This is a genomic window from Streptomyces sp. NPDC037273, from assembly GCF_055603625.1.
Map to the genome: position 1 here is coordinate 951631 of NZ_JBVJVO010000001.1, position 110824 is coordinate 1062454.

109 protein-coding genes, 5 pseudogenes and 1 riboswitch (1 of these 115 cut by a window edge) are annotated in these 110824 nt (G+C 70.8%); of the genes and pseudogenes, 68 read left to right on the top strand and 46 right to left on the bottom strand.

The genetic code is table 11. From position 1 onward, the window contains the following. Window positions 1-182: 182 nt before the first annotated feature. The gene (locus ACZ7G1_RS04220; protein ID WP_470875391.1) at window positions 183-518 is read left to right on the top strand and encodes an ArsR/SmtB family transcription factor; all 336 of its coding nucleotides are present in this window, start codon (window positions 183-185) and stop codon (window positions 516-518) included. Between the two features lie 197 nt (window positions 519-715). Then, the gene (locus ACZ7G1_RS04225) at window positions 716-1045 is read left to right on the top strand and encodes an ArsR/SmtB family transcription factor (protein ID WP_470875389.1); all 330 of its coding nucleotides are present in this window, start codon (window positions 716-718) and stop codon (window positions 1043-1045) included. Window positions 1046-1219: 174 nt separating this feature from the next. Here the strand turns inward: ACZ7G1_RS04225 and trxB are convergent, their stop codons facing one another. After that, the gene (gene trxB / locus ACZ7G1_RS04230) at window positions 1220-2206 is read right to left on the bottom strand and encodes a thioredoxin-disulfide reductase (protein ID WP_470875388.1); all 987 of its coding nucleotides are present in this window, start codon (window positions 2204-2206) and stop codon (window positions 1220-1222) included. A gap of 5 nt (window positions 2207-2211) precedes the next feature. Then, window positions 2212-2640 (bottom strand): arsenate reductase ArsC, encoded by a 429-nt coding sequence (locus ACZ7G1_RS04235; RefSeq protein WP_470875387.1) that lies wholly within the window; start codon window positions 2638-2640, stop codon window positions 2212-2214. Between the two features lie 74 nt (window positions 2641-2714). On the opposite strand from ACZ7G1_RS04235, the gene ACZ7G1_RS04240 reads away from it, so the two are divergent. From ACZ7G1_RS04240 to ACZ7G1_RS04290, 11 genes are all read left to right on the top strand, one after another. After that, on the top strand, window positions 2715-3023 hold the full coding sequence (locus tag ACZ7G1_RS04240; protein ID WP_033212497.1) for an ArsR/SmtB family transcription factor: 309 nt from the start codon (window positions 2715-2717) through the stop codon (window positions 3021-3023). Then, window positions 3020-4105, top strand: a complete 1086-nt coding sequence (gene arsB, locus ACZ7G1_RS04245; protein ID WP_470875385.1) for an ACR3 family arsenite efflux transporter — start codon at window positions 3020-3022, stop codon at window positions 4103-4105. The genes ACZ7G1_RS04240 and arsB overlap by 4 nt, the downstream gene beginning before the upstream one ends. Window positions 4106-4185: 80 nt before the next feature. Beyond that, the gene (locus tag ACZ7G1_RS04250) at window positions 4186-5244 is read left to right on the top strand and encodes an ArsO family NAD(P)H-dependent flavin-containing monooxygenase (protein WP_470875383.1); all 1059 of its coding nucleotides are present in this window, start codon (window positions 4186-4188) and stop codon (window positions 5242-5244) included. A gap of 122 nt (window positions 5245-5366) precedes the next feature. Continuing rightward, window positions 5367-5711, top strand: coding sequence for an ArsR/SmtB family transcription factor (locus ACZ7G1_RS04255; RefSeq protein WP_470875381.1), 345 nt, complete (start codon window positions 5367-5369; stop codon window positions 5709-5711). 54 nt (window positions 5712-5765) lie between these two features. Next, a complete protein-coding gene (locus tag ACZ7G1_RS04260) occupies window positions 5766-6074 on the top strand; it encodes an ArsR/SmtB family transcription factor (protein WP_470875379.1) in 309 nt (102 codons plus the stop codon). A 284-nt stretch (window positions 6075-6358) separates the two neighbouring features. Continuing rightward, on the top strand, window positions 6359-7621 hold the full coding sequence (locus tag ACZ7G1_RS04265; RefSeq protein WP_470875377.1) for an ATP-grasp domain-containing protein: 1263 nt from the start codon (window positions 6359-6361) through the stop codon (window positions 7619-7621). Window positions 7622-7662: 41 nt separating this feature from the next. Continuing rightward, complete coding sequence (gene mtnA / locus ACZ7G1_RS04270; protein WP_470875423.1) at window positions 7663-8682, top strand: S-methyl-5-thioribose-1-phosphate isomerase; 1020 nt, start codon at window positions 7663-7665, stop codon at window positions 8680-8682. Then, window positions 8679-9341 carry a methylthioribulose 1-phosphate dehydratase gene (gene mtnB, locus ACZ7G1_RS04275; protein ID WP_470875375.1) on the top strand — a complete coding sequence of 221 codons (663 nt, stop codon included), beginning with the start codon at window positions 8679-8681 and terminating at the stop codon, window positions 9339-9341. The genes mtnA and mtnB overlap by 4 nt, the downstream gene beginning before the upstream one ends. A gap of 29 nt (window positions 9342-9370) precedes the next feature. Then, window positions 9371-9946 carry a 1,2-dihydroxy-3-keto-5-methylthiopentene dioxygenase gene (locus ACZ7G1_RS04280; protein WP_470875374.1) on the top strand — a complete coding sequence of 192 codons (576 nt, stop codon included), beginning with the start codon at window positions 9371-9373 and terminating at the stop codon, window positions 9944-9946. Continuing rightward, on the top strand, window positions 9946-10728 hold the full coding sequence (mtnC, locus tag ACZ7G1_RS04285) for an acireductone synthase (protein WP_470875372.1): 783 nt from the start codon (window positions 9946-9948) through the stop codon (window positions 10726-10728). The genes ACZ7G1_RS04280 and mtnC overlap by 1 nt, the downstream gene beginning before the upstream one ends. Further along, entirely contained in the window at window positions 10721-11542 is an 822-nt protein-coding gene (locus ACZ7G1_RS04290) for an S-methyl-5'-thioadenosine phosphorylase (RefSeq protein ID WP_470875370.1), read from the top strand. Before mtnC ends, ACZ7G1_RS04290 begins: the two co-directional genes overlap by 8 nt. A gap of 86 nt (window positions 11543-11628) precedes the next feature. Here the strand turns inward: ACZ7G1_RS04290 and ACZ7G1_RS04295 are convergent, their stop codons facing one another. Both ACZ7G1_RS04295 and ACZ7G1_RS04300 read right to left on the bottom strand, forming a co-directional pair. Further along, window positions 11629-12138, bottom strand: a complete 510-nt coding sequence (locus ACZ7G1_RS04295; RefSeq protein ID WP_470875368.1) for a GNAT family N-acetyltransferase — start codon at window positions 12136-12138, stop codon at window positions 11629-11631. A gap of 249 nt (window positions 12139-12387) precedes the next feature. After that, window positions 12388-13515: a permease gene (locus tag ACZ7G1_RS04300; protein ID WP_470875366.1), complete on the bottom strand. Its 1128-nt coding sequence runs from the start codon at window positions 13513-13515 to the stop codon at window positions 12388-12390. A 211-nt stretch (window positions 13516-13726) separates the two neighbouring features. Between ACZ7G1_RS04300 and ACZ7G1_RS04305 the strand changes: the two genes are divergently transcribed. Continuing rightward, window positions 13727-14056: an ArsR/SmtB family transcription factor gene (locus ACZ7G1_RS04305; RefSeq protein WP_470875364.1), complete on the top strand. Its 330-nt coding sequence runs from the start codon at window positions 13727-13729 to the stop codon at window positions 14054-14056. A gap of 11 nt (window positions 14057-14067) precedes the next feature. Beyond that, window positions 14068-14475, top strand: coding sequence for an ArsR/SmtB family transcription factor (locus ACZ7G1_RS04310; RefSeq protein WP_470875362.1), 408 nt, complete (start codon window positions 14068-14070; stop codon window positions 14473-14475). Between the two features lie 90 nt (window positions 14476-14565). Here ACZ7G1_RS04310 and ACZ7G1_RS04315 read toward each other — a convergent pair whose 3' ends face one another. Together ACZ7G1_RS04315 and ACZ7G1_RS04320 are read right to left on the bottom strand one after the other, a co-directional pair. Continuing rightward, a complete protein-coding gene (locus ACZ7G1_RS04315) occupies window positions 14566-15078 on the bottom strand; it encodes a GNAT family N-acetyltransferase (RefSeq protein WP_470875360.1) in 513 nt (170 codons plus the stop codon). A gap of 49 nt (window positions 15079-15127) precedes the next feature. Then, window positions 15128-15490, bottom strand: a complete 363-nt coding sequence (locus ACZ7G1_RS04320; RefSeq protein ID WP_470875358.1) for an ArsR/SmtB family transcription factor — start codon at window positions 15488-15490, stop codon at window positions 15128-15130. A 165-nt stretch (window positions 15491-15655) separates the two neighbouring features. On the opposite strand from ACZ7G1_RS04320, the gene ACZ7G1_RS04325 reads away from it, so the two are divergent. From ACZ7G1_RS04325 to ACZ7G1_RS04335, 3 genes are all read left to right on the top strand, one after another. Continuing rightward, entirely contained in the window at window positions 15656-17020 is a 1365-nt protein-coding gene (locus tag ACZ7G1_RS04325) for an NAD(P)-binding domain-containing protein (protein ID WP_470875356.1), read from the top strand. Between the two features lie 78 nt (window positions 17021-17098). Beyond that, window positions 17099-17566 (top strand): ArsI/CadI family heavy metal resistance metalloenzyme, encoded by a 468-nt coding sequence (locus tag ACZ7G1_RS04330; protein ID WP_470875354.1) that lies wholly within the window; start codon window positions 17099-17101, stop codon window positions 17564-17566. Window positions 17567-17573: 7 nt separating this feature from the next. Then, entirely contained in the window at window positions 17574-18779 is a 1206-nt protein-coding gene (locus tag ACZ7G1_RS04335; protein WP_470875352.1) for an MFS transporter, read from the top strand. A 107-nt stretch (window positions 18780-18886) separates the two neighbouring features. On the opposite strand, the gene ACZ7G1_RS04340 is transcribed toward ACZ7G1_RS04335, so the two are convergent. Beyond that, the gene (locus tag ACZ7G1_RS04340; RefSeq protein WP_470875350.1) at window positions 18887-19483 is read right to left on the bottom strand and encodes a TetR/AcrR family transcriptional regulator; all 597 of its coding nucleotides are present in this window, start codon (window positions 19481-19483) and stop codon (window positions 18887-18889) included. Window positions 19484-19724: 241 nt separating this feature from the next. Between ACZ7G1_RS04340 and ACZ7G1_RS04345 the strand changes: the two genes are divergently transcribed. From ACZ7G1_RS04345 to ACZ7G1_RS04355, 3 genes are all read left to right on the top strand, one after another. Next, a complete protein-coding gene (locus ACZ7G1_RS04345) occupies window positions 19725-21176 on the top strand; it encodes an APC family permease (protein ID WP_470875348.1) in 1452 nt (483 codons plus the stop codon). A 6-nt stretch (window positions 21177-21182) separates the two neighbouring features. Then, complete coding sequence (locus ACZ7G1_RS04350) at window positions 21183-22064, top strand: carbon-nitrogen hydrolase family protein (protein WP_470875347.1); 882 nt, start codon at window positions 21183-21185, stop codon at window positions 22062-22064. A gap of 177 nt (window positions 22065-22241) precedes the next feature. Next, complete coding sequence (locus ACZ7G1_RS04355) at window positions 22242-23705, top strand: hypothetical protein (protein WP_470875346.1); 1464 nt, start codon at window positions 22242-22244, stop codon at window positions 23703-23705. Window positions 23706-23851: 146 nt separating this feature from the next. Here ACZ7G1_RS04355 and ACZ7G1_RS04360 read toward each other — a convergent pair whose 3' ends face one another. Beyond that, complete coding sequence (locus tag ACZ7G1_RS04360; protein WP_470875345.1) at window positions 23852-24979, bottom strand: NADH:flavin oxidoreductase; 1128 nt, start codon at window positions 24977-24979, stop codon at window positions 23852-23854. A 118-nt stretch (window positions 24980-25097) separates the two neighbouring features. Here ACZ7G1_RS04360 and ACZ7G1_RS04365 point away from each other — a divergent pair, with 118 nt between their 5' ends. Continuing rightward, window positions 25098-25532 (top strand): MarR family winged helix-turn-helix transcriptional regulator, encoded by a 435-nt coding sequence (locus tag ACZ7G1_RS04365; RefSeq protein WP_470875344.1) that lies wholly within the window; start codon window positions 25098-25100, stop codon window positions 25530-25532. 38 nt (window positions 25533-25570) lie between these two features. Here the strand turns inward: ACZ7G1_RS04365 and ACZ7G1_RS04370 are convergent. After that, a pseudogene (locus tag ACZ7G1_RS04370) lies at window positions 25571-26574 on the bottom strand (zinc-dependent alcohol dehydrogenase). 85 nt (window positions 26575-26659) lie between these two features. On the opposite strand from ACZ7G1_RS04370, the gene ACZ7G1_RS04375 reads away from it, so the two are divergent. Both ACZ7G1_RS04375 and ACZ7G1_RS04380 read left to right on the top strand, forming a co-directional pair. Beyond that, on the top strand, window positions 26660-27100 hold the full coding sequence (locus ACZ7G1_RS04375) for an LmrA/YxaF family transcription factor (protein ID WP_470875343.1): 441 nt from the start codon (window positions 26660-26662) through the stop codon (window positions 27098-27100). Between the two features lie 183 nt (window positions 27101-27283). Further along, window positions 27284-27679 (top strand): hypothetical protein, encoded by a 396-nt coding sequence (locus ACZ7G1_RS04380; protein WP_470875342.1) that lies wholly within the window; start codon window positions 27284-27286, stop codon window positions 27677-27679. A gap of 10 nt (window positions 27680-27689) precedes the next feature. Here ACZ7G1_RS04380 and ACZ7G1_RS04385 read toward each other — a convergent pair whose 3' ends face one another. Both ACZ7G1_RS04385 and ACZ7G1_RS04390 read right to left on the bottom strand, forming a co-directional pair. Then, the gene (locus ACZ7G1_RS04385) at window positions 27690-28517 is read right to left on the bottom strand and encodes an IS5 family transposase (protein ID WP_470875340.1); all 828 of its coding nucleotides are present in this window, start codon (window positions 28515-28517) and stop codon (window positions 27690-27692) included. 114 nt (window positions 28518-28631) lie between these two features. Continuing rightward, window positions 28632-29009 (bottom strand): nuclear transport factor 2 family protein, encoded by a 378-nt coding sequence (locus tag ACZ7G1_RS04390; protein WP_024757633.1) that lies wholly within the window; start codon window positions 29007-29009, stop codon window positions 28632-28634. Window positions 29010-29506: 497 nt separating this feature from the next. Here ACZ7G1_RS04390 and ACZ7G1_RS04395 point away from each other — a divergent pair, with 497 nt between their 5' ends. Next, window positions 29507-30889: a DUF2716 domain-containing protein gene (locus ACZ7G1_RS04395; protein WP_470875339.1), complete on the top strand. Its 1383-nt coding sequence runs from the start codon at window positions 29507-29509 to the stop codon at window positions 30887-30889. A 71-nt stretch (window positions 30890-30960) separates the two neighbouring features. Here the strand turns inward: ACZ7G1_RS04395 and ACZ7G1_RS04400 are convergent, their stop codons facing one another. Together ACZ7G1_RS04400 and ACZ7G1_RS04405 are read right to left on the bottom strand one after the other, a co-directional pair. After that, a complete protein-coding gene (locus ACZ7G1_RS04400) occupies window positions 30961-34473 on the bottom strand; it encodes an NACHT domain-containing protein (protein WP_470875338.1) in 3513 nt (1170 codons plus the stop codon). A gap of 170 nt (window positions 34474-34643) precedes the next feature. After that, on the bottom strand, window positions 34644-35762 hold the full coding sequence (locus ACZ7G1_RS04405) for an NADAR family protein (RefSeq protein ID WP_470875337.1): 1119 nt from the start codon (window positions 35760-35762) through the stop codon (window positions 34644-34646). Between ACZ7G1_RS04405 and ACZ7G1_RS04410 the strand changes: the two are divergent. The 5 genes and pseudogenes from ACZ7G1_RS04410 to ACZ7G1_RS04430 form a co-directional block, all read left to right on the top strand. Next, a pseudogene (locus ACZ7G1_RS04410) lies at window positions 35750-36049 on the top strand (hypothetical protein); the annotation flags it as partial. The gene ACZ7G1_RS04405 and the pseudogene ACZ7G1_RS04410 sit on opposite strands and share 13 nt — an antisense overlap. A 297-nt stretch (window positions 36050-36346) precedes the next feature. Beyond that, a complete protein-coding gene (locus ACZ7G1_RS04415; protein ID WP_470875336.1) occupies window positions 36347-39223 on the top strand; it encodes a LamG-like jellyroll fold domain-containing protein in 2877 nt (958 codons plus the stop codon). 240 nt (window positions 39224-39463) lie between these two features. Further along, window positions 39464-46603, top strand: coding sequence for an RHS repeat-associated core domain-containing protein (locus ACZ7G1_RS04420; RefSeq protein ID WP_470875335.1), 7140 nt, complete (start codon window positions 39464-39466; stop codon window positions 46601-46603). A gap of 95 nt (window positions 46604-46698) precedes the next feature. Continuing rightward, entirely contained in the window at window positions 46699-47556 is an 858-nt protein-coding gene (locus tag ACZ7G1_RS04425; RefSeq protein ID WP_470875334.1) for a hypothetical protein, read from the top strand. A 190-nt stretch (window positions 47557-47746) separates the two neighbouring features. Next, window positions 47747-47998, top strand: a complete 252-nt coding sequence (locus tag ACZ7G1_RS04430) for a hypothetical protein (RefSeq protein ID WP_470875333.1) — start codon at window positions 47747-47749, stop codon at window positions 47996-47998. Window positions 47999-48063: 65 nt separating this feature from the next. On the opposite strand, the gene ACZ7G1_RS04435 is transcribed toward ACZ7G1_RS04430, so the two are convergent. Continuing rightward, window positions 48064-48834 (bottom strand): transposase, encoded by a 771-nt coding sequence (locus ACZ7G1_RS04435; protein ID WP_470875332.1) that lies wholly within the window; start codon window positions 48832-48834, stop codon window positions 48064-48066. 94 nt (window positions 48835-48928) lie between these two features. Here ACZ7G1_RS04435 and ACZ7G1_RS04440 point away from each other — a divergent pair, with 94 nt between their 5' ends. After that, window positions 48929-49480, top strand: coding sequence for a hypothetical protein (locus ACZ7G1_RS04440; RefSeq protein WP_470875331.1), 552 nt, complete (start codon window positions 48929-48931; stop codon window positions 49478-49480). 299 nt (window positions 49481-49779) lie between these two features. On the opposite strand, the gene ACZ7G1_RS04445 is transcribed toward ACZ7G1_RS04440, so the two are convergent. Continuing rightward, window positions 49780-50073: a putative quinol monooxygenase gene (locus ACZ7G1_RS04445; protein ID WP_470875330.1), complete on the bottom strand. Its 294-nt coding sequence runs from the start codon at window positions 50071-50073 to the stop codon at window positions 49780-49782. A gap of 338 nt (window positions 50074-50411) precedes the next feature. Between ACZ7G1_RS04445 and ACZ7G1_RS04450 the strand changes: the two genes are divergently transcribed. Beyond that, window positions 50412-50912 carry an RICIN domain-containing protein gene (locus tag ACZ7G1_RS04450; protein ID WP_470875329.1) on the top strand — a complete coding sequence of 167 codons (501 nt, stop codon included), beginning with the start codon at window positions 50412-50414 and terminating at the stop codon, window positions 50910-50912. A gap of 331 nt (window positions 50913-51243) precedes the next feature. Next, entirely contained in the window at window positions 51244-51561 is a 318-nt protein-coding gene (locus ACZ7G1_RS04455; RefSeq protein ID WP_470875328.1) for a hypothetical protein, read from the top strand. Between the two features lie 70 nt (window positions 51562-51631). Here ACZ7G1_RS04455 and ACZ7G1_RS04460 read toward each other — a convergent pair whose 3' ends face one another. The 3 genes from ACZ7G1_RS04460 to ACZ7G1_RS04470 form a co-directional block, all read right to left on the bottom strand. Next, on the bottom strand, window positions 51632-52072 hold the full coding sequence (locus ACZ7G1_RS04460; protein ID WP_470875327.1) for a DUF6086 family protein: 441 nt from the start codon (window positions 52070-52072) through the stop codon (window positions 51632-51634). Between the two features lie 81 nt (window positions 52073-52153). After that, the gene (locus ACZ7G1_RS04465) at window positions 52154-52789 is read right to left on the bottom strand and encodes a hypothetical protein (protein ID WP_470875326.1); all 636 of its coding nucleotides are present in this window, start codon (window positions 52787-52789) and stop codon (window positions 52154-52156) included. A 95-nt stretch (window positions 52790-52884) separates the two neighbouring features. Beyond that, window positions 52885-53370: an Lrp/AsnC family transcriptional regulator gene (locus ACZ7G1_RS04470; RefSeq protein WP_470875325.1), complete on the bottom strand. Its 486-nt coding sequence runs from the start codon at window positions 53368-53370 to the stop codon at window positions 52885-52887. 131 nt (window positions 53371-53501) lie between these two features. Between ACZ7G1_RS04470 and ACZ7G1_RS04475 the strand changes: the two genes are divergently transcribed. The 3 genes from ACZ7G1_RS04475 (at window position 53502) to ACZ7G1_RS04485 (ending at window position 55535) form a co-directional block, all read left to right on the top strand. Next, the gene (locus ACZ7G1_RS04475; protein ID WP_470875324.1) at window positions 53502-54461 is read left to right on the top strand and encodes an SMP-30/gluconolactonase/LRE family protein; all 960 of its coding nucleotides are present in this window, start codon (window positions 53502-53504) and stop codon (window positions 54459-54461) included. Window positions 54462-54594: 133 nt separating this feature from the next. After that, window positions 54595-55152 carry a hypothetical protein gene (locus ACZ7G1_RS04480; protein ID WP_470875323.1) on the top strand — a complete coding sequence of 186 codons (558 nt, stop codon included), beginning with the start codon at window positions 54595-54597 and terminating at the stop codon, window positions 55150-55152. Between the two features lie 86 nt (window positions 55153-55238). Continuing rightward, complete coding sequence (locus tag ACZ7G1_RS04485; protein WP_470875322.1) at window positions 55239-55535, top strand: hypothetical protein; 297 nt, start codon at window positions 55239-55241, stop codon at window positions 55533-55535. Window positions 55536-55537: 2 nt separating this feature from the next. On the opposite strand, the gene ACZ7G1_RS04490 is transcribed toward ACZ7G1_RS04485, so the two are convergent. Next, window positions 55538-55669 carry a hypothetical protein gene (locus ACZ7G1_RS04490; protein WP_470875321.1) on the bottom strand — a complete coding sequence of 44 codons (132 nt, stop codon included), beginning with the start codon at window positions 55667-55669 and terminating at the stop codon, window positions 55538-55540. Between the two features lie 69 nt (window positions 55670-55738). Here ACZ7G1_RS04490 and ACZ7G1_RS04495 point away from each other — a divergent pair, with 69 nt between their 5' ends. Then, the gene (locus tag ACZ7G1_RS04495; protein ID WP_470875319.1) at window positions 55739-55975 is read left to right on the top strand and encodes a hypothetical protein; all 237 of its coding nucleotides are present in this window, start codon (window positions 55739-55741) and stop codon (window positions 55973-55975) included. An 81-nt stretch (window positions 55976-56056) separates the two neighbouring features. Here the strand turns inward: ACZ7G1_RS04495 and ACZ7G1_RS04500 are convergent. The 7 genes and pseudogenes from ACZ7G1_RS04500 to ACZ7G1_RS04530 form a co-directional block, all read right to left on the bottom strand. After that, a pseudogene (locus tag ACZ7G1_RS04500) lies at window positions 56057-56226 on the bottom strand (IS110 family transposase); the annotation flags it as partial. A 25-nt stretch (window positions 56227-56251) separates the two neighbouring features. Further along, a complete protein-coding gene (locus ACZ7G1_RS04505) occupies window positions 56252-56626 on the bottom strand; it encodes a VOC family protein (protein WP_470875317.1) in 375 nt (124 codons plus the stop codon). 156 nt (window positions 56627-56782) lie between these two features. Then, a complete protein-coding gene (locus ACZ7G1_RS04510) occupies window positions 56783-57427 on the bottom strand; it encodes an L-threonylcarbamoyladenylate synthase (RefSeq protein ID WP_470875315.1) in 645 nt (214 codons plus the stop codon). A gap of 91 nt (window positions 57428-57518) precedes the next feature. Then, window positions 57519-58139, bottom strand: coding sequence for a carbonic anhydrase (locus ACZ7G1_RS04515; RefSeq protein WP_470875314.1), 621 nt, complete (start codon window positions 58137-58139; stop codon window positions 57519-57521). Window positions 58140-58350: 211 nt separating this feature from the next. Further along, complete coding sequence (locus tag ACZ7G1_RS04520; RefSeq protein ID WP_470875312.1) at window positions 58351-58779, bottom strand: protein-tyrosine phosphatase family protein; 429 nt, start codon at window positions 58777-58779, stop codon at window positions 58351-58353. 69 nt (window positions 58780-58848) lie between these two features. Continuing rightward, window positions 58849-60660, bottom strand: coding sequence for an alpha/beta fold hydrolase (locus ACZ7G1_RS04525; protein WP_470875310.1), 1812 nt, complete (start codon window positions 60658-60660; stop codon window positions 58849-58851). Further along, window positions 60657-61259, bottom strand: coding sequence for a TetR/AcrR family transcriptional regulator (locus ACZ7G1_RS04530; RefSeq protein WP_470875308.1), 603 nt, complete (start codon window positions 61257-61259; stop codon window positions 60657-60659). The genes ACZ7G1_RS04525 and ACZ7G1_RS04530 overlap by 4 nt, the downstream gene beginning before the upstream one ends. A 241-nt stretch (window positions 61260-61500) precedes the next feature. Here ACZ7G1_RS04530 and ACZ7G1_RS04535 point away from each other — a divergent pair, with 241 nt between their 5' ends. Next, window positions 61501-62070, top strand: a complete 570-nt coding sequence (locus ACZ7G1_RS04535) for a cysteine hydrolase family protein (protein WP_470875306.1) — start codon at window positions 61501-61503, stop codon at window positions 62068-62070. A 135-nt stretch (window positions 62071-62205) separates the two neighbouring features. Here ACZ7G1_RS04535 and ACZ7G1_RS04540 read toward each other — a convergent pair. The 3 genes and pseudogenes from ACZ7G1_RS04540 to ACZ7G1_RS04550 all read right to left on the bottom strand — a co-directional run. After that, window positions 62206-62899 (bottom strand): annotated as a pseudogene (locus ACZ7G1_RS04540) (thiamine pyrophosphate-dependent enzyme); the annotation flags it as partial. 28 nt (window positions 62900-62927) lie between these two features. Then, entirely contained in the window at window positions 62928-64112 is a 1185-nt protein-coding gene (locus ACZ7G1_RS04545) for an alcohol dehydrogenase catalytic domain-containing protein (protein WP_470875304.1), read from the bottom strand. Between the two features lie 86 nt (window positions 64113-64198). After that, window positions 64199-64546 (bottom strand): MarR family transcriptional regulator, encoded by a 348-nt coding sequence (locus tag ACZ7G1_RS04550; RefSeq protein ID WP_470875302.1) that lies wholly within the window; start codon window positions 64544-64546, stop codon window positions 64199-64201. A 229-nt stretch (window positions 64547-64775) separates the two neighbouring features. On the opposite strand from ACZ7G1_RS04550, the gene ACZ7G1_RS04555 reads away from it, so the two are divergent. The 3 genes from ACZ7G1_RS04555 to ACZ7G1_RS04565 all read left to right on the top strand — a co-directional run bounded on the left by ACZ7G1_RS04555 (window position 64776) and on the right by ACZ7G1_RS04565 (window position 66185). After that, a complete protein-coding gene (locus ACZ7G1_RS04555; RefSeq protein ID WP_470875300.1) occupies window positions 64776-65093 on the top strand; it encodes a hypothetical protein in 318 nt (105 codons plus the stop codon). A gap of 166 nt (window positions 65094-65259) precedes the next feature. After that, window positions 65260-65625: an STAS domain-containing protein gene (locus ACZ7G1_RS04560; protein ID WP_470875298.1), complete on the top strand. Its 366-nt coding sequence runs from the start codon at window positions 65260-65262 to the stop codon at window positions 65623-65625. A 5-nt stretch (window positions 65626-65630) separates the two neighbouring features. Continuing rightward, the gene (locus ACZ7G1_RS04565) at window positions 65631-66185 is read left to right on the top strand and encodes a DUF6328 family protein (RefSeq protein ID WP_470875297.1); all 555 of its coding nucleotides are present in this window, start codon (window positions 65631-65633) and stop codon (window positions 66183-66185) included. Between the two features lie 300 nt (window positions 66186-66485). Here ACZ7G1_RS04565 and ACZ7G1_RS04570 read toward each other — a convergent pair. From ACZ7G1_RS04570 to ACZ7G1_RS04585, 4 genes and pseudogenes are all read right to left on the bottom strand, one after another. Further along, window positions 66486-68642: pseudogene (locus tag ACZ7G1_RS04570) on the bottom strand (molybdopterin oxidoreductase family protein); the annotation flags it as partial. Between the two features lie 247 nt (window positions 68643-68889). Beyond that, window positions 68890-69363, bottom strand: a complete 474-nt coding sequence (locus ACZ7G1_RS04575) for a hemerythrin domain-containing protein (RefSeq protein ID WP_470875295.1) — start codon at window positions 69361-69363, stop codon at window positions 68890-68892. A gap of 80 nt (window positions 69364-69443) precedes the next feature. Beyond that, entirely contained in the window at window positions 69444-70100 is a 657-nt protein-coding gene (locus ACZ7G1_RS04580) for a hypothetical protein (protein ID WP_470875293.1), read from the bottom strand. 14 nt (window positions 70101-70114) lie between these two features. Then, a complete protein-coding gene (locus tag ACZ7G1_RS04585) occupies window positions 70115-70675 on the bottom strand; it encodes a hypothetical protein (RefSeq protein ID WP_470875291.1) in 561 nt (186 codons plus the stop codon). Window positions 70676-71048: 373 nt separating this feature from the next. Here ACZ7G1_RS04585 and ACZ7G1_RS04590 point away from each other — a divergent pair, with 373 nt between their 5' ends. From ACZ7G1_RS04590 to ACZ7G1_RS04605, 4 genes are read left to right on the top strand one after another with little or no spacing between them, the layout of a single operon-like run. After that, the gene (locus ACZ7G1_RS04590) at window positions 71049-71711 is read left to right on the top strand and encodes a DUF998 domain-containing protein (protein WP_470875289.1); all 663 of its coding nucleotides are present in this window, start codon (window positions 71049-71051) and stop codon (window positions 71709-71711) included. A 7-nt stretch (window positions 71712-71718) separates the two neighbouring features. After that, window positions 71719-72906 (top strand): sensor histidine kinase, encoded by a 1188-nt coding sequence (locus ACZ7G1_RS04595; protein WP_470875287.1) that lies wholly within the window; start codon window positions 71719-71721, stop codon window positions 72904-72906. Further along, entirely contained in the window at window positions 72903-73568 is a 666-nt protein-coding gene (locus tag ACZ7G1_RS04600) for a response regulator transcription factor (RefSeq protein WP_470875285.1), read from the top strand. Before ACZ7G1_RS04595 ends, ACZ7G1_RS04600 begins: the two co-directional genes overlap by 4 nt. 40 nt (window positions 73569-73608) lie before the next feature. Next, on the top strand, window positions 73609-74025 hold the full coding sequence (locus ACZ7G1_RS04605; protein ID WP_470875283.1) for a GNAT family N-acetyltransferase: 417 nt from the start codon (window positions 73609-73611) through the stop codon (window positions 74023-74025). 20 nt (window positions 74026-74045) lie between these two features. Here the strand turns inward: ACZ7G1_RS04605 and ACZ7G1_RS04610 are convergent, their stop codons facing one another. Then, the gene (locus tag ACZ7G1_RS04610; RefSeq protein ID WP_470875281.1) at window positions 74046-74660 is read right to left on the bottom strand and encodes a CGNR zinc finger domain-containing protein; all 615 of its coding nucleotides are present in this window, start codon (window positions 74658-74660) and stop codon (window positions 74046-74048) included. A 102-nt stretch (window positions 74661-74762) separates the two neighbouring features. Between ACZ7G1_RS04610 and ACZ7G1_RS04615 the strand changes: the two genes are divergently transcribed. Next, the gene (locus ACZ7G1_RS04615) at window positions 74763-75611 is read left to right on the top strand and encodes an SDR family NAD(P)-dependent oxidoreductase (protein WP_470875279.1); all 849 of its coding nucleotides are present in this window, start codon (window positions 74763-74765) and stop codon (window positions 75609-75611) included. Window positions 75612-75920: 309 nt separating this feature from the next. On the opposite strand, the gene ACZ7G1_RS04620 is transcribed toward ACZ7G1_RS04615, so the two are convergent. After that, the gene (locus tag ACZ7G1_RS04620) at window positions 75921-76643 is read right to left on the bottom strand and encodes an IclR family transcriptional regulator (RefSeq protein ID WP_470875277.1); all 723 of its coding nucleotides are present in this window, start codon (window positions 76641-76643) and stop codon (window positions 75921-75923) included. Between the two features lie 189 nt (window positions 76644-76832). Then, window positions 76833-76975, bottom strand: a riboswitch (SAM riboswitch). A gap of 271 nt (window positions 76976-77246) precedes the next feature. Between ACZ7G1_RS04620 and ACZ7G1_RS04625 the strand changes: the two genes are divergently transcribed. Beyond that, complete coding sequence (locus ACZ7G1_RS04625; protein ID WP_470875275.1) at window positions 77247-77681, top strand: PaaI family thioesterase; 435 nt, start codon at window positions 77247-77249, stop codon at window positions 77679-77681. Window positions 77682-77712: 31 nt separating this feature from the next. On the opposite strand, the gene ACZ7G1_RS04630 is transcribed toward ACZ7G1_RS04625, so the two are convergent. Then, the gene (locus ACZ7G1_RS04630) at window positions 77713-78747 is read right to left on the bottom strand and encodes a LacI family DNA-binding transcriptional regulator (protein WP_470875273.1); all 1035 of its coding nucleotides are present in this window, start codon (window positions 78745-78747) and stop codon (window positions 77713-77715) included. A 236-nt stretch (window positions 78748-78983) separates the two neighbouring features. Here ACZ7G1_RS04630 and ACZ7G1_RS04635 point away from each other — a divergent pair, with 236 nt between their 5' ends. Then, window positions 78984-81428, top strand: a complete 2445-nt coding sequence (locus ACZ7G1_RS04635) for an RICIN domain-containing protein (protein ID WP_470875421.1) — start codon at window positions 78984-78986, stop codon at window positions 81426-81428. 121 nt (window positions 81429-81549) lie between these two features. Here the strand turns inward: ACZ7G1_RS04635 and ACZ7G1_RS04640 are convergent, their stop codons facing one another. Both ACZ7G1_RS04640 and ACZ7G1_RS04645 read right to left on the bottom strand, forming a co-directional pair. Further along, window positions 81550-81954 (bottom strand): hypothetical protein, encoded by a 405-nt coding sequence (locus ACZ7G1_RS04640; RefSeq protein ID WP_470875271.1) that lies wholly within the window; start codon window positions 81952-81954, stop codon window positions 81550-81552. A gap of 172 nt (window positions 81955-82126) precedes the next feature. Then, window positions 82127-83020 carry a squalene/phytoene synthase family protein gene (locus ACZ7G1_RS04645; protein ID WP_470875269.1) on the bottom strand — a complete coding sequence of 298 codons (894 nt, stop codon included), beginning with the start codon at window positions 83018-83020 and terminating at the stop codon, window positions 82127-82129. Between the two features lie 280 nt (window positions 83021-83300). On the opposite strand from ACZ7G1_RS04645, the gene ACZ7G1_RS04650 reads away from it, so the two are divergent. Next, window positions 83301-84047 carry a hypothetical protein gene (locus ACZ7G1_RS04650; RefSeq protein ID WP_470875267.1) on the top strand — a complete coding sequence of 249 codons (747 nt, stop codon included), beginning with the start codon at window positions 83301-83303 and terminating at the stop codon, window positions 84045-84047. A gap of 77 nt (window positions 84048-84124) precedes the next feature. On the opposite strand, the gene ACZ7G1_RS04655 is transcribed toward ACZ7G1_RS04650, so the two are convergent. Both ACZ7G1_RS04655 and ACZ7G1_RS04660 read right to left on the bottom strand, forming a co-directional pair. Then, a complete protein-coding gene (locus tag ACZ7G1_RS04655) occupies window positions 84125-84904 on the bottom strand; it encodes a DUF4232 domain-containing protein (protein ID WP_470875265.1) in 780 nt (259 codons plus the stop codon). Window positions 84905-85220: 316 nt separating this feature from the next. Next, on the bottom strand, window positions 85221-86048 hold the full coding sequence (locus ACZ7G1_RS04660; RefSeq protein WP_470875263.1) for an alpha/beta fold hydrolase: 828 nt from the start codon (window positions 86046-86048) through the stop codon (window positions 85221-85223). Between the two features lie 170 nt (window positions 86049-86218). Between ACZ7G1_RS04660 and ACZ7G1_RS04665 the strand changes: the two genes are divergently transcribed. The 4 genes from ACZ7G1_RS04665 (at window position 86219) to ACZ7G1_RS04680 (ending at window position 88828) form a co-directional block, all read left to right on the top strand. Beyond that, window positions 86219-86893, top strand: coding sequence for a TetR/AcrR family transcriptional regulator (locus ACZ7G1_RS04665; RefSeq protein ID WP_470875261.1), 675 nt, complete (start codon window positions 86219-86221; stop codon window positions 86891-86893). Next, window positions 86877-87494 carry a hypothetical protein gene (locus tag ACZ7G1_RS04670; RefSeq protein WP_470875259.1) on the top strand — a complete coding sequence of 206 codons (618 nt, stop codon included), beginning with the start codon at window positions 86877-86879 and terminating at the stop codon, window positions 87492-87494. Before ACZ7G1_RS04665 ends, ACZ7G1_RS04670 begins: the two co-directional genes overlap by 17 nt. Further along, the gene (locus ACZ7G1_RS04675) at window positions 87487-88089 is read left to right on the top strand and encodes a GNAT family N-acetyltransferase (protein ID WP_470875257.1); all 603 of its coding nucleotides are present in this window, start codon (window positions 87487-87489) and stop codon (window positions 88087-88089) included. Before ACZ7G1_RS04670 ends, ACZ7G1_RS04675 begins: the two co-directional genes overlap by 8 nt. 181 nt (window positions 88090-88270) lie before the next feature. Then, complete coding sequence (locus tag ACZ7G1_RS04680; RefSeq protein ID WP_470875255.1) at window positions 88271-88828, top strand: hypothetical protein; 558 nt, start codon at window positions 88271-88273, stop codon at window positions 88826-88828. Window positions 88829-89000: 172 nt separating this feature from the next. On the opposite strand, the gene ACZ7G1_RS04685 is transcribed toward ACZ7G1_RS04680, so the two are convergent. Continuing rightward, a complete protein-coding gene (locus tag ACZ7G1_RS04685) occupies window positions 89001-90158 on the bottom strand; it encodes a DUF3103 family protein (RefSeq protein WP_470875253.1) in 1158 nt (385 codons plus the stop codon). A 254-nt stretch (window positions 90159-90412) separates the two neighbouring features. Next, window positions 90413-91600, bottom strand: coding sequence for a serine hydrolase domain-containing protein (locus ACZ7G1_RS04690; RefSeq protein ID WP_470875251.1), 1188 nt, complete (start codon window positions 91598-91600; stop codon window positions 90413-90415). 344 nt (window positions 91601-91944) lie between these two features. Here ACZ7G1_RS04690 and ACZ7G1_RS04695 point away from each other — a divergent pair, with 344 nt between their 5' ends. Continuing rightward, entirely contained in the window at window positions 91945-92232 is a 288-nt protein-coding gene (locus tag ACZ7G1_RS04695; RefSeq protein ID WP_470875249.1) for a hypothetical protein, read from the top strand. Between the two features lie 66 nt (window positions 92233-92298). Here the strand turns inward: ACZ7G1_RS04695 and ACZ7G1_RS04700 are convergent, their stop codons facing one another. After that, on the bottom strand, window positions 92299-92976 hold the full coding sequence (locus ACZ7G1_RS04700) for a leucine-rich repeat domain-containing protein (RefSeq protein WP_470875247.1): 678 nt from the start codon (window positions 92974-92976) through the stop codon (window positions 92299-92301). Between the two features lie 280 nt (window positions 92977-93256). On the opposite strand from ACZ7G1_RS04700, the gene ACZ7G1_RS04705 reads away from it, so the two are divergent. Continuing rightward, window positions 93257-93691 carry a hypothetical protein gene (locus ACZ7G1_RS04705; RefSeq protein ID WP_470875245.1) on the top strand — a complete coding sequence of 145 codons (435 nt, stop codon included), beginning with the start codon at window positions 93257-93259 and terminating at the stop codon, window positions 93689-93691. A 36-nt stretch (window positions 93692-93727) separates the two neighbouring features. Here the strand turns inward: ACZ7G1_RS04705 and ACZ7G1_RS04710 are convergent, their stop codons facing one another. Beyond that, entirely contained in the window at window positions 93728-94633 is a 906-nt protein-coding gene (locus ACZ7G1_RS04710) for a S41 family peptidase (RefSeq protein WP_470875243.1), read from the bottom strand. A gap of 56 nt (window positions 94634-94689) precedes the next feature. Here ACZ7G1_RS04710 and ACZ7G1_RS04715 point away from each other — a divergent pair, with 56 nt between their 5' ends. From ACZ7G1_RS04715 to ACZ7G1_RS04735, 5 genes are all read left to right on the top strand, one after another. Further along, window positions 94690-95232 carry an ArsR/SmtB family transcription factor gene (locus tag ACZ7G1_RS04715; RefSeq protein ID WP_470875241.1) on the top strand — a complete coding sequence of 181 codons (543 nt, stop codon included), beginning with the start codon at window positions 94690-94692 and terminating at the stop codon, window positions 95230-95232. 224 nt (window positions 95233-95456) lie between these two features. After that, window positions 95457-95933 carry an SRPBCC family protein gene (locus tag ACZ7G1_RS04720; RefSeq protein WP_470875239.1) on the top strand — a complete coding sequence of 159 codons (477 nt, stop codon included), beginning with the start codon at window positions 95457-95459 and terminating at the stop codon, window positions 95931-95933. 117 nt (window positions 95934-96050) lie between these two features. Continuing rightward, window positions 96051-96473 carry a hypothetical protein gene (locus ACZ7G1_RS04725; RefSeq protein WP_470875238.1) on the top strand — a complete coding sequence of 141 codons (423 nt, stop codon included), beginning with the start codon at window positions 96051-96053 and terminating at the stop codon, window positions 96471-96473. A gap of 94 nt (window positions 96474-96567) precedes the next feature. Beyond that, a complete protein-coding gene (locus ACZ7G1_RS04730; RefSeq protein WP_470875237.1) occupies window positions 96568-97869 on the top strand; it encodes an SLC13 family permease in 1302 nt (433 codons plus the stop codon). A gap of 4 nt (window positions 97870-97873) precedes the next feature. Beyond that, entirely contained in the window at window positions 97874-98368 is a 495-nt protein-coding gene (locus tag ACZ7G1_RS04735; RefSeq protein WP_470875235.1) for a universal stress protein, read from the top strand. Window positions 98369-98492: 124 nt separating this feature from the next. Here ACZ7G1_RS04735 and ACZ7G1_RS04740 read toward each other — a convergent pair whose 3' ends face one another. Continuing rightward, window positions 98493-99773, bottom strand: a complete 1281-nt coding sequence (locus ACZ7G1_RS04740) for a glycoside hydrolase family 6 protein (protein ID WP_470875234.1) — start codon at window positions 99771-99773, stop codon at window positions 98493-98495. A gap of 156 nt (window positions 99774-99929) precedes the next feature. Beyond that, a complete protein-coding gene (locus ACZ7G1_RS04745; protein ID WP_470875232.1) occupies window positions 99930-100895 on the bottom strand; it encodes a glycoside hydrolase family 6 protein in 966 nt (321 codons plus the stop codon). Window positions 100896-101243: 348 nt separating this feature from the next. On the opposite strand from ACZ7G1_RS04745, the gene ACZ7G1_RS04750 reads away from it, so the two are divergent. The 8 genes from ACZ7G1_RS04750 to ACZ7G1_RS04785 form a co-directional block, all read left to right on the top strand. Continuing rightward, window positions 101244-102257 carry a LacI family DNA-binding transcriptional regulator gene (locus ACZ7G1_RS04750; protein WP_470875230.1) on the top strand — a complete coding sequence of 338 codons (1014 nt, stop codon included), beginning with the start codon at window positions 101244-101246 and terminating at the stop codon, window positions 102255-102257. Window positions 102258-102639: 382 nt separating this feature from the next. Continuing rightward, window positions 102640-103950, top strand: a complete 1311-nt coding sequence (locus ACZ7G1_RS04755; RefSeq protein ID WP_470875228.1) for an ABC transporter substrate-binding protein — start codon at window positions 102640-102642, stop codon at window positions 103948-103950. 135 nt (window positions 103951-104085) lie between these two features. Beyond that, on the top strand, window positions 104086-105090 hold the full coding sequence (locus tag ACZ7G1_RS04760) for a carbohydrate ABC transporter permease (RefSeq protein ID WP_470875226.1): 1005 nt from the start codon (window positions 104086-104088) through the stop codon (window positions 105088-105090). A 13-nt stretch (window positions 105091-105103) separates the two neighbouring features. Then, window positions 105104-106015, top strand: a complete 912-nt coding sequence (locus ACZ7G1_RS04765) for a carbohydrate ABC transporter permease (protein WP_470875225.1) — start codon at window positions 105104-105106, stop codon at window positions 106013-106015. Between the two features lie 50 nt (window positions 106016-106065). Further along, a complete protein-coding gene (locus tag ACZ7G1_RS04770) occupies window positions 106066-107511 on the top strand; it encodes a GH1 family beta-glucosidase (RefSeq protein ID WP_470875223.1) in 1446 nt (481 codons plus the stop codon). 407 nt (window positions 107512-107918) lie between these two features. Further along, window positions 107919-108920: an ABC transporter substrate-binding protein gene (locus ACZ7G1_RS04775; RefSeq protein WP_470875221.1), complete on the top strand. Its 1002-nt coding sequence runs from the start codon at window positions 107919-107921 to the stop codon at window positions 108918-108920. 67 nt (window positions 108921-108987) lie between these two features. Next, window positions 108988-110550, top strand: coding sequence for a sugar ABC transporter ATP-binding protein (locus ACZ7G1_RS04780; RefSeq protein WP_470875219.1), 1563 nt, complete (start codon window positions 108988-108990; stop codon window positions 110548-110550). Further along, window positions 110547-110824: the 5' portion of an ABC transporter permease gene (locus ACZ7G1_RS04785; protein ID WP_470875218.1), read on the top strand. Its footprint extends 838 nt past the window's final position; 278 of the gene's 1116 nt are visible here — the first part of the coding sequence; its start codon is at window positions 110547-110549; its stop codon lies beyond the right edge, outside the window. The genes ACZ7G1_RS04780 and ACZ7G1_RS04785 overlap by 4 nt, the downstream gene beginning before the upstream one ends.

Below are 110824 nucleotides of genomic sequence, written 5' to 3' on the forward strand. Positions count from 1 at the left end.
CCGGCCAAGCCCCTCCCGCCTCCCCCCCCCCCCCCCCCCCCCCCCCCCCCCCCCCCCCCCCCCCCCCCCCCCCCCCCCCCCCCCCCCCGGCCCGTACCGCCTTACGAGGACGGGTGCCGGTCCCTCCGTCCGTCACCGGCCGGCGCGGCGGCGGTCCTCCCCGTGGTCCGCAAAGGATGCCCATGTCCGAGACCTCGCTCGACCGGGAGACCGTCGAGGAGTACGCCCGTTGGTTCCGGGCCCTGGCCGACCCCACGCGCATCCGCATCATGCGCTTCCTGAGCGGGCGCGCGGACCCGGTGCCGGTCGGCGAGATCGTCGCCCACCTCCGGCTCAACCAGTCGACCGTCTCCCACCACCTGAAGATCCTCCACACCGCCCGCTTCCTGACCAGGCGCCGGGCCGGTGCCAGCATCCGCTACGCGGTCAACCCCCGCTGCGTCTCCGAGTTCCCCAGCGCCGCCGACGTCCTCCTCGGCGCCCCGATCCGCCCCTGTCACGAGCCGGCGGCCGACTGACGCCCCCTCACCCGTCCATCGAGAATCGTTGATTGGCGATGGACTGCGGTGTGACAGCCGGGCGGCCCCGAGGGGTGCCGGTGGGGGAGAGGGCCCCCCGAGGTGCCCGTTCGGCGCCCGGAGCGGCGTGAACCCGAGCCGGGGGATAGGCAACGGCCTTGCTGAATGGCTCCGCCATCGAATATCATCGATGGATCATGAGCGGTACGATGAATGCCCAGCTGATCGACCGAGAAGCCGCCGAGTCCTATGCGACCTGGTTCAAGGCCCTCTCGGATCCCACGCGTGTGCAGATCCTGAACCTTCTGGCGCTGGCCTCCGAACCGATGAGTGTCGGAGAGATCGTGGACCGGATGAACATCGGGCAGTCCACGGTGTCCCACCACCTGAAGCTGCTCGCGGACGTCCGGTTCGTCCTTCGCGAACGCCAGGGCACCTCGATGCTGTACACGATCAACGTCGCCTGCGTGGCCTGCTTCCCGAGCGCCGCGGACGCGGTCATGGGACGCCCCGCCGCTTCCGCGTAAGGCGCGAAAGACCTGTCGAGATCGATCCGCCCCTTCCGTGGTGGATCGATCTTCGTGTGTCGTGCGTGAGGTGATCCCGCACGCGAGCCAGCTCCTGCCCGTCGGGTCCGCCAACCTGATGGGCAGGAGCTGGTGTTCATGAGAGGGGCGGCGGCGCGGCCCCCGGGTGCGGCCTCAGGCCGTGACGCTCGCGGCGGCCTTGCTCCGGTCCGTGAGGGCGGCGAGGTACCGCTCGGCGTCCAGTGCAGCCTGGCAGCCGGAGCCCGCGGCCGTGATGGCCTGGCGGTAGGTGTGGTCGACGACGTCGCCGGCGGCGAAGACGCCGGGGAGGTTCGTACGGGTGGAGGGTGACTCCACGGTGATGTAGCCCTCGTCGTCGAGGTCGATCTGGCCGGTGAAGAGTTCGGTGCGCGGGTCGTGGCCGATGGCGATGAACAGGCCGGTGGCGTCGAGGTCGCGGGTCTCGCCGGTGAGGGTGTCGCGCAGGACGACGCCGGCGAGCATGCCGTTCTCCGCCTTGATCTCGGCGATCTCGCTGTCGAAGGCGAAGGAGATCTTGTCGTCGGCGAACGCGCGGTTCTGCATGGCCTTGGAGGCGCGCAGGGTCGAGCGGCGGTGGACGACGGTGACGGAGCGGGCGAAGCGGGTGAGGAAGGTGGCTTCCTCCATGGCCGTGTCGCCGCCGCCGACCACGACGATGTCGCGGAAGAAGAAGCCGTCGCAGGTCGCGCACCAGGAGACGCCCCGGCCGGAGAGCTCGTCCTCGTTCGGGAGTCCGAGCTTGCGGTAGCCGGAGCCCGTGGCGATGATCACGGCCTTCGCGCGGTGGACCGTGCCCTCGCTGTCGGTGACTTCCTTGATCTCGCCGGTGAGGTCGACGGAGACGATGTCGTCGTCGATCATCTCGGCGCCGAAGCGTTCGGCCTGGGCCCGCATGTCGGCCATGAGGTCGGGGCCGTCGATGCCGGTGGGGAAGCCGGGGAAGTTCTCGACCTCGGTCGTGGTGGTCAGGGAGCCGCCGACGAAGATCGAGCTGCCGAAGAGCAGCGGCTTGAGCTGGGCGCGGGCGGTGTAGAGCGCGGCGGTGTATCCGGCGGGGCCGGAGCCTATGACGATGACCTCGCGGAGGTCGCCCTCGGTCGCCTCGTTCGAGTCGGTCAAGGGAGTCACGCCTCCTGCTTCTCGGCGATCTCGTCGATCTCGACGATGAGGCCCTCGACGAGGAGCTTGATCTCGTCGCGGATCGGACGGACGGCCTCGACGCCCTGGCCGGCCGGGTCCTCCAGGGCCCAGTCCAGGTACGTCTTGCCGGGGAAGACCGGGCAGGCGTCGCCGCAGCCCATGGTGATGATGTAGTCCGAGGCCTGCGCGGCCTCGACCGTCAGGACCTTCGGCTTCTGGTCGGAGATGTCGATGCCCAGCTCGGCCATGGCCGCGACGGCGGAGGGGTTGACCTGGTCGCCCGGCACGGAGCCCGCGGAGCGGACCTCGACGCGGTCGCCGGCCAGGTGGCGCAGGAATCCCGCGGCCATCTGGGAGCGGCCCGCGTTGTGGATGCAGACGAAGAGTACGGAGGCGAGCGGAGCAGTGGGCATCGGCAGGTCTTCCTTGAGGCCAAGAGGTCAGCTCTGGCTGGTATCAGCAGCTGGTGATGTGACAGTATCAGTCCATGATGACGTCAGTCGATACTGAACTGATCCGGGTTCTGGCGGATCCGCTCAGGTTCCAGATCGTGACCCTGCTGGCCCGCGAGACCCTCTGCACCACCCACCTCGTCCAGGAGACGGGTGCCAAGCAGACCAACCTCTCCAACCACCTGAGAGTGCTGCGCGAGGCCGGTGTCGTGGAGACCGAGCCGTGCGGGCGGTTCACGTACTACCGCCTGAAGCCGGACGTGATCGCCCAGCTCGCGGGCCAGTTCGCCGACCTGGCCGAATCGGCTCGTACCGCAGCCGAGAACAAGAGGACCTGTCCGTGACGCACACCCAAGCGCCCGGAATCGCCGAGGAGACCCCGGTCGTCGCGAAGCTGTCGACACTCGACCGCTTTCTCGCCGTCTGGATTCTCCTGGCCATGGGCCTGGGGCTGGGTCTGGGGCGGCTGATCCCGGGCCTGAACGACGCTCTCGCGAAGGTCGAGATCGGCGGCATCTCGCTGCCGATCGCCGTCGGCCTGCTGATCATGATGTACCCGGTCCTCGCGAAGGTCCGCTACGACAAGCTCGACGCCGTCACCGGCGACCGCAAGCTCATGGTGTCGTCGCTGGTCATCAACTGGGTCCTCGGGCCCGCGGTGATGTTCGCCCTGGCCTGGATCTTCCTGCCGGACCTGCCCGAGTACCGCACCGGTCTGATCGTCGTCGGCCTGGCCCGCTGCATCGCCATGGTCGTCATCTGGAACGACCTCGCCTGCGGCGACCGCGAGGCCGCCGCCGTCCTGGTGGCGCTGAACTCCGTCTTCCAGGTGATCGCGTTCGGCCTGCTCGGCTGGTTCTACCTCGACATCCTCCCCGGCTGGCTCGGCCTGGGCGAGGGCGAGACCCTCGACATCTCGATGGGGAAGATCGCGCTCAACGTCGTCATCTTCCTCGGCGTCCCCCTGCTCGCCGGTTTCCTCACCCGCCGCATCGGCGAGAACAAGATGGGCCGCGAGTCCTACGAGCGGAAGTTCCTGCCGAAGATCGGCCCCTGGGCCCTCTACGGCCTGCTCTTCACGATCGTCATCCCATTCGCCCTCCAGGGCAGGACCATCACCTCGCAGCCGCTGGACGTCGCCCGGATCGCGCTGCCGCTCCTCGTCTACTTCGCGGTCATGTGGTTCGGCACGTTCGCGCTCGGCAAGGCCATCGGCCTGCACTACGACCGCACCGCCACCCTCGCCTTCACCGCCGCCGGCAACAACTTCGAACTCGCCATCGCGGTCGCCATCGCCACCTTCGGCGTCACCAGCGGGCAGGCCCTCTCCGGCGTCGTCGGACCCCTCATCGAGGTCCCGGTCCTGGTCGCGCTCGTGTACGTGTCGCTGGCCTGGCGCAGGAAGTTCGCCCCCGCACAGCGGTAGCCCGCCCACCACATCCACGGTGCCTCGCCCCTTACGATCCGACCGGGCGAGGCACCGTCGTACGAAGGGAAGCCGGAGAGATGACCGACTCACTCGACGTGGTCGTGATCGGCGGCGGCCAGGCCGGACTGGCCGCCGCCTACCACCTGCGCCGCGTCGGCGGCCTCGACTTCGCCGTCCTGGACGCCCAGCCCACCCCGGGCGGAGCCTGGCAGCACACCTGGGACTCGCTGCGCCTGTTCTCCCCGGCCGCCTACTCCTCCCTGCCCGGCCGCCTCATGCCGCCCCAGGAGGGGGAGACGTACCCCGACGCCGCCCACGTCGTCGACTACCTCACCGACTACGAGCAGCGGTACGGCTTCCCCGTCCACCGCCCCGTCCGCGTGCGGGCGGTCCACGGCGACGGCCGGCACCTCCGGGTCGAGTCCGACTCCGGGACCTGGCGCGCCCGTGCGGTCGTCAGCGCCACCGGCACGTGGTCACGGCCGTTCGTCCCCGCCGTGCCAGGCCGCGACACGTTCCGGGGGCGCCAACTCCACACGGTGGAGTACGCGGGTCCCGGGGCGTTCGCCGGGCTCCGGGTCATCGTGGTCGGAGGCGGCAACTCCGGAGCGCAGATCGCCGCCGATCTCGCGTACGAGAGCGAGCTGACCTGGGTCACCCAGCGGCCCGCACGGTTCCTCGCGGACGACGTCGACGGGCGCGTGCTCTTCGACCACGCCACCGCCCGCCGCCGAGCCCTGGACGAAGGACGCGACGACACCGGGGGAGTGGCCTCCCTCGGCGACATCGTCGCCGTCCCGCCCGTGCGCGAGGCGCGGGACGCCGGACTTCTCAAGGCGCAGCCGATGTTCGCGCGCCTGACGGGCACGGGCGTCGCATGGGCCGACGGAACGAGGGCGGACGCGGACGTGATCATCTGGTGCACCGGCTTCCGCCCCGCTCTCGCCCACCTGGCCCCGCTCGGACTCCGCGGGACGCGCGGACACATCGCCACCCGGGGGACGGAAGCCGTGGGGGAGCCGCGGCTCCACCTGCTCGGGTACGGCGACTGGACCGGCCCCGCTTCGGCCACCCTCATCGGCGTCGGCCGCCCCGCCCGCGAGGCCGCCCGCGCCATCGCCGCCCTCCTGCGCTGAGCCGACGCGGTGAACAGATGGTGAATGCTGACGGAAATCGGCATCCGGATTCGCCGCGCGATCTTGTCGGCTCGTATGGTGTCCGGATGTCAATCCCGCTGGTAGGTATACCGATTGAGGACGTGAGCAAGGACAGCTGTGCGCCCTGCTCTCCGGGCACGTTGATCGACCGCGACGAAGTCGAGACGCTGACGGCCCAGTTGAAGGCGATGGCCGACCAGACCCGGCTCCAGATCATCCACCTTATCGACCAGTCGCCGGCCGGAGAGCTCTGCGTCTGCGACCTGACCGAGTCACTGGACCTCGCGCAGCCCACGGTGAGCCGCCATCTGAAGATCCTCGCCACCGCCGGGCTCCTGCAGCGCGAACAGCGCGGGACCTGGGCCTGGTTCTCCATCCGCTGGGACGCTCTGCAACAGCTCAGGGGGCGGGCCTTCCCGCAGGCGAGGGAGAGCTCCCCCTGCTGACGGCCGCGCCTCGGCGCGTCGGCGCCGGTCGCACGGGTGTGTCACCATCGGGCCATGCTGACGTCGGTGAACGCGGAACTGCTCAAGGCCCTGGCGGACCCGCTGCGGCTTCGCATCGTGTGCCTGCTCGCCCGTGAGTCACTGTGTACCAGTCATCTCGTCGACGAGACGGGCGCGCGGCAGACGAATCTTTCGAACCACCTCAGGGTCCTCCGGGAAGCGGGCGTCGTGGAGACCGATCCCTGCGGGCGCTTCACCTACTACCGGCTGCGTACCGACGTGCTGACCGACCTGGTGACGTTCCTCGGCGACCTGACGGACGGCGTGCGGGAGACCCCTCCGGCGCGGCGGCCCTGCGGCTGAGGACCGGGCGCCGCTCCCTCCCCCTCGCGGCCTCCCGGTGCCCTGCGGGGTATCGATGATTGCCGATTGACCTGGGATGCGGGCTGGACGGGTGTGCCGCCAGGCCTGGTGGAGAAGGCGGTCAAAGGGTGATCACGCCTTCATTCATCGATCTATTGACATACATCGCTCAAAGCTGGCAGGGTTCCGGCCGTTGGCACACAGCGCATTGCCGACCCGGGCTCTGACCCCGCCCCGTCGGCCGGCCCCCGCCCCGACCACACGTCGACACGAAGGTTCCCACCATGGCCGCCACGCCCCACCCGCACACGTCCACCACCGAGGCGCCGCTCCTGCTCCTCATAGGCAGCGGGGACCGTCGCTACCGGGAGTACATCGTGGCGGCCGTCTCCGGCCACTTCCGGCTGTGGCTCCTCGACGCGTACGAGCCGAGCTGGCAGCTTCCGTACGTGGAGGGGACCTCGCTCCTCGACACCAAGAACCTCGACGAGCTCCTCGCCGAGGCGCGGAAGGTCGCCCAACAGCTGCCCGTCGCCGGGGTCTTCACCTACGACGAGTCGCTCGTCCACGTCGCCGCCCGGCTCGCCGAAGCCCTCGGCCTGCCCGGCAGCGCCCCCGACGCGGTCCTCGCCTGCCGCGACAAGGCGACCACCCGGGCACGGCTCGCGGCCGCGGACGTACCGCAGCCGGCCTGCACGCCGGTCGCCACCGCGGTCGAGGCCCGCGCGGCGGCCGACAAGACCGGCTACCCCGTGGTGATCAAGGCCCGTGGGCTCGCCGGAAGCCTCGGTGTCGTCCGCGCCGACGACGGCGACGCCGTCGAAGCGGCCTTCGAGGCGGCCAGCTCCGCCAACTGGCCGGGAGTGCCCCGCTATGAGGCCGACGTCCTGGTCGAGGAGTACCTGACCGGTCCCGAGATCAGCATCGACGCGGTCGTCGTCGACGGCTCCTGCACCCCGCTGATCGTGGCGCGCAAGCAGGTCGGCATGGAGCCGTACTTCGAGGAGACGGGCCACACCGTCGACGCCGACGACCCCCTGCTGCGGGACCCGGAGCTCCTGGACCAACTGCACCGCATCCACCAGACCCTCGGCTTCGCGCACGGCGCCACGCACACCGAGTTCAAGCTCACCCCCAAGGGCCCCCGGCTCGTCGAGATCAACGCCCGCCTCGGCGGTGACTTCATCCCCCTCATCGGCATGCTCGCCACCGGCACCGACCCCGCCGTCGCCGCCGCGCAGGTGGCCGCCGGACTCACCCCGGACACCGCGCCGAAGGCGTCGCGTACCGCGGCCATCAGGTTCCTCTACCCGGAGCGCGACTGCGAGGCCGTCGAGGTGACCGTGCGCACCGACCTCTTCGGGCCCACCGTGCACAGCGCGGTCGCGACCGCCGGCGCCGGCACCCGGCTCGCCCTCCCGCCCAGGGCGTACATGAACCGGTACGGCTACGTCATCGCCGTCGGCGAGGACCGTGACCAGGTGACCGCCGACGCGGACGCCGCGCCCACGCTCGTCGAACTGCGCTCCCGTCCCCTGTCCGACTGACTCCTCTCCCACCCAGACCGAAGGAACAGCCGAACGTGAGCATGCCCTCCGACCAGCCGTCGCTGCGCTGGGACGGCGAAGCGATCGTCACGCTCGACCAGCGCGCGCTGCCCCACGAACGCCGGATCCTGCGCCTGACCACCGTGGACGACGTCATCACCGCGATCACGACCCTCGCGGTACGGGGCGCCCCCTCCATCGGACTCGCGGGCGCCCTGGGCGTCGTGCTCTCCGCGTACGCCCACCGCGCGCCCGGCGCCGACGAAGCCGCCCGGGAGGCCGTGCACGCCGACGCGCGGCGCATTGCCGCCGCCCGGCCCACCGCGGTCAACCTGGCGTGGGCCGTCGACAGGGTCCTCGCGAAACTCGACGACGGCCCGGACGCGGTACTCGCCGAGGCCACCGAGATGATCGACGAGGACCGATCGGTCAACCGGCAGATGGTCGACCACGCGGTCCGCGCCGTCCTGGACCGCTGCCCGCAGCCGTCCCTGCGGATCCTGACCCACTGCAACACCGGCCGGCTCGCGACCGCGGCCGTCGGAACCGCCCTCGGCACGATCCTCGCCCTCGCGGACGCCGGGAAGGTCACCGAAGTCCTCGTCGACGAGACCCGCCCGCTGCTGCAAGGCGCCCGCCTCACGGCCTGGGAGCTCGCCGAAGCCGGCGTGCCGCACCGGGTGTGCGTCGACAGCGCGGCCGCCGCGGCCATGGGCCAGGGCCTCGTCGACTGCGTGCTGGTCGGAGCCGACCGCATCACCGCACGCGGAGACGTCGCCAACAAGATCGGCACCTACTCCCTGGCGATAGCCGCCGCCCACCACGGCATTCCCTTCATCGTGGTCGCCCCCGAGTCCTCCTGGGACAGGTCGCTCGCCGACGGGCGGGACATCGTCATCGAGGAACGCGACGCCGACGAGGTGACCTCCTACGGGGGGATCCGTACCACTCCGGACGGCACGCGCGCGTACAACCCGGCCTTCGACGTCACCCCCGCCGCCCTGATCTCCGCCATCGTCTCCGAGCACGGCGTCCACTCCGCATCCGAGGTGACCGCATGAGCTACGCGCCGTCCACCGCCGTCGGCAAGCAGTCCGCCCAGCAACTCGCCGACCTCACCCGCACCCTGTACGAACGCGGATGGATGCCGGGCACCTCCGGCAACGTGTCCCTGCGCCTGCCCGACGACCCCGACCGGGCGCTGATCACCGCGAGCGGCCGCGACAAGGGCGAACTCACCGCCCGGGACGTCGTGGAGGTCGACGCCCGCACCGGCCGGGCGACCCTCCCCGGTCAGGCCCGGCCCTCGGCCGAGACCTCCATCCACGCGGCGGTCTACCGCGTCACCGGAGCCCGCGCCGTCATCCACGTGCACTCCCCGTACGCCACCGTGATCGCCCACCGGGCCGACGCACGGGAATCGGTGGCCCGGCTGCGGCTGGAACGCTTCGAGCTGCTCAAGGGCCTGGGCCTCAAGGACCCGTCGGCCACCGACCTGCCGGTCTTCCCCAACTGGCCCGAAGTGGAGCGGATCTCCGACGAAGTCGCCGCCCACCTCACGGCACACGGGGACGGCCCGCCGGGACTCCTCCTGGCCGATCACGGCATCACCACCTGGGGCGACTCGCTCAACGAGGCCAGGAACAGGCTCGAATGCCTGGAGTCCGTCTGCCAGCTCCTCGTGCTCGCCCACTCCGAACTGCGCGTCTCCCGTACCTGAAGGCCCCGGACCCGACGACAGGACCCACCATGACATTGCTGCAGATCATGCCGGACGACGCCCCGGACACCGTCCTGCTCCGCACGCGGGACGAGGCCGCCATCGCACAGGCCCTGCGGGAGAAGTCGGTCTCCTTCACCCGCTGGCCGCTGTACGGACAGGTGACGCCGCAGACGCCGTCCGAGGAACTGCTCGGCGCCTACCGCCGCGAGATCGACGAACTCTGCGCGGAGCGGGACTTCCGGCACGTCGACGTCGCCCGGCTCCACCCCGAGGAGGGAGCCGCGTGGCAGGAACGCGCGGCCAAGGCCCGGTCCACCTTCCTCGACGAGCACCGGCACGCCGAGGACGAGGTCCGGTTCTTCGTCCAGGGCACCGGCTGCTTCTACCTCCACCTCGACGACCGCGTGTACGCCGTGGTCTGCGAGGCCGGCGACCTGCTGTCCGTACCGGCCGGCACTCGCCACTGGTTCGACATGGGACCCGTACCCGACTTCTGCGCCGTCCGGTTCTTCGAGAAGGAGGACGGCTGGGTCGGTGACTTCACCGAGGAGCCCATCGCCGCCGGCTTCCCCCGTCTCGACGCACTCCTGCGGGAAGACTGATGCCGCACAGCCGACCCGGCGGCGCACCCGCGAACGAGCCGCGCGCCGTCGTCCTCGACATCGAAGGAACGACCGGCTCCCTCAGCCACGTACGCGACGTCCTCTTCCCCTACGTCCGCGCCCGCCTCGCCCCCTGGCTCGCCGAGCACCGCGGCACCGAACCCTGGCGGAACGTCCTCGACGCGGTGGCCGCCCACACCGGGACGGACCACGACGAGGCCAGTGCCCTGGCGCTCCTGGAGCAGTGGGCCGACGCCGACGTGAAGGCCGCCCCCCTGAAGGCGCTGCAGGGACTGATCTGGTCCGGCGGCTACGCGGCCGGCGAGCTGTCCGGCCACGTCTATCCCGACGTCCCGCCCGCCCTGGAGGAGTGGAAGGCACACGGCACCGGCCGTTTCATCTACTCGTCCGGTTCCGTGGCCGCCCAGCGCGACTGGTTCGGCCACACCGCGCACGGCGACCTGCGCCCGCTGCTCGACGGCTACTTCGACCTGACGACGGCCGGCCCGAAGGCGCGGCCCGACTCGTACCGCACCATCGCGGCGGAGCTCGGACACGACCCCGGTGATCTGCTCTTCGTCAGCGACGTCGGCGCCGAGCTGGACGCCGCGTCCGAGGCGGGCTGGCGGACGGCGGCCGTCCGCCGCCCCGACGACGAACGCGCCCCGGTGACCGGGCACGAGACCGTCGCCTCCCTCACCCCCCTTGTCTCCCGACCCGGCGCGGACAGCCCGCCGGCGCCGGATCGCACGCACACGCAGGAGGACCGGAACCATGAGTGATCCCAACGAGGGGACGCCGCAAGCCGAGATCGCGGTCATCGGCGGCAGCGGCTTCTACGAACTCCTGGAGTCGGCGGAGCGGGTCGAGGTCGACACCCCGTACGGCAAGCCGTCCGACGCCGTGTCGGTCGGCACCGTGGGCGGTCGCCGCGTGGCCTTCCTGCCCCGGCACGGCAGCCACCACGAGCTGCCCCCGCACCACATCAACTACCGCGCCAACATGTGGGCGCTGCGTTCCCTGGGGGTACGCCAGGTCCTGGCGCCCTGCGCCGTCGGCTCCCTGCGCACCGAGCTCGGCCCCGGCAGCGTCGTCCTCCCCGACCAGCTCGTCGACCGGACCACGGGCCGCGTCCAGACCTACTACGACCGCGGCGCGACCCACGTCTCCTTCGCCGACCCGTACTGCGCCGCCGGACGAGCGGCCGTGCTCAAGGCCGCCGGCGAGGCCGGGGTCGACGTCCACGACGGCGGCGTCATGGTGGTCGTCGAGGGACCCCGGTTCTCCACCCGTGCGGAGTCCCAGTGGTACGCCTCCGCCGGCTGGTCCCTCATCAACATGACCGGACACCCCGAGGCCGTCCTCGCGCGCGAACTCGCCCTCTGCTACACCTCCCTGGCGCTCGTCACCGACTACGACGCCGGCGTGGAGCGCGGCGAAGGCGTCTCCCAAGACGAGGTCTTCCGGGTGTTCGCGGCGAACGTGGAACGCCTCAAGGACCTGGTCCTGCGGACCGTCCCGGTCCTGGACCGCGACCGGGACTGCGCCTGCGCGGCGGCGCTCGACGGGATGGACCTGCCGTTCGAGCTCCCGTAAGGGCGGGGCCGGTGGGGTTCTTGTCCCCATCGGCCCGCGTCACGACCCTCCGCACCGATGCCGGTCACCCTGGTGACCGGCATCGGTCATTCCACCACCGGGCTGCGGCGTTCCACGAGCAGGACGTCACGCCAGACGCCGTGGTGGCGGGCCACGCGCTCCCGCCGGCCCAGCACACGGAACCCGACGGACTCGTGCAGGGCGAGGCTCGCCGCGTTCTCGGGGAAGATGCCCGCCTGGATCGTCCAGATGCCCGCCTTCTCGGTGGAGACGATCAGCGCTTCGAGCAGTGTGCGTCCCACGCCCGTTCCGCGTGCGCTGGGGCAGACGTACACGGAGTGCTCGACGACCCCCGCGTAGGCAGGGCGTGCCGAGACGCGGGACACCGCCGTCCATCCGACGACCCGCCGTCCGTCGAGGGCGGTGAACCGGTGCGCGGGCAGTTTGGCGGTGTCGAAGGCACTCCACGGGGGAGCGGCCGTCTCGAACGTGGCGTTCCCCTCGTCGATGCCCTGCTGGTAGATGGCCATGACGGCGGGCGCGTGGTCGTCGGTCATGGGGACGAGGGTGAGAGGGGTGCGCGGGGACGTGGTCATGCCTGCTCCTTTCCGAGGTGAGCCGCATGCGGGGGAGCACGGGCCGGGTACGGCGCGGGGCTGGGGGGGGGGGGGGGGGGAGGGAAGGGAGGGGGGGGGGGGGGGGGGGGGGGGGGGGGGGTTGTTTCGTGTCTTCTCCTTTTCGGAGAGGCCCGCGTACGGGGGAGCCGGTCCTTGGCCGCTCGCGCTTTTTTCCGGGCACACCCCCCCACAGGATCGCGGGTGGGGGGTGTGGGGGGAAGGTTCGGGTCAGAGGAGGGGCAGGCAGACGAGCCCGATGCCCACGCTGCCGAGGAGACCGACGGCGAGGTAGAAGACGAAGACCTTCGCCTTGACGACGCTCTTGACGGCGACCATCGCGGGGATGGTCGTGATGGCACCGCCGAGGAGGAAGGTGACACCCGCGGCGGCGACCATGCCCTGGTTCAGGAGGCCTTCGACGACCGGGATGGCGCCGACACCGTTCAGGTAGAGCGGAACGCTGATGAGCCCCGCGATCAGGACGGAAAGGACACCGTCCGTGCCGAGGACACCGGACACCACGTCGGTGGGCACGTAGCGGACGATCAGGGCCTCGAGGACGATGGCGAGCAGCAGCCACTTGCCCAGGATCAGGGAGTCGCTGACGATCTCCTTGAGGATCTCGCCGGCGCGGAGGTTCTTGATGTCCCGGCGGACGAGCACCCGCCACGGAGTGCCGTCGTCGTCCGCGTCGTTCTGCGGCGCGGCGGAGCAGCCGCCGGCCTCGGGCGCCGCCTCCTGGGCAGCGCCCCCGCAGCCACCTGCGGTCGCGCCGCCGCCGGTGCCACCGCTGCCGCCGCCGACGGTGACGGTCTCGGGCACGGTCGCCTTGGCCGTCGAGCACGCCGTCTCGGGGACGGTCACCGGCTCCTGCGAGCAGGACTTCGCGGGGGCCTTCTCCTCGGTGGAGTCGAGCAGCGGGTCGGCGAACCGCCCGCGCCGTTCGAGCGCCAGGACGATGAGGCCCGCGCCGAAGCTCAGTACCAGGGCGCCGACCAGGCGGGCGGTGGCGATGGGGATCCCGAGCTGGGCGGCGGAGAGCGCGTAGATCTCCGGGTCCATGGAGGGGGAGGCGATCCAGAACGACATGACCGCCGAGAGCGGGACTCCGGCTATCAGGAAGCGCCGGATCAGGGGGATCACCGTGAAGGAGCAGAAGGGGCTGAACGCTCCGATGGCCGTGACGATGGCGATGCCCAGGACGCCCTTGCGTCCATGGGCGAAGCTGCGGCGCGCGACGACGTCGATCGACAGACGCTGTACGGCGATCCCCAGGACGATGGCTACCAGGAACCACGGGAGATAGTGCAGCACCTCGAACAGGATGAACAGGCCAAGGGCCCGCAGTTCGTCCACGGGTGAACCTCTCTGAGACGGTGACACGTGAGGGGAGCGGTGCCGTGCGGAGACGTACGGGGAACGCGGCGAGCCACGTGGAGAGGATCGACCGGCATCCGCTTTTATCGAATATCGATGATAGACGATTGATGGGACCCCCGGCAATGGACTGTGGGGTCGTGAACGAGGGTTGTCGCCACGCTTGGTCATCGAATAGCATCGATGGATCATGAGCAGCGCGATGAATGCCCGACCGATCGACCGAAGTACGGCCGAGTCCTATGCCGCCTGGTTCAAGGCCCTCTCCGATCGCACCCGCGTGCGGATCCTCAACCTCCTCGCGCTCGCGACCGGGCCGATGAGCGTCGGCGAGATCGTCGAGCTCCTGGAGGTCGGCCAGTCGACCGTGTCCCACCATCTGAAACTGCTCGCCGACGCCCGGTTCGTCCGCCGCGAGCGCCGGGGGACGTCCATGCTCTACACCATCAACGTCGCCTGCGTGGCCTGCTTCCCCAGTGCTGCCGACGCCGTCATGGGCCGCCCCGCGGCCTCGATCTGAGGACCGCGACCATGACCGACTCGACCTCCCGCATACCGAGCGCGCCGGCCGGCGCCTGCTGCCCGCCGATCGTGACGGCGGCACTGTCCGAACGGGACGCCGAGACCATGGCGGCGATGTTCAAGGCCCTCGCCGACCCCGTCCGGCTCCGCCTCCTGTCCAGAGTGGCCTCACACCCCAACGGTGAAGCCTGCGTCTGCGACATAGCCGACGTCGGCGTCTCCCAGCCCACGGTCAGCCACCACCTCAAGAAGCTCCGCGAGGCGGGCCTGCTCACCTCCGAGCGCCGCGGCACCTGGGTGTACTACCGCCCCGCGCCCGGAGTCCTCGCCTCGCTCGGCACCTTCCTCGCCGACGCCGACGCCGACACCGGCCGGGACGACGAGGCCGAGGCCCCGGCGGTGGCCCGGGCCTCCTGACGCCCGAAGGCGACGCCGGGCGTCCGGCGACGAACCCCCAGCTGGGTCGACAGACGGCCCCCCGGCTCGGTCGACAGGCGGCGCCCCGGCTCAGTCGATGTGCGGGCTGCGCCGTTCGACGAGGACGGTGTCGCGCCACACTCCGTGATGACGGCCGACGCGCTCGCGCGTCCCGATGACCCGGAAGCCCGCACGCGCGTGCAGCGCGAGGCTCGCGGCGTTCTCCGGGAAGATCCCGGACTGAATGGTCCAGACCCCGCCCGCCTCCGTGGCCTCGATGAGCGCCTCCAGGAGCGCCGAGGCGACGCCCCGGCCGCGGGCGCCGGGATGGACGTACACGGAATGCTCGACGACGCCGGCGTACGCGCACCGGTCGGAGACCCGTGTGGCGGCCACCCAGCCGAGCACCCGGCCGTCCTCGTCGAGCGCGACGAAGCGGTACTCCGGCAGCTTGGCCGCGTCGAACTGCTCCCACGTCGGCGCGACGGTCTCGAAGGTGGCGTTCCCCTCGTCGATCCCCGCCTGGTAGATCGCGACGACCTCGTCGGCGTGGTCGGCGGTGAGCGGCGCTACGGTGATGGCGCGCGTGGCTGATCCGGTCATGAGGCGGAGTCTCCCAGACGGGACGTCGGCCGCCGCGCAGGGCGGGACGTCAGGCGGAGGCCGCCTTGGTCAGGAGCGCCCCCATGGCGGCGAGGACGGCGGGCTCGACGCGGTAGTAGACCCACGTGCCGCGCCGCTCGGAGGAGAGCAGCCCGGCCTCCTTGAGCTTCTTCAGGTGGTGGGAGACGGTCGGCTGGGAGACGCCGACGTCGGAGATGTCGCAGACGCACGCCTCGCCGCCCGCGTGGGAGGCGACGGCCGAGAACAGCCGCAGCCGGACCGGATCGCCCAGCGCCTTGAACATGACGGCGGTCCGCTCGGCCTCCTCGGCCGTCAGCGGGCGCTCGTTCAGGGGCGGGCAGCACGGGGCTGTCTCGGACTCGAGTATCGGCAGCGTCTTCACGTTCGACATGTATCTATGTTGACACACGTCGAACCAGGCGCCGAGGGGTGTCGCGAGGAGATGGTCGCTCCGGGCTCGTGAATTCGATGAATGTCTATGTTGACGGATGTCGATGCGGGTGCCATTCTGAATCCGCAAGACATCGACAAACGTCGAATCAAAAGGGGAAGAGCCGTGAACGTCACCACCACCGACCAGCTGCCCGTCGTGATCGTCGGAGCCGGCCCCGCCGGTCTCGCCGCCGCCGCGCACCTCGTCCACCGGGGTCTGGAGCCGCTGGTCCTGGAGGCCGGGACCCGCGCCGGTGCCTCGGTGCGCGAGTGGTCTCACGTGCGGCTCTTCTCCACCTGGGGCGAGGTCGTCGACCCGGTCGCCGAGAAGCTGCTGGCCCCGACAGGCTGGGTGAAGCCCGACGAGACCACGTACCCGACCGGTGGGGACTGGGCCGGCGACTACCTCCAGCCCCTCGCCGACCTCCTCGGCGACAGGGTCAGGCTCGACGCCCGCGTCACCGGCGTCTCCCGTACCGGCCGCGACCGCGTCGTCGACGCCGACCGCGCGGAGCAGCCCTTCACCGTCCACATCCGGTACGGCGACGGACGCGAGGAGCGCGTCCTCGCGCGGGCCGTCATCGACGCCTCCGGTACGTGGTCCACTCCGAGCCCCGCCGGCGGCGACGGCCTCCCGGCACTCGGCGAGCGCGCGGCGGCCGACCGGATCTCCTACCGCGTCCCCGACCTCAAGGACCCCGCCGTGCGGGCCCGCTACGCCGGGAAGCGCACCGCCGTCATCGGATCCGGCGCCTCCGCCTTCACCGCACTCGCCTCCCTCGCCGCCCTCGCGGAGTCACCGGACGGAACGGGCACCCACGCGACCTGGATCCTGCGCCGCGGCATCTCCGGCTCCACCTTCGGCGGGGGAGAGGCCGACCAGCTCCCCGCCCGCGGCGCCCTCGGCCTCGCCGCCAAGGCCGCCGTCGAGGCGGGGCACGCCGAAGCCGTCACCGGTTTCCGTACGGACGCGATCGAGCGCGCGGAAGGCCGGCTCGTCCTCGTCGCCGAGGACGGCCGCCGCCTCGACCCGGTCGACGAGGTGATCGTCCTGACCGGCTTCCGCCCCGACCTGACCTTCCTCGACGAACTCCGCCTCGGCCTCGACGAGCGACTCCAGGCCCCCGTCGAACTGGCGCCGCTCATCGACCCGAACCTGCACTCCTGCGGCACGGTCTACCCGCACGGCGTGAAGGAGCTGTCGCACCCGGAGAAGGACGTGTACCTGGTCGGCATGAAGTCCTACGGCCGCGCCCCGTCCTTCCTGGCGCTCACCGGCTACGAGCAGGTCCGCTCGGTCGTCGCCGCCCTCGCCGGCGACCGCGCATCGGCCGAACGCGTCGAACTCGTCCTCCCGGAGACCGGCGTCTGCGGCGGCGCCGGCCTCTTCGACCAGCCCGCCGACACCGCCACCGAAGGCGGAGGCTGCTGCGCGACCCCGGCCACCCTCCAGATCGTCGGCGCCCCGGCCGCCTCCGGCGGCTGCTGAACCCGCCCCACCGCACCAGGGCCCGCCCCACCCACACCGAACCCGCCCCATCCACCCCGTCCCAGTTGGAGGCACACCATGTCCCGCGTACAGCTCGCCCTGCGCGTCCCCGACCTGGCGGCATCCGTCGCCTTCTACACCAAGCTCTTCGGCACCGAGCCGGCCAAACTCCGCGACGGCTACGCCAACTTCGCGGTCGCGGAGCCTCCCCTCAAGCTGGTCCTCATCGAAGGCGCCGACGACGAGGACACCCGCCTGGACCACCTCGGCGTGGAGGTCGGCACCACCGAGGAAGTCCACGCCGCCACCGCCAGGCTGGGCCAGGAAGGCCTCGCGACGACGGAGGAGAACGACACGACCTGTTGTTACGCCCTCCAGGACAAGGTGTGGGTCCACGGCCCCGGCCGCGAACCGTGGGAGGTGTACGTCGTCAAGGCCGACGCCGACGCCCTGGCCAAGCAGCAGGGCAGCACCTGCTGCAGTGGCACGACGGCCTCCGCCGACGACGCCGCCGAACCGGTCGCCGCCTCCGTCGGCTGCTGCTGATCCATCGATGACCGACCTCCACACCCACGGGGCCGCGACCGGAGCAGGGGACCGGTCGCGGCCCCGTGCCGTCCTGCCCGCGCTCTGCGCCACCCAGATCACCGGCTGGGGAATCGTCTACTACGCCTTCCCCGTCCTGAACCCGCAGATCGTCGCCGACACCCATTGGCCCGCCGGCGCGACGATGGCGGCCTTCTCGCTGGCCCTGGTCGTCTCCGGCCTCGCCGGAATCCGCGTCGGCCGGATCATCGACCGCCACGGCCCCCGCGCGATCATGACGGCGGGCTCCGCCGCCGGCGTCCTGAGCCTCGGGATCGTCGCCTCGGCACCGAACCTGCCGGTCTTCTTCGCCGGCTGGATCCTGGCCGGGCTCTCCATGGCGGCCACCTTCTACCAGCCCGCCTTCGCGGCGCTCACCCGCTGGTGGGCTCCCGACCACGTACGCGCCCTCACGATCGTCACCCTCGCCGGCGGCCTCGCCTCGACCGTGTTCGCTCCGGTCACCGCAGCCCTGGCCGAGCACCTGACGTGGCGTGAGACCTACCTCGTACTGGCCGCGATCCTCGCTGTCGTCACCATCCCGGCCCACGCCCTCGCCCTCCGCGCCCCCTGGCCGCCGGCGCCGCCCACCTCGCACGGCGCGGCCGAGAGCCCCGGCGCGGTGGCCCGCAGCCGACCGTTCCTCCTCCTCGCGGTCGCGTTCACGCTCTCGGCCTTCGCGATGTTCGCCGTGGTCGTCACCCTCGTGCCGCTCCTGCTCGAACGGGGCTACACCACGGCCCAGGCCGCCTGGGCCCTCGGCCTCGGCGGCGCGGGCCAGACCCTCGGCCGCACCCTCTACGCGCCCCTCGCGCGCCACACCGGCACCACGGTCCGCACCACGACGCTCGTCGCCCTGGGGGCCCTGACCACCGCGGCCCTCGCCGTCACGCCGGGCCCGTACGGCCTCATCGTCGCCGTGTCGATCGCGGCCGGCATGGTCCGCGGCAACCTGACCCTCCTGCAGGCCACCGCCATCACCGACCGCTGGGGCACCCGGCACTACGGCCGGCTCTCCGGCCTCCTGAGCGCCCCGGCCATGACCGCCTCCGCCCTCGCCCCCTTCGCCGCGGCCCTGCTGGCGGGCCCCCTGGGCGGCTATCCGGAACTGTTCGCCGCGCTCGCGGGGGTCGGGGTGGTGGCGGCGCTCATCGCGACGGCGACGGCGACTTAGAGTCGGCCGCTTCGGCGAGCCGTGCTCCGGCTGCGGGCCGGGCACGGCGGGAAGGGCGCAGCCCAGGTCGTGGCCGGTGTGTGTCAGCCCAGGTCCTGGCCGAGGCGTCAGCCCAGGTCGTGGCCGGTCACCGCGCGGGCGTAGGAGCGGAGGGCGGTGAGGACCTCGGGGCGGGTGCGGCGGCCGGCGAGGATCTCCATCTGGTAGCCGTCCTCCATGGCGACGAGGTTCGCGGCGAGGAGGCGGGGCGGGTCGGTGAGGGTGAAGTGGCCCTGGGCCTGCCCGAGGACCAGGACGGATTGGTAGACCGAGATCTGACGTTCGGTCAGGGCGCTGTCGAGGGCGGCCGCCTTGGCGTCGCGGAGGCAGCGGGGCCAGTACTCGAAGAGGAGACGGGTGAGGGCGTCGTCCGGGCCGGTGGCCGGGCCGCGGTCGATGCAGGCGCGGAGTTGGTCGCGGGCGTCGGTGAACTGCTCGGCGGCGCGTTCGCGTTCCTGGCTGTAGCGCTCGATCGCCTGCTGGTAGGTCTCGTGGACGAGGGCGTCGAGGTCGCCGTAGTAGAGCACGGCCGCGGGGGTCACCCCGGCCTCGTCGGCGACGTCGCGCAGGCGCAGCCCGTCCAGGCCGCGCACGAGAAGCGCCCGCTGCACGGCCGCGCTGAGCTCCGCCCGGCGGTCCGCCTTGCCCCGCTTGCCTGGCGCCATGCCTCAATCCCCTGATCGTCGACCGGTCGGATCGCGTCGAGTCGCTCCCGTTCCGTATTCGTATTTAACAACATCAGCGCAGGTCTTGACGAGAGACATGGCCGTTTCTTAAATCTCGGTTTAACAAACGCGTCTCACGTCAGGAGCCTCCGCCGTGACGCTCGAATCGAACGAAACCGCCGCCGGACCAAGAGCCGGCGCATCCCCCACCCCCGTCGGAAAGGGACTTCGCCCCGGCAGCGTGGGTCTGCTCGGGGTCGTCGCCCTCGGGCTCTCCTCCACCGCCCCCGCCTACTCCATCGCCGTCACACTCGGCCTGGTCACGATGACCGTGGGGCACCTCGCGCCGGCCGCGCTGCTGATCGGCTTCGTACCGATCCTGCTCACCGCGTTCGCCTTCCGTGAGCTCAACCGGGACATGCCGGACTGCGGCACCACCTTCGTGTGGAACACCCGGGCCTTCGGCCCCTGGATCGGCTGGCTCGTCGGAAGCTGGGTGCCGACCGTGGCCACCCTCTTCGCCATGACCGCGCTCGCGCAGGTCAGCGCCACCTACCTGCTCTCCGTCCTCGGCCTCGACAGCCTGGCCGCGAACGACGCCGCCGTGACCGTCACCGGACTGCTCCTTCTCGCCGGCGTGACCGTGCTGGCCCGCCGGGGGCTGCGGATCGCGACCGGCATCCAGTACGCCCTGCTCGGACTGCAGCTCGTGGCGCTCTTCGGGCTCGGCTTCGCGGCCTTCACCCGGCCCGGCGCCGCCACGCCCTCGCTGTCCTGGCTCAACCCCCTCGCCTTCGACGGCGCCGGCCCGTTCGCCGAGGCGGTGCTGCTGTGCCTCTTCATCTACTGGGGCTGGGACGCGCTCATCACCGTCAACGAGGAGAGCGAGGACGCCGACCGCGTCCCCGGTCGCGCCGTCCTGATCTCCACCTTCGTCCTCCTCGTCACCTACCTGTTCACCGCGTTCGCCGCGGTCACCTACGCCGGAACCGGCACCACCGGCATCGGGCTCGGCAACCCCGACAACGCCACGGACTTCCTCGCGACCCTCGCCCCGCCGCTCCTCGGGAACGCCCTGGCGACCGTCGTCCAGCTCGCCGTCTGCGTCAGCGCCCTGTCCGCGATGCTCACCTGCCTGGTGGGCAGTGGCCGCGGCTTCCTGTCGATGACCACCCACGGGGCCATGCCGAAGATGTTCGCCCGCATCCACCCCCGCCATCAGACGCCCACCGTCGGCACCGTCGTCTTCGGCGCGGCCACCGCCGTGACCCTCGTCGTCCTCAAGTTCGCCTCGCCGCGGTTCCTGGGCGACGCCATCCTCTGCATCGGCCTGCTCATCGCCTGCTACTACGGCGCCACCGCCTTCGCCTGCGTCTGGCACTTCCGCCACCGCCTGCGCGACTCCGCACGCGACCTGCTGTTCAAGGGCGTGCTCCCCGCGCTCGGCGGCCTGATGATGCTCGCCGCGCTCGCCCGCAGCGCCTACGACACCATCGCCCCCGACTACGGCAGCACCTCCTTCCACGGCATCGGCGGCGTCTTCCTCCTCGGCATCGGAGCCGTGGCCCTCGGCGTCCTCGTCGTCCTGCTCATCCGCGCCAACTTCCCCCGCTTCTTCCACGAGGGCAAAGACTCCGTCGCCCCGCGCACGCCCACCGAATCCACGACCGCGACCGCCCCGAACGAAAGCTGATCCCCCATGCGCACCCTCGCCATCGCCGCCCTCCAGACCGCCCCCGTCCCCTACGACCCGGAAGCGTCCTGGTCCCGCTTCGCCCACCAGGTCCGGACCGTCCGCGAGGTCTTCCCGCACGTCCAGCTCGTCGTCGTCCCCGAACTGTTCCTCGCCGCCGAAGGCCCGCTGCTCGCCGAGCGCCCCGAGGACTGGATGGAGAAGGCCGCCGTTCCCATCCCCGGTCCGCTCACCGACCGCCTCGCCGGACTGGCGAGGGAGACCGGACTGTGGCTCGTACCGGGCACGGTCTTCGAGCGCACGGCCGACGGCACGATCCACAACACCGCGCTCGCGATCTCTCCGGACGGCGACATCGCCGCGACCTACCGCAAGGTCTTCCCCTGGCAGCCGTACGAACAGGCCACGCCCGGCACCGAGTTCACCGTCTTCGACATTCCCGGCGTCGGCCGTGTCGGCCTCGCCATCTGTTACGACGGATCCTTCCCCGAGACCATGCGCCAGCTCGCCTGGCTCGGCGCCGAAGTCGTCATCCAGCCCACCCTCACCACCACCCGCGACCGCGAGATGGAAGCGGTCTGCGCCCGCGCCAACGCCTGGACCAACCAGCTCTACGTCGTCAACGTCAACGCCTCCGACCCGGCCGGCGTCGGCGCCAGCCTGATCGTCGACCCCGAGGGCACCGTCCGCCAGCAGGCCGGCGCGGGAGAGGAGGTCCTCGTCGACGTCCTCGACCTCGACGCCGTCACCCGCGTCCGCCAGTACGGCTCCGCCGGCATCAACCGCCCCTGGAGCCAGCTCGCCCGCCACGGATCCACCATCGAACTCCCCATGTACGGCGGCACCTTCCACACCCCCGCCTGGCTCAAGGAGTCGGACGGCCACTGAGCGGGAACCCACCCGGGCGCGCTCCCGGGTGGGTCCACCCCCGTCCGTTTGCGTGCGATTGCTCGGCAAAAGCGCAGGTCAAGGTGGGCAGGATTCTCCTTGACCGAGACTCCGGCGCGGGTGATAGTGGCCCTCGCGGCCGTGCACATCCGGCCTGCTGTACCAGGGTGGGGACTCTTGAACGACAACAACAGTGGTGACGTGCGTGACGACGTACGAGGGCGGGTCGACGCGCTCGTCGCCGCCGGCCGTCCCGCCGAGGCGCGAGCCATCGGACGGGCCGCGCTGGACGAGGACGGACCGGACGCCGGGCTCGCCCTGGCGCTCGCCCGCGCGCACATGGCTGAGGACGACGACGAGCACGACGACGCCGCCGAGCGCGTCTTCCGCGAGGGGCTCGACGCCTTCCCGGACGACATAGGACTGCTCGCCGGGTACGCCGAGCTCTGCGCCCGCACCGACGCCCTCGACCGGCCCGGACGGTACGCCCGGGGACCCGTACTCCTGGCCCGCCTGCGCGAGCTCGCCCCGTACTCGCCGGAGCTGCTGCGGGCCGAGGCAGCGGGAAGCTCCGTCTCCGGCGACGACAAGAGCAGCGTCTCCGTGCGCCGGATGCAGTCCTTCGACGCGGCCCGCGCCTTCGCCCAGGCACCCACACCCGAGGCCGCCGCCACTCAGGCCGCACAGTGGGCCGCCGCGGCGCCGCACGACCTGCGGCTCGCCGTGCTCGCGGAGACGACCGGCGCCCTCGCGGGCACGGACCGCAGGTGGTCGCGGCTGCTGCTGCGCCGGGGCCTGGAGTACCGCTTCGCCGTCAGCGCGCTCGTCGCCGTTCTGGTGGTCGCGCGCCTCACCGTGCTGCCCGAGGTGCCGTACGGCGTGGCGACGGGCGTGGGCCTGCTCCTGGGAGTGGCCCCGTTCCTCGGCCTGCGCAGGCAGCTCGCGGCCGCCCGAGAGCGGGCGGCCGAGCGGATGGCCGCCGGCGTCGTCACGGAGGCCGTACCCGGCGAAGAGGACGCCGAGGGGCACGACGGATTCGGGGCGCCCGAGCTGCCGCCGGTGCCGCGGGTCACTCGTCGCGAGTACGCGTTCGCCGGTGTCGGCATCGCGCTCCTGATGGCCGTGGGCGGCGCCGCGTACGGCTCCTCACTCGCCTATCCGCGCTATGACATCGTGGCCCACGAGACCTTCGAGGGGTGGAAGGGCTTCGACGTGCGGGAGGAGTTCAACCCCTTCCGGACCGCCCCTGTCGGCGTGCTGGAGGAATCGTCGGCCCGGGTGTACGTCGGGGAAGACGCCGCTCAGGGTGGCGCCGCCGAGTACTTCCTCGCCTTCGCGACCGGAGACTTCCACGACATCCGGGAGTCGGACGTCCGCGACGGCGACCTCCTCCCCGTGGATGCGTGGACCTTCGGCAGCGTGGAGGAGACATGGCAGGCCGGGGCAGGCCCGTACGGCGGCTGGATGCAGTGTCTGCGGTACACGGAGGCGAACACCGGCACTCCGCGGGCGATGTGCGCCTGGGGTGACAAGGGCAGCTTCGGTTGGGTCATGTTCACGGCCGAGGACTCGCACCACGACGTGATCGAGGCGAAGGCACGTTCCGTCGGCGCCGCCTTCGTGCGACCGGCGCAGGACTGACGGCGCCGCCTTCGTGCGACCGGCGCAGGACTGACGGCGCCGCCTTCCTGCGCCCGGCGCAGGACTGACCGGGCGGCCCGCCGAGGACGCCCGACGTCCGTGACGGCTCGTCGGCACTGCCGGCGAGCCGTCACGCGCAACCGGACCTAGCTGAGCGTCCGCACCGCGGCCGCGTCGTACGGCTTCAGCTCGTCGGTGCGGCCCGCGAGGACCTTGGCGGCCCACTCGGGGTCCTGGAGGAGGGCGCGGCCGATGGCGACCATGTCGAACTCGTCGCGCTCCAGACGGTCGAGGAGCTCGTCGATGCCCTGGACGGGGGCGCCCTGGCCGGCGAAGGCGTGGATGAAGTCGCCGTCGAGGCCGACGGAGCCGACGGTGATGGTGGGACGGCCGGTGAGCTTCTTGGTCCAGCTGGCGAGGTTGAGGTCGGAGCCGTCGAACTCGGGTATCCAGTGGCGGCGGGTGGAGGCGTGGAAGGCGTCGACGCCGGCGGCGGCGAGCGGGGCGAGGATGGCCTCCAGCTCCTGCGGGGTCTCGGCGAGCCGGGCGTCGTAGGCGTCCTGCTTCCACTGCGAGTAGCGGAAGATCACCGGGAACTCGGGGGAGACGGCGGAGCGGACCGCGGCCACGACCTCGGCGGCGAACTTCGTGCGGGCCACGGGGTCGCCGCCGTAGGCGTCGGTACGACGGTTGGTGCCCGCCCACAGGAACTGGTCGAGCAGGTAACCGTGGGCGCCGTGCAGTTCGACGCCGTCGAAGCCGATGCGCTCGGCGGCCGCGGCGGCCTCGGCGAAGGCGCCGATGACGTCGTCGAGGTCGCTCTGGGTCATCGCCTTGCCCGTGCCCTCGGTGCCGTCGGTGCGGATGCCGGAGGGACCCATGGCCGGGGCGTCGGGGTAGGGGGCCTGGCCCTGCTCGCGGACCATGCCGATGTGCCACAGCTGCGGCACGATCTTGCCGCCCGCCTCGTGCACGGCCTCGGCGACCTTCGCCCAGCCCGCCAGCTGCTCCTCGCCGTGGAACCGCGGCACGCGGTCGCTCTGCCCGGCCGAGTCGTGACCGACGTACGTGCCCTCGGTCACGATCAGGCCCACGCCCGCGGCGGCGCGGCGGGCGTAGTACGAGCGCACGTCCTCGCCGGGGACGCCGCCGGGCGAGAACATGCGCGTCATCGGCGCCATCGCGATGCGGTTCGGAACGGTCAGGCCGTTCAGGGCCACGGGCCGGGACAGGATCTCGGCCGCGCGGGAGGCGGGGGACGCGGTGACGCTCACGGAGACGCTCCTCATGGCTACTACTTGACAAGCTCGATGCTTGAGAACTTCATGCAACGAGTCGACGGTAGATGCCAATACTTGAGGTAGTCAAGCATCGCCGGATAGAGTGGTCCCCATGACAGAAGCTCCCCGCGTCGACACCGCCCAGCTCATGGAGCTCCTCTCCGTGTCGCTCGGCGCCTACTACGGCGACTTCACCGTCGCCGCGGCGAGCGAGAACCTCACGGCCAGCCAAGGCAAAGCCCTCACCGTGCTCCGCCGCGGCCCCGCCGCGATGCGCGCCCTCGCCGACACGATGACCTGCGACGCCTCCAACATGACCGGCATCATCGACCGCCTCGAGAAGCGCGGCCTCGTCCGCCGCGAGCCCGACCCCTCCGACCGCCGCGTCAAGACCGTCGTCCTCACCACCGAGGGCGAACGCGTCACCGACACCATCCGCGCCAAGATGCGCACCACCCAAGCCGGCCTCGACCGCCTCGACGCCCAGGACCGCGACCACCTCCACGCCCTCCTGACGCGCGTCTTCGCCCCCGAGCCCACCGTCTGACCGCCTGACTGCCTGACCGCCTGACCGCCTGACCGAGGTCAGCGGACGAAGACCGGTTTGAGGTACTTCTCCGGCAGGGCCTCCGGCAGCTGCTCCCAGTCCAGGACATGGGAGACGACGCGGCCGGGATCGACCGTCCCGGAGGCGGCCAGGTCGAGCGCGTCGGGGATGTGCGCACGGACGTTGTCGCGCGCGACGCGCAGGGTCACGCCGGTGAGGTACATGTCGAGCAGGGGCAGCTCGCCGGGACGGAAGTGGTTGCCGGCCGACTCGCAGACCCCCTCGGGTGCGAGTGACCTGACCGCGACCCCGAGCTGGTCGACGCGGCCCGTCGCCTCGACCGCTATGTCGAACCCGTGCCGGACCGGTTCCAGCACCTCGGCGGTACGCGCTCCGAAGCCCTCGGCGAGCTTGCGGTGCTCCGCGTCCGGGTCCACGTACAGGACATCCGACGCCCCGAGCGCCCTGGCGATGTCGCAGACGTACAGGCCGATGCTCCCGCGCGCGACGACCAGGACCCGCGCGCCGGGCCGAGCCCTCAGATGGGGCGCGACCAGCCGCGCCAGGACAGCGACCAGTTGTCGCTCGCCGAAGCCATGGCCACCGGATCGAGACCGGCGGGCAGCGGTACGAGCATGGCGTCCGCGTACGGAATGCGGACCAGGTCCGAGAAGAGACCGCCCCAACTGCCGCCGATGGGCGCGCCGTACATCGCCATGTGGGGGACCGCGGCGCAGTGCGCGGTGAGACCGCGGCGACACTGGCCGCAGGTCCCGCAGCTGATCGACCAGGGCACGACGACGAGGTCGCCGGGACGGACGGTGCTCACCGCGTCGCCGACGTCGGTGACACGGGCGACGCACTCATGGCCGAGCGCGAACTGCGGCTCGATGAAACCGTGCCCCGCGAGGATCGCCGAGTCCACATCACACGAGGTCGCGGCGGCGGGCGCGACGATCGCCTCGCCCGCCGACCTGACCCGGGGGTCCGGCGCCTCCCGCCACTCGACCGCACGGCGGGCCACGTAGATCAGCTCACGCACCGGCCTGCTCCTTGCCCTGCTCACTGACTTCCTCGCCGCCTCCCACGCCGCCGTGCGTCGCCAGTGCGACCAGGTCGGCGTAGCGGTGTCGTGGGCCCCTTCCCAGCGGAGCAGGACGGTCCGGTACACGGGCGACTGGGTCGCCCGCAGCCTGCGCAAAGAGCTCGAAGCGGGCCCGGCCGCCGGCCTCCTGGCCTTCCTCGACCTCTGGCGCAAGATCGTCGTCGACAGCGACTTCCACGCCGGCTGCCCCGTCCTGGCCGTGGCCATCGAAAAACCCCAGGACGACGACATCCCGCCCGCCCTGACCGCCGCCGCCGAGGTCTTCGAACAGTGGGAGACCCTGCTGGCCGACTCACTCCGCGCCCACGGCGCCGACGCCGAGCAAGCCGCCGAACTCGCCACCCTCATCGTCGCCGCCGTCGAAGGCACCGTCGTCATGTGCCGCGCCCAGCACAGCACCCAACCCCTCGACCGCACCACCCGACAACTCCAGGCCCTCATCGCCGCCGCCACCACGAAGTGACCCGCGCCCGGCCGTCCGTACGCCCTCTCGGGACTTACACAGCCACAGCGCATCATCGGTCTGCTCGTGGCCAAGCACGGACGAGCGAAGCGTTGTGAAGATGATCTCGGCTAGGGCCTGTCCGATGGGTCGTATGAGCTGATCAGCAGCGTGGCCTACTGTTCGCTGAACGAAGGGGGCCGCATGGCACGCGATACAGCTGAAGCAGAGGCGGGGATGAACGGGATCAGATTTCCTGCCTGGCACGGAAAGCACTACGTGACGCTGGCTGAGCTACTGGTTCGCCTCGGCAGCTTCGGCCTGGACCTGACCTGGCGCGTCGAGTTCGACGAGATCGTCGACCCTCGCTGTGTCGAGATGGAGAGACGGTCCGCCGACGCCGGCATGGACACGTTGACCTTGTTGTCCTTGACGACCCCCTTCCTCCAGTTGATCGACGCCGAAGCACGTGGGTTCGCGGAGGACCAGCTGGTGCTCGTCCTGACCGAATTCGATAGTTCCTCCTGGGACGTCAGGGCTGTCGACGAGCGCGTACTCAGCGAACTGCGCCACCACTATCCGGGTGCCGAGGACCTCTGAACGGGGCTCTTCACTCCCGGCGCAGCCATAGGCGGATCGCGGCCACGGTGACCGTTCCGTGAAAGACGTACGCGCGCTTGTCGAAGCGCGTGGCGACGGCTCGGAAGTTCTTGAGCCGGTTGATGGTCCGCTCGACTTCGTTGCGGCGGCGGTTGGCCCTCTGGTCTCTCGGCTCGGGGATCGTGTGCTTGATCTGGCGTCTGCGCAGGTGACGCCGATTGCGGCGTGACGAGTACGCCTTATCGCCCCCGACATGGTCGGGCCGGGTGCGCGGTCGTCCACCAGTCTGCCGAGGTACGCGGATCTCTTCCAGAACGGGAATCACCTGCGGTGCGTCCCCCCACTGGTCGGGCGTGATGACGAACCCGAGCGGGCGGCACCCACCTTCCCCGGCGAGGTGGATCTTGCTTGTGAGCCCGCCTCGCGAGCGTCCCAGGGCCTCATCGGAGCGGTGACGTGCCGGGCTCCTGCGCCGACCCGGGATCTTCGGGGCACGGGTGGAGACACCAGCCGCGTGCTGATGAGCGCGGCAGGCCGTGGAATCGACGCTGACCATGCTCCAGCCGATCCGGCCCTCGGCATCGGCGTCGGCCTGGACGGCCCGCAGGATTCTCTCCCACGTGCCGTCCGCCGACCATCTTCGATGACGGTCATGAACCGTCTTCCAACTACCGAAGCAGGGAGGCAGATCACGCCAGGGGAGGCCGGTCCGCTGCCGAAACAGAATCCCGTTGATCACACGGCGGTGGCATTGCCAGCGTCGACCCCGCCCGTGATTCGTCGGCAAGTGCGGCTCCAGCCGAGCCCACTCCTCATCCGAAAGATCTCCCCGCCCCATGACCCACGGAACGAGTCCCCAGCGGGAGCGTCACACGACCCATCGGACAGGCCCTAGGCGGATCCGGAGCCCCGGCCCGGTTCAGGAGAAGGTCGGCGCCAGAGGGAGAATGGCTCAGGAGGCGGACGGCTCGATCTCCCCCGCGAAGACGATGACCTGGTCGATGAGGCTCCGCCGCAGATGGACGACGTCCGTTCCCGCCAGGCGGGGGCCTCCATCCGGCGTCGTGAAGACCCACTGGTACCGGGCCCACTCGTCCGGCATGTCCACCGCCGAACAGCGCACCATCGTGCCGGTCCCGGCGGGGTGGCGCCGGATGTCCAGCACGAACCGCTCGACCGCCTCGATCCCCTCACTGCGGCCCAACGGTCCCCAGAAGACCACGTCCGAGGTGAGGGCCTGCGAGAGCAACGCAGTCACGTAGCTGTCGTCCGAGGCGTTGAACGCGGAGATGAACGTATCGATCGCGGACCGCGCGGTCTCTTCCTGCATGCACCAGTAATACCAGTCGCCGCGCGGAACGCGCTCGTCCCGTGAGCCGTCCTCCGACCGCGGTGAACCATCCCGGTCACAGCACCGCTGCAGGGGGGGACTGGGTGTGTGCTGGTCCTTCCTGGCGGCCTGTAGGTGCAGGTGGCCCCGTTGCCGCAGCCTGCTCCTGAAACACTCGAGCCGTCCCGGGCTGCGCTCGGCAGCATCATGTACGCCTCGCCAACCGGTGTGACTGGCGCGATGTCCGAGCCGAGACCGTGGGCCGCTCCGGCGTCACGGCCTGGCGTCGGCTGTAAGGCCGGGCGTACGCCTCCACCGTTCACGAATCTCATTCTGAAACGATCAGTTAATCAGTGGCTGACGTGCGCGATCCTCCCGATAATCGTCCACGGCCGTGGACGACGGTCCTCCCGGCCGAGGACTCGCATGATGGGGTGAACGCGCTGCTGGCTGCGTACGACGAGCAGGTACGGGGACATCTTCCGGAACGGGCACCGATGGGATCCGTGATCGAGCGCGACGGTCCGGTCGTCCGGACCCACTACGGCACGCACGGCACCGTTCGGCACACCCCCCTCGGCGAGGAAACCGGCCGGGCGGAAGTCGCCGCCTTGATCCGTCGACAGCAGGACGCCTTCGCCGCCCGCCGCGAACCCGCCGAATGGCGTGCCTACGGCCACGATCCGATCCCCATGGACGAACCACTGCGCGCCGCGGGCTTCGAGGCTGTCGGCCCGACCCGAACGCTCCTCATCGCCGAGCTGGACGGGCTGGACGAGCTGGAGGAGCTCGCCGAGGCCACTGGTATCACCGAGGCCAACGAGGCCGAAGCTCCGAGAGGCACGGCACCGGCACCGGGCCTGCGCGTGCGCGGGCTCGACTACGGCTACCACCGCACGCGGGAGCTCGACCGTCTAGTCGCCGCCGGCGAGCCGCAGCCCCGCAGCCTCGCGGACGTCCGCGAGGACCACGGGAACCTACTGAACTGGGCACTGAACGTCCTGTTGCTGGAAGGGGAGACCCGACTCGCCGGAGCCGGCTGGGCGGAGGCGGTGGGGGCCACGGAGTTCGTCGCGGTCCGGGGCCTGACCGGCCCGCACATGGAGTTCCTCCCGCACTGGCTGCGCTGGGCCCGCAACGGTCGCGCCCTCCACATGGGCACGGGCAAGCCGCCGGAGCGCCGCTACCTCACCGCCGAGGCACCGGAGGGCCCGATCCTGGACGGCCTCCTCGCCGTCGGGTTCCGCGCCGTATCGAGCGTGCGCACCTACCGCTGGACCCCGCCCGGCCCGCCACCCGCCGCGCAGCGCCCGGTCTCCATGCTGCTCGACGACCCGGATCACGACGCCCTGTGCGACGCGTTCGAGGCGGACTTCGCCTTCAAGCCCAGCACCACCCAGTACCCGTCCATCGAAGAGCCGTCCGACTCGGTCACCTGGCACGTCGGGGACGTCACCGACACGCGCCAGACGTACGGACTGATGCGCAACCTCCCCGACGACCACCGGGTAGCGCGCCTCCAGGCCATCATCGAACGTGGACTGCGCGCCTGCCTCCGACCCGGCGAGCAGCTCTACTCGGTCAGCTGGTGGCACCAGGGCTACCGCTTCGACCCTACCCGCGTCGGCGGCCCCGGCCAACCGGCCTGGCCCGGCCCGGCGTGCTGGGAAGGCGAGTACTACAAGCTCCTCACCCGCGACCTGCGCCTCGGCACCTTCTGGCACCCCTGGGAGGAATCCCTCTGCGTCTTCGGCACCGACCTCCTCGCCGAGGTCGAGGACGAGCTCACCGCCACCCTCGGCACGGTGATGCGCCGCGGCGGCCGGAATGTGGGGAACGTCTGGACGTTCGAATCGCAGCCCGGCCCAGATGGCAAGTAGGCGCGTGACCCCTAGATTTCAACCAGCTTCTCCAGCCGGAGCGGCGAGGCCGCATCTGATCCCTCGCCTCACTACGCGAGGCGGGGGACAGGCCGATGGTGCCCGTTCGGGCACCGTTCAGCGGCCCCGGGGATGACGCTGTCGCACTCCATACAGCTCCACTGGGCCGCCGGCACCGCCAAGGCCTCCTGGAGAACAGCGAGGGCGTCCGGTGCGGCATCGCGGAGGTGCGATGCCGCACGAGCGCGGACGAGGAGGTCGGGGTCCGTGAGGAGGTCCCGGGCTTCCACGTGCCGTCCCGCCTTGGCCAGCCGCATGGCTCGCATGCTCGTCGCTCCGGCTCTGACGATGGCATCGGTCTCCGGCAGGGCGAGGTCAGGCCGGCGGTAGGTGACGAGGGCGGCGGTGTTGAGGCGGGCGAGCGGTTCCAGACCGGGCAAGGCGTGGAGGAGTTGAGTGGGGAGGTCTTGTGGCCAGGTGCGCGCGTTGCCGGCGAGTTTCAGCGCGAGTCCGGTGAGCCAGTCGTTGCCGGCGGCGAGAGTCGAGAGGGTGAGCTGGGTGTCGACGGTGTCGTGTGCGAGGGTGAGCGACGGAGTGCGGGAGGCGTCCTCGTACAGGAGACTCCAGCTCGGACGCTCGGGGGACTCATCGCGAAGGCTGCGGAGTTGGGCTGTGAGCAGGGGGCGATCGACGCCGTCGGCTTCCGCGGCACGCCGGAGGATGGCGCGGGTCAGCTCGGCGTGAGGGCCCACGGCGTTGACGAGGCTGGCGGCGGACTGACCTCTCATACCGACGGCCCTGACGAACGCCGCCGCCTCGTCCAGGTGCCAGCGCTGTGCCGGGGTCAAGTGCACAGGGGGTGCGTCGAGCTGTGAGAGGTCGTCGAACACGCTCGTCAGGGACTTCGCCATCTGGAGGAGTTGAGCCCAGGACTCTCGAGGGATTCCTGCGGCCCAGCCGGCGAAGGGTCCGGAGTGACCGAGTCTCGCCAGCTCGTTCTCGACCCACTCATAGGTATCGAGAGTGGTGAGTCGAAGGGTCTCCTTCACGTGAGGCAGGACGCGAGGCCGCAGGGGAAGCAGGTGCTCCACGGCGAAGCGGACGAGTGGGTCCGCGCCCTCGATCGACTCGTCCAGGCCGCCCTGGGTGCTCGCTGCGGCGGTGAGACCTGCTTCGATGAGGTCGAGCTCGTCCGCGGTGGGCGCTCCGGAGCGCTGGGCCACCTGCCGTTGCGTGCACAGTGAGGTGATCACGGCATGCTGCTTGGCGCTCAAACCGGCGGAAGCCTCGATGAGCCGTCGTGTTTGGTCGGGGTCGAGGTCCTCCTCCGCCATCCTGGCTGCCAGTTCTGCGCGCGGCGAGCGGCCGGCGGTGAGGTCGATGAGCACGTCGGGTGAGGCCGGGTAGCTGTCGGGGACGTGGGGAAGGCGAGCCAGTTGGGCGTCGCGGTAGCGGCGCAGGGCGTCGGCGTCGAAGGAGGTGCCGTCGCTGAGGGCGGAGTGGACCAGGTCGAGGAGGGCTTCGTCTCCGTCGATCGCGCCTTCGATGAGGCACTCGGCCGCCCGTGGGGACAGGCTCGCCGCGAGGCGGGCGGTCTCCCGGCGTTCGGGGGCCGCGAGGGCGGAGCGCATCCAGGTGGGGATGGACAGGGGGTCGCGTACGGCCCAGCGGGCGTCGCCGATTTCGGCGAAGAGGCGGGTGCGGGCGGTGAGTACGCCCTGAGGGGTGTCCGTGATGAAGACGCCTGCGGTCGCGTCCCAGTATTCGAGGGTGTGGCGGGCGATGGCGGTTGCGACGCCTGGGGGTTTGCCCCAGTGGTCGCGGAGGCGGGTGGTGACCGCTTGGTGGGCGTCGTGCCAGGTGGCGGTGTCGGAGGCGGCGACGGTGTGGGCGATGTCGTCGAAGCAGTCGATGAGGATCTCGGCGGTGAGGCGGGCGTCCGTGTCCGGCATGGTCGGTGCGGAGCGGCGGCGCATCTCCCATCGGCGGACGCTGCTGTCGATCACCTCGGTGAGGAGCTGGGCCCTGCTGCCGGGCAGGGCGGCCGCGGGGCGTTCGGCGATGAGGAGGACCATCAGGGTCGCCAGCAGCGGCACGCGCCACAGGTCTCTGTCGGCGCGGCGCGAGTGCTTGACGCGGCGGCGGCGGTCGGCGAGCCATTCCGCTGTGTCCGGGACGCTCGTGAAACGTTCTGCGAGGGTCTCCAGGAGGTGGTCGAGAGTGGGTTCGAGGTCCTCCGGGGGCCGGAGTTCGTAGACGGGAAGACGCAGGCGCGCGGCAGCGTCGGCGGAAGAGTGGCGCGAGGTGACGATGACGTCCAGGTCGGCGGGAAGCCGGTCGAGAAGGTGGGCCACGGCTTCGACCACGGCGTCCTGTTGGTCGTGTACCTCGTCGAGGGCATCCAGGAGCAGCATGGCGTTGCCGTCCAGCAGACGTGCGAGCAGCGCATCGCTGAGGAGTGGCTGTGCCGTGCCGACCGCTGCTTCGAGGAGGTCGGTGGGCGCAAGGCGGTACGGGCCCGCCGAGGGCAGCAGCGGTACGAGTTTGCGCAGCGGGAGCCATACGGGGACGGGGGCGAGGGCGTGTCCCGCCCAGTGGGCGGCGAGGAGGCGTGACGCCACGGTCTTGCCCGCACCGGGCGGGCCGACGAGGAAGAGGCGGCCCTGCCGGCGGGCGACGTCGACCAGCCTGTCGCGACCTCGTTCCTGAGCCGGCCGCGTGACCCGCAGGTCCTGCGCCGCACCCGGGACGGTCATCGACGTGAGGCCCTGGCCGAGGTCGGCGAGCGGGAGGACGTCCTGCTCGGTCGCCCATTTCTCCCGGTACTCCGCCAGCGCGCGGTCCACGGCCTCCAGCCGCCCCGCCAGCGTGCCTTCATCCGCGAGCAAGGGCAGCCGCGCGTCGACGAGCCAGCTCCGCCACGCCGGCGGGCCGGTGGCGGTGCGTTGTTCGGCCTGAACCCGGGCCGCGGCCTTCATCGCGCGGAAGGCCGCCAGGCCGTGACCGGCCGAGACGATGGCCGCGTTGAGGCAGGCGGCGCCCAGGGCCTCGTCGGGACCGTCGTCGCGGGCGTCCAGGGCCCGTACCCGCGCGGCGGCCAGGAGCCGTTCCGTGTGCGCGTGGTCCAGGCCGGAGTCGCTGGCGAGTGTACGCAGCCGGTTCAGGTGCTTCTGGGAGGGGGCCGTCGGGGACGCGCCGCTCTGGTGAAGGCTGAGAGCCTCGGCCATGCCGTCCAGCCAGGGCCGGTTCTTGGCGACGATGAAGAGGAGCTCGTCGCCAGGACGGCATTCGCCGGACGCGACGGCCCGACACCACTGGTCGACCGTGTCCTTGAACGCCGTGCCCTCGGCCGTCAGCTTGGCCTGGACGAAGACCTTCGTGCCGTCGGAGAGGTCGAGGACCACGTCGTCGACGTGGAGGTCGGCCTCCATACGGAGGAGCACGGGAGTCGCCGGCGACCGGAGCCAGGGCACCGGCTCCCCGAGCAGGCCACAGACGGCGGCCAGCGCCGCGATTCCGGCCCGGTGGTTGGCGCCGGCTTCGTTGCTCGCACCACCGAGGGCACCTCGTCTGGCCGTCGACACACACCGCTCCTCTCAGGATTCCGGGGTCTCCTGAGGAGCCGCTCCTTCTGGTGCTCAATCGTATGACCAGGTACCGACACGAGGGGCGGACCTCACGTCGGGGTGCCTCACTGCACGAGACAGCCCGCGTCGCGGCGATCGGCAAGGCGGTGCTCCCGAGACTCGGTCCGCTACACGATTCCCGCCCGCCGCGCGTGCAGTTCGGAGCGCACGAGTTCCAGCAGGCGACCGGTCCAATTGCGCCCCTGGCCGGCGTTGTCGCCCCAGAAGCCGGAGTCGACGTCGTCGTAGACGAGGGTGGCATCGCCTGTGTCCCGCAGGATCTCGGCCAGGTCGTCGTGCTGCGTGTACTTGGCGCGCAGGAGTGCGGTCATGACGGCCGTACGCCCCTGCTCCCAGCCCTCACGGCGAGCCGCCTCGGCGGCCAGCTCGCGTGCGCCGTACGGGGTATCGGCTGCGGCGACGGCGGCTCGCACGGTGGAATCGGCGACGGACAGCGCCCAATAGGCGTGGGCGACCGTCGAGTAGGTGACGCCGTCGACGTCGATGGGTGCGGGGTAGTCGTTGCGCAGGGCCGCAGTGCCCGGGTCGTCGACTCGCTCCCTGGGGAACGAGTGGCTCAGGTGGATCGCCGGCGCGTACGGCGTCGCCGGCCCGTCCGCGGGAACCCGCTTCGAACGTGCGGCGATCAGCCGGCCCCTCTCCTCGAAGTAGGCGACAGCGCTGGCGTAACCCTTCTCGGAGAGGGGCTCGTCGGACCACGACCCCTCCGGCACGACGCCCGGACCGAACACCAAGGCCTTGAGCGGCCAGTCCTTGCTGTCCATGTCACCCAGCGCATAGCGGCGCTGCGACTCCGGGATGGCGAGATACGCGGCACGCGCGGCAGCCCGGTTTTCCTCGGTCCGGTCGGCGAGGAAGACCTCGACGGCGGCCAGACACCGCGCGGTCGAATCGGGCCGACCGTTCAGCTGATCCACGGAGTCCCGGACCTCGGCGAGCAGCAACTCCGGAGTAAGCCACGTCTCCGGCTCGCCGAACGTCCACATGGCCAAGTCGTGAGCCGATGCCTCGGCGCCTTCCGGGAGTTCGGTGGCCACCCAACCGGACTCCAACTTCCGCTCGAACTCGTCGAGGGTGACCAGACCCCAGCAGTCGACGAGCCCGTCGGCATAGATGAACAGGTCCGTGAGGAAGTAACTCCCACCGTTGCGGATGAACGCGTGACGCCAAGTCCCGGGTATGCGGATGCCGTCCGCCTTGCGGTAAGTGATCCGGTTGCCGATCATGCTGGCATTGTGCCTGGCCCGGCCCCACTCGCCACTGTCCTTTCTTCGGGGACGCCCTGCTGCGGGTGCGACCTGACGGAGTCCATTGGAAGACCGGCCCGTTGGTGGAGTACGCGAAGGGCCGTCCCTTCGCCTGGGTGGACGACGAGCAGGGCGGGCTGGACGAGGCGTACGTCGCCGCCCGTCACCGCGCGCCGGGGCTCCTCCATCACGTCAACCCGAGGGTGGGGCTGGTGGAGAGGGACTTCGACGTACTGGCTCGATTCGGAAGGTCGTTGACGCGGTAGCCGCTGCGGATTCCGGGCCTTCGTGTGGAGCTCGCACCGCTCAGCTGACGGAATGTCATCGACGGCTCAGGCGGATCGCCCTGCCACCCGGCGAAGTTGAGACGCGTGCGTCGCGCGACGGATTCCGTGGTGAACGTCACTTCGGGTAGATGGCTGTTTGGTGATCTATGTGTGGTTTTTGCGAAGACTTCTCCCCTGGTTGGCCGGAACTTGACCGGGCTACGCTCCGGTTCGTAACTGCTTTCACAGCCCGTACACAGGTGGCTCGTGGAGAGCTGCCGGGGGGAAGGACAGCGCGTGACTGCGCAATTCAAGGGGGGACGGTGGCTGGGCGTACTGCTCGGCTCCGCGCTACTGATGGGGATGGCGGCGCCGGTGGGGGCCGCGGAGGAACCGGAAACGTCGAGTTCCGGCCTGAATGCGGTGACGCAGGAGGCCGTCGAGGAGGCGAAGGAGACCGGGCGGCCGGTTGAGGACGTGTCGCAGCGGGGGGTTGCGGAGAGGGTCTTCGCCGAGCCGAAGGGCGGGTTCACGGCCGAGCTCTCGGCGGCGCCGCGCTGGGTGCCGCAGGAGGACGGGAGTTGGAAGGACCTCGACACGACGCTCGAGGTCAAGCCGGACGGGTCGGTCGGTCCGCGTGCGACGCTCATCGACGTGGAGTTCTCGGGCGGCGGAAACGACCCGCTGGTCGAGGTCGCGGACGCGGGCCGCAGCGCGGCTCTGAAGTGGCCCGAGCGGCTGCCGACCCCGGTGCTCGTCGGTGACGTCGCCGAGTACCGGTCGGTCATTCCCGGTGTCGACCTCCAGATGAAGGCCACCCCCGAGGGCTTTCAGCAGGTGCTGGTCGTACGGAACGAGGAGGCCGCGGCCGACCCCGCACTGGCGGGGATCCGCCTGGAGCAGAGCAACGACGGCCTGAAGATCGGCGAGAACGCCGAGGGCGGGCTGCTCGTCAGCGACGGCACGACCGGTGAAGTGCTGTTCTCCGGAGCGACCCCGCTCATGTGGGACTCCGGCAGCGAGGCGGCGGCCCGTACGGCCCCGGCGGGCGATCCGAAGGACGCCCTCAAGGAGGACCCGGCCGTCGCGCCGATGCCCGGTGACGAACACGCCGTGGTCGGGATGACCGTCGACGACGAAGCGGTCACGCTCACGCCGGACCCGGAGCTCCTCGCCGGCGCCGACGCGTCCAGCTTCCCGCTGTACATCGACCCGCCGCTGAGCGTGGAGAAGCCCACCGCTCCCGGCAAGCGCTCGTTCTACACCTGGGCGAACAGCGGTTCTCCGAGCACCGAGTACGCCGACTTCGACGACGACAAGGGAATCGGCCGCTGCACCAGCGCCGGCTGCGGCTCCGCGTACGTCGGCCGGATGTACTTCGAGTTCAACCTCGACGGCTGGGAGAACCGGAAGATCTACGACGCCACCTTCAGCGTCTACGAGACCTTCTCCTACTCGTGCAGCCCCAGCTGGGTGAACCTGCACCGCGTCGACGAGACCAAGCTCTCCACCGGCACCAACTGGGGCAACAAGCCGGCCGACGGCGACCTCATGGGCGACCGCCACGTCGCCTACGGCAACGAGGACTTCGGCTGCGAGAACGGCACCGTCAACTTCAACGACAACCCGGAGGAGACGAACGAGAACCTCACCTCCACCGTGCGCTCGAAGGCCGGCGCGGGCACCTCGGTCGCCTTCTCGCTGCGCGCGGCGGACGAGGACGCGGCGAGCGGCTGGAAGCGCTTCAAGGGCGACACCGGCACGCTCCGCATCTACTACAACACCCTCCCGGCCAAGCCCTCCGGCGAGAAGACGACCAGCCCGACCACCGCGTGCGTCACCGGCGCGAGCCGTCCGTGGCTGAACCAGACCGACACCACCCCCGTGCTCACCGTCTCGGCCAGCGACGCGGACCCGCACAACATCAGGGTCCTCTTCCGCGCCTGGGACCTGCTCCCGAACGCCGCCGACGTCCAGGTGTACGGGGACCTGTGGACCGGCTACGAACCGGACGGCTCCTTCGAGAAGGCGATCCCGGCCGGCCAGCTCAAGCACGGGCACACCTACAGCTGGCACGCCCAGGCGACGGATGGCATCGACGCCGGAACGTGGTCCGACTGGTGCGAGTTCTCCGTCGACACCGAGGACCCGGACAAGCCCGCCGTGAGCCTGCCGCCGCTGGCGGACATCAAGGCCGGCGAGTCCATGCCCTTCACCCTCAAGGCGAACGGCAACCGCGACTCCGTCTACGGCAACGACGTCCAGTACTACCTGTGGGGCCTCAACGACTCCACCCCGTCCGCCAAGGTCGACCCGGCCACCCTCGGCGCGGACGGCACCGCGTCGGTGCCGATTCCCAAGTTCGGTCTCCACACGCTCTACTTCCAGAGCGTCGACCGCGCGGGCAACGCCAGCACCGTCGAGAAGGTCACCTTCCAGGCCGGCCGTGCCTGCGCCGACCCCGCCGCCGAATCCTGCACCGTCGGCTCCTACCGCTTCGACGAGACGACCGGCACCGTCGCCGCCGACTCCTCGGGCGTGGGCACCCTGGACAGGTCCCCGCTCACCGTGAGCGGCGGCACCTGGGTCGCGGGCGCCGACGCCTCGGTCGCCACCGACAAGGCCGTCCGCTTCGACGGAGTCGCCACCGACTACGCCACCGGACCCAGCCGCGTCGACACCAGCAAGGCCTTCACCGTCTCCGCCTGGGCCAAGGTCACCGACGTCACGGTCAACCGCGCCGTCGTCAGCCAGTCCGGCAGCGTCGGCAACGGCTTCGCCCTCTACTGGTCGACCACCAACGGCTGGACGTTCGGCCGGCACCGGCAGGACGCGGGCACCGACGCCGCCCGCGCCATCGCCGGACTCGCGCAGAGCACCCCGTACGTCAACCAGTGGGTCCACCTGGCCGGGGTCTTCGACCCCACCCGGAACACGATCACCCTGTACATCAACGGGGACCAGATCGCCACCGACCAGGTGATCCCGTCCACCGACGGCGGCACCACCTGGGACCCGACCCAGAGCTGGAACGCCACGGGAGGCTTCCAGGTCGGCCGCGGCAAGTGGGGCGGCGCGTACGCCGATCCCTTCAAGGGCGACATCGACGACGTCCGGATGTACCCGACCGTCCTCGAACGCAGCGACATCGGCCGCCTCGCGTCCCAGCGCTGACCGGTCCCCGACCCGGACCGGCCGGCCGCAGGCCGGTGGTGGGGGACATCCCCCACCACCGGCCCCACGGCCGCGCACGCCGATCACACAGACCACACCGCGCACCGGGCCCGCCGCCCGGCGCGGTGGACAAGGACGGGCCGTTCCCACGCGGGCGGCCCGTCGGGGGAGGCACGGCGTCATGCCGTCGTGCCCTGAACCGGCCCCGTGGACCGCGGTGGCCGTTGAGGAGTCGCGCAGATGCGCATCGGAGCAAGGGGCCTGAGGGCCCGTAGAGCCTTCCTGAGAAGGAGCGGCGGAGTCACGGCCTGGGGGGTGGTGGGAGCCGTCACCCTGACCCTCCTGCACGCTCCCGCCGTGGGGGCCGCCGACGGAGTCGACGAGGCGGCGCGGGAGAAGCGCCGGCCGAAGACGGCCGTCATGGACTCGGTCGACGTCACCCCGCTCGCCTGGGAGAAGGACGGCGGGAAGGACGCCGCCGCCGAGGCGGCCGCCGTCCCGTACCCGAAGACCGTCTGGCCGGCCCCCGGCAAGGGCGTCGCGGAACTTCCGGTCGCGGGCATGCGCGCGCAGGCCCTCGACGGCAGCCTGACCGCCGCCGAGGCCGCCGTCGAGGACCGCGCGGGCACCCTGCCGGTCCGGATCGTCGCCCCGGCGGCCGTACGAGGCAAGCTGGCGTCCCGTGACTCCGCCGCGCGCGCGGCAGGCGCCCAGGCCCTCGGCACGCAGGTGCCCGGACGGGTCGACGTCGAGGTCATGTCCCGGGCGAAGACCCAGCAAGCCGGCGTCGACGGACTGCTGCTGACCGTCGCCCGCGCCGACGGCGAGACGGCCGCCGGCCGCGTCACCGTCGAGATCGACTACAAGGCCTTCGCCGCGGCCTACGGCGGCGACTGGGCCTCGCGCCTCCGCGTCGTCCAGCACACCCCGTGCCTGGTCACCGCGGCAAAGCCCGCGGCGTGCGCCGACGGCAAGGTCCTGCGGACCTCCAACGACCGCAAGAACGGCACGCTCACCGCCGAGGTCGCCCTCCCCGCGGCCACCGCCGTCACCAAGGCGCCGGCCACGGGCACCAAGGCCCCCGCCGCCGGATCCGGCACCACGAAGTCCGGCACCAAGGGCACGGCCACGGCCACCAAGGCCGCGGCCCCCGCCACCGGCGCCAAGACCGCGTCCGCCGCCGCGTCCGCCGCCGGACTCTCCGTGCTGTCCGTCTCGGCCGGCGCCGCGGGCAGCTCCGGCAACTACGCCGCGACCTCGCTGACCCCGTCGGGCACCTGGTCCGCCTCCGGCAACTCGGGCTCCTTCACCTGGCAGTACCCGATGCGGGTGCCGCCGTCGATCGCGGGCCCGTCGCCGCAGCTGGCACTCTCGTACAGCTCGGGCAGCGTCGACGGCCGTACCGCCTCGACGAACTCGCAGACCAGCTGGGTCGGCGAGGGCTTCGAGCTGTCGCAGGGGTACATCGAGCGCTCCTACCGGTCGTGCAAGGACGACGGGCACGACACGGAGGGCGAGGAGAAGTACGACCTCTGCTGGCACTCCGACAACGCCATGATGAACTTCGGCGGCCGCAACGGCGAGCTCGTGAAGAAGTCCGGCGCCGACGCGAGCCGCACGCTCGACGGCAACCCGGACATGAAGCTCGAGGGCAGCTGGCGTCTGAAGACCGACGACGGCACGCGCGTGGAGCGCTGGGCCGGCGGCTTCAACTCCGGTGACAGCAAGGAGTTCTGGGTCGTCACCACCACTGACGGCACCCGCTACTACTTCGGCCGCAACAAGCGCTCCGCGGCCGACAGTGAGTCGCAGGAGTCGGCCTGGCAGGTGCCCGTCTACGGCGACGACTCGGGCGAACCCTGCCACGAGTCCACCTTCAAGGACTCGCGCTGCAACCAGACCTGGCGCTGGAACCTCGACTACGTCGTCGACGTCCACGGCAACTCCATGACCCTCTACTGGGACAAGGAGACCAACCGCTACGGCGCCATGCGCGACGACGTCTCCGTCGCCTACGACCGCGGCGGATACCTCAAGCGCATCGAGTACGGCGAGCGCGAGGGCAGCGACCTCACCACCGACGCCCCGGCCCGGGTCGTCTTCGGTGTCGCCGAGCGCTGTGACGCGGCCGCGACCGACTGCGAGCCCGGCGACCTGAAGGAGGACACTGCCACCCGCTGGCCCGACGTCCCCTTCGACCAGATCTGCACGGACACCGACTCCTGCAAGGAGCAGTGGTCCCCGGCCTTCTTCTCCCGCAAGCGGCTGACCTCCGTCACCACCCAGATCCTGAAGTCCGGCAGCTACAGCCCGGTCGACACATGGACCCTGGACCAGGACTACCCGGCGACCGCCGACACCTCGCCGCGCTCCCTGTGGCTGAAGAGCATCACGCACGTCGGCAAGGCCAACGGCGGGACCAGCGAGAGCCTGAAGACGGTCTTCTGGGGCGTCAAGAACACCAACCGGGTGCACGCCGAGGCCCAGGACCGCGACCCGATGTACAAGTGGCGCGTCCGCGCCATCCGTTCGGAGAGCGGCGGCGAGATCGCCGTCAACTACAAGCCCGTCGAGTGCACCGTCTCCGACCTGCCGGCGCCGCACACCAACACCAAGCGGTGCTTCCCGTCCTTCTGGTCGAAGGAGGGCGCGATCGGCGAGAACGAGGACTGGTTCCACAAGTACGTCATCGACACGGTGATCGAGGACGACCGCACGGTCGCCGGTCTCAACAAGACGACGAAGTACGAGTACTACGGCGGCGCCGCCTGGCGCTACGACGACAACGAGCTCGCCAAGAGCAAGAACAAGACCTGGAGCCAGTTCCGGGGCTTCCAGACCGTCCGTACCGTCACCGGTGACACCGGCACCGCGCAGCTCAGCTCCGAGGCCACCTACCTCCGGGGCATGGACGGCGACCGCACGAACGCCGACGGCGGCACCGAGGACGTCTGGGTCACCGCCTCCGACGGCACCAGGATCGAGGACAAGGACCGCCTCCAGGGCTACCAGCTGGAGGCCCGCACCTACTCCTCCGTCCCCGCCAACACGGCCGCCGACCGCGCGGCCAAGGAGATCAACGGCTCGGTCAACACACCCTGGATCTCGGCGGCGACCGCGACCGAGGGCAACGACACGGCCTACCTCGTCGGCACCGACCGGATCGACACCCGCGCCGCCGTCACCGGCGGCATCCGCCGCACCGCGATCGACCACACCTACGACGCGTACGGCATGATCTCGTCCTCCTCCGACCTCGGAGACATCGGCGAGAACAAGGCGAACAGCAACACCGCGGACGACTCCTGCACCCGCTACGAGTACGCCCGCAACACCGACAAGACCCTGCTCACCCTGGTCAAGCGCGTCCACCCCGGTGACGCGATCTCCGACGTCCGCACCCTCTACGACGACCTCGCCTACGGCGCGGTCCCCACGAAGGGCGACGTCAGCTCCAGTCAGCGGGTCACCGGCTACAGCGGCACGACGCCGGTCCTGCAGACCACCACGAGCAGCGACTACGACGTCCACGGCCGCGTCACCGCGGTCCAGGACGCCAAGAACAACCGGACCACCACCTCCTACACCCCCGCCACCGGCGGCCCGGTCACGGGGATGAAGGTCACCACCCCGCCCGCCGTCACCGGCGGCACCGGACAGACCACCTCGTCGTCCGTCGACCCCGCCTGGGGACTCGTCACCACCACGACCGACGCCAACAGCCAGCGCACCGACCTGGCCTACGACGCGCTCGGCCGGCTCCTCAAGGTGTGGCTCCCGGGCCGCGCCAAGGCCACCGACGTCCCCAACACCGAGTACGCGTACGACATCAACGCGGACGCGGCCAGCGTCGTCACCACCAAGACGCTGAAGCCCAACGGCAACGTCTCGGTCTCCTACCAGCTGTACGACGGGCTCCTGCGCGCCCGCCAGAACCAGACGCCCACCCCCAACACCGGGCGGGTCCTGAACCTCGTCGAGTACGACTCGCGAGGCCTGGCGGTCGTCCAGCACGGCCCGTTCTACAACCTGGACGACCCCGGCACCACCGTCGTCGAACCGCAGTTCGCGGTCGGCGGCAACCCGCCCGCCACCGAAACCGTCTTCGACGGTGCCGGCCGCGCCACGGCCACGGTCTTCAAGGTCGGCGGCGCGGAGAAGTGGCGCAGCCGCACCGTCTTCCACGGCGACTGCACGGACAGCGACCCGCCCACCGGCGGCACGCCGACCCGTGTCTGCACCGACGCCCAGGGACGCCGGACCTCCCTCACCGAGTACGACTCCGACTCCGTCACCGGCACCGGGCTCACCACCGCCTACGCCTACGACAAGGCCGGCCGTCTGACCTCCGTCAAGGACCCGACGGCCAAGAACGAGTGGAAGTGGACCTACGACGCCCTCGGCCGCCAGCGCACCGCTGACGACCCCGACAAGGGCGTCACCACGATGGCGTACGACGAGCTGGACCGTCTCTCCACCGTGACGGACCCGCTCGGCACCGCCGTCTCCTACCACTACGACAACCTCGGCCGCACCACCAAGATCACCAAGGGGAGCGAGACCCTCAACTCCTGGGTCTACGACACCCTCCCCAACGGCATCGGCCGCGTCACCTCCTCGTCCACCTTCAGCGGTGGCAACGAGTACAAGTCCGCCGTCAACAGCTACGACGTCAACGGACACCCCACCTCCACCGCGATCGTCATCCCCGCGGCGGAAGGCAAGCTCGCCGGCACCTACACCACCACCGCGACCTACAAGGCCGACGGCTCGGTGGCCGGCGTGACCGTCCCGGCGGCCGGTCCGCTCCCCTCGGAGAAGATCACCACCGGCTACGACCTCACGGGCCTGCCGGTCTTCACCTACGGCACCACCGACTACGTCAGGGAGACCCGCTACTCCAACTTCGGCGAGACCGAACAGCTCACCCTCGGCGTCTCCAGCGCCGCCAAGCAGACCTGGCTGACCAACTTCCACGAGGACGGCACCCGCCGCCTCACCGGCAGCCGCATCGACCGCGAGTCGATCGCCAACCCCGACGTCGACGCCACCTACGTCTACGACGCGGCCGGCAACATCAAGACCATCGCCGACGCCCCCGCGGGCAAGACGGCGGACGTCCAGTGCTTCCAGTACGACTACCTGCGCCGCCTCAAGACGGCCTGGAGCCAGACCTCCACCAGCTGCACGGCGCCCCCGGCCCCGAACAGCGCCGTCGGCGGCCCGGCCCCGTACTGGCACTCCTACGAGTACGACACCGCGGGCAACCGCACCAAGGAGATCCGCAACCCCGTCAACCCGGCGGCCGGCGGAGCCTCCGCCCTGCGGGTCACCACCACCTCCGCGATCCCCGCGGCCGGCGCCGACCGCCCCCACGCCCTGCCCACCGCCACGGTCACCACCGAGACGGTGAACAGCGCGGGAACGGTCACCGCCAAGACCGACACCGCCCAGAGCTACGCCTACGACGCGGCGGGCAAGACCGTCCGCCGCACCAAGGCGGCCACCGCCCTGAGCCCCGCCGTCGACCAGCTCCTGCGCTGGGACGCCGTCGGCCGGCTCGCCGGCACCTCCAAGGCGGGGGAGAAGGGCACGGTCACCGGCAACGGCGGCCTCTGCCTCGACCTGAAGGGCGGCGCCACCGCCTCCGGCACCGCGATCCAGGGCCTGACCTGCGCCTCCGGCAGCACCGCGCAGGCCTGGGAGCTCAACAAGGACGAACAGCTCGCCGCCCTCGGCGTCTGCGCCGTCCCCAACGGCACCACCACCGGCAGTGCGGTCCTCGCCCGCCCCTGCTCCTCCACCGACGCCACGCAGAAGTGGAAGATCCAGGACAACGGCACCGTCAAGCACACCGCCACCGGCCTGTGCCTGACCCTGACCGCGACCACCAGCGGCACCGCCGCCACCGCCGTCACCTGCTCCACCTCCGTGACCCAGCGGTGGAGCTTCGCCAAGCACACCACCAACGTGTACGGCTCCGACGGCAGCCGCCTGATCCGCAAGGAGTACGGCAAGGCGACGCTGTACCTCGGCACCACCGAGCTCACCGTCGACACCAAGAACACCCCCGTCACCACGGACGACACCACCAGTGCCGTCCGCTACTACAGCCACGGCGCCCGGACCGTCGCCGTCCGCACCTCCACCACCCAGGTGCACTGGCTCGCCGGCGGCCTCAACGGCACCGCCGAGCTCGTCATCGACGCGGTGGGCGCGGGCCAGACCGTCACCCAGCGCCGCACCCTCCCCTTCGGCGAGGTCCGCGGCACCAACCCGTCGGCCTGGCCGGGCCAGCAGGGCTTCGTCGGGGCGGTCAACGACCCCGGCTCCGGCCTCGTCCACATGGGCGCCCGTCAGTACGACCCGGCCCTCGGCCGGTTCCTCTCGGTCGACCCGGTCCTCGACCTGTCCGACCCGCAGCACCTGAACCCGTACGCGTACGGGCGCAACAACCCGATCATGTTCCCCGACCCCACGGGCCTGTGGTGGGGCTGGTCGGACTGGGGCCACGCCGCACTCGACGTCGTCGGCCTCGTGCCGGTCGTCGGTGAGGTCGCCGACGTCGCCAACGGCATCTGGTACACCGCCGAAGGCAACTACGTCGACGCCGGTCTGTCCTTCTCCTCCGCCATCCCGCTCGTCGGATACGGCGCCAGCGTCGCCAAGGGCGCCAAGTACGTCGACGAAGGCGTCGAAGCCGTCCAGGCGGTCACCAAGGCCACCGACAAGGCCGCCGACGCCAAGGGCGCGGCCAACGCCGCCGACAACGTCACCCCGCCCGCCACCCCCAAGCCCAAGGAGGCCCCCAAGCCCGACCCGCCCGCCAAGCCCAAGGACGACGCCGGCAGCGGCTCCGGCACCAAGGGCGACGGAGCCGGCGGCAAGAAGGACGGCGGCGACAGCGACGGCGCCGGCGGCGGAGGCGGAGGCGGCGACGAAGGGGAAACCCTCTTCCGCGGCACCACCAAGGGCTACGGCGGTTCCGCCGGCACCAAGCAGAGCGGCTCCACCCCCGCCACCTGGCACCCCGGAGTCGCCACCGCCTACGCCGTGCACTCCGCCAGCAAGGGCGCCGACGCGGTCGTCCACGTCATCCCCTCGTCCAACCTCTCACGCGCCGGAATCGACACCGAGAGGTACTACCTCTCCCTCCCACAGGACCGCGAAGTCGTCATCAACGCCCTCGCCGGCGACGTGGCCAACGCCGCCTCCATGTCCATTCCCGTCGCCCGAGCCCGCGAGATCCTCAGCGGAATCGGAATCGATATCCCAGCCCACCTACCCACCAACGCCTCGCTCAACGAGTTCCTGAAGCTCGACCTGCCCGACATGACACCCGGACAGATATCCGACTTCGTCCAGCAGGCGTCCCGATGATAGGCTCACCAGCCTGAATACCCAGCCGTGCGGTCGTCCAACGACGGCCGCACGGCTGGCTCTTTTCCACCACGTTGTAAAGCAAAGGATTCGCGATGGAAAGCTCCCCCCAGGAGCAGGAATTCCCCCGCCGCCTCCGAGCCCTCTGGTCCAGCTCCGGCCTGTCCCTCGACGACCTCCTGACCTTCGGCCACCGCCCCCGAGTCGCCGGCGCCTCCTGGTCCGAACCGGAACTCCGCTCCTGGTTCGACGGCACCTCCATCCCACCCAAAGACTGGCAATTCCGCCTCCTCGTCGAATACCTCGAATCAACCGCGGAATCCCGCAACCCGAACCACGTCAAGAATTCCGTAGAATCCTGGTACATGCTCTACTGGCGTGCTGTCGAATCCCGCCACGGCGTCCCCCCGAGAACCCGCTCCGGCACCCCACCCCGTACAGCGGACGAACGCGACGCAAAAAGCTCCACCACCTTCCTCCACGAATGGCGATGGAACGCCGACTGGTTCTCCTCCCTACGCAATCTCAAAAACTTCGACCGCATCCCCGAAAACGTCGCCACCTCCCTCTGGGGCTCCCTCCAACGCCACGCCTACCGCCTCCCCACCGCCTACGCCAACGGCGAAACCGACCCCACCACCACCTACTTCGCCACCCCCACCCTCGAACACGCCCACGACCAACTCGTCTCCGCCCTCCACCACTTCGCCACCCTCTCCGACACCCTCATCTGGGCCCCCCCACCCCACCCCTCCACCACCCCCGACACCCTCGTCCTCCCCCCCACCCTCAAACCCCGCGACGAGATCACCCAAGCCCTACGCCAAGCCACCACCGCCCTCCTCTCGGCGTACTTCGACCTCGTAGCCGCCATCAGAGCTCGGCACATCGTCGACGACGCCTTCCACTTCGAGGAGACGGAGTACGGTCGCGCCGCCGCATTCCCCGCGTGACTCCACCGGGACCGGGACCGGGACCCGGACCGCCGGCCGTCGGCGTGTGGCAAGGTGCCCGCATGTCCAACGGCGTCTCCCACCGCGTCTACCGCACGTCTGACCCGGCAGCAGCCCTCGCCACAGCACGTCAGCTCCTCGCCCTGGGCGCGCTCGAGAACGCCCAGGTATCCGTGGACATGGAGCTCTGGTGGGTGCGGGATGCGGTTCGATCCGCTGGGGCCAGGTGATCTGGCCTGCGGCGCCAGAGCGTGGCTACGACGGGCGGGTCGAACACGACGGGATCACCCTGGTCTTCAACTACGACAACACTGGAGCCGACCGGCACATCAGGACCCACACCGTGTGCGTCGACGTCAAGCGAACAGCGGAATCACAGAGCTACGCGGCCTGGCTGGCCGAGCAGATCAGCCAGGCGGTGATCGGCCCGCCGTACGCCTAAGGGCTGTCCCGCAAATGATCTCCGGGGCGCCTCGGGCACGGCGGGCCGCCGTGCGGCCCGCTTGCCTATCCGGCGAGAGCGAGGTTGTGCATCCGTGCGATACCGAGCATGGCGTGGTGGACGCCGTCGCCTTTGAGGCGGCAGTCACGCAGGATCTTCCAGGTCTTCATCCGGGCGAAGACGTGCTCGACGCGGGCACGGACGTGCCTGTGGGACTTGTTGTGTTCCTCTTTCCAGTCCGGAAGTTCGGTCTGGCCGCGCTGTCGGCGGTGCGGGATGACGAGGCCGGTACCCGGGTAGCCGCCGTCGGCAATCGTGGTGGTCTTGCCGACGGCGGCCTTGGCGCCGGACTCCTCCCACGCCTTGCAGTCGTTGCGGTTCCCGGCAAGCGGCCGGCCGACCGCGACGACCAGGTGGGTATCGGCGTCGATGACGACCTGGTGGTTGGTCGAGTACCGGTAGTTCTTCGACCGCTCGGCGATGGCGTGGTCGCGGGTGGGGACCAGGGTGCCGTCCACGATGAGCACGGTGTCTTTGGCGAACCGCTTGCGGGGCTGGAGTGCGAGCAGGGGGCCGAGGTGGTTGATGACTCGGCCGGCCGTCGACTTCGAGACACCGAACAGCGGAGCGAGCTGCCGCAACGTCAGGTTGGTTCGCCAGTAGGCCGTGACCAGCAGCACTCGGTCCTCCAGCGGCAGGCTCCACGGCCGCCCTTGGTAAACCACATCTGCTCCATGGCGCCGGAGCGTGGTCAGCAGTTTGCCGAAGCAGCGGGGGCTCAGCCCCGCGAACGGGGTTATCCAGGACGGCTCCGATGCCGTGATCACACTCGCCACGTCATGATCATCGCGCAGGCCGGCCTCATGCCGAGACAATCCCGCAGCTACGCTGCTCGGGGCAGTCCACAGTGAGCAAGACCCGGGGGAAACCGTGAACCGACCTCTGCTGTTCCTCGACGTGGACGGGCCGCTCAACCCCTATGCGGCCAAGCCGGAGAGGCGTCCCGACGGCTACACCACACTCCGAGTTCCCCGGAACGATGCCCATGAGGACGACAGGGGCCTTGCGTCCCGACGGCGCCCCCTGCGGGTCTGGCTCAACCCGGAGCACGGACGAATCCTGCTCCGGCTCGGCTTCGAGCTGTGCTGGGCCACCACATGGATGGACGACGCGAACCGGTGGATCGCACCGGTCCTGGGCCTTCCGGAACTTCCCTTTGTGGACTTCGGTGACGCCTTGTTCCAAGAGCGCCCCGATGGAGTCCACTGGAAGACCGGACCGTTGGTGAGCTACGCAGGCGGCCGTCCCTTCGCCTGGGTGGACGACGAGCAGAGCGAGCTGGATCAGATGTACGTGACCGCCCACCACCAAGGACCCGGGATCCTCCACCACGTCAACCCGCGGATCGGCCTACGCGAGAACGACTTCCACACGCTCGCCGACTTCGCCCAGTCCCTGGACACCTCACGAACCACCGGCTGAGCACCTCGCCAGCTCGGCAGGCAGCTCCGCACTCGCAACCGAGATCTTTGCGGGACAGCCCTAGGTTCACTTGTCAGGTTGATCCCGCACGCGGCGGCGTAGCGCCGGCGGTAGCCGGTCGGATCGCAATGCGGCGGCCGGCCACCGCGGGAGCCGTGCTTCCGCCGGTTGCGTGCCTGTTCGGCCTCGTCCGGGAGGGAAGGATGCAGCGAATCCCGCGCAGGCGCAGGTAGGCACGGCTCTCATGGGAGGCGTACGCCGGCTCCGCGCCGAGCCGACCGCCTGACCGGCACCGCAGATCACTCGCCGGCGGTGAACACGTGCTCCGTCGGCGGCCCGACCAGCAGTCCCGGACCCGCCGCGAGCGCCTCGGTCAGGTGCGGGCTCGACAGGTGCGCCTCGAACGCCGCCTGGTCCTCCCACTCCTCGAACACCAGCCACGCACTCGGGTCCTCGGGGTGGACGTAGGCCTGGTAGCTGATGTTGCCCGCCTCGGCCCGCGACGGCTCGACCAAGGACAGAGCCTGCTCGCGAACCTTGTTCTCCGCGCCAGGTGCGGCCTTGAGCAGGGCGATCGCGGTGACCTTGGGCATGGTGCGCTCCATTTCGACACGTTCTTCCGGGACGCGCGAGTCTATGTTCGTACCCGGAGGGCCGCAACGCACCACCGCCACCGGCCATTGTCCGTGTCAACACCATCTCTTCCGAGCGCAGTTCGCACCCAGGTGGACCGCATCAACGCACCGACGACACCGGCGCCGGCCCCAGGCCTCAGACCAACCCCCTGCCGGTTACCAATCTATGACGGTTGATCAGATACCGCCCAAGGTGGATGATCTTCATGGACCGCTCCATCAGTGTCCGCTGACGCGCACAAGTCGCGACCGCAGCAGCTTGATCCATCACCATTGACTCCACGGGGGAGACACTCATGCGCAAGCGCGTAGCCGCCGCCATAGCCGGCGCCGCACTCATCACCACCGGCCTCACCGCCACCCCTGCCAGTGCCGACTACGGCTTCAATCCCATCGAGATGTACAACCACCTCTGCTGGGACGTACCCAACTCCAACGCCTACGCCGGCGCGCAGGTCCAGCAGTGGGGCTGCAACGGCACCGACGCCCAGAAGTGGGACGTTCGCAAGGTGGACGACACCCACTGGGAGATCCGCAGCGCCCTGAACCCCGCCCTGTGCCTCAACAACTGGGAGGGCGGGGACACAATCGGCAACCACATCAAGCTCTACTACTGCGACGGGTCGAACCCCGACCGCAGCTTCAACATCGTCCGCACCGGCCAGCACAGCCAGCTCCAGCCCAAGAGCGCCTGGAAGAACTGCGTCAACGGCTGGGGCGGCAACGCCTGGGGCAACGAACTGCGCCTCTACACCTGCATGGACGTCGACAACGAGAACATCGGCAGCTGGGACTAACCTCCCCGGCATGAGCCACCCGCGTGACCCCTACATCTGATCACGCACCCACAGGATCCTGGCCGATCCCCCGGGGGCCGCCCGCCCCGGCAAACACACGCGCGTCGCCCTGCCAGCACACCGGCGAGGTAGGCGCGCTGCCTTCGAAAGAATGGGATCGGCCAGGAACGGGTGACGGTTGCCGTCGAGGGATCGGGTACGCGCCCCGGCGACGTCTGACGGAGGTGGAGAGCAGGACGCTCGAGCGCGCCGCGGCGACTTCAGCACGACGCAGTAACGTCGCTGAGCTGACAGGATTCCCCGTCATGGCTGCGCGGGTTCCACTCCCGACGTGTTGGATGGCGGCATGGCGAGAAGGCGGAAGAAGAAGCGGCCTCCCTTCGATCTGCCCAGTGGCATCGTCCTGCTGGCGACGCCGGAGGGCTGGCGCCACAGTCTCCGCACCGTCACGGGTGGCATGGTGTGTGGGCGTCTCAGCGACGAACTGCTGGACCCTGAGGTGGCGCTGGCCGCGGCTGCCGTGATGGTGAAGGAACTTGCGCGCGACTTCCACGACACAGCTGTCGAAGTGGCATGGGACCCGCGCCGGGAACCGTGGAGCTGGACAGGCCAAGTCGTTCCTGTCGCCGGCGGCGAGAGTACTTCCTAGCTCTCGTAGGCAGCCGCGCGCTGATCGCCTGGCGTCGCCAGCCGGCCAGTCGTCGTACGCGCTGCTCGGGTCAGCGAGGCATGCGCCGTCCCAACTCGCGCGACTTCGCCCGAAGGCCGGCTGCCCAGACTTCCCCTTCCGCAGGGGTGGACATCCCAGTGCCGGCGGAAACCTGGACGTCTTCGAACGGGGCTTCCGGGGCGACCCCGAGCCGTACCCAGTCCACCGTGACCCCCGCGCGTTCCGCGAGAACCAGCGCTGTGGCAGTGAAGCCTTCGGAGAGCGCGAGCCAGATGGAGTGGCTCGTTCTTCGGTGCTTCGCGAGGAGCGCGTTGATGAACGTCTCGAAGGTGTCGGGGGTGATCTGGCATTCGTCGTTCTCCATCGGGCCGATGCCCGAAGGAAGTTCGAGTTCTGCTTCGAAGACCGCTACTTGGCGCAGGAAGAGACGGGAAGCTCCGTTGGACGGGTTCCACAGGGTCTCGTCGCCGATGTCGAAGTACTGGCTCATCGAGACACCTTTCAGTTGGTCATGGCGGGCCGAGTGGGGAAGGTGGAGGTAGGCGGCGGGCGTCGGGGTGCCCGGCAGGGTTCAGCACCGTTGGCCGGGGCCGATGATCGTGAGGCCCACCTGCTCGGCGAGCCAGTGGGCGTACGGCTCCCTCCGCTGGCGGCCGTCGTATTCGGCGCTGCGGACGTGGACGAGGACGGTGTGGTCGTCGGCGGGGTCGTCGTATCCGCGGGTGCTGGTGTTGAAGAGGAGTGTCACCTCCGCGTGCTTGAACTCGCCCAGGAAGTCGATCTCGGGGGCGTCCGGCCATTGAAGGTCCGGCCAGTTGATCTCGCCGACGCTGGGACCGATTGCTGCCGTGAAGGCGTCCTCGACGGTGCCGACCGCCTGGTGGAGCAGTTCGTAGTAGACCGGCAGCCGGCCTTGGTACGCGGCCGGATCCGTCGGCAGGTCCGACCCGCGGACGCCTACGAGCCAGGAGGGGTAGTCCTCGATCGGCAGACGATGGTCGAACTCCCCGTCCAGTTCCTGTACCCGGAACCACCCCTCCGGTAGCTCCTTCGCTCCCCGTCGCGCTTCCTCGACCGAGCGGAGCTCTGCGTAGAGGGACACGTTCGTGTACTGGCATTGGCCGAACTCGATGAGGCGGCGCGCGGTGCTCAGGGCGAGTACGGGGTCGGGCGTACGGAAGACGGGGTAGGCGATGTCGTTGGACATGAGGGGACTGTGCCACGGCCGAACTGTGCAGGTCATCGCATTTTTCACGGCCTCGGTCTCGGGCGCCGCAACGCGCAGTATGGCCCGCGACGGGGCTACGCCCGATCCGTGGCCGCCGTCGTGGCCGTCGTCGCCGTTGGTGCCGTCAGCGGAGAAAGCGGTCGCTCGAAGAAGGTCTCCAGGACCACCGTGGCTTGGGTGCCGCTGACCCCTTCGATGGCGTAGATCCGGCGCAGGACGTCCTGCAACTGCTCGGTGGTCGAGGTTCGGACCTTCACCAGCACCGAGGCGCTGCCGGCGATGACGTGGGCCTCCAGGATCTCGGGCAGGGCGGCGAAGGCCTGGGCGGAATCGCCCATCCAGGACGTGGAGTCGACCATCACGTAGGCCAGGACGGCGCTGCCGACGGCGGCGGGGTCCACGTCGATGGTGGTGCGCCGGATGGCGCCGCGTTCGCGGAGCTTGCGTACGCGTTCGTGGGTGGCGCCGGCGGAGAGGCCGACGGCCTGGCCGAGGGTGGCGTAGGACTGGGTGGCGTCCTGTTGGAGTTGCGCGAGGAGTGCGCGATCGATGTGATCCACAACTCTCCGTTCGGAATTGACTAGCCGCGACAGTATCTCATCTTGCAGTATCCGAATCGGACCGATTGTGATTCGGTAGTCAGTGTGCGGCGAGTGATGAGCGACGGAAGACCTGAGGGGTGGGCGGCAGCATGAGCGGTGAGCGTCCGGGGCTGTACGAGATGCTGGACGAGCGGTTCCGTACCGGGAGGTGCATGAACGGGGATGCCTCGGTGGAGGTCCTGTACACGGGCTGTCGTTGGGCCGAGGGGCCGATCTATGTGCCCGCCTGGAGGCAGGTGGTGTGGAGCGACATCCCCAACGACCGGATGTTGCGGTGGGACGAGGAGACGGGTGCCGTGAGTGTCTTCCGCCGCACTGCCGGGCACACGAACGGCAACACGCTCGACCGCGAGGGGCGGTTGATCACCTGTGAGCAGGGGAACCGGCGTGTGACCCGTACCGAGCACGACGGCACGGTGACCGTTCTGGCCGACCGGTGGCAGGGCAAGCGACTGAACAGCCCGAACGACGCGACCGTGAAGTCGGATGGGTCGATCTGGTTCTCCGACCCGGACTTCGGCATCACCAGCGACTACGAGGGGTACCGCGCGGAAAGCGAGATCGGGTCCAACAACGTCTACCGGATCGACCCGGCCACAGGTGAGGTCCGATTGGTCGCGGACTGCTTCGGTGCGCCGAACGGGCTGGTCTTCTCGCAGGACGAGCGGCAGTTGTACGTCTCCGACACGCGCGCGGGCTTCATTCGCGTCTTCGACGTACGCGACGACGGGACCCTCTCCGACGGCAAGGTCTTCGCCGAGGCGGGAGCGCGTGAGAAGGCCAGGTTCGACAACCTGCGTTTCGACGACGGCGGACGGCTCTGGGCCGCCGCCATGGACGACGGCGTGCACTGCTACGACCCCGACGGCACTCTCATCGGCCGCCTGAACATCCCCGAGGCCGTCGCCAACATTTCCTGGGGTGGCCCCAAGCGCAACCGGCTCTTCATCGCCGCCGAGACCAGCCTGTACTCCGTCGTCATGGCCGTCACCGGCACCCACCCGACCGGGCCCGGACGCCGGCCCTGGGCGGCCCCTGCGTCACGCTGAACTCCCTGCGCGGCCCGACAGCGATGGCGGTACAGGGGGACAGGGGGAGGGGGAAGGAGAGACTTGACACCTGAAAGGTGGCACGGTGTTGCCCCGCTGGCGGACCGCGGCGGCCAACCGAAGGGACACGGACGTGCGCGCACGGGGCATCAACTACGACACCGGGTTTCTCCCGGGAGCCGAACTCTCCCGCAAGGCCTTCACCCCTGAGACGGTCCGGCACGACATGGCGGTGATCTCCGGCGAGCTCCACTGCGACGCCGTCCGAGTCTCCGGGCGCGAGCCCGAACGGTTGAGCATCGCCGCCAGGTACGCCGCGGAGGCGGGACTTGAGGTCTGGTTCGCGCCCTTTCCCGTGGACCTGCCCCGCGACCGGCTGCTTCCGTTCTTCGCCGACTGCGCCGCTCGCGCCGAAGCCGTGCGGCAAGCGGGCGCCAATGTCGTGTTCGTCGCTGGCTGTGAGATCAGCGCGTTCTGCGGAGGCTTCCTCCCGGGCGACACCTACGGCCACCGCCTCGGGGCCCTGGCGGCCGCCGACATGGAGTGGTGGTCCTCCCTCGGCCCCGTACAGGACCGTCTCAACGACTTCCTCTCCCAAGCCGCCGCGACCGTCCGCACCCACTTCAACGGCCCCGTCACCTACGCCTCGGCCCCTGGGAATCCGTCGACTGGGCCCCGTTCGACTACGTAGGCATCGACGCGTACCGGGCCGCCTACAACGCCCACACCTTCCGAGACGAGCTCCGTGCCCACCTCGCCCACGGCAAGCCGGTCGCGGTGACCGAGTACGGAACCTGCGCCTACCAGGGCGCCGGCACCCGCGGCGGAATGGCCTGGCAGGTACCACCCGGCGCGGTCCCGGACCAGGACGAACAGGCGCGCTACCTCACCGAATTGCTCGACGTCTTCGAGGAGGAAGGCGTCGACACCGCGCTCTGGTTCACCTTCGCCGGCTACAGCAGACCCGGCGAACACGACCTCGGCTCCTACGGCGTAGTGCGGGTCCTCGACGAGACACGCTGGGAACCGAAGAAGGTCTTCCACACGATGGCGGCCAGATACAGGCGCACCTGACGCTAGCTCGGCGCCCCCGCGGCGAGTCGGGCACGCTGTGTGCGCTGCTGCCGCAGGCGGACGGCCAGCGGAAGGGCGGTCGCGATCAGTGCCACGGTGGCGGCGGCGATCCAGTGCCGTGTCTGCTGGCCCATCAGGACGCATGAGACGGCGCCGAAGCAGGCGCCCTCGGCCGGGAGGAGGGCCGAGCCGTAGGAACGTGCATGGGCGACAGCCAGGTCACGATCAAGCTCACGAGTGACGAGGCACTGGTGTTGTCGGACTGGCTGGAGAAGCTGCAGATGACGGACCTGAGTCGGGTTGTCGACGACCCGGCGGTCTGGGCGCCGATCCATCGCATCGCCGGGACGCTGGACAAGTCACTCCCTGCGCTGTTCGCGCCGGACTATGACCAGCGGCTTGAGGCAGCTCGCCGACGGCTTCGGCCGGCGGAGGACTGACCGGCGAGTCTGAACCGTCACCGGGACCCCTGCGGGCTGGGGTTCGTAGAAGCCCGGCGACCCGCGGGTCGGGCTCCTCGACCGCCCGGCCAGCAGCCTGCGCTGCTCAAGCACGGCCGAAAGCGAGCGGGCCAGGTTCGGAACGATCAGCGAGGCCGCCTCGGTCCCTGGGACCGTCACGGTCTGCTCTTCCGACGCGGCAGAAATGCCCTCGACCAGCCCTCGGCCATCCTCGGCGTCGTCGGCCGCACCGGTGACCTGAGGGACGGAACGGCCTCACCGGGCCCCGATCGGCTGGGTGAGGTTGAGCGGGTTGCCGTCGGGGTCAGAGATGTGGGCGACGCGCTGGCCCCATTGCATGTCCGTGGGGCCGCCGCGTACCTCGCCGCCCAGGGTCGATACCCGGAGGAGGGTCTCGTCGACGTCGTCGACGGTGATGCTGAGGAGGATGCGTGGAGCGGCCGCGTCGTCGGCCTGTCCGTCGGTCTTCGCCACCAGACCGAGGTCGGTGTCACCGATGCGCAGCCCCACGTAGAAGGCCGGGCCCTGCTCGGGAATCCGGAAGGTCTGCTCGGCGCCGAACAGCTTCGTGTAGAAGTCGAGCAGGACGTCATGGCGGCTGGTGACGATCACTGGCTGGATGGTGGACATGGCACTCCAATCGGGAACGGCCGTGTCCTGGGTAGACCTGCCGGTGGCCATGAACTCATCGGTTGCGCTGCCGGCCGTAAAGGCCGGAGCGCGTTCGGGGCCGTATGGGACGGGTGTGATCAGAGTGTGTGGCGGACCGGTGGCATCAAGGCCTGATCAGGGCGTGATCAGACCGGGTACGACCGTCCTCAGCTCCGTGGCGGAGAGGACGCCTTCCCTTACGAGACGCGGCGTTTCGCCGGTCAGGTCGACGATCGACGAGGACAGGGGGCCGGCGGTCGGGCCGCCGTCGAGGTACACAGAGACGGAGTCACCGAGCATGCGGAGGGCCGAGTCGCAGTCCTCCGGTGAGGGCTGGTCGGTGAGGTTGGCGCTGGAGACCGCCATGGGGCCGGCGGCGGCGAGCAGGTCGAGTGTGAGGGGGTGGTCGGGCATGCGTACGGCCACGGTTCCGCCGGTCTCGCCGAGGTCCCAGGAGAGCGTGGGGCGGTGGCGGAGTACGAGGGTCAGGGCGCCCGGCCAGTACGCCTCGATCAGGCGCTCGGCCACCTCCGGCAGGTCCGCGACAAGGTCGCCGAGGGCGTCCTTCGAGCCGACGAGTACGGGGGAGGGCTTGTGTCGGCCCCGTCCCTTCGCGGCAAGGAGACCGGCGACGGCCCGTGGATCGAAGGCATCGGCGCCGACGCCGTAGACGGTGTCGGTCGGGAGGACGACGAGTCGGCCCCCCTTGACGGCCGCGACCGCGGCCTCGATGCCGGCCGCGCGAGCCGACGCGTCGGAGCAGTCGAAGCGCTGCGTCACAGGGCTGTCCTCTCTTCGTCGACCCCACTCACCCGGGTCACCCCACTCACTTGGGTCATCCCACTCACCCCACTCACCCCAGTCACCCAGCTCACTCCGCACCCACCACGCCGTGCGAAGTCACCAGCCGGGCACTGCCCTCGGCGAGCTGGTAGGCCAGGCCGACGACGGCGACCTCGCCCGTCTGCACCTGCTCGGCCAGGACGCGGGAGCGGTCCATGAGCAGCTGCGCGGTGTGCCTTATGTGCTCGTCGATGATGTCGCTGTCCTCCGTGAGACCGGCCGCGCGGGCCGCCAGGACGCTCGGCGTCACGCGCTCCACCACGTCCCGGACGAAACCGGCCGCGGGGAGGCCGTTCTCCACGGCGGCGCGGGCCGCGGCGACGGCGCCGCAGGAGTCGTGTCCCAGGACGACGACGAGCCGGCAGCCGAGCACGCTCGTGGCGTACTCGACGCTGCCCAGTACCTCGGCCCCGAGTACATGACCGGCGGTCCGTACGACGAACAGGTCACCGAGTCCCTGGTCGAAGATGATCTCCGCGGCGAGGCGCGAGTCGGAGCACCCCAGGATGACCGCGAACGGCTCCTGTCCGGGTGCGAGCTGCGTGCGGCGCGCGGCGTCCTGATTGGGGTGCTCGGGCGTTCCGGCGACGAATCGCCGGTTTCCGTCGAGCATGGCGTCGAGTGCGACCGAGGGAGAAGTACGAGGCATTCGGCCACTGTAACGAGCCATTCTCGGCTCAGCTCAGCCCGGTCCTGGAGAACCGGTGTGGGGAGGGCCTCAGATGCGGGAGGTGAGAGGCGCGGCGGTGACGGGTGGCCCGGTGCGTCGGTGGTGTACAGGGGCGTGGGATGTGCAGTCGTAGCCGGCTTGGTGTGGCATCCGCCGGCCGGGCGCCGCTCGCCGCTGCCGGGTCAAGCGGCTACCGGAAGCGGGTGACGAATCGGCGTTGCCAGGGCGTCTCGACCGCACGCGGAGCGTAGTGCTCGCGGACGTAGGCGACGGCCTGGTCGCCGGGTACGCCGTCGAGCACGGCGAGGCACGCCAGTGCGGTGCCGGTACGCCCCTGCCCGCCGGCGCAGGCGACCTCGACACGCTCCCCGGCGGCACGTTCCCACGCCTCCCGCAGCGCGGCCGCTGCCGCCGGGCGGTCGGACGGCAGCCAGAAGTCGGGCCAGCGGATCCAGCGACTGTCCCAGTCGACCGGCGGCGGCCGATGGCCCAGCAGATAGAGCGCGAAGGTCGGCTGGGGGCCCTCCGGGAGCGGTTTCCTCAGTCCCCGTCCCCGGACGAGCCGCCCGGAGGGCAGTCGGAACACGCCCGCCCTTGTGGGTTCCCATGCGGCAGTCACGGTGTGACCTTAGCCCGGTCGGGGTGGTGGTCAGGGGCCTTCGCGGCTGCCGGCGCAGGACGCCCCCGCTTAGTGAGTGCGCCGGCGTGCAGTCGCCGCTGCGGCGGGCTGTCCGGCCCCGATGGCCAGCGCGACTTCCCGCGGGTGAGTCAGCTGCGGGTGATGGCCGGCCCCGTCGACCACCGTCACCGTGACGTGGGGGAGGTCGGCGAGCAGGACCTGTCCGTCAGGACTCAGCGCGTCGTCGGAGCCGACGACGATGTGGACGCGTCCGGGGGACTCCCGGAGTTTGGTTTGCAGGTCCGCGCGCCACGTCGGACTCGCGGCACCGGACAGGAGCCGGGCGGTGGTGGCGGCGACGGTGCCGCGGCGAAGGTCCGCGACGGCAGGGGAGAGCGCGGCCGCGTGGGCTGCGTTGCCGGTGAGGCGCTTGGCCAGCGCGGTCGGACCGATCCGGCGTAGGAGCCGGCGCGTGAGGGGCGCCCATGCGGCGGCGCGGGGCGGGGGTGGCTGGAGGAAGAAGGGCGATACGAGGGTGAGCTGGTCCACCAGGTGCGGGTGGGCGGTCGCGGCTTCGAGGGCGGCAGCGGCGCCGATCGAGTGGCCCACCAGGTGACGGGCGCCGGTCTCGGCCAGCAGAGTGGTCGACCACGTGGCCCAGTCGTCCGGGGAGCCGGGGCTCAGTCCGAGGCCCGGGAGGTCGACGGCACGGGCGTTCCCGACGGCGGTGACGGCCGGGGCCCAGGTATCGGCGTTGACGGGCAGACCGGGGAACACGACGGTGGGCGCCCCCGCCTCACCGACTTCGAACGTCCGCAGTCCAGCCACCGTGGTGAACCGCCTCCCGCCCGCCGGGGCGTCGCCGAAGCGATGGGCCGCCAGGTGTTCACCCCAGCGGCGGATCGTCGTGACCGTGTCCGGCATGGTCAGGCCGTGCCGGGCTGCGAAGGCATGTGCTGAGGCGGTCGGGTAGCGGTCCGTCGACAGGAACGTGAGGGTCTCGGGGTCGGTCCGGGTGAGCCGGTGGGGGAGCCGCGTGAGCACCGACACGGGGATCCGCGCCCGTGGCGCTTTGGTGCCGTACTGCTCGGCCAGCATGGTGAGCAGGTCGGGCAGGGCGGGCGTGTCGTCGTCGAGGAGCCAGTACGCGCTCCGCTCGGTGGTCGGGTCCGTCGGCAGCAGCGTCATGAACCGGGCGAGGTAGTCGGCCGCGACGACCGGGACGAACGTCTTCCCGCTGCCGGGGAGCGCGGGCAGGGCCCCGTTCCAGAGGTCCTTCACAGTGGAGGCGAGGCCGAGGTACTGGTCGGACTCCCCGGTGGCGCTGTCCCCGATGACGGTCGCCGGGTTCACGATGGTCCACGGGACGCCCGACTCCGTTGCGAGCTCCCGGAAGACGGCGTCCGCCTCGACGCGCGAGGCCTCGTACGCGCCCAGGGAGCGGTAGGTCTCACGCCGCTGTTCCTCGCTCCACGGGGTCGAGTCCTTCCCTCCCACGCGATAGCCGGAGATCTGCACCAGGCGGCGCAGGTGGGGCAGCCGTGCCGCGAACTCCACGACCGCGCGTACGCCGTCGACATTGGCGTGACGCGCCTCGTCCACGGACATTCCGAACCTGAAGGCGCCGGCGCAGTTGTAGATCTCGGTGACGTCATCGCAGCCGCCCTCGATCAGCGATGCCGAGTCGAAGTCCACCCGCAGATCGGCCACCCCCTGGCCGTACCCCCGCCCCGCCAACCACGCGGCCAGCCGCTCGTACGACTCACGGCTCCGGCCGGCCGCGCTCACCCGCACGCCGGCCTGCCCGAGGGCCAGCACCACGTGCCGCCCGATGAAGCCGCTGGCACCCAGCACCAACGCATGCCGCTGTTCCGAGCTCATGCCTTCGCCTCCGTACCGTCCGCCACCAGTACGGCGATGGCCTGAGCCGCGCAGTGCAGCGGCTCGGTGGACCGCTGGGCCCGCGAGACGATCACGGCCCCCTCCACCATGCTGACCACCGCTGTGGCCAGGGCGCGGGCGACGGTGCGCTCCCGGCCCCCCGCGACGAGCAGCGCGCTCACCGGCGCGATCCACGACTCGAAGGCGTCGGCGCAGGCACCGCGCAGCCGTTCGCTCTGCGCGCCCATCTCCAACGTCACCACCGACACCGGGCATCCGAGCTGGAAGTCACTGCCCTCCAGCATCGCGGCCAGCTCGTCGATCACCCGCCCGAGCACCGCCCCCATTCCGGCCGGCCCGCCCGCCGAGTCCGCCACGAGGGCCCCGAACCGCGCGGCCGCCAGCTCGACGGCCTTCTCTCCCAGCGCCTCCTTCCCCTGCGGAAAGTGGAAGTACAGCGACCCCTTCGGCGCCCCCGCGTGCTCCACCACCGCGTTCAGCCCCGTACCGCTGTATCCGTGGCGCTGGATCAACTCCAGCATCGACTCCGCCAGCCGTGAGCTGGTCTCGATCCCCTTGGTTCCCTTGGCTCCAACCATGACCGAAGAATAGACCGGTCTATAGATTTTTCAAGACCTCGGACTCTTCGGCAGGGAGCGGGACCGTCGAGGGTCGCGCCTAGTCCTCGCCTCGGATGATGCTCCACACACCGGATTTGTGACGTATAGCGCCTGCCCCAGGTGGCGACGGCCATGCCCTGTGGTCGAGTCGGGCCCGGCAGGTGGCGGCGCCTTCGCTGCCGCGATTGGTACAGCGTGACGTGGGCAGATGCCCGGCGTGATGCGGCGTGACGGAGCGGACGAGACCGCGCTCATCGTGATCGACATGCTGAACACCTATGAGCATGAGGATGCCGAGGTGTTGGTGCGGTCCGTGCGCGAGGTCCTTCCGGGCGTGGGGACGCTTCTTGAGCGGGCGCGGGAGGCACACGCGCCGGTGGTCTATGTGAACGACAACTTCGGGCGATGGCGTTCGCATCACGGGGAGCTTCTCGAGGCCGCCCTCGCGGGCCGCCACTCCGACCTGGTCGAGCCGATCGCGCCGGACGAGGAGGCGCTCTTCGTCGTCAAGGCGCGGCACTCCGTCTTCTTCGAGACGCCCCTCGCGTACCTGCTGGCGCAGCTCGGCGTGCGGCGGGTGGTGCTGTGCGGGCAGGTGACCGAGCAGTGCGTCCTGTACTCGGCCCTGGACGCCCACATCCGGCACATCGACGTCGTCGTCGCGGTCGACGCGGTGGCCCACATCGATGCCGAGCTCGCGGAGGCGGCCCTGCGGATGATGGAACGCAACATGGCGGCGGAGCTGTGTGCGAGCGGCGAGGTCTCCTTCGCCGACGCGTCCTCGAACTGACACGGGCGGGCGCTACGGTGCCGGCCGGACCCGAGGCAGAGTTGTCACGGGGCTTGGGCCGGCGGACCCGAGGCAGAGCCGTCATCGCCCCTTGGCTAGGCGGGCAGGCGGGCAGGCGGGCCGGCGGTTCGGACGTCACCGTCCGCCGGGCCGATGCGGCAACAGTTCCTGTGCCTTGGCCTTGAGGCCCTGGAGGACCACGTGGCCGCGGCGGCCGTCGCCGCGGGCGAGGAAGGCGAGGGTGGCCTCGATCTGGTCCCAGGTGGCGTGGGGAGGGAGGGGAGGGACGGCGGGGTCGGTGCGGAAGTCCAGGACGGTGGGGCCGTCAGCCGCGAGGGCCTGCCGCCAGGCGTCCTCGACGTCGGCGGGGTCGGTGACGCGGAGGCCGTCCATGCCGAGGGAGCGGGCGAAGGCGGCGTAGGGGACGTCGGGCAGGGCCTGGGAGGACGCGAAGGGCGGCGTCCCCGCCAAGGCCCGCAGCTCCCAGCTGACTTGGTTGAGGTCCTGGTTGTTCCAGACGGCGACGACGAGCCGGGGGTCGGCCCATTCGCCGGCGTATTTGGCGACGGTGACCAGTTCCGCCATGCCGTTCATCTGCATGGCGCCGTCGCCGACGAGAGCGATCGCGGGGCGGTCCGGGTGGGCGGACTTGGCGCCGATCGTCCGGCAGCAGCGGGTCGAGCGCGTGAGCCACGTACTCGGGGTCGACGGGGTCCGCCGAGAGGGCGGCGCGGCGGTCCATGACCGTCTTCCAGCGGCGTACTCCGGCGGTCACGGTCCGCTGCCACCCGCGGTCGTCCTTGCGCGGGAGCAGAGGAAGCAGGCGGCGTCAGGGCCGTGGCTCCGCGTTCCGGCGTTCAGGGCTTGAGCAGGGTCTTGATCATGCCGTCCTCCTTGGCCTGGAACATCGCGTAGGCGCGGGGTGCCTCTTCGAGGGGCATCGTGTGGGTGGCGAAGCCCTCCACGCCGAGGGCGTCCGCGTCGTCGAGGAGCGGGAGGATGTCGTCGACCCAGGAGCGGACGTTGGCCTGGCCCATGCGGAGTTGGATCTGCTTGTCGAACATGGTGAGCAGAGGCATCGGGTCGATCGCGCCTCCGTAGACACCGGAGACGGATACGGTGCCGCCCCGGCGGACGATGTCGATCGCGGCGTGCAGGGCGGCGAGCCGGTCGATGCCCGCGTGTTCCATCAGTGGCCGGGCCAGCGTGTCGGGGAGCAGGGACGTCGCTCGTTGCGCCGCCGCCGCGATCCGCGTGCCGTGTGCCTCCATGCCCACGGCGTCGATGACGGAGTCCGTGCCGCGACCGTCGGTCAGTCCCCGGACGGCGTCGGCGAGGTTCTTCCCGTGCTCTTCCGGATCGATGCTGTGGACGCCGTGTGCCCGGGCAGCCTCACGCCGGACCGCCACCGGATCGATGCCCACCACCAGGCCGGCGCCACGGTGCAGCGCGATGCGCGCGGCCATCTGGCCGATGGGCCCCAGACCGAGGACGGTGACGGAGCCGCCCGGTGGGATGTCGGCGTACTCCACCGCCTGCCAGGCCGTGGGCAGGACGTCGGAGAGGTACACGTACCGCTCGTCGGGCGGGCCCTTGGGGACCTTGACGGGCAGCGTGTCGCCGAACGGCACCCGCAGGAACTCGGCCTGGCCGCCGGGCACCTGGCCGTACAGCTTGGTGTAGCCGAAGAGAGCCGCGCCCATGCCGTACTCACGGACCTGGGTGGTCTCGCACTGGGACTGCAGCCCCTGATCGCACATGAAGCAGCGTCCGCAGGAGATGTTGAACGGCACGACGACCCGGTCGCCCGAGCGGAGGGCGGTGACCTCGGGACCGACCTCCTCCACGAAGCCCATCGCCTCGTGCCCCAGGATGTCGCCGGGGTCGATGAAGGCCCCCATCACCGTGTAGAGGTGCAGGTCGGAGCCGCAGATCCCGGTGGAGGTCACCTTCACCACGATGTCGGTGGGCTGTTCGACCCGGGGGTCGGGTACGGATTCCACGCGAACGTTCCGCGTGCCCTGCCACGTCAGCGCGCGCATGAGTCTGCCTCCCGGGGCTGGAGCGGGAAAGGAACAACAGGCGCCTGCCCCGGCCCCGACCACCTACTCGCGCGCGTCGACCGATCTCAGGTCCGCGTCCGCTCGGGAGCCGAGCGATCCGCCTCCGCCTGAGGCTCGACGAGGAGCCGCAGGAGGCCGGCGATCTCGTGGCCGGCCTCCGCGGGATGACGGAACTGGGAATCGGAAGCGATCGTGTAGCGGTTCCGGCGCGCGTCCTCCGCGCGGCTCCGCGTGAGGTATCCGGCGTCATCGAGGTCCGAGACGATCGCCTGGACCGTCCGCTCCGTCAGCCGGCACACGGTCGCCACATCACGGAGCCGGACGCCGGGGTCACGGGCGATGGCCAGCAGGACACGGGCGTGGTTCGTCAGGAACGTCCAGTCGGATCCATGGCTGCCGGAGTTTTCTCCCATGAATCCACTATGCCTCCTGACGAGAAGGAGCAGGGGCTTGGAAATTCCCGAAGGTGATTTCGTGTAATGGCCGACGTACTCTTTATTAAGGGTCGGAATCGATCAGATACTTTCGGCCCGCCGGTATCGCAGGAGAGGCGGCCTCATGATTCCTGGATCGGTGGCACCCTCCGAGGGAGCCAGAACCGGAACCGGCTCCGGTAGCCGCTGCGCCTATTGCGGAGAACCGGTGGCGGAGAACTCGTGGCGCGCGCACGTGCCGGACTCCTCCTATCTCGCCCCTCGTGACCGGTGGCAGGACGGTTGGCGTCCTGTGATGGCCTGCGGTGACGCACATTTGCGGGCCGTGGTATCGGCCTTGCGCGCGCGGCCCTTCGTCGAGGCGGAACTGTGGGCGGAACGCCTGATCCGCGTCCGCTCGCGATACCCCCGCGGCATCGATCTCGCCGATCTGGAACGCGAATCCTGCCTCACCTCCGACCAGGTGGAGAAGGCCGCCCTATGGACGGGACGCCACCCCGCACTCACCCGGGCGCGGGGGAGCTGAACTCTTCGTGTCGCTCCTCCGTGGCGCTCTTCCGTGGCGATCCTCCGTGCCGCTGCTGCGTAGTGATCCTCCGAGCCGTCACCCCCCCCCGCAGCAGCGGCACGCGCAAGGGCCCGCATGGGATCTCGAAGCGAGGGCAGTCGCCGTCGTGAGCAGGAGGTGTCTCATGGCATCCGGCAAGGAGGGTCCGTCCTGGTCGGCGTCCGCACACCCCGAAACCGAAGACCGCGCTCCGCGCCCGTACGTCGTGTGGCTGAGCGGTGACCTGGACTTGGACCATTCGGCTGAGGTGCGGTCGCTGCTTCTTGAGGGTGTCGCCCTGGCACCACGCGGCGCCTACATCGTCGTCGACCTGCAGAACTCGTCGTTCTGCGACTCGACGGGTCTCAATCTGTTGCTGGCCGCCAGGGAACTGGCGCTGGAATCGGGAAGCCGCATGGCCCTCGCGGCTCCCAGTCACCAGATGATGCGGCTGCTCGAAATCACGGGTTCTGTCGAGCTCTTCGACCTCGTCCCGGCCGAGCAGAGGTGACTCCGGTGATCGCCAGGGGCGCGCACGTCGGAGAAAGGCAGGAGACCTGCGACGAACGGGCCGACCGATTGTGGGGCGAACTGCTCCACGAGGTACGGGTCGCCTTCACCGGCGTCCAATTGCTCCTCGCCTTTCTGCTCGCGGCCGCTTTCGCGCCGGCCTTCGACCGGTTGGGACAGACCGACCGACTCCTCTACGTCGGCTGCGTCGTCCTGGGGGCCGCGGCGACCGGCACGCTGACCGCCCCCGTGTGCCTGCACCGGCTCGTCACCGGCCTCGGCGTGAAGCCCGAGGCCGTCGTCTGGGCCTCACGACTGACCTCCGCGGGCCTCGTCCTCTTCCTCGGCACCATCGCCCTCGCCCTCCTCGTCGTCCTGCGCGCGGTCGTCAGCCCCACGATCGCCCTGGCCATCGACGCCGTCCTGCTCATCTGGTTCGCCGTCTGCTGGCTGCTTCCCGCCGTGGTCCTGCGCCGGGCGGCCTCCTCCCGACCCACGACGGTGTGCGGGGCCGTGAACGTCGACCCGCGCGAGCGCGTGGACACGCTTCGCGGTCAGTGACGAGGTCGGGATCGGGCGCCGATGTCCGTGGCAGGTCAGGATCGGGGAACGGTCAGGATCTGCGCCGACAGGTTCTTGACCATGGTCTCGGCCCAGCCGAGGGCCGGGCGGCGTCCGTGGGGCCATAGGGGCGGAGTGTCTCCTCCAGGAGGCGGTCGTGCTCGGCCGACCAGCGCGCGATGTCCGTCGCCACGTGCGCGATCTCGGTCTCCTGCCGGTGGTGGCGGGCCAGCGCGAGGAGCTCGGCGGTCAGGGCGCGCTAGCCCTGGCGCAGGGCGCGGAGGACCGCGGCGATGCCGTTCACGGTCCAGCCTCCGCTTCGTAGGGTTCTCCGGCCCCGTGCGGTCCAGCGCCCGCTTCGCACGGCTCCTCGGACTCGAACGATCCCTCGGACGCGAACGGCTCCTCTACGTAAGCCGCCCGGCCGCCCGCGGTCGCCGGGACGGCTCCTGGCCGGGCCGGGGCGGAAGCCGTGGTGGTGGGGGCGGGGGAGGGCTTCCCGTCGCCGCGCTCCACGAGTGTGAGGCGTGCGGCGGCCGTCTTGAAGAGCGGCTGCTTGGAGACGGGGTCCCAGTCGGTGACCGTGGTCTCGTTCGCCGCCCGCCCGGGCGTGCCGTCGGCGGGCTTCGAGCCGCCGGGGGTGTCCCAGTAGCCGTAATGGAAGGGGACGAACAACAGGCCGCGCCGGATGTCCGTGACGCGCAGGCGTCCGCGGAGGGAGCCGCGGGGACTCGCGACCTCGACCAGATCGCCCTCTTCGAGGCCGTGGCGGGCCGCGTCGGCGACGGAGATCTCCACCCACACCTCTGGCGCCGCGGCGGCCAGTTGGGGCGTGCGGCCTGTCTTGGTGCGGGTGTGGAAGTGGTAGAGGGTGCGCCCGGTCGTCAGCTGGAAGGGAAACTCCTCCCCGCAGTCCTCATGCGGCGGCAGGTACTCCGCAGCCCGGATCACGGCCTTGCCCTCCGGGTTCAGTTCCCGGTACTCGGCGGCCGTCGCCGGTGAACCGGTGACGAGGTCCTTGCCGTACGACTCGCAGGCGTCCGGGTGTGCCCAGGCGAAGCCGTCGGTGTAGAGGCGCGGCTGCCCCGCCGGGTCCGCGTCCGTGCACGGCCACTGGACGCCGCTGCCGCCGCGGAGCCGGTCGTACGACAGGCCGGTGTAGTCGCAGGGGCGGCCGGCACTGCACCGTTGCCACGCCTCGAAGGCGGTCTCCGGGGCGTGCCAGGTGACCACGGGCCGCCGTCCTTGTCGCGGCAGTCCATGCGGTGGGCGTAGTCGAGGAAGATGTCGAGGTCGGGCCGGGCGTTCCCGGGTGGCTCGACGGCCCGCTCGGAGAGATGCACGGTGCGATCGGCGTTGGTGAAGGTGCCGGTCTTCTCGCCCCAGGTGGCGGCCGGCAGTACGACGTCGGCGAACCGGGCGGTCTCGGTGAGGAACAGGTCCTGGACGACGACGAACAGCCCGTCGCGGGCCAGGACGTCGCGGACCCGGGAGAGCTCGGGGAGGGAGACGGCCGGGTTGGTGCCGCTGATCCACAGCATCCGGAGGGAACCCCGCTCCGCGTACCGGAACATCTGCATGGCGTGGGTCGGCGGTGCGTGGTGGGGGATGACGTCGGGCTCGACGTTCCACACCCTGGCCAGGTCGGCGATGTGCTCCGGGTTGGCCCAGTTGCGGAAGCCCGGCAGGTCGCCGTCGGCCCCGCACTCACGGGTGTTCTGGGCGGTGGGCTGCCCGTTCATCTGGAGCACGCCCGCACCGGGGCGGCCGAGCATGCCACGTATCAGGTGCAGGTTGTCGACCTGGACGGCCGCGGCGGTGGCCTGGTGCGACTGGTAGACACCCTGGAGCACCGTGGACAGCAGCAGGTCGGCCGTGCCGAGCAGCTCGGCCGCCTCGCGGATCCGGGACGCCGGCACGTCACACAGAGCCGCGGCCCACTCGGGCGTGCAGGGCGCGACGGCCCGTTCCAGTGCGTCGTAGCCGACCGTGTGCTCCTCGATGTACGGGCGGTCGATGTGCCCGTCGCGAACGACCTCGTGGAGAAGGGCGTTCAGCAGGGCCACGTTGGTGCCGACCCGCGGGGCCAGATGAACGGCAGCCCGGCGGGCCACCGGAGTGGGCCGAGGGTCGACGCAGACCAGCCGGGGCGGGGTGGCGCCCTCCAGCCGGTCGAGCAGCCGCATCCACTGCACCGGCTGGGACTCCGCCAGGTTGTGCCCGAACAGGGCGATGGCGTTCGCGTGATCGCCCGGTCCCAGTCCGTCTCGACAAGCCGCCCGCCCTCGCGCACCAACGGACGGCGCAGCCGGTCGGCCGCGCCGTTGGCCTGCCAAGCGAAGGCGTCCTTCGGCCCGAGCCGGCCACGGTTGACACGGTCGACGCCCCTTCCCCGTACACCGACCATGACCCCGTCCTTCACGGCGCGATGTCCATGGCATCGCCGTCCGAGTGCAAGCACGCCCCTCTCCTGCCGCCGCCCGGCTGCGGGGACCAGGGCGGGCGGCGGCTTCAAGGGAGACTGTGTCGCGAATGCGTCCGCGTTTCGCGGAGGGCCCTGCGTTTCGTGGGTGCCGCTACGTTTCGCGGGTGCCCCGGCGGGGCGGGTTCATGCGCCGGTCGGGCGAGGGCGCCGCCGACCCGGTGCCGGTGCCGGCACCGGGCGGCGACGAGGCGTCGGTGTCCTGCAGTACGCGCCGCGTACTCACGACTCCGCGCTCGGCACCGCGAGCGGGCTCTCCGGTGCGTTCTTCCGCTCTTCGGCCATCCGCTCGCCGAGCGCGACGAGACGGTTGCGGCCCATGGCCTTGCGGACGTCGGGAAACCAGTCGTTTTCTTCTTCCTCGACGTGGTGCCTGACGTTCTCCATGAGCACCGTCATCTTGGCGTCGAAGCGCTCGTCCTCCGGGTCGAGGCCGTCGAGCTCCGACATCATCCAGAGCACGGCGTGGTGTTCCTCCACGCTTTCCAGGACGTGGTCCTTGGCTTCGGGAGCGGCCTCCCGCGCCGCGGGATAGAACACCTGCTCCTCGATCCAGGCGTGTGCGGTGAGCTCGCGGATCACGGCGTCGGCGATCTCCCGCTTGCGCCGGTGGGCGCCCTCTCCCGCACGCTCGAACTCCTTGAACAGCTTCTCCACCGTCTTGTGGTCTTCGCGGAGCAACACGATGCCGTCCATGAGGCACTCCTCCTCGCTCAGTTGCCGTCCGGCAGTGGCTGCCGAGGGCACGCCCCGGCGACTGCCCGTTCCCCGAGGTTTCAGCCATCCAAGCCCGTAGCTTCGCGCTCGCGCTCGGCTGCGCCGCCCCTGCCCGACCCCGGCCCTTCGTGCGTCTCTTGGTCGACGCTGGTGTTGAGCAGCCGGTGGAAGAAAGAGCGGTACCGGCGCAGAGCCGTGCGGAGACTCTCGGTGTCGACGTCCTCGCCCTGTCGCCACTGTGCTTCGAGGGACTTGCGGTGGTCGGCGAAGGTGGCGGCCAGTTGCTGCATGACGTCCGCCACGAGCGTGTCGGCCTCCTGTACGGCCCTGCGCGGGTCGTCCACGAACAGGCTCTGCAGCTCGTGCCAGCGTGTCCGGAACGAGTCCTCGTCCCCGGGACCCATCAGCCGTGGCGACTCGTCGCCCGAGCGATCACCTGCGCTGGCAGGAGCGGTGGTGCCGTCGTCGGCCTGCTCAGGGGGAGTGTCCGTGGTCTTCGCGCTCTCCGTGGCCACATCCCGGTCAGCCGGGTCCGATTCGCGGGTGCCGATGGCCTCACCGGGGTACTGGGGCGCTCTGCCGCTGCCTTGGGGGTCCTGGGCGCGCTGTGCGCCGCTGGAGTCGGAGCCCTGCTCGTGCTCGGTCGCGTGGGCGATGTCGTCGGTGGTCCGGCGGGTGGCCGCGGGCTCCGGTTCGGACGTGTCTTGGTGGTGCATGGCGAGCCTGCCTCTCAGGACCGGTCGGAGTCGGGCCGGTCTCCGTTGGAGAGCAGCTCGTCGAAGAGGACGCGGTAGTGGATTATCGCGCCGCGTAGTTGCTCGGTGGTGGCCGAGTGGTCGGAGCCGAGCCGGTCCACTTCGTGCGCCGCACGGTAGTGCTCCAGGGTGGCTCCGTGCTCCACGGACAGGTCCCGGGCCTGCTGGTCGAAGTCCTCCGTGGGATAGCCGCGCTCGCGCATGAGGGCGGTCACCAGCCGGTCCGCGTCGTGCACCGCCGATTCGGGACGGTCGACGAACTGCTCCTGCACCCCGCGCCACTCGCGTGCGTAGCGGTCCCTCGCCCCGGGGGCGAGCGGCTGGATGTCCAGGGCTTCGTGCCGCTTCTCGCGCTCGTCGAGGTCGTGCTCGGCGACCCGGCGGCCGCCCGCCTCGTCGACCGTGCGGTCGTACTCGGGGCCGAACCGCTCCCGCAGCCGCTCGCGTCGGCGTCGGTCCAGGACGAATGCCACCACGAGCAGAACGATCACGACCGCGACCGGAATGATGATGGCCAGAAGTGTTCCTGTGGACATGGTGCGGCCCCCTTGCTGTGACGGGTCTCTGCTGCCGCGGCTGCCCGTCGAACGAGAGACGAAACGGTCCTCCCACAGCGGGGTCCGGGTACGAGTCCCTGCTCGCCGGCCTCGGGGCCGCACGCGTGGTGGACACCGTGCCTCCTTCGCGGACGACGACGACCTGCGTACCCCATCGCCTGCCACGGCCCGGCTGCCCGGCTGTCGCTCCCGGTGAGCCATCGCCGGGCCCAGCCGCGTACACCGAATGGTGCAGCCGATCCGGACGACGACACCGTCTGAGGTAGGTCCGGATGTCGGCATCGGGACGACGCGGCCGCCCCTGCCCCCTCCGTAGGTTCTGGATCACCGGAACGACACCTAGGAGGACGGTATGGCGACGACGAGTACGGCCCCGGCGGCGGGAGTACGGGCCCCGCTCGGCCTGATAGGGATCGGGGCTCTGGCGATGGTCGCGGTGGAGATGGTCAATCCGGGCTACGACCTCGTGACCGAGACCCTCAGTCGGTATGTGCACGGCACGGGCGGCTGGTTGCTGCCGGTGGCTCTGATCGCGGTCGGCGTGGCATCCGCAGTGCTCGCGGTGCGGCTGGGGTCCGGGATGGGGAGGGCGGGGCGGGCCGCGATCGTGGTGTGGTCGGCCGGGATTCTGGTGGCAGGGGTCTTTCCGGCGGATCCGCCCGGTCAGTGGGGTCGTCCGTCCCCGTCCGAGCTCGTTCACGGGAACGCCGCTTTCCTCGCCTTCGCCGCCCTGCCGGCTGCCGCGGTTCTGCTGCGCGGGGCGCTCGCGGCCCGGCGGCCCGACCTGCGTACGGCGCTGAACGCCTTCACCATCGGCTCGGTGGCGGTCACGGCCGCGCTCGCGGTCTTTCTCGTCGATGTGATGGACGGCGGTCCGTCGCTGGGTCTCGGCGGCGCCCCCACGCTGGTCGGGCTCGTCGAACGTCTGGTTCTTGTCGCCGATTTGGGGTGGGTCGCGCTCGCTCTGGTCGTGGCGGGCCCTGGCGGCGAGCGGGGGAGGGGCCGTCGTGGATGATCGATCCATGGACCGAACTCCCGCCCTCGTCCCGGCCCGCCTGCGCTCCTCGCGATGCGTCGACGGGCTGTTCGCGGCCGGCACCGCTGTCGCGGTCCTGGCGGGCACGGCCTGGTCCGGTGGGCGGCTGGATGTCGCGGGAGCCTTGCCGCTGGCGCTGTGGCTGGGACTGTTGCTCGTGGTGCGGCGACGGTGGCCGCTCGCGGTGCTGTTGGCGAGCGTGCAGGCCGTGATTGTGTTCCGGACGTCCGGACTGACCGATGGTGGGTGGGTGTGGCCGGTGTCCGTCGCCTACGCGACGCTGGCTGCCGATGACCGGCCCGGTCGGGCCGGTCTTCCGTGGGCGGCCGGCGTGGGCCTCGTCGAGCTGGGGTTCGCCGCGGCCTGGGAGGCGACGGCGGGGGGCGGCGGACCGCGCGAGGTCCTCGCTTCCGTGGGTGCCGAGGCGCTGTGGCTCGCGGTGCTCCTCGCGGGCGCGACCGCCTACCGCAACCGCGTCCGCTGGCGGGCCGAACTCGACGAGCGCCTCGTGCGAGCGGCGCGGGAGCGGGATCTGGAGGCTGGCCGGCGGATCGCGGAGGCGCGTCTGGACATCGCTCGCGAACTCCATGACGTCGTCGGGCACACCCTCACGGTCGTGGGCATCCAGCTCCGGGTCGCGGCTGAGGCTCTGGAGGACTCGCCGCAGCAGGCGCGGGCCGCGCTCACGACCGCCCAGCAGGTCCGTACCGAGGCCGTACGGGACCTCCGGGCGCTCGTCCACGTGCTGCGCGCGCCGGGGGAGGACCCGGAGCAGCCCGTGGCCGGGGTGCCGGAGGTGGCCGCGCTCGTCGAGCGGATGCGGTCGGCGGAGTTGGCCATCGGGCTGGAGACCGCCGGTGATCTGAGCTCCGTACCCGCGCCGGTCTCGCTCGCCGTCCACCGGATCGTCCAGGAGGCGCTCACCAACACCGTCCGTCACGCGGCGGCTTCGAACGCCGACGTGTCCGTGCGGCTCGGGGAAGGGCGGGTGGTGGTGAGCGTCACCGACGACGGCAGGACAGCGGCGCGGGCATCGGGGGTGACCGGGCACGGTGTGCGCGGCATGGAAGAACGGGTTCGGGCGCTCGGCGGCGAGTTCTCCGCCGGGGCGCACGGCGAGGGCGGCGGCTGGGTCGTGCGGGCCGTGATCCCTGTGTCAGGCTTCCACCCATGACGATCAAGGTGCTCCTGGCCGACGACCAAGCCCTGGTACGGGCCGGATTCAGCAGCCTCCTGGCCCGGGCGGAGGACATCGAGGTCGTCGGCGAGGCGGGTACGGGGGACGAGGCTGTCCGTGCCGCCCGCGCGCTTCACCCCGACGTCGTCCTCATGGACATACGGATGCCGGGCACGGACGGTCTCACCGCCACCCGGACGATCGTCGGGGATCCCGAACTGGCGGGCTGCCGGGTCATCGTCCTCACCACCTTCGAGACCGACGAGTACGTCTTCGCGGCCCTGCGCGCGGGCGCGAGCGGGTTCCTCACCAAGGAGATCGAACCGGACGACCTGCGCCAGGCCGTCCGGGCGGTCGCGGCCGGCGACGCACTGCTCTCGCCGGGCGTGACACGACGCGTGATCGAGCAGTTCGCCCACCTCCCGGCGGCCCCCACCGACACCGCCGAGCGGCTCTCCGTACTCACCGCGCGGGAACTCGAGGTCACCCGCCTGATAGCGACCGGCCTCTCCAACGACCAGATCGCCGCCCGGCTCTTCATCAGCCCCCTCACCGCCAAGACGCACGTCACCCGCGCGATCGCCAAACTCGACGTCCGCGACCGCGCCCAACTGGTGATCCTCGCCTACGAGACGGGTCTGGTCCGCGCCGGCGCGTAATGGGCCGACGCTTGACGACGAGACCTGTCAGCATCGCCGTATGGAGATCCGTCGCATCACTCAGGTCGAGGCGGTCGACGCCGCCGGGCATCTCTTCGACTCCGCGCCTGTGCGGGAGGCGACCGAACGGTTCCTCGCGGATGAGCGGCATCATCTTCTGATCGCCTATGTGGACGGCGCCCCGGCGGGGATGGTCACGGGTGTCGAGATGACACACCCGGACAAGGGTACGGAGATGTTCCTGTACGAGTTGGGCGTCGACGAGGCGTTCCGTGGGCGTGGTGTGGGCGGCGCTCTGGTCTCGGCGCTCGCGGATCTGTCACGCGAGCGGGGCTGCTACGGCGCGTGGACGATCACGGATGAGGACAACGCGGCGGCGCTTGCGACGTATCGCCGCGCTGGGGGTGTCTCGGAGGCGGGGCAAGTGGCGCTGAGCTGGACGTTCGACGAGTCGTAGATCGATGAGGTCGTGCGCCCTCACACCTGGGGCGGTGTCCGGCCTTCCTCGCGCTGACGGTGGCGGTAGTTGCGCATGGAGACCTGGGAGCCGCAGCCGGGGCTGCAGTAGAGGCCGCCGCCGTTGCGGCTGCGGTCGAAGAAGCCGAAGTGGCACGGGGGGTTGCGGCAGGCTTTGACGCGTCCCCAGTCGCTGCTCTGGGCGAAGGTCGTCACCGCGGCCAGTACGGTTCCGAACGCGCGCTCCACTCCCGCCTGAGGTGATGCCAGCTCGACGCCGCCGGCCGTGATCACCGTCGCCAGCGGGTAGAGCGAACCCGCGCGCCGCAGGTGGCGCTCGGCGCGCCGCAAGGGCTCACCCTGGCTCTCCTCGTCGCCCGAGTGCGCGAGCAGCAGGGTCACCAGAGCGTCGCGCAGTTCGCGTGCCGCCGCGGCGTCGGCGTCGGTGGCCGCGGCTTCGCCCGCGCCGAACTCGTCGTACCGCGCCAGCCATGCCGCGAAGGAGTCGCCGTCCTCGAACAGCTCCTGCCGGCCCGATCCGTCCGCGCGCGTGTTCACGAACGCGAGCACGGTCGCCACCGCTGGCGTGACGGTGCGCGGGCTGTTCTTGGGGGATCCGGCTGCCGCAGTGCTCATGCCCTCAGCCTACCTCAGTGGATAGGTGCTAATCGGTCTAGCGGGCAACGAACGGTCTCGATGGGCTTGACGTGTTGCGAGCTAACTCCTTACGGTCGCAACATGAACGAGGAACTCAACCAGCAGACCCATCCCCGCACCTGGCTCATCACCGGCGCGACGTCCGGCATCGGCCGCGAACTCGTGGTCCAGGCGCTCGAGAGCGGCGGCGTCGTCGCGGCGCTCGCCCGCGACACCGCGTCCCTGGAGGAACTGACCGAGACGCACGCCGAGCGCCTGCTCCTGATCCCGACGGACGTGCGTGACGAGCGGGCGGTCCGCGACGCGGTCCAGCGCGCGCTCGCACGGTTCGGCCGCATCGACGTCGTGGCCAACAACGCCGGCTACGGACTGTTCGGAGCCGTCGAGGAGGCCTCCGACGAGCAGGCTCGTGCCGTGTTCGACACCAACGTCTTCGGAGTGCTCAACGTGCTGCGCGCGACGTTGCCGGTGCTCCGCGCCCAGCGGTCCGGGCACATCCTCCAGGGCTCGTCCGTCTACGGGCAGTCCGCCCATCCCGGCGTCGGGCTGCTGGCCGCGACCAAGTACGCGGTCGAGGGCCTTTCGGACGCGCTCGCCGCCGAAGTCGCACCGCTCGGCATCAAGGTCACGGTCATCCAGCCCGGATTCACCGCGACCTCCTTCCTGGCCAACCTCGACGTCGCCACCGGCCTGGCCGACTACGACGGGACCGTCCGCGAGGTCCACAAGGGCATCGGTGAGATGCCGGAGTCCGCCTTCGCCTCCGCGTCGCGCATCGCCGCCGGCATCCGGACCGCGGTCGACAGCCCCAACCCTCCGCTCCGCCTGGCCCTCGGCACCTCCGGCGCCAAGGGCATGCGCGCCGCCCTGGATGCGCGCCTCGCGGATCTGGACGGGTGGCGGCACGTGACCGAAGCGGTCGACAGGTGACCGCGAACGCCCGTACTGCCGGGGGCCGGTCGCGGCAGTGATCGGCGAACGCCCGTACCGCCGGGGGCCGGTCGCGGCGGTGATCGGCCGGGGAGCCCTCGGCGGTGCGCGCCCGCGCCTGCCCGGTCGGCCCGGGTGTGGTGTTCCCTGACTCAGGCGTGGACGGCGGCCTGGGTGTGGTGTTGCCTGGGCCAGGCGCGGACGGCGGCCCGGGTGTGGTGTTGCCTGGCTCAGGCGTGGACGGCGGCCCGGGCGTGGTGTTCCTTGGCTCAGGCGTGGACGACAGCCGGGGTGCGGGTGCTGCCCGGCTCAGGCGTGGACGACGGCCTGAGTAAGGCGGGCGGCCGCGGCGACGGCGGCCTGCGCGAGCCGGGCGCCGGGGTGCCGGCTGAGGCGCTGGACGGGGCCGGTCAGGGTGACGGCGGCGACGACGCGGTCGGAAGGGTCGCGGACCGGTGCGGAGACCGAAGCCGTACCGGGCTCGCGCTCGCCGATGGACTGGGCCCAGCCTCGGCGCCGTACACCGCTGAGGGTGGTGGCCGTGAAGCGAGCGCCCTGCAGGCCTTGGTAGAAGCGCTCGGGTTCCTCCCAGGCCAGCAGGACCTGGGCGGCGGAGCCCGCCTTCATGGACAGCGCGGAACCCACCGGCACGAGGTCGCGCAGGCCGGCGGTCCGCTCGGCGGTGGCGACGCAGACGCGTACCTCGCCCTGGCGCCGGTAGAGCTGCGCGGTCTCGCCGGTGCTGTCCCGAAGCGAGGTGAGGACCGGCCCGGCCGCGGTCAGCAGGCAGTCCTCGCCCGCGGCGGCCGAGAGCTCCCGGAGTCGGGGGCCGAGGACGAAACGGCCCTGCAAGTCCCTGGCCACCAGGCGGTGGCGTTCGAGCGCGAGCGCGAGCCGGTGGGCCGTGGGCCGGGCCAAGCCGGTGGCGCTGACCAGTCCCGCCAGGTTGGCCGGGCCCGCCGCGAGCGCGTCGAGGATGACCGCCGCCTTGTCGAGGACGCCGACACCACTAGAAATATCCGAAATGTCCATGAAAGAGGTACTCCAGTCTCGGACCGCGACCTGCGCATCGCGGCGACCTCGCCCAAGAGGGGGCAGGGATGATCAGCGGGAGAGGGCCGAAACGGCCGACATATACGTCGCGGTGATCATGAAAGGGGTACGCGAAAAGCCCGGAAGGGTCAGAGCCGGGGCGAAGGACAGCACAGAGAGCACCATGTCTCCTCATCTTTTCCCACGCCACGTTGGCGCAGGCCGGAGTTGGCACTGATCCCGACGCCACGACGCGAACATTGAGCGCCGAGTCGAAACGGGAAGTTGCCGGGGCTTCGTAGGGCCGGTCCCTCCACCCCTCTGGATGATTCGCGAGGAACCATACAAGACTCCCGGCGCTGCTTGCCAACGATTTCCCAACCGGGCCTGCGGCCGGTAGCCCGGACCGACGTCAAATGGCCCCTGAGGGGCGAAGGTTGCGTGCGATGCTAGCTTTCGGAGACGAGACGGCGGGGGAGCGGTCGCGCGACGTGACGGATGCGGCGAGGCCTGGGTGCCCGGTGGGTGGTGCCGCCCGTGGGTGACCGGTCATGGTGGCGCTCCATCCGCCCGGGGAGATGACGACGGAAGGCGAGACGACACATGACGGACGCTGCGGACCTGATGCTCGCTCGCAAGGTACTGGCCGCCCAGCCGTTCAGTGACCTGCTCGGCGCCCGCCTCACGGCCTTCGGGGACGGCGAGGCGACGCTGGAGATCGACATCCGCGACGAGCTGCGCCAGCAGAACGGCTTCCTGCACGGCGGCGTCCTCGCCTACGCGGCGGACAACACGCTCACCTTCGCCGCAGGCACCGTCGTCGGCCCGCGGCTGCTCACCGCCGGCTTCACCATCGACTACCTTCGCCCCGCCGACGGCACCTTGCTCCGGGCGCACGCCCGCGTCATCCGCGCGGGCCGGTCTCGCGTCGTGTGCCGCTGCGACCTGTCGGTCGTGGACGGCGCGGGAGCGGAGACCCTGTGCGCGGTGGCGCAGGGGACGGTCTCGGTCCCCGAGTCCACGCAGACGGAGCAGTAGGCCGCGGCTCGCCCACGGGCCGTCGTGGCGGTCACCTGACCTTGGCCGAGCTCCCTCCAGGCACCAGTTCCGGCCGCAGGAGCCGAGGCCGGGGCGTGGGGGAGTGCGGGGAGGAGATGGCGGCGAGGGCGACCTCGACCGCCTGGCGGGCCATGTCCTGTTTGGGGAGTGCCACTCCGGTGAGGGGGGAGTGGGGCAGCGGGCCCGCGGGGGTCTCGTCGTGGGCGACGACGGAGAGGTCGTCGGGGATGGAGCGCCCGAGGGTCCGGGCGGCCTCGACGGCGGCGGCCGCGAGGAGGTCGTGGGTGGCGAAGAGGGCCGTCGTGGCGGGGGCGGAGCGGAGGGCTTCGGTGGCGGCGGCGAGGCCGCTGCGGAAGGTGGGGTCCGTGGCGAGGTGGACGGCTTCGTCGGGTACCGGGATGCCGTCCTCGGCGAAGGCGCGCCGGAAGCCGGCGACGCGAACGCCGTGGGCGGGGCTGGAGAGGACGGCCACGTGCTCGTGGCCGAGGTCGCGGAGGTGGCGGCCGGCGAGGTGGCCGCCGTACTCGTAGTCGATGGTGACCACGGGGAAGCCGGGTGGGAGCGCGGCCTCCCACGCGCAGAGCACGACGGGGAACCGGGCGCCCGCGAGGCCCGGAAGGTGATCGGTGAGGCCCTGGTCGCCGGCGATGAGGAGGGCGTCGACGGAACGGCTGGTCAGGCCGGCCAGGTGGCGTTGGGCGCGCTCCCCGTCGAAGCGTGTGGTGCACAGGAGGAGGCGGTAGCCGTGTTCCTCCAGGGCGTCCTCGACGTGCTCGACGACGTCCGCGTAGAAGGGGGTGGAGACCGTCGGGACGAAGAGGCCGACGGTTCGGGTGCTGCCGGTGGCGAGTGAGCGGGCCACGAGGTTGGGAACGTAACCGAGTTCGGCGATGGCGGCGCGCACCCGCGCCTCGGTGGCCGGGCGTACCGCCACGCGGCCCGAGAGGACGTTGGACACCGTCTGTTTGGTGACGCCGGCCCGTTCCGCCACATCCTGCATGGTGACCATGGAGCCCCCGTCGTACTGATCGCGATTGGCTGGCAACGTAACCGGGCTCCTTGGCCAGGTCAAGGCGTGTCCAGGCCGGCCGGCACAGGGCCGCGGGAGGCGGTGAGGGCGCCCGACTCCCGTACCCCCGGCACTATTTGACCGCTCCAGGCTCTTGTTTTACCGGTCAAATAGGCCCTAGGGTCCGTGCCACCCCGGCTTCCCCCCTCAGCCAAGGAGTACTTGTGAACGCTCCTCGCACCAGACTGGTCGGCGCGCTCGCCGCGGCGGCCATGGCCCTGACGGCCGGCGGCTCCCTCGCCGCGCCGACGGCCTCCGCCGTGTCGCCGACCGAGACCGCGACCGCCGCCGCCACCTACACCGTCACCGTCGGCTCCAAGGGTTCGTGGACGAACCCGGACGACACCCCGGCGAGCCCGTACATCGACAAGGACGGCACCTTCTACTACCAGCAGGCGCACGCGCTCTACGGCGCCAACGACCCGCGCAAGTGGACCTTCTACACGGGGACGAACCTCGACACCGCCACCCGGTCGGGCGCCATCAGCGACGCGGTCAACCCGGGCAACTCCAGCGACCGCAACAACGACACCACCTGGCGCTGCAACAACAGCCCGACCGGCGTCCAGTCGACGCAGGCCCCCGCCGGAAGCAGTTACGCGCACCGCAACTACTGCGACCTCACGGGCATGTGGGTCGACCCGGACACCGGCGACTGGTACGGGCTCGTCCACAACGAGTTCACCCCGCAGCCCTTCGGCGACGGCATCCACTACGACGGCATCGACTACGCCGTCTCCACCGACCAGGGCAGGACGTGGACCATCAAGGACCACGTCATCACCTCGCACTACAGCACGAAGCGCGGCGACACCGCGGCCTTCCCGCAGCAGACCTACCACTACGGGACCGGCGACCCGCGGCTCTTCGTCGACACGGCCTCCGGCTACTTCTACGCCTTCTACGGCTCCCGGATCGTGAACAAGGGCGGCGGCTGGGCCGCTTTCTACGGCCACGTCGCCCGCGCGCCCCTCTCGGGCAAGATGGCCCCCGGCTCCTGGAAGAAGTGGTACGACGGCGCCTGGACCGAGCCCGGAGTCGGCGGCCGCGAGTCCACGATGGTCCCCGTCGGGTCGGGCAGCACCACCGGGTACGTGCCCCCGGCCAAGGAGTACGACCCCGCCAACGCCGGCAGCGTCAGCCAACAGGTCGCCAACGGCCTCACGCCGCCCACCTCGCCGCTGTTCGTCATGGACATCACCTACAACGCCCACCTCGGGCTCTACATCGGCGAGCCGCAGGCCGTGGACCAGAGCGGCAACGCCCCGCAGGAGCTGTACGCCACCGACGACCTGACCACCCAGAAATGGTTCAGGCTCGGTGACACCGGGACCTACAAGAACGCCTCCTGGTACCGCTGGTTCCTCGACAGCGCCAACAAGACCGGTTCCGGGATCGTCGGAAAGAACTTCCGCTCGTACTGCTCCTTCGGCTGCTCGGGCAACGCGAGCAGCGAGTACGTCAACCTGACGATCGACACGAGCGCACCGGCCGCACCCGTCGACACCACCACCAACTACCGCATCACCAGCGCCGGCGGCCGTGTCCTCGCCCAGGTGACGGGCGGCACCTCCACCACGTCACTCGCCGCCGCGACCGGCTCGGCACTCGAATCGTGGACCTTCGCCGCGAAGGGCGACGGCTCCTACCGGATCGCCAACGCCTCCACCGGGAACCTCCTCGGCGTCGACGCCTCCGGCCCGGGCACCCGCGCCTGGGGTACGAAGCCCACGGTCACCCCTGCGGCGGCCGGCACCGGACAGGACTGGTTCGTGGTCCGCGGGGCTTCAGCGGCGGACAACGGCCCCACCGGCACGTACAAGCTGGTCAACCGCTACAGCGGCCTCGTCATCGGCCTCTCCGCCGACACCGGCCGCCCCGCCGAGACCACTCCCGTCCGCAGCTGGACCAACGCCACCGGCAGCCCCGTCGGCGGCAGCCGCACCGCCGCCGAGCAGACCCTGACGCTGACCCCCGTCGGCGAGGCCCCGGAAGCGGTCACGGTCACCAACCCCGGACCCCAGTCCAGCACGCTCGGCAAGGCGGTCTCCCTGCAGATCGCGGCCACCGACTCCCGCGGCAAGCCCCTCACCTTCACCGCCACCGGCCTCCCCGCCGGACTGGCCGTCAACTCCACCGGCCTCGTCACCGGCACCCCGACCACCGCCGGCACGTCCTCCGTCACGGTCACCGCCTCGTCCGGCACGGCCACCGGCACCGCGGTCTTCACCTGGTCGGTCTCCGCCTCCTTCACCGGCGTCCACACACTCACCAGCTCCGGCAAGGCCCTCGACAACCCGAACAGCAGCAGCGCCAACGGCACCCAGCTCGTCACCTGGACCCCCAACGGCGGCGCCAACCAGAACTGGACCTTCACCCAGCAGACGGACGGCACCTACGAGCTCAAGAACGGCTCCTCCGGCAAGTGCGCCGACATCGACGGCGGCTCCACCGCCGCCGGCGCCCGCGTCATCCAGTGGACCTGCCACGGCGGCGCCAACCAGCGCTGGAACGTCACCCGACAGTCCTCCGGCACCTACACGGTCACCTCGGCCGCCAGCGGCCTGGCCCTCACCGCCGCCTCCACCGCCAACGGCGCCCTGGTCACCCAGCAGCCCGACACCGGTTCCGCCCTCCAGCGGTGGACCATCAGCTGACCGACCCGGCACCGAGCCGCACCTGAACCGCGCCTGAACCGCACTTGACCCGCACCTGACCCACGTCGGCACCCATCGCGTCCAGGAGCCCGGGCACGCCGCCCGGGCTCCTGCATGTACGTCAGGAAGCCGGGCTCGTCAGGGTGCAGTGCGGCTTGTCGTGGTCCGGATCGCCGACGCGGGTCCACAACCTCAGCTCGTCGTTGTGCCTCAAGGCGGCGTACGGCGCGGGCTCCCGATCGCCCGTCTCGGGGTGCTTGGCGTCGAAGGTGAGTCCGATGATGCTCTGCTTCCCGTTGGAACCCCGATTCCAGGTGCCCTTTCCGGACTGGGTCAGGTCCTCGTCCCAGCTGTAGGCGACGCACACCTTGTCGGCGACGAACGTTCCGTCCTCCTTCAGCGTGACCGTCCCGCCGTCGGCGTCGGTCCACGTGGTCGCGAGCTGGGACCGCTCCAGCACGACCTGCTTGCCCTCGGGCGGCGGCAGCTCGTAGAGCCTGCCGCAGGCCGAGGAGGCGAGTGCCACGACGCACAAGATCAGCGCAGGACGACAGGAACGCAAGACACTCCACCCCTAGCGGGTTCCGCGGGCCGCGCGAGCGACCGATGGCTCAAGAACGCACGCCGTACCCTGGCATGAAGTTTGAACGTGTTCAAGTCAACTGTTCGCCGTGGTCCGGCGACAAAAGACCCAAGTCCTACCTTCGCCGCGCCCGGGCGACCGCCTCCCGCAACAGGAGTGCGGCGGCCGCCGGGGCCGAGGGGCCGGACGTACGGGTCGCCAGCTCCGTGCCCAGGCGGCGTACCGCGTCGAGGCGCAGATGCTGGACACCGACGAGAGCCCGGACGAACGGCCGGTACGCCGGATCCACCACGTCCGCCAGCTGCGAGGCGCCCGCCAGATCGGCATCGGCCATGGCCGCCTGCTCGGATACGAGCGCACCCAGCGACTCGCTGGGCCGGGTGAGATCCGCGCCGTGGCGTGCCACCGCGTCCGCCGGCACACCCGGCCGGCCCGCCCGCACGTCCTCGGACAGGTCCTCCAGGAAATCGAAGCGCTGCATGGCGTGGATCAGGCGATGGCAGCGCTCCGTGAACACCGCCTTCGCAGCCTGGTCCGCGGGCGCCAGGAGGCAGGCCGTGAGCATCAGCGCCGGCAGCGAGTAACTCGCCACGTACCGGTCGAGCTCCTCCTCGTCCGCGATGCTCTGCCACGCCGCCTCACGCTCGCACCCCTCCAGGAACTCCTCGACGTGCGCGCGCAGGTCCGGATGGCGCTCCGCCGTGTCCGCGAGGCAGCGCAGCACCGGCAGCTCGGAGCCGCCTCCGTCGATGGCCTTGCCCACGAGCCCTTCCCACTCCGTGAGAGCGGCCGACCGCTCGGCCGGCGTCCCGCGGTCGATCCGGTCGTCGGTCTCGTGCATGAACGCGACCGCCGCCACGACGTGCGGCACCAGCGCCGCGGGCAGCAGCAGCCGCGCCGCCGCGTACTCGGCCGTCGCGAAACCCCGTACCGCCCGCCTCTGCTCGGTGTAGTCCCGCCGCAGCCCCGGCTGCATGACCCCGGCCCGGTCCAGGGCCCGCTTCCACATGTCCGGTCTCCCGTCGTCGTCGGCTGAGAGCCTACGTGGCGCGCGGATGGCCGGACGGGCGGGCCGGCCGACGAAGCCGCCCGTCGCCGTCAAGCCGTCGTGATCGCCCTGCACCTGGTGGGGTTAATGCCACCTGATCGACCAGCTCATCGCCCGCACCGACTCGTTCGACCCGCCCGTCGACCTCGACCAGGTCCGGGCCCACGCCCGGCTCCTGACGGCCGAGTTCGAGGCCTTCGAGGTCGTGGTGCCCGCCGCCACGACCAGGAACATCACACTGATGCGCGCCCTGATGGTGCCCATCGCCGACCCGGCGCTCGCGTACGCCCTCGACCGGATCTGGGTGTTCGTCACCAACCTCGACGACGTGTGCTCCAAGGACACCGTCGAGGCTGAAGTCTTCCTGCGGGCAGGCATGTTGAGGGGTGCGCCGGAGCTGGCGAACTCGCCGAACGCGCGGTACGTGGAGCACATGTTCCGCGAGATCGCTCCGTTCTGCGACCCGACGTTCCTGGCCGGATACCGGGCGCTCCTCTACGCCGGGATCAACGCCGTCCTGATGGAGGCGGAGTTCGATCCGGAGGCGGCCGACGAGGTCGACAGCGACTTCGTCAGGGTCTTCAACGGCTTCTCCCAGTTCTGGTTCACCAGCCTGCAGTTCGCCGACCCGAGCCTGAGCGCCCACCGACACCGGGCCTTCTGGGCGGCGGCCCTGAACTCCTGCGTCGGTTACCTCAACGACGTCAACGACGTGCTGTCCTTCTACAAGAAGGCGGTGGACGGCGAGGAGTTCCGCAAAAGCCGGATCCATCGCCGCGCGGTCCAGGAAGGCATCCCCTACCTCGCCTCCTACCGCCGCAGCCTCGACAGCGGCCTGGCCGCCTACCGGCGCGTGCTGCGTCTGGCCGATGACGAGCAACGCCCGCACCTGGAGCGGTACATGACCGCCTACGCGTACTGGCACCTGCACTGCCGCCGCTACCGCTGGCAGGACGTCTACCCCGACCTGACCATGATCGATGTCTGAATACGGTTCACCCCCGGCACCCGACATGGGCCGCCGGGGGCGAACCTGACGCTGACGCTCGGTGCGGCTTCCGCGTGTCAGAGCTGGTTGATCGGTCGCATCGCCAGTCCCTCGGTGCCGGCCCAGCCGTTCACGCGGGCGGCGTCGTCGACGGAGATGGACTTGAGCCCGGACGGCAGGTTGAAGACGAGCGTGCCGCGGAGCTCGGTGCCCTCGCCGGCGACGAGGGTGGCGGTGAAGCGGGTGGACTGGGAGTACTGCGCCTCGCCGCCCTCGTCGTTGCCGAAGACGTAGAGGCCCGCGTACGCCTTTCCGCCCCCTTCGACGATGACGGGCTCGGTGTCCGGCTCCCCGAGGGGCTCGACGGTCGGGGAGCTGTCGCCGGCCTGGAGCCGTACCAGCGGAGCGTCGTTGAGGACACAGGGCTTCTTGGCCTTGTTGGTGACGGTCAGCAGGAAGTGCCGGGGGGTCTCCCCGCGCTCGTCCTGCAGCTCGACCGCCGTGCTGAGTCCGGAGGCCACGCAGTCCGGGTACTTCGTGCCGTTCCCGCCGCTCGTCTCGCCGCTGTCGCCGGTGCCGGCAGCCGTCGGGCTCTTGGTGCCGGTGCCGGTGCCGGTGCCGGTGCCGGTGCCGGTTCCGGCGCCGGGGTCGTCCGAGGGAGTGGTGGTCGGCGGAGTGCTCGCGCCGGTCGACGTCGAGGCGGACGGAGCGGTGGTCGGCGGCGCGGCCGCCTTGCCGTCATCGTCCGGGGACTGGCAGGCGCTGACCGTCAGCAGCGCCGCGACGGTGGCCGCACCCAGGACGACGCCGCGCAGGCCGCGACGCAGTGAACCTGTGCTGACCGTATTCGAGTTCATTGCGTTTCCTCTTCCCCCGTGACCGACCGAAGCCGATCGGCATTCAAGCGACAGAACGATTCTCTCCGCGCGGACGAGCGTGATGACATGCCGCCCGCGTTTGTTACAGCTCTCGGACGAACCGGCGGCCGTGGCGTGACCACGGCTCCCTGCGAGAGCCGCTCCCGGCGAGTCGGGAGTCGGCCGGTGGGAGCCCGGGTGCCGGGGCGTGGCGGGCGCCCGCCGATGGGAGCCCGGGTACCGGCGCGCAGGGCACCGGCCGGCCGTGTCTGTCCGGTGGAACGCGTGGCGCTCCACCGGACAGGGTGACCGGTTGCTACCCGGCAGGCGTGGCCGAGAAGAAGTCGGCCACGTCCGTGGCGATGGCGGCGGGACTCGTCTCGGGACCGAAGTGGTCGAGCTTGGGGTAAAGCTTGAGCTGGGAGCCGGGCAGGATCTCGTGGATACGCGGGGCCGCGCGTCCCGCTCCGGTGCTCTTGACCTCCTTGCCCGCCATGAGCAGCACGGGCTGCGTGAGCTGGCCGTACTCGCGGAAGGTGTTGTCCCTGGCGGCGATCTCGGCGTGCTCGAGGATAGCGGCGGGCAGCAGGGCGTGCTTCTGGGGCCGCTCCGGTCCCTTGATCACGAGCTTGAGGATCAGCCGGAGCAGCCAGCGCGGCGCCTTGCCGCTGGTCTCCGGGTTCACACCCTGGACGAACGTCAGGAACGCCTCGCCCGGCTTCCCCGCCGCGAGCTCGCGGCCGCACCGGTCGGCCCAGTCCACGGGGATGGAACCGTCGATGGACACGCCGGGCTCGTAGACGGCGATGCGCTCGAACGCCGCCCCGGCAAGCGCGGCCTCCAGCGTCAGGAACCCCCCGAAGCTGTGGCCGAACACGAATCGCGCTCCCGTGGCCGCGCGCACGGCCTCGATGTCCGCGCACTCCGCCTTCGCGCTGTACGCGTCACCCTGCGGGCCACTGACACCGCGCCCCCGCCGCTCGATGACGTGCACCGTGAACCGGTCCGCCAACGCCCCCGCCAACGCGTCGAAATCGGCCGCGAGCGCGAACGCCCCGGGTACCAGGAGCAGCCCGGGCCCCGACCCGACACTCCGGTAACCGATGACGGTGCCGTCCGAAGAACGCACCGATCCTGTCGTCACGCCCGGCCCCATGCCCTGTGTAGCCATTCCGTCCCCCTGGTCAAACGATCACACGAATCAGCGCACAGTATGCGCCAACCGGCCGAATCTGACAGCCACTTCGGGTCGATGCGGTAGGCGGATGTGGGGGTGTACTGGTGGTGCACACCTGTGGTGCGTACTCTGGGTCCATGCCTCTTCCTCGATTCGACCGCCTTCCCGTTGAGCGCCAGGAGGCGATCCTCGCCGTGGCGCGCCGGCACTTCGCCGAGCAGGGCGCCGAGACTGCCTCGTACAACAAGATCATCGAGGCCGCGGGCTTCTCGAAGACTGCCGCCTACCACTACTTCGACGGCCGGGAGGACCTGCTCGCCGCTGTACTCGACGGAGTACTCGGCCGGCTGCTCGGGGCTCTGGGGCCGTGGATCGCGGCGCGCGACGAGGCGGAGTTCTGGACCCGGCTCGACGCCGGCGCGGGCGCGCTCGCGGCCCATCTGCGGGACCACCCGGACGACCTGGCGCTCGCCGACGCGGCCATCGGGCAGGTACGAGAGGGGGAGGGGCCGTGGCTGGCGTGGTTCGACTCGCTGGTCTCGAACGGGCGGCGACTGGGCGTGATCCGCACCGATGTGGACCACTCACTGCTGGTCACGGTGACCGAGGCGGTCTTCCGGGCCGCCGACGCCTGGGCCCTCGCCCGGATGAAGGCGTTGAAGGCATTGGAGGCGGCGCAGGCGTCGGAGGCGTCCGGGGGGCCGGGGGGAGCGGACGAGAGCGCCGGGCAGCTGTGGGCCCTGCTGCGCGGCTTGTGGAGCGGGGCCGGATCATCCATCGACGAGGGGAAAACCGATGCGCGCCGATCTTGAGATCGACTGGGACATACCCGAGACCCCGCCCGGGCTCGCCGGCCGCTTGCAAAGGTTCATGGGCCCCGGGAAGTCCCGTTCCGAGTCGACCGTGGAAACCGCGGGCCTTGTCCTGTGCGCCCTGCTCCTGGCGGCAGGAGTGTGGACCTCGGACGTGTGGCGCGGGTGGGCGGCTCCGCAGGGCGTGATCGTGGCCCTGGTGGGCCTTGACCTCGTCGGCGGAGTGCTCACCAACGCGACCAACGCGGCGAAACGCTGGTACCACCGTCCCGCACCGGAGACACGACGCGCACGGCTGCTGTTCGTCGCCGCGCATCTGCTCCACCTCGTGGCCATGGGGCTGGTCGTCCTCTCCGGCGACTGGCGTTGGGTGCTCGGCAACGGCGCCCTCTTGCTGGCCGGGGCGGCCGTCGTGGAGTTCGCGCCCCTCCACCTCAAGCGCCCCGTCTCGGTGTGCGCCCTGATGGTGGCCGTCCTCGTCAACCTGTTCTGGCTCGAAGTGCCCTCCGCGCTCGCTTGGTTCGCACCGCTGTTCTTCCTGAAGCTGCTCGTCTGCCACCTCGTCCCCGAGGCGCCGCTGGAGCGGAGACGCCATGCCTGAGACCTCGCCGCCCTGGACGATCCTCTCCCACCCCGAGCCCGCCACCTGCGCCCGCACCCTGGCGGCCGCCTTCGCCCGAGAAGCGGCCGTCTCATGGATCTGCCGAGACTCACAGCGCGCGCGAACCGCCTGGTTCGAGGCCACCCTCCTGACCCACGCCACTCTTCCCGGCTCCCTGAGCTACGCCCTCACGACCCCAGACGGGCAACCGGTCGCCGCGGCGGTCCTCACGCCGCCCGCCGCGACCCCCACGGCAGCGGCGCAAGCCGCCTGGGCAGCACGAACAGGACTCCGCAGCGGACCGTGCGCCCTGTCCCGGACCCTGCGTTATCTGCGTCACGCCGAAGCAGCCACCCCCATCGACGCGTGGACCCTGGAGTTCCTCGGGGTACGGCCCGAGGCCGCGCGCCGCGGCGCCGGAGGTTTCCTCCTCAACCACGTCCTCGCGGCCACCCCCGCCCCGGCCGGCTTCTTCCTGACGACGGCCGACCCCGCGAACGTCCCCTTCTACCGCCGCTTCGGCTTCACCGACCTGGGGCGGTCGACGGTCGGGCCGCTGGACGTCCGGACCATGGTCAGACCCGGTACCGTCTGATCGCGGACCGCTCCCTTCCACGGCCTTCCACCACACGGGCCGCCCCGCCGCCCCGCCCGCCGCCGGTCCCGAGGCCCGCATTCGGCCATCGGCACGCCACGACCTGCGATACCTAGGTGACCTGCATGCCTCGGGAGGGTAAAACCAAAGCATCACACCCTCGATCGAACGGACACACCAAGTGAGCAGCCTCCCCGGATCACGCCTGCCGGGCAGAACCTGGACCGTCCGTCTCACCGGACACCCCGACCACTCCGCCAGCGTCGCGTGCAGCACCACGGCCTGCCGCATGCCCCCGCGCTCCAAGGACGTCAACGCCCTGCGCAACTTCGCGCGCCAACACGTCCAGGCCCACGCCCGCTCCGCCACCCCCCGCCCCAACGCCACCTGCGCCTGCGGAGCGGCCGACTGCCGCCACCACACCGCCCGCACCACCTGCGCCGGCCGAACCCTGCTGATCCTCATCCACAACCGCGCCGTCGGCGACGTATGGACCCTCACCGAGGTCTGCCAGTCCTGCGCCCCGCACATCGTCAACGCCACCGTCCTACCGGGCCCCGCCACCGTCCCCGGCGCCCCCGCCCCCACAGCCACCAAGCCCGCCGTACCCGCCCCCGTTCAAGCCACCTTCTCCTCCCCCCAGCCAACCGACGCCGACGAAGTCCGCGCCGCCCGCCGCGGCCAGCGCCCACCCCGCGCCCGCCGAGGCCAAGGCGCCCCCCGCCGCAGCGGCCGCTGACACCGAGGGCGCAGGGGGGCGTGGACGCGGGGAGACGAGAACGCGGGAGCGCGTCAGCGACCCGGGGGTGCGGTACCTGCGGCGCCTGCGGTACTTGCGGCGCCGCCCCGCCCCGCCCTCGGCGCCGAGTCGCCGGGGCGAGGCGCACGCGAACCGGGCTCCTCGCCGAACGTCAGAGCGCGGAGACCCAGTACCGGTCGAAGGTGAAACGGCCGTTGCCGCCGGCCCCGTCGCGAGTGCCGGTGGTCTCCCGCGCCAGGGTGTACCAGGCGTCCACGAAGTCGGCGTCGTCGGTCCAGAAGGACGACGGGAGCGCGTCCACGACGGGATCGACCAGCGGAATGTACGCGCCGAGGTCGGCGATCGTCAGCAGCGCGGCGGCGAGGGCCTTGGCCAGCGCCGAGTAGTTGGTGTCACCGTCGTCCTCCAACATGACGACGTCGGCCAGGTTGTACTTGTACAGCGACCAGTTCACCAGGATCTGGTTGGGGTAGTACGTGGTCTCCGCGTCGTTGAGGTACGGGTGGGTCACCGTGTCGACGCGGACCTTGCCGTCGAGACCGAACCCGCTGACGATGCTGAAGATCTCGGCGTCGCCCTTGATCCAGGTCTCCATGTCGTCTTTGAGGCGGACCGAAGTGATCCGGGAGGTCCAGAATCCGGTACTCGCTGTAGCCGCCGGAGCGGAAGGAGCGGCGGCCGTGGCGGAAGGCGTGGCGGCCGTCGTGACTCCGGCGCCGGCGAGACCCCGCTCCAGAACCTTCAGACCCGCCCGGACGGCCTTCTCCCCATCGATGTCGATGACGTAGACCGGCACGTCGGGGGCCACGGACGCGTCCAGCGTGTGCGCCACGCCGTGCGTGTCGTAGGCCGTGACGGCCGTGGCCTCGTCGTCGGACGGGGCGACGGCGACCAACGGGGCGCGGCGGGAGTCTCCGGCCGCCCCGGCCAGGGTCACGGTGAGCAGGCCGCCCGTGTCGGCGGCCAGCCCCTTCGCCGCGAGCACCGAGCGATCCGCAGCGGCGACGTCGGCGGCGAGGGATGCGGCGGCCCTGGTGTGGGACCTCTCGGCAAGGGCTCTCAGCCCGCTCACACCTCCGCCCTCGACGGCCCGTCGGGCCTCACCTCGCCAGGCGGAGTCGGCGAGCGAACGGGCCAGCGAGCGGGCGGCCGCGTCCTCGGCGGCGGCCACCGGCGACACCTTCGCCGCGCTGTCGCGCTCGGGCGTCGCCGCGGCCGGGCCGGGGGCGGCGGCGACCACGAGACCGCTGAGCGCAAGGCCACATAAGGCCGTACGAAGCTGCTTTCTGATGACAGAGACGACAGACAAGACATCCTCCAACGGAAGTCGGGCCATGCCCCGGGGTGCCGGGGCGCGCCGTGTGCACCGGCCTCGGGTGTGCGGCCGGAGCGGTGGTGCCGTGGTGGAGCGCGACCATGATGGGGCATGACCTGTCTACGCGTATAGACCGCACCAACTGCGCCTTGGTGGAAGGAGATTGGGCCGGCGGGGGTAGAGCAGTGGCAGCGGTGGACGGCTCGGGCCTCGTGTCGTACGGCGGTGCAGCGGACGCAGGCCCGCTGTCAGTTGCCGAAGGCCGTGAGGGCCAGGCGTTGGGCCACCGCGGGGACGCCGTCGACGGGGCCGGACGTGCCGACCGCGTACACGGCGCGGAGGCTCAGGTCCCGGGAGGCGAAGACGCCGCTTCGGTAGCCCGGGTCCGAGCCGGTCTTGCCCCACAGGAGTGTCCCGTCGGGCAGCGGGGTGGACATCAGCCCCACGCTGAAGCAGGCGGTGCCCTTGCCGGGGCCCGTGTCGCAGTGGGAGCCGTCCGCGTACGGCAGGGGCTTGCCGTCGGCGCCCTTCGGTATCGAGAACAGTTCGGCGAGCTGCGCCGGGCGCAGGAGCCGGCCGTCGAACAGGCCGGAGATGAACCGGTCCAGGTCCGCGGTCGTCGACACCATGCTGGCGGGCAGGCCGCCCTGCACGTTGACGTCGACCTGTTCGCCCCCGCTCCTCACCAGGTAACCGGGCAGGTAGGGCCGGGGCACGCGCGTGGCGCGGTTCGGCGCGGCGAGTCGGGTGTCCCGCATGTTCAGCGGTTCGAGGATGCGGGTGGTGGCCTCGTACTGGTACGGGTGCCCGGTGATCTCCTCGATCAGCTTCCCCGCGATGCGGTAGCCGAAGGAGTTGTACTCCTGCCGTGTGCCGGGCCTGAAGCGAGGCCCCGGGCCCGGCCGGTCCGAGGGGCGGAGCGTGTCCCGTATCACCTCGTCGAAGGTGACGTAGTCCCGTACCTGCTCGATCTCCTCGTCCGGCGGCGTGGCCGGCGCGCCCTCCAGATCCCGCGGCAGCCCGCTCGTGTGGTCGAGCAGCTGCCGCACACTGATCGGCTCCTTGAACCGGTCCTCCGGCAGCAGGCCCGGCAGGTAGTGCTGCACACTCTCATCCAGGTCGACACGGCCCTCCGCCGCCAGCTGCAGCAGGATCACCGCCTCCATCGGCTTGGTGACGCTGCCGATCCTGAAGTGTGCTCGTGGTGAGACGTCCCGGCCACTCACCACGTCACCAGCCGCACCCCGCCATACCTCCCCGTTCTTGTGCACCTCCGCCACCACGCCGGCCGCGCTGTCACCAGGGCGCGGCGCGATCGCCGCGCTCAGCGCGACCCGGTCCAGTCCCGACCTCGACCCGTCGGAGGCGGCTTGGGCGGGCGCGACGGCACCCAAGGCGAGCGCGGCCGACAGGGCAAGGACCGAAGTGCGGCGCATGGAAGGACTCCACCTCTCGAAGCGGTGATCATGTGTACTTCCACTCTGTCCACCCGGCCCGTCCCTGACGACGGGGATCACCCCGGTCCGACCCTGACTTGTCCCTGACCGCTCATCAGGGATGGCCGCAGTCACAGTCGTGGCCGCCATGCACGGCTGCGGGCGTCCGTGGCCACCGCCGTGGCAGGATGGCCTCATGTCGAACCGAAAGGGCGATGCCGCGTAGGCGCCCCAAGGCCGTCCGCGCAGAACGGTGGCGGCCACGATGGCAGTGTCAGGTTCTGAGGGTTCGCGGTGTCTCGGCGCGGACGCGTGCGGCGATCCGCCGGGTCGAAGACGAGGAGATGTGGCCCAACGCGGTCGCTCACGCGCTGTCCCGCTTCGAGTGGACCTTCAAGCAGCCCGGCCGCTACCTGAACGCGTCCGAGGCCTGCTCGCCCGGCATCGAGGTGGAAGACGCCCGCGACGATCTGGAGCGTGTGATGCTGCGCCTTCCTCCCGCAGCCAAACGGGACTTGGGCCGACTGATCACGCGCATCGACGTGGAGTTCGAACGCCGCACCCTGCCGGAGCCCAACTACCTCACGTGGGCCATGGACGGCTGGTGGTGGACCAGAGCGCGTGAACGCTGACGGCCCGGAGGCCCGGAGGCCCGGAGACCCGGAGGCTCCGCGGTGGGGTGCGAGCGGGCGTCGACGTCACGTCAGGACGACGCACCCCAGCCGGTCCAGCTCGGTGAGGACCGGAAGCGACGGATCGACCTCGTTCCACCGCAGATCCAGCTTCTCCAGCGACGGCATCAGCGCGAGCCAGTCGGGCAGCCGGTGGAGGTGGTTGCTCCGCAGGTCGATCTGACGCAGTCGGGGGAGTGTGGCGAGCGACTCCGGCACCTCGGTCAGGGAGTTCTCGCGCAGGTCCAGGTGACGCAGCTCGTGCAGTTCGGCCACGGACGACGGCAGGTGCTCGATCGCGTTTCCCCGCAGCCACAGTTCACGCAGACGGCGGAGCCGGCCGATGGAGTCCGGCAGGGTGGTGAGCCGGTTGTGCTGTGCCCTGAACTCGATGAGGCCGCTCAGCTCGCCGAGGGTCTTGGGGAGGGTGGTGATGAGGTTCTCGCCGACGTTGAGGTACCGCAGGCGGGTCAGGTTTCCCAGCGAGTCGGGGAGCCGCGTCAGCTGGTTGTCGTGGAGGTAGAGGCAGTCGCTGAGCGCGGTCAGCCGGCCCAGCTCTTCGGGCACGGCCGTCAGCGCGTTATGGCCGAGATCCAGGGTCTTCAGATTCTGGAGCCGCTCGACGCCCGACGGGAGGTTCGTGAGCCCGTTGTCCGCGAGGATCAGCACCTCGAGCTCGGTCTGTCGCCAAACCGACTCAGGCACCTCTCCGATGCCTTGGCGCCACAGGTTGAGCGTGTGCCTCACGGCCGTGTTCCCTTCGTCAGCAGTCCGGCTTCCGGTTCCGGTTCCGATTCTCGTCCGGGAGCCACTTCGCAACGGTGGATCATGCTTGATGGGTGGAGTGGGGGCATGGGCTCCGGCGTGGCTCGTTCCTATGGGGGTTGTGGTGGTGGTGAGTGAGCTGGTGCGGGCTGAACTGCGACGGGTGGATTGGGCCTCGTTGAAGTGTGGCTGCGGCGATTCCGCTGAGCATGTGCCCCTGATGATCGAGGCGATCATCGGGGCGGAGACACCCCGGGACATGATCGGGTACACCCTCGACGATCACGTCGAGGGCGGCATGGTCATCTTCGAGTGCACGCCGCCCGCGGTCGGCGTGATCATGGCGGCCCTGGCGGGCGATCTCTCGTCGATGGCCCGGGACGAGCTGATGCAGACGCTGATGTTCGTGGCCGCGGGTTGTGGCGACTACGGGCTGGGAACAGAAGGGGCTGTTCTGAGCGACAGGTGCAGGGATCACGCTCAGCGGGGGCTCTGGAGGCTTCTCCACATGGGGCTCACGGGTACGGCGGAAGACGCCGAGACGGTGGCCGACATCTGTGAGTTCTTCCAGTTGGGCGGTGACCAAGCTGCCTACTACCAGGCCGACCTGCGAGAGCGGGTGCGCGCGAAGAGCAAGCGTGGGCGAGGTGCCTGAGGCCGTACAGGTCAGGGGGTGGTGGCCGTGCGTGGATCAGGCTGACAGGCGGGTGAGGGCCAGGGAGTGGGCGTGGGTGAGGGAGTCGGGGGCGGGGCAGGGGACGTCGGGGTGGACGCCGGTGCCTTCCCAGTTGGTGGCGGAGGTGGGGTTGACGGCGCGGCCGACGGGGATGGTGGCTTCGAGGTGGGGGTGGAGGGTCCAGCCGTGGCAGGGGTGGGCGCCGCCGCGGGTGGTTTCGCCGACGATGACGGCGCGGCCGAGCTGCTGGAGGTCGTACGCGAGCTCCTCGGCGGCGGAGAAGGTGCTGCTGCTGGTGAGGACGTACAGCGGCTTGGTGCCGCCGAAGCGGGCGCCGGGGACGTGGGGGAGGCTCCAGGACTGTTCGCTGGGGCGGCCGTCGCGCCAGTGCATGGTGTTGAGGTGGGTGCGTTCGTCCAGGAGGTAGCTGCAGACGAAGGCGACCGTGTTCGGGTCGCCGCCGCGGTTGGCGCGGAGGTCCACGATGAGGGCCTGGGCGCGGGAGGCCAGGGTGAGCGCGGCGGTCAGCGGTTCGGCGGCCCAGTCCAGCGGAAACAGCATCGGGGCGAGTTCCACCACGGCGACGCCTCCGTCGAGCAGCTGCACCAGGGGCGCGCCGCCCAGCGACGTGTCGAAGTCGCGGCGTATGGATTCCAGGGTGGCCGCGCCCTGCCCGGGGGACACGGGTTCGGCGTGGTGCTTGAGCCGCAGGTGCCGGTCGTCGTTGACGGACTGGAGGTCCGTGGTGACAAGGCGGGCGAGCTCTTCGGCGTCGTCGACGTCGTACGCGCCTTCGGCGAGCCGCCGGCGCAGGAGGCCGGCGAGCTGCTCGGCTACGTCCGGGAAGACGTAGTGCTCGGTCAGGAGCCGGGTGGTCTCGTCGATGACAGGGGCGGGCGAAAGCTTCGTTGAAGTAGTCACGGAAGGGAGTAGAGCATTGCCTTGCGGAAGCGTCAAAGACTTTAGACACTTTCGGTATGCGTGATCAGCCTTCCTACCCGCCACCCCCCGAGGACGTCCTGGAGATCGGGGCCCCCGAGCAGTTCGCGGCACTCGCCCACCCGCTTCGCCAGCGGCTGCTCTTCGCCCTGGGGCAGCAGCCCGCCACCACCAGCCGGCTCGCCGCGCAGCTCGACGCGAAGAAGGGCAACGTCGCCCACCACCTCAAGGTGCTCCGCGAAGCCGGGCTGATCCACATCGCCGAGACCCGCCAGGTCCGCGGCGGCACCGAGCAGTACTTCCAGCGCACCGCCCGCCACATGGTCGTCGCCGAACCCCAACCGGCCGGCACCGCCGCCATGCTCGCCGCGGTCGCCCACGAGCTGGGCCGCTCTCCCGCCGAGACCCAACTGACACTGCGCCACCTGCGTCTCACCCCCGCGAAGGCGAGACAACTCGGCCGGACCCTCGCCCAACTCGTCGACGAAGCCGAGGAGGACGCGCCGGATCAGCCCGTCCACGGCGTGCTGGTAGCGCTCTATCAGCAGGCTCTGCCTGCGGGCAGCAGCGATCCCGCTTAGGTCTGTGACGCCGAATGACACCTGATAGCAGGCCGTGCCGCTGAGCGGCATAGTGACCCCGTGGATGCGAAAGACCAGGTCATCGTCGCCCTGGGGTGCGACGACCGCCGACCGCGTGCGGCTATCACCGCAGCCGGTACGGGCGCCGCCCGGCCCCGGTTAGGGGCGCCAGGCGTGGGTACTCGCGCCTAGACCGAAGCTTCGCAGGTCGGGAGGTGAGCACGATGGTGCACGCCACGATCGAGGTGGATGCGCCGCTGCGTGAGGTCTACGACCAGTGGACGCAGTTCGAGGAGTTTCCCCGCTTCATGGACGGTGTCGAGGAGGTTCGTCAGCTCGACGACCGGCATTGCCACTGGCGGACTGTGATCGCCGGAGTGACCAGGGAGTTCGACACGGAGATCGTCGACCAGCTGCCCGACGAGCGCGTCGCGTGGCGCACGGTCGGCGGAGATGTGCGGCACATGGGGGTGGTCACCTTCGAACGGAAGGACGACAGCCATACCCGGGTGAACCTGGCCATGGACATCGAGCCCCAGGGCCTGGTCGACAAGGCCGGAGCGGCCATCGGCATGGCCGACAGTCGCGTCGAAGGGGACCTGTACCGGTTCAAGCAGTTCATGGAGGACCGCGAGCGCGCGACCGGCGGCTGGCGCGGCCGGCTCAGGCCGGCGGAGAGCGACTCCACGCCGGAGCCCTGACGGGGCCCTGGACACCCCGGAGCCCAGCCTCACCACGCCGTGGACCGGTCCACGCGCGCGCGACCGACCCCCTACCTACGGAACAGGCGTGATGGGCGGATGAGGCGGTGAACAGCGGTGAACGCGTTCGAACTGGTGGACCTCTACCTGCACGCGGAGGAGCTGGGGTGTCTGTCCGTGCCCCTGTGGGGCAGCGAGGAAGGGGAGGACGCGGAGCCGCTGGAGCTCCCCGAGGGCACGGTGATCAGCGTCGGGCTCGTCTTCCGGCTCGGCCGGGACATCGACGGACTGCACTTCGAAGAGACGCGGTCGCGCGACGGAACGGTGCTGTCCACCGTGCGAACCGCGCTCGGTGGCTTCCGGGCCGGTGGCCCCTACGAGGTACGGCTCCCCGCCGAGCGGCTGCCACTGGGCCGGGCGCAGTGCGGGGTGTACGTGGTGACGAGCCGTTTCGCCGACGGTGCGGGCCGCGAATTGCGGTCGCTGCGCCGCCGGATGCGTCTGGTGCCCCAGCCGTCCTTGGATCCCGCGACGGGCTGAGCAGCCGATCACCACCCCAGTGGCGTAGCGGGCCCGGAATCCGACTGCCGCCAATTCGCGGGGCGCGGTGTGAGGGGAGGTAGCGTTCGGCGCGATGGCGCAGGCGGCGAGACCGCCGCGACGGAAGGACCTGATCCTGGATTCCCAGCTCGCGGAGGCGCTGTCCGCGGTCCTGCTCGTGCTCGTACTGGCCTGTGCCGTCATCCGCCCCTTCGGCTGGCCGGAAGCGGTCGTGGCCGTCCCCGCCGCGGTGCTGGTGATCGCCACCGGGGCGGTCTCGCTCGACGGGGCGCTGGCGGAGGCGGAACGGCTGGGGCCGGTGATCGGATTCCTCGCGGCCGTACTGGTGCTGGCTCAGCTCTGCGACGACGAGGGGCTGTTCAAGGCATGCGGGGCGTGGATGGCGCGTACGGCGGCGGGCCGGCCGCGCCGGCTGCTCGCCCAGGTGTTCGTGGCCGCGTCGGTGATCACGGCCGTGCTCAGCCTGGACGCCACGGTGGTGCTGCTCACGCCGGTCGTGTTCGCCACCGCCGCCCGTATCGGCGCTCGCCCCAAACCGCACGTGTACGCCTGCACCCACCTCTCGAACACGGCCTCCTTGCTGCTGCCGGTCTCCAACCTGACCAATCTGCTGGCCTTCGCGGCGAGCGGTCTCAGCTTCACCCGGTTCGCCGCGCTGATGGCCCTGCCGTGGGCGGTGGCGATCGGCGTCGAGTACCTGGTCTTCCGGCGCTTCTTCGGCACCGACCTGGACGCCGGAGCGCGGGCGCCCGCGGAGACCGGGCGGGCGGAGCTGCCGCTCTTCGCCCTCGTCACCGTGGGCTGCACGCTCGCCGGCTTCGTACTGGCCTCGGCCGTCGGCATCGACCCGGCGTGGGCCGCCTTCGCGGGCGCGCTGGCCCTGGCCGTGCGGGCCCTGATCCGGCGCCGCACCACGCCGAGGGCGCTGGTCCGCGCTGCCTCCGTGCCGTTCCTCGCCTTCGTCCTGGCCCTCGGGATCGTGGTCCTCGCGGTGGTGGACAACGGACTCGACGAGGCGCTGGGGCACCTGATCCCCGAAGGTACGGGCCTGCCGGCGCTGTTCGGCCTCGCCGCCCTGGCCGCCGTTCTCGCGAACGTCATCAACAACCTGCCCGCCGTTCTGGTGCTGCTGCCGCTCACCGCCCCGTCGGGACCCGGTGCCGTTCTCGCCGTCCTGCTCGGGGTCAACATCGGCCCCAACCTCACCTACGCCGGATCGCTCGCCACCCTGCTGTGGCGTCGGATCGTCCACGCACACGACGGCGAGGTGGAGCTGAAGGAGTTCACCCGGCTCGGCGTGTACGCCGTACCCGCGAGCCTGGTCGCCGCCGTACTGGCACTGTGGCTCTCGCTGACCGTCATCGGAGGAGGCTGATCCCATGACCGTGGTCGTCTGGGTCGTCGAGGGCACCTGGCCCGCGTGTGTGGACGCCGCCCGCGCCCACGCCCCGGCGGGCGCCGACGTCGTCCTGCTGCACGTCGCCCCGGCCGACGTCCCCGGCGCGGCGCACGGAGCCTTCGCCGGACTCCTCGGTCGCGGCCACCCCGAGAGGGACCCCGGCACACGCATGGAACACCTCGCCGCCGCCTCCGGGCAGCGACTGCTCCAGGAAGCCGCCGACCGCCTGGGCCGCCCCTGCACCCGGACCGAGCGCACGGGGCGCGTCGAGCGCGAGGTCGTCGCCGCCGCCGAGGGGTGCGAGCTGCTGATCCTGGCCAGGGACGGCGACCGCGCCCACCTCGGACCGCACAGTCTCGGCCCCGCCGCTCGTTTCGTCGTCGACCACGCCCCCTGCCCGGTGCTGCTCGTCTGGCCCGAGGCGCCGCCCGGGCTGCCGACCCTGCCGCCGCCTCCTCCGCACCACGCCGCCTGACGGGCGACGAGGAGCGGGTGGGCGGCGACCGGACCCGGACGGGCGGCGACCGGGACTGGACGGGCGGCGACGGGACCCGGACGGGCGGCGACCGGGCCTGGACTACGTCAGGCAGGGACGGTGCTCAGCGGTTGAAGGTCAGCCGCGGTGCCGCGTTGCGGGCGAGGGAGTGGGCCTGGTCGGACCACCAGGCGCCGGCGGGCGGGTCGACGATGCCGTACTCGGGGTCGATCGTGCCGCCGGTGTTGCGGGTGCAGCTGCCGTCGGATTCGCCGGGGATCTTGATCCACAGGTAGGCGTCGACGAGCGGGACGCCGGTGTCGGCGGTCGGGCGCGGGCCGAGGCCACGGCCGGGCGCGTTGCACCAGATCTCCGGGTCGCCGGTGTACTTCCCGGGCTCCGGGGTCCAGGCGCCGAGACCGTTGCGGCTGGTGTCGATGACGAAGTGGTGCAGGGTGTCGTTCGCCGGGCTGCCCACGCTCTGGTCGAACCAGGCGTCGGTCCAGCGCCAGGTGGCGGGGTCGGCGGAGTCGACGGCGTTGCCCGGAGCGCCGTCGTTGGGCGCGGCGGACGAGTAGTACTGGGTGGCGCACCAGTCGGTGTGGCCGCGGGCGTAGTCGGGCCCTTCGGTGGCGTACCACATGCACTTGGCTATCCAGGTGCCGTAGCGCGCGTTGTGTTCGGTGGGGTGGGTGTTGGACACGTTGAGGGAGAAGCCGTCGCTGTCCTGGACGCCGGCGTCGAGCAGCCGCCGCGCCATGTCGCCGACGGGCCGCCACAGGACGTTGCCCGCGTCGAGGTAGACCGCGGTGCGGGCCTTGGACTTGATGGTCCTGACGGCGTACGCGAGGTCGGCGACGCGGGTCGCCGTGAGCTCTCCGGTCGGGTCCACGTCGGGCCCGCAGTCGCTCGGGAGGAGCGCCAGGCCGTCGGGCTCGACCACGACGACGGCCTTGCTGTCGCCGATGCCGGCGGCGAAGGCGTCGATCCACTGCCGGTAGGCGGCGGAGGAGGGGGCACCGCCGCTGGAGTACTGCGAGCAGTCGCGACCCGGGACGTTGTACGCGACGAGCACGGGGATGCGGTTGACCACGCGGGCCTCGCGGACCAGGCGCTTGACCTTGGTACGGACCTCGGCGGGGGTGCCCTCGGTGAACCATTCGGCCTGGGGCCAGCTCGCGAGCTTGGCCATGTTGACGGCGTTGGCGAGGTCGCCGTTCTTGAGGTCGGCGAGTGCCTGCCCTGCGGCCTTGCTGTGCGGGTCCACGTAGAACTTCGTGGTCGGTGTGAGCGGTCCGGCGGCGGGTGCGGCCTGCGCCTGCCCTTGCGTCGCGGTGAGGGCGGCACAGGCCGCGAGTGCCGCGAGGGCGGCGGTCGCGCGGCGCCTGAGGGCGTGTGGCTTCATGAGGGCTCCTGATCGGAGGGAGGGAGGTCGGAGGGACGGAGAGACAGACGGGCGGAGGGACGGTGGGTCGGCGGTGGGGGAGGGCTGGTGGTGTGCCTGTGGCCCGGGCGCGGGGCGGCGGAATCCGGGCCACAGGAGTCGGATGTCAGTCGGACGTCAGTAGCCGTAGATCATCTTGTAGGCGACCTCGGGGAGGAACTGGCCGGCCGTGGAACCGGCCCCGACGCCGCAGTTGCCGTCGGACTCGCCGGGGGCCTTGATCCACAGCAGCATCTCGGCTCCGCCGCCCAGCTGGGTGGGCGTGCCGATGCGGCGGCCGGCCGCGTTGCACCACTCGCCGTTGGTGCCGTTGCCGTTGCGGCTGGTGTCGACGACGAAGGGCTTGGTGTAGCCGTAGCGGGCGGCCAGTTCGCCGTTGACGGCGTTGCCGTAGGCCGTGTTCTGGGCGGTGGTGAAGTAGTTCGAGATGTTGAGGGAGAAGCCGTGCGCCTGGCGGAGCCCGGCCTCGTGCAGGCGCTGGGCCATCGTCGCCGCGCTCACCCAGCCGGGGTTGCCGGCGTCGAGGTACACCCAGGTGTTGGGGGCCTGGCGGTTGAACTCCGTCAGGGCCCCGCTGATCATGCCCTTGCGCTCGCTGATCTGGGTCTGGGTCAGGCAGCCGTAGTCCGCGAGGGAGTCCGGTTCGAGGACGACCACGGCGGGGCGGCCGGCGATGCCGCCGGCGAACTGGGCGATCCACGTCGCGTACGCGGACGGGGAGGAGGCGCCGCCCCCGGAGTGCCCGCCGCAGGTGTCGCGGTTGTAGATGTTGTACGCGACCAGGATGGGCAGCTTGTCCCGGGAGTCCGCGGCCCCGACGTAGGCGCCCGTCGCCGTGCCGATGGTGCCGCTCCAGGCGCCGAACCAGCGGGCCATGGGGGTGTTGGCGAGGGACGCGTTGATCGCGGGGGCCCGGCCGTCACCGGGGTTGGCGGCGGCCCACTTCTTGGCGCTGGAGTCCGGGTCCGCGTAGAACCCGCTGGTCATGGTGGTGGGGTCCGCCGCGTGAGCGGACGGTGCGACGGCGAGCGCCAGCGGCAGCGCGGAGAGGGCTGCGACGAGGTTGCGGATTCTGCGGCGCATGACGGTACCTCGGTTTCCTGACGGCGGATGCGTCGCGCGGTCTCGTCCCGAGCGTGCGACGCGGTGAGGAACTGCGGTGGTACGAGGTCCCCTCGTGTGACGGCGCACCGAGGGACATCGGCACACTTCGGACGCAACATAGCCTTTGGGAGCGCTCCCACTGGAAGCGGTCCCAAGTGGCGATCATTGAGGCCGAGGTGTGTCCGTATCGTGTGGTGAGCCGATCGTCAGTGTCAAGTGACGGAACTTAACCAGCACTTCACAGGATGAGAGGAAAGGTTTACAGTCCTCCGACTGGAAGCGCTCCCAGTCTTCCAAGTGTTCGTACGGAGATCAGGAAGGCGGATCATGGCGCAAGCTGTGCCGCACCGGCAGTCGACCCTCGACGAGGTGGCCGAACTGGCCGGCGTCTCGCGGTCGGTGGCCTCACGTGTGCTCAACAACGCCCCGCACGTCAGCCGTGCCAAACGGGAAGCCGTCGAACGGGCCGTCCACCAACTCGGATACGTACCGAACCCGACCGCCCGCGCCCTGGCGACCCGTCAGACCGGCGCGGCCGCCCTGGTCGTCTCCGGAGAAGACCCCTCGATCTTCGCGGACCCCTTCTTCGCCCAGGTGATCGTGGGAGCCTCGGCCGCCCTGGAAGACGCCGACCTGCACCTGATGCTGTGTCTGGCCGCCTCCGACCGTGGACGCCGGCGCGTGGAACAGCTTCTCCGGTCGAAGGGCGCCGACGGGGTCATGCTGATGGCGCTGCGCGAGGACGATCCCCTGGCCCGCATGGCCGAAGAGGCGGAGATTCCCGTGGTGTTCGGCGGCCGCCCGGTCGGCCTTGACCCGCGGTGGTACGTGGACGTCGACAACCTCGGAGGAGCACGCGCGGCGACCGAGTACCTGATATCGCTCGGCCGGACCAGGATCGCGACGATCACCGGCCGGCTGGACACCGAGGTGGGGCGCACCCGTCACCGCGGCTACCAGGACGCCATGCTGGCGGCCGGCCTTCCCCCGTACCCACCGGAAGCCGGTGACTTCACCGAGCCGAGCGGCGCGGCCGCCATGGCCGCGCTGCTGGCGCGGCACCCGGACCTGGACGGAGTCTTCGCCGCAAGCGACAACATGGGCGCCGGAGCGCTGCGCACGCTGCGCGAAACCGGCCGCCGCGCACCGGCCGACGTCGCCGTCGTCGGCTTCGACGACCTGGCCGTGGCCCGGATCGCCGATCCGCCGCTGACCACGGTGCACCAGCCCATAGAAGCTCTCGGCCGCGAGATGGCGCGCATGCTCGTCGCGCTCATCAACGGGCAGACCCCGACCCCGTTGATCCTCCCCACGCGTCTGGTCGCCCGCGCCAGCGCCTGACGGGCCGTACCCCGACCTGACGTGACCTGCGCCGATCCGGCCGGGCCTTCGGTCGGTGGTTTGCTGTGCGCCCGCCCCCGATCGAGGCCGCGCACCTGTGAATAACCGCCCTCCGCAGCCACCTTGACAGACCGTCAAGGCGACGGCAGGGTTTCGACGCCAGTATTTGGGAGCGCTCCCAATTCGGGAAGACGCCCCAAGCGCGAGGCCTCGCCCCGGCCTTCGAAGGCCCCCCACGCCGACCGCCCGTGAGGCGACCTGTCGACGTCGCACCCCACGCCACCCCACTCCACTGCACCCCGCCACCACCCCACCGCACCCCACCCCCGCCCCACCTCACTCCCACCGCACCCCACCCCCGCTCACGCTTCAAGGAGATCCCATGTCCCGTACGTCCGTGCCCCGCGCCCGCATCCGCTCCGCCGTACTCGCCTCCGCGGCGGCGGCGCTCGCCCTCGGTCTCGCCGGCTGCTCGGCCGCCGGGGAGGGCTCCGTCTCCGCCGACGGGAAGGTCACGCTCACCGTCGGCACCTTCGGGACCTTCGGCTACAAGGAGGCTGGTCTGTACGACGCGTACATGAAGCAGCACCCCGAGATCACGATCAAGGAGAACCCGACGACCGTCGAGGGCAACTACTGGACCGCCCTGCAGACGCGCCTGTCCGGTGGCGGGCTCGACGACATCCAGGCCCTGGAGGTGGGCCGTATATCGCTGGCCACTTCCGAGGAGCTCTCCGACGCGTTCGCCGACCTGTCCCAGGCCCCCGGTGTCGACAAGAAGGCGTATCTGCCCTGGAAGTGGGACCAGGCCACGACGGCCGACGGCAGGACGATCGGCCTGGGCACCGACGTGGGTCCGATGGCCATCTGCTATCGCCAGGACCTGTTCAAGGCGGCGGGGCTGCCCTCCGACCCCGAGTCGGTGGGCAAGCTGTGGGCGGGGGACTGGGCGAAGTTCGTCGAGACGGGCAAGCGGTACCAGGCCAAGGCGCCCAAGGGCACCTACTTCATGGACAGTGCCACCGGACTGTTCAACGCCGTCGTGTCCAGCAGCACCGTCCAGTACTACAAGGACGGCAAGCTCGCCTACAAGGAGTCGCCCAGCGTCAGGACCGCCTGGGACCTGGCCGTCAAGGCGGTGCAGGGCAAGACCAGCCAGGGTCTGAAGATGTTCGACACTCCCTGGCAGACCGCGTTCTCGAAGTCCACGTTCGCCACCACCGTCTGTCCGTCTTGGCAGCAGGCGAACATCCAGCAGTTCTCGGGCCCTGGCAACAAGGGCAAGTGGAACATCGCCCAGCCTCCGGCCGCCGGTAACTGGGGCGGATCCTTCCTGTCGGTCCCGGCCTCCGGCAAGCACGTCGACGAGGCCAAGAAGCTGGCCGCCTGGCTCACCGCGCCCGAGCAGCAGGCGAAGGTGTTCCAGAAGGTGGGCAACATCCCGGCCAACCAGGCGGCCTACGACCTGCCGGGCGTCGTCGACTACAAGAACGCCTACATCGGCCCCGACGCCGCCACCGGGAAGATCTTCTCCACCGCCGCCCAGGCCATCCAGCCCGCCGAGACCGGGCCGCACGCGCAGGACCTGACCGGGGCGTTCGGCACCGGCGTCCAGCTGATGGAGCAGAACGGCAAGAGCCCGGAGGAGGCGTGGAACTCCACGGTGCGCCAGATCGACAGCACCATCCAGTAGAGCTCCCCGCTTCCCCCACCTCTCCCGGCCGCCGTCGTCCGTCGCGCGGGGAGGGGGCGGCCGGCCACCGGGGAGCCGGCCGCCCCACCCCCCTCGTACCGATTCGACCGGCCGTGACCACCGAAGGAACCGCCCGTGGCCTCCACGACCGCACCCAGCCGCAACGGCCCCGCAGGCCGGCAGTCCACCCAGCCGCCACCGAACCGCCCCTCCGGCCCCTCGGCCTGGCGCAGCCGCCTGCACCGCTGGGACACCAAGGGCACGCCGTACGCCCTCGTCGCCCCCTTCTTCCTCGTCTTCGCCGCCTTCGGGCTCTTCCCGCTGCTGTACACGGGATGGCTGTCCTTCCACCGGGTGAGCCTGTACAACGTCGACCGCGCCGAATGGGTCGGCCTGCGCAACTACACGGACCTGTTCACCGGCCAGGTCAGCCACTACTTCTGGAACGCGCTCCTCAACACCTTCACCCTCGGGGTCCTGTCCACCGTCCCCCAGCTGCTGATGGCACTGGGCCTTGCCCACCTGCTCAACTACCGGCTGCGTGCCCGCGGGTTCCTGCGTACGGCGCTCCTCGCCCCGTACGCGACCTCCGTCGCCGCCGCGACCCTCCTCTTCGCCCTCATCTTCAGCCCCGAGGGCGGCATGGCCAACTGGCTGCTCGGCCTGTTCGGCGCCGGGCCCGTGCACTGGGAGGCCGGCCGGTGGAGCTCGCAGTTCGCGATCTCCGTGATCGTCACCTGGCGCTGGACCGGCTACAACGCCCTGATCTACCTCGCCGCCATGCAGGCCGTGCCGCGCGAACTGTACGAGGCCGCCGCGCTGGACGGTGCCAACCGCTGGCAGCAGTTCCTGCACGTCACGGTGCCCGCCCTGCGGCCCACGATCCTCTTCACGGTGATCGTCTCGACCATCGGAGCCACCCAACTCTTCGGCGAGCCCTACCTGTTCGGCGGGCAGAGCGGTCACCAGGGCGGCACGGACCACCAGTACGAGACCCTCGGCATCCTCATGTACGACCAGGGCTTCCACTCCAGCATGCTCGGGCGCGCCAGCGCGGTCGCCTGGATCATGTTCGGCCTGCTGCTGCTCATCGGGCTCGTCAACGCGCTGATCACCCGCCGCCTGCGCGCCTCACAGTGACGTGGAGTACCACATGACCACCACCACCTCCTCCGTATCCGACCGTCCCCGCCGGACGGCTGCGCGACCTTCCGCCCGCGCCGGCAAGGCCGGCGGCCAGCACCGGGCCGGGCGGCTCGCCCAGCTTGTCCTGGGCCTCGCGGCCCTGGTCTCGCTGTTCCCGCTGTACTGGACGCTGGTCGCCGCGTCCACCGACAGCCACGCGGTCGTCTCCAGCCCGCCGCCGATGCTGCCGGGCGGCAGGCTCTTCGAGAACCTGACCTACGTGTGGCGGAACGCGGGCGGGCGTGGCATGGGTGTCGCCCTGCTCAACTCCACGCTCGTCGCCGGCGCGGTCACCGTCAGCACGGTGACCTTCTCCGTGCTCGCGGGCTTCGCCTTCGCCAAACTCCGCTTCCGCGGGAAGAAGGTGATGCTCGGCCTGGTCCTGTCCACCCTCGCCGTGCCCGCCCAGCTCAGCGTCGTACCCCTGTTCATCCTGACCAAGTACCTGGGGCTCGGGAACCATCTGGGGGCGCTGATCCTCCCCGTCCTGGTCACCGCCTTCGGCGTCTTCTTCATGCGGCAGTTCCTCTCCCAGGCGCTGCCTACCGAGCTCCTGGAAGCCGCCCGGGTCGACGGGGCCAACTCGCTGCGCGTGATCTGGCACGTCGTCTTTCCGGTGGCGCGCCCGGCGATGGCGGTCCTGGGCATGCTCACGTTCGTGCAGTCCTGGAACGACTTCCTGTGGCCGATCATCGTCATGAACGGTTCCACGAACCCGACCGTCCAGGTCGCCCTCGCCGGACTGGGAACCGGCTGGTCCACCGACTGGTCCGTCATCACCGCGGGAGCGCTCGTCGGCACCCTGCCGCTCCTCCTGATCTTCGCCCTCTTCGGCCGCCACATCGTCGGCGGCATCACCCAGGGCGCCGTCAAGGGCTGACCCACGCCCGCCCTCCTCGTCCACACCCATCGCGAAAGGGAGACTCCACCATGTCCGCGACCCCCCTCACCGCTCCTGCCACCGCCGCCGTCGACCGGCTGCGGTTCCCGCCCGGCTTCCTGTGGGGCGCCGCCACCGCCGCGTACCAGATCGAGGGCGCCGTCGCCGAGGACGGCCGTGCCCCTTCCATCTGGGACACCTTCTCCCACACGCCGGGCAAGGTCGCGGGCGGCGACACCGGCGACATCGCCTGCGACCACTACCGCCGCTACCGCACCGACGTGACCCTGATGTCCCACCTCGGGCTCCAGGCGTACCGGTTCTCGCTGGCCTGGCCGCGCATCCAGCCCGGCGGGCGCGGACCCGTCAACGCGGCGGGCCTCGACTTCTACAGCCGGCTCGTCGACGAACTCCTCGACGCCGGCGTCCAGCCCGTCGCCACCCTGTACCACTGGGACCTTCCGCAGGCGCTGGAGGACGAAGGGGGCTGGACGGTACGCGAGACCGCCGAGCGCTTCGGGGAGTACGCGGCCCTGGCCGCCGACGTCCTGGGGGACCGGGTCGCCCTGTGGACCACCCTCAACGAGCCCTGGTGCTCGGCCTTCCTCGGCTACGGCTCCGGCGTCCACGCGCCCGGACGCACCGACCCCGCCCTCGCCCTGCGCGCGGCACACCACCTCAACCTCGGCCACGGCCGCGCCACCGCCGCCCTGCGCGCGGCCCTGCCCTCCCATGCGCGGATCGCGGTCTCCCTCAACCTGCACCACGTCCGGCCGCTCACCCAGGACCCGGCCGACCTCGACGCGGCCCGCCGGATCGACGCCGTCGCCAACCGCGTCTTCACCGGCCCGATGCTCTCCGGCGGCTACCCGGAAGACCTCCTGGCCGATACGGCTCACGTCGTCGACTGGGACGCGCTCGTGAAGCCCGGCGACGAGGCCGCCATCGGTGCCCCCATCGACGTCCTCGGCATCAACTACTACACCCCCGCGCTCGTCTCGGCGCCCACCGGGGGAGGGCCCGCGGGCGACCACGCGCACGGCGAGAGCGACCACTCGCCGTGGCCCGGCTCCGAGCACGTCCAGTTCCACCTGCCGCCGGGCGACACCACCGGCATGGGCTGGACCATCGACCCCAGCGGCCTCTACGACCTCCTGATGGCCACGTCCCGCGCCCACCCCGGCCTCGCGCTCGCGGTCACCGAGAACGGCGCGGCCTTCCCGGACGTCCGCTCGGCGGACGGACAGTTCCACGACGTCGAGCGGATCGACTACATCCGCCGCCACCTCGCGGCCGTCCACCGGGCCATCGCCGACGGTGCCGACGTGCGGGGCTACTTCCTCTGGTCCCTGCTCGACAACTTCGAGTGGGCCTACGGATACGAGAAGCGCTTCGGCGCCGTCCACGTCGACTACACCACCCAGTTGCGGACCCCGAAGCGCAGCGCCCGCTGGTACGCGCGGGCCATCGCCGCGAACGCGATCCCGGGGGCGTGACTTCCGGATAGGGATCCTCCGACTGTTCGAGATCTCGGGCGCTGTTCGAAACAGTGCCGCGAAGATACGGAGCGAGGCGTGACGGTGTCAACGCCGTCCGGTGCGTGGGGCCTTCAGGGCGCGATGCTCCCCGAAGATCGCTGTTAACGCTCACAATCCATCGGGCGTCACGCTGGCCTCTGGCTCGCCTAGGCGTGTCAAGAACGAGTAACAGCGGTACGAGCTCTTGAGTTACAGCGCTGTTAGCGCTCACAATGTGTCGCGTTCGCCAGCTGACCGGGCGACGAGGCCGACGCTTCGTTCTGCCTCCGCCCGGTTCGACCACCGCTGCGCGGCCATCCCTTCGCCGGGCCCATCTCCTTGAGGGCTCTGCCTGGTACGACGCACGTCCCGAGAGGAACCACGACATGGCCCACAGAGCCCTCCGCATCGTCGCCGCCGCCGCCCTTGCCGGCAGTGTGCTGACCGCCTGCACCACCGAGCCCGCGCCGACCGGCACCACCGGCGGCACCGGAAAGGGCTCCTCCGACGGCAAGCTCGTGCTCGGGTTCGCGCAGGTCGGAGCCGAGAGCGGCTGGCGCACCGCCAACACCAAGTCCGTGCGCGACGCGGCCGAGAAGGCGGGCATCACGCTGAAGTTCTCCGACGCGCAGCAGAAGCAGGAGAACCAGATCAAGGCCATCCGCACCTTCATCCAGCAGAAGGTCGACGTCATCGCCTTCTCACCGGTGGTGGAGTCCGGCTGGGACACCGTCCTGAAGGAGGCCAAGAACGCCGGCATCCCGGTCATCCTCACCGACCGCGCCGTCGACTCGCAGGACACCTCGCTCTACCGGACCTTCCTCGGCTCCGACTTCGTCAAGGAGGGGCAGGAGGCCGGCAAGTGGCTCGTGAAGGAGTACGAGGGAACCTCCGACACCGTCAACGTCGTCGAGCTCCAGGGCACCACCGGCTCCGCCCCCGCCAACGACCGCAAGGCCGGCTTCGCCGAGGCGATCAAGGGCGACCCCAAGTTCAAGGTCGTCGCCTCCCAGACCGGCGACTTCACCCGCGCCAAGGGCAAGGAGGTCATGCAGGCCTTCCTCAAGTCCCACGAGGACATCGACGTCCTGTACGCCCACAACGACGACATGGCCCTGGGCGCCATCCAGGCCATCGAGGAGGCGGGCAAGAAGCCGGGCACCGACATCAAGGTGATCTCCGTCGACGGCATCAAGGACGCCTTCGTCGCCATGCAGGCGAAGAAGATCAACGTCGTGGTCGAGTGCAACCCGCTCCTCGGCGACCAGCTGATGGAACTCGCCAAGAAGGTCGCCGCCGGGGAGGACGTCCCGCGCCGGGTCGAGACCAAGGAAGGCGTCTTCACGCAGGACCAGGCCGAAGCCGCCCTGCCCAGCCGCCAGTACTGACCCACCGCCCGCACACACCGGGGGCGGCCCTCGCGCCGCCCCCGGACCCCTCAGGAGAGGAGGGCGGATGGCAGCCCCACCCACCCCCCGCACACCCACCCCCACCGGCCGGCCCGTCCTGGAAGCCCGCGGCATCCGCAAGGTGTTCCCCGGCGTCATCGCCCTCGACGGCGTGGACCTGCGCCTCTTCCCCGGCGAGGTCCACGCCCTGATGGGCGAGAACGGCGCAGGCAAGTCCACCCTCATCAAGGTGCTCACCGGAGTCCACCCGCCCGACGCGGGAACCGTCACCGTCGACGGAGACCACCGGCTGTTCACCGAACCCCTGGAAGCCCAGCACGCCGGAATCAGCACCGTCTACCAGGAGGTGAACCTCTGCCCCAACCTCTCCGTCGCCGAGAACATCCTCATCGGCCGTGAGCCCCGGCGCCTGGGACTCGTCCACTGGTCGGCACTCCACCGGCGCGCCGAACAGCTCATCACCGAACTCGAACTCGACCTCGACGTCCGTGCCCCGCTGAGCGCGCACTCCATCGCCGTCCAGCAACTCGTCGCGATCGTGCGCGCCGTGGACATCAAGGCGAAGGTCCTCGTCCTCGACGAACCCACCTCCAGCCTCGACCGGGACGAGGTCGCCCAGCTGTTCACGCTGGTACGCCGCCTCCGCGACCGGGGCGTCGCCATCCTCTTCGTGACCCACTTCCTCGACCAGGTCTTCGACCTGTGCGACCGGGTCACCGTCCTGCGCAACGGCCGCCTCGAAGGCGAATACCGGATCGACGAGCTGACGCCCGTCACCCTCGTCCACCGCATGGTCGGCGGCGAACTGCGCAGCCTCGAAGAACTCGCCGAGACCTCCCAGACCGGCGGCGACGCCCCCGCCGAACGCGGGGACGTCCCCTTCCTGAGCGCCCGCGGACTCGCCAGGGCCGGCTCCATCCAGCCGTACGACCTCGACATCCACCGCGGCGAGGTCATCGGCCTGGCCGGACTCCTCGGATCCGGACGCACGGAGGCCGCCCGGCTGCTCTTCGGCGCCGACCACGCCGACGAGGGCGAGCTGCGGATCGACGGCCGACCGACCGCCCTGCGCTCCCCGCGCACCGCCATCGCCCACAAGATCGCCTTCTGCTCGGAGAACCGCAAGGCCGAAGGCCTCATCGGCGAACTCACCGTCCGCGAGAACATCGTGCTCGCCCTCCAGGCCGCACGGGGCTGGACCCGGCCCCTCTCCCGCGCCCGGCAGGACGAGATCGCCGCCCGCTGGATCGAGGTCCTCGACATCCGCCCGGCCGCCCCCGAAGCGCAGGTCCGCAACCTCAGCGGCGGCAACCAGCAGAAGGTGCTGCTCGCCCGCTGGCTGCTCACCGACCCCGAGCTGCTGATCCTGGACGAGCCCACCCGGGGCATCGACATCGGCGCGAAGACAGAGATCCAGCGACTGGTGACGCGCCTCGCCACCGAGGGCACGGCGGTCCTCTACATCTCCGCCGAACTCGAGGAAGTCCTGCGGCTGAGCCACCGGGTCGGCGTCCTGCGCGACCACCGCCTCGTCGCCACCCTCCCCAACGACACCACGCTGACGCCCGACCGGATTCTGGGCACCATCGCCACCGGAGCCACCTCATGACACCACCTCACGACACGGGCACCGGGGGCCGCCCCGCACGGGCGTCCGGCACGCGGCGGCTCACCGGGCACCCCCTGTTCTGGCCCGCCGCCGTCCTCGCCGCCCTGCTCCTCGGAAACGTCGCGCTCACCCACGACTTCCTCGCCGTCCGCGTCCAGAACGGACACCTGTACGGCAGCCTCATCGACATCCTCCAGTTCGGCGCCCCGCTGATCCTGGTCTCGCTCGGCATGACACTGGTCATCGCGACCCGCGGCATCGACCTCTCGGTCGG

Excerpts from the sequence above, each read along its gene's own strand:
- ACZ7G1_RS04220 (WP_470875391.1), top strand. The coding sequence starts at position 183 with ATGTCCGAGACCTCGCTCGACCGGGAGACCGTCGAGGAGTACGCCCGT.
- ACZ7G1_RS04225 (WP_470875389.1), top strand. The coding sequence starts at position 716 with ATGAGCGGTACGATGAATGCCCAGCTGATCGACCGAGAAGCCGCCGAG.
- ACZ7G1_RS04235 (WP_470875387.1), bottom strand. The coding sequence starts at position 2,640 with ATGCCCACTGCTCCGCTCGCCTCCGTACTCTTCGTCTGCATCCACAAC.
- ACZ7G1_RS04240 (WP_033212497.1), top strand. The coding sequence starts at position 2,715 with ATGATGACGTCAGTCGATACTGAACTGATCCGGGTTCTGGCGGATCCG.
- ACZ7G1_RS04250 (WP_470875383.1), top strand. The coding sequence starts at position 4,186 with ATGACCGACTCACTCGACGTGGTCGTGATCGGCGGCGGCCAGGCCGGA.
- ACZ7G1_RS04260 (WP_470875379.1), top strand. The coding sequence starts at position 5,766 with ATGCTGACGTCGGTGAACGCGGAACTGCTCAAGGCCCTGGCGGACCCG.
- ACZ7G1_RS04265 (WP_470875377.1), top strand. The coding sequence starts at position 6,359 with ATGGCCGCCACGCCCCACCCGCACACGTCCACCACCGAGGCGCCGCTC.
- mtnA (WP_470875423.1), top strand. The coding sequence starts at position 7,663 with ATGCCCTCCGACCAGCCGTCGCTGCGCTGGGACGGCGAAGCGATCGTC.
- mtnB (WP_470875375.1), top strand. The coding sequence starts at position 8,679 with ATGAGCTACGCGCCGTCCACCGCCGTCGGCAAGCAGTCCGCCCAGCAA.
- ACZ7G1_RS04280 (WP_470875374.1), top strand. The coding sequence starts at position 9,371 with ATGACATTGCTGCAGATCATGCCGGACGACGCCCCGGACACCGTCCTG.
- mtnC (WP_470875372.1), top strand. The coding sequence starts at position 9,946 with ATGCCGCACAGCCGACCCGGCGGCGCACCCGCGAACGAGCCGCGCGCC.
- ACZ7G1_RS04290 (WP_470875370.1), top strand. The coding sequence starts at position 10,721 with ATGAGTGATCCCAACGAGGGGACGCCGCAAGCCGAGATCGCGGTCATC.
- ACZ7G1_RS04295 (WP_470875368.1), bottom strand. The coding sequence starts at position 12,138 with ATGACCACGTCCCCGCGCACCCCTCTCACCCTCGTCCCCATGACCGAC.
- ACZ7G1_RS04305 (WP_470875364.1), top strand. The coding sequence starts at position 13,727 with ATGAGCAGCGCGATGAATGCCCGACCGATCGACCGAAGTACGGCCGAG.
- ACZ7G1_RS04310 (WP_470875362.1), top strand. The coding sequence starts at position 14,068 with ATGACCGACTCGACCTCCCGCATACCGAGCGCGCCGGCCGGCGCCTGC.
- ACZ7G1_RS04315 (WP_470875360.1), bottom strand. The coding sequence starts at position 15,078 with ATGACCGGATCAGCCACGCGCGCCATCACCGTAGCGCCGCTCACCGCC.
- ACZ7G1_RS04320 (WP_470875358.1), bottom strand. The coding sequence starts at position 15,490 with ATGTCGAACGTGAAGACGCTGCCGATACTCGAGTCCGAGACAGCCCCG.
- ACZ7G1_RS04330 (WP_470875354.1), top strand. The coding sequence starts at position 17,099 with ATGTCCCGCGTACAGCTCGCCCTGCGCGTCCCCGACCTGGCGGCATCC.
- ACZ7G1_RS04335 (WP_470875352.1), top strand. The coding sequence starts at position 17,574 with ATGACCGACCTCCACACCCACGGGGCCGCGACCGGAGCAGGGGACCGG.
- ACZ7G1_RS04340 (WP_470875350.1), bottom strand. The coding sequence starts at position 19,483 with ATGGCGCCAGGCAAGCGGGGCAAGGCGGACCGCCGGGCGGAGCTCAGC.
- ACZ7G1_RS04350 (WP_470875347.1), top strand. The coding sequence starts at position 21,183 with ATGCGCACCCTCGCCATCGCCGCCCTCCAGACCGCCCCCGTCCCCTAC.
- ACZ7G1_RS04365 (WP_470875344.1), top strand. The coding sequence starts at position 25,098 with ATGACAGAAGCTCCCCGCGTCGACACCGCCCAGCTCATGGAGCTCCTC.
- ACZ7G1_RS04380 (WP_470875342.1), top strand. The coding sequence starts at position 27,284 with ATGGCACGCGATACAGCTGAAGCAGAGGCGGGGATGAACGGGATCAGA.
- ACZ7G1_RS04385 (WP_470875340.1), bottom strand. The coding sequence starts at position 28,517 with ATGGGGCGGGGAGATCTTTCGGATGAGGAGTGGGCTCGGCTGGAGCCG.
- ACZ7G1_RS04390 (WP_024757633.1), bottom strand. The coding sequence starts at position 29,009 with ATGCAGGAAGAGACCGCGCGGTCCGCGATCGATACGTTCATCTCCGCG.
- ACZ7G1_RS04395 (WP_470875339.1), top strand. The coding sequence starts at position 29,507 with ATGGGATCCGTGATCGAGCGCGACGGTCCGGTCGTCCGGACCCACTAC.
- ACZ7G1_RS04405 (WP_470875337.1), bottom strand. The coding sequence starts at position 35,762 with ATGATCGGCAACCGGATCACTTACCGCAAGGCGGACGGCATCCGCATA.
- ACZ7G1_RS04420 (WP_470875335.1), top strand. The coding sequence starts at position 39,464 with ATGCGCATCGGAGCAAGGGGCCTGAGGGCCCGTAGAGCCTTCCTGAGA.
- ACZ7G1_RS04425 (WP_470875334.1), top strand. The coding sequence starts at position 46,699 with ATGGAAAGCTCCCCCCAGGAGCAGGAATTCCCCCGCCGCCTCCGAGCC.
- ACZ7G1_RS04445 (WP_470875330.1), bottom strand. The coding sequence starts at position 50,073 with ATGCCCAAGGTCACCGCGATCGCCCTGCTCAAGGCCGCACCTGGCGCG.
- ACZ7G1_RS04450 (WP_470875329.1), top strand. The coding sequence starts at position 50,412 with ATGCGCAAGCGCGTAGCCGCCGCCATAGCCGGCGCCGCACTCATCACC.
- ACZ7G1_RS04460 (WP_470875327.1), bottom strand. The coding sequence starts at position 52,072 with ATGAGCCAGTACTTCGACATCGGCGACGAGACCCTGTGGAACCCGTCC.
- ACZ7G1_RS04465 (WP_470875326.1), bottom strand. The coding sequence starts at position 52,789 with ATGTCCAACGACATCGCCTACCCCGTCTTCCGTACGCCCGACCCCGTA.
- ACZ7G1_RS04475 (WP_470875324.1), top strand. The coding sequence starts at position 53,502 with ATGAGCGGTGAGCGTCCGGGGCTGTACGAGATGCTGGACGAGCGGTTC.
- ACZ7G1_RS04490 (WP_470875321.1), bottom strand. The coding sequence starts at position 55,669 with ATGGGCCAGCAGACACGGCACTGGATCGCCGCCGCCACCGTGGCACTG.
- ACZ7G1_RS04495 (WP_470875319.1), top strand. The coding sequence starts at position 55,739 with ATGGGCGACAGCCAGGTCACGATCAAGCTCACGAGTGACGAGGCACTG.
- ACZ7G1_RS04505 (WP_470875317.1), bottom strand. The coding sequence starts at position 56,626 with ATGTCCACCATCCAGCCAGTGATCGTCACCAGCCGCCATGACGTCCTG.
- ACZ7G1_RS04515 (WP_470875314.1), bottom strand. The coding sequence starts at position 58,139 with ATGCCTCGTACTTCTCCCTCGGTCGCACTCGACGCCATGCTCGACGGA.
- ACZ7G1_RS04525 (WP_470875310.1), bottom strand. The coding sequence starts at position 60,660 with ATGAGCTCGGAACAGCGGCATGCGTTGGTGCTGGGTGCCAGCGGCTTC.
- ACZ7G1_RS04530 (WP_470875308.1), bottom strand. The coding sequence starts at position 61,259 with ATGGTTGGAGCCAAGGGAACCAAGGGGATCGAGACCAGCTCACGGCTG.
- ACZ7G1_RS04535 (WP_470875306.1), top strand. The coding sequence starts at position 61,501 with ATGCGGCGTGACGGAGCGGACGAGACCGCGCTCATCGTGATCGACATG.
- ACZ7G1_RS04545 (WP_470875304.1), bottom strand. The coding sequence starts at position 64,112 with ATGCGCGCGCTGACGTGGCAGGGCACGCGGAACGTTCGCGTGGAATCC.
- ACZ7G1_RS04550 (WP_470875302.1), bottom strand. The coding sequence starts at position 64,546 with ATGGGAGAAAACTCCGGCAGCCATGGATCCGACTGGACGTTCCTGACG.
- ACZ7G1_RS04560 (WP_470875298.1), top strand. The coding sequence starts at position 65,260 with ATGGCATCCGGCAAGGAGGGTCCGTCCTGGTCGGCGTCCGCACACCCC.
- ACZ7G1_RS04575 (WP_470875295.1), bottom strand. The coding sequence starts at position 69,363 with ATGGACGGCATCGTGTTGCTCCGCGAAGACCACAAGACGGTGGAGAAG.
- ACZ7G1_RS04580 (WP_470875293.1), bottom strand. The coding sequence starts at position 70,100 with ATGCACCACCAAGACACGTCCGAACCGGAGCCCGCGGCCACCCGCCGG.
- ACZ7G1_RS04585 (WP_470875291.1), bottom strand. The coding sequence starts at position 70,675 with ATGTCCACAGGAACACTTCTGGCCATCATCATTCCGGTCGCGGTCGTG.
- ACZ7G1_RS04590 (WP_470875289.1), top strand. The coding sequence starts at position 71,049 with ATGGCGACGACGAGTACGGCCCCGGCGGCGGGAGTACGGGCCCCGCTC.
- ACZ7G1_RS04595 (WP_470875287.1), top strand. The coding sequence starts at position 71,719 with ATGGACCGAACTCCCGCCCTCGTCCCGGCCCGCCTGCGCTCCTCGCGA.
- ACZ7G1_RS04600 (WP_470875285.1), top strand. The coding sequence starts at position 72,903 with ATGACGATCAAGGTGCTCCTGGCCGACGACCAAGCCCTGGTACGGGCC.
- ACZ7G1_RS04605 (WP_470875283.1), top strand. The coding sequence starts at position 73,609 with ATGGAGATCCGTCGCATCACTCAGGTCGAGGCGGTCGACGCCGCCGGG.
- ACZ7G1_RS04610 (WP_470875281.1), bottom strand. The coding sequence starts at position 74,660 with ATGAGCACTGCGGCAGCCGGATCCCCCAAGAACAGCCCGCGCACCGTC.
- ACZ7G1_RS04615 (WP_470875279.1), top strand. The coding sequence starts at position 74,763 with ATGAACGAGGAACTCAACCAGCAGACCCATCCCCGCACCTGGCTCATC.
- ACZ7G1_RS04620 (WP_470875277.1), bottom strand. The coding sequence starts at position 76,643 with ATGGACATTTCGGATATTTCTAGTGGTGTCGGCGTCCTCGACAAGGCG.
- ACZ7G1_RS04625 (WP_470875275.1), top strand. The coding sequence starts at position 77,247 with ATGACGGACGCTGCGGACCTGATGCTCGCTCGCAAGGTACTGGCCGCC.
- ACZ7G1_RS04635 (WP_470875421.1), top strand. The coding sequence starts at position 78,984 with ATGGCCCTGACGGCCGGCGGCTCCCTCGCCGCGCCGACGGCCTCCGCC.
- ACZ7G1_RS04645 (WP_470875269.1), bottom strand. The coding sequence starts at position 83,020 with ATGTGGAAGCGGGCCCTGGACCGGGCCGGGGTCATGCAGCCGGGGCTG.
- ACZ7G1_RS04650 (WP_470875267.1), top strand. The coding sequence starts at position 83,301 with ATGCGCGCCCTGATGGTGCCCATCGCCGACCCGGCGCTCGCGTACGCC.
- ACZ7G1_RS04655 (WP_470875265.1), bottom strand. The coding sequence starts at position 84,904 with ATGAACTCGAATACGGTCAGCACAGGTTCACTGCGTCGCGGCCTGCGC.
- ACZ7G1_RS04665 (WP_470875261.1), top strand. The coding sequence starts at position 86,219 with ATGCCTCTTCCTCGATTCGACCGCCTTCCCGTTGAGCGCCAGGAGGCG.
- ACZ7G1_RS04670 (WP_470875259.1), top strand. The coding sequence starts at position 86,877 with ATGCGCGCCGATCTTGAGATCGACTGGGACATACCCGAGACCCCGCCC.
- ACZ7G1_RS04675 (WP_470875257.1), top strand. The coding sequence starts at position 87,487 with ATGCCTGAGACCTCGCCGCCCTGGACGATCCTCTCCCACCCCGAGCCC.
- ACZ7G1_RS04690 (WP_470875251.1), bottom strand. The coding sequence starts at position 91,600 with ATGCGCCGCACTTCGGTCCTTGCCCTGTCGGCCGCGCTCGCCTTGGGT.
- ACZ7G1_RS04695 (WP_470875249.1), top strand. The coding sequence starts at position 91,945 with ATGTGGCCCAACGCGGTCGCTCACGCGCTGTCCCGCTTCGAGTGGACC.
- ACZ7G1_RS04705 (WP_470875245.1), top strand. The coding sequence starts at position 93,257 with ATGATCGAGGCGATCATCGGGGCGGAGACACCCCGGGACATGATCGGG.
- ACZ7G1_RS04715 (WP_470875241.1), top strand. The coding sequence starts at position 94,690 with ATGCGTGATCAGCCTTCCTACCCGCCACCCCCCGAGGACGTCCTGGAG.
- ACZ7G1_RS04720 (WP_470875239.1), top strand. The coding sequence starts at position 95,457 with ATGGTGCACGCCACGATCGAGGTGGATGCGCCGCTGCGTGAGGTCTAC.
- ACZ7G1_RS04730 (WP_470875237.1), top strand. The coding sequence starts at position 96,568 with ATGGCGCAGGCGGCGAGACCGCCGCGACGGAAGGACCTGATCCTGGAT.
- ACZ7G1_RS04735 (WP_470875235.1), top strand. The coding sequence starts at position 97,874 with ATGACCGTGGTCGTCTGGGTCGTCGAGGGCACCTGGCCCGCGTGTGTG.
- ACZ7G1_RS04740 (WP_470875234.1), bottom strand. The coding sequence starts at position 99,773 with ATGAAGCCACACGCCCTCAGGCGCCGCGCGACCGCCGCCCTCGCGGCA.
- ACZ7G1_RS04745 (WP_470875232.1), bottom strand. The coding sequence starts at position 100,895 with ATGCGCCGCAGAATCCGCAACCTCGTCGCAGCCCTCTCCGCGCTGCCG.
- ACZ7G1_RS04750 (WP_470875230.1), top strand. The coding sequence starts at position 101,244 with ATGGCGCAAGCTGTGCCGCACCGGCAGTCGACCCTCGACGAGGTGGCC.
- ACZ7G1_RS04755 (WP_470875228.1), top strand. The coding sequence starts at position 102,640 with ATGTCCCGTACGTCCGTGCCCCGCGCCCGCATCCGCTCCGCCGTACTC.
- ACZ7G1_RS04765 (WP_470875225.1), top strand. The coding sequence starts at position 105,104 with ATGACCACCACCACCTCCTCCGTATCCGACCGTCCCCGCCGGACGGCT.
- ACZ7G1_RS04770 (WP_470875223.1), top strand. The coding sequence starts at position 106,066 with ATGTCCGCGACCCCCCTCACCGCTCCTGCCACCGCCGCCGTCGACCGG.
- ACZ7G1_RS04775 (WP_470875221.1), top strand. The coding sequence starts at position 107,919 with ATGGCCCACAGAGCCCTCCGCATCGTCGCCGCCGCCGCCCTTGCCGGC.
- ACZ7G1_RS04780 (WP_470875219.1), top strand. The coding sequence starts at position 108,988 with ATGGCAGCCCCACCCACCCCCCGCACACCCACCCCCACCGGCCGGCCC.